The organism is Sphingomonas nostoxanthinifaciens, from assembly GCF_019930585.1.
In the GTDB taxonomy this organism is placed as follows: domain Bacteria; phylum Pseudomonadota; class Alphaproteobacteria; order Sphingomonadales; family Sphingomonadaceae; genus Sphingomonas_I; species Sphingomonas_I nostoxanthinifaciens.
Genome location: NZ_CP082839.1, coordinates 3836434 through 3950031, shown reverse-complemented (window position 1 = coordinate 3950031; position 113598 = coordinate 3836434). Strand labels below are relative to the sequence as shown.

Below are 113598 nucleotides of genomic sequence, written 5' to 3'. Positions count from 1 at the left end.
GCGCCACTGCCGCCTCGTCGGGACGGTGCGCGGCATCGTCATGGCGGGGTTCCGCCCGAACGGAGCGGTCGGGGCTCAGCAGGATGCGCGGCACCACCAGCAGCGGCAGGCACATGCGCGCGATCCGCAATTGCTCGGCGCCGATCCGGCATGCCGTCCAGCGATATTGCAGGCGCGATCGGATCATCGCCGCGAACAGGCCGCCGATGAGCAGCAACGTGACGAACTCCGCGACCGGCCACTGCCAATCCTCCTCGCCGCGCAAATAGCCGGCTGCGGCGGCGAACACCGCAAAGAAGGCGAGCAGATGGATCATCCACACCAGATCGCGATATTGGCGCGCCCCCGCCAGCGCGGCCCGATCGAGCCACGCGAAACTGAGCGCGACCGGTCCGTCGTGCAGCACGGGGTGCGACGGGCACTTGTCCGGCCAGTCGCCGGGCGCGAAATATTCCGCGGTCGACCAGGGTCGGCACGGCCGCAGCGCATCGACGAGTTTCCTGAGGTGGCTCGACGGCGGCGACGCGTGACGGCCCCGCTCGGCCGCCAGCTTGCCGACGAACGCTGCCGCCTCGGTGATGACGGTATCCACCCGGCCGGCCGAGCGGCGCACGAAGCCGCGCATGCCACCGGCTTCGGCAGGATCGAGCGCCGCCAGCCTGCGCAACATTGCCACCGCCGCCGCATCGATCTGCAGCGCGACGGGGGCACCGATCGCGGCGAGCTCAACCAGCGGCTTGCCCAGCTGGCGCGCAATCTCGGCGAGCGCCCGGCCCGAGGCCTCGGCCGGCTGCAGAACCGCATCGCTCAGCATCAGCCCGAACGCCTCGATCTCGTCGCTCGACCCGCCTGCCAGGGGATCGATCGGGGCGCCGGCATTGTCCGCGAGGCTGAAGTGGATGATGCGCGCGCAGATATCGGGCACCGCGATATTGGCGGGGACAAGGCGCTCGATCGGAAGCGTGTCGAACGGCGGCTGCAGCAGGTGCTCCAGAATTTCGGCGCTGCGGACGCGCACGACGAAGCGATTGGCGGCTGCGCTGGCGATCCCTGCCAGCACGTCCGCGAAAGCTGCGGGGGAGAAGGCACCTTCATCGACATAGATCGTCGCGCGGCGCGCATCGCCGGCCCCGTGCGGCATCAACCGGCCCTGCGGATCGTCAGCGTCAGATCGGGTCGCTGGTTGGGGCCGGGCAACGGGTTTGCGCGCGCGCCGGGCTGCCACCCGCCAAGGCCCAGCCCTCGGCCGACAAAGATCGTCCGTCCGACCTTCTCGAGCTCGGTCAGGCCGTCGGGCGTGTCGGATCGCGCACTGCATTGCGACTTGCCGTAGACATCGACGCAGAGCCAGTAAGTGGTCCCGATCTGCTGGGTGAGCGTCTCCTGCGGCTTCGAGCTGTTATTGTCGTCGAGCTGCTTGTCCAACCCGGCAGGCCCGTGCTTGAGGACGATATCGCTATTGTCCGCCGCCGCCGCGTTGATCGTGAAGGTGGCGTTGTTGCCGCCGCTCACCTGCACCGAATTGCCATAGGCCAGCGGGATCGAGCGAACGTCGTTATCCTTGATCGTGCCGAGATCGAGCGCCAGTGACGGCGCGCGCGGTATGACCGGGACCGCGATCGGGGACGCCGGTGCCCACAGATTGTAACCGATCAACAGGATCGCCGCGCCGATCGGCAGCAGCAGCACGGCGCGCGGCAGCACGTTCTTGAAAGCGGCGGGATATTCGGGCGGGCGATCCTCCAGCCATAGATCGAGCCACGCGCTGGCGCCGCATGCGGGTGCGAGCGGGATCCACACGCACGCCGCCGGAGCGGCAAATCCCAGCAGGGCGAAGAAGGCGCATATCAACGTCGCGATCGCCACGGCGCCCACGACGCGCCCGAGCTGATCCTCGATCCGGCCGGGACGTGCCGGCGGGAAGGGCGGCCAGCGCAGCGCACGCGACAGCGCCCCCGCGGCGAAACCGCCGATCAGCCCCAGCGCGGCGCTCCACGGCCCGACCTTCAGCGTGGGCGTCCACAACCACGCGATAAGGCAGGTGGCGGCCAGCGTGAACAGCGCGATCGTCGCGCCACCGATCAGTGTGTCGCGCAGGTAGCGTGCCTGCGGCAGCGGCGGGTGACCCAGAATGCCGAGCCGCGACGCCGGTCCGGCGATCAAGGCGAAGACCGGCGTGATCACGAAGAGCAGCATCGCCAGCAGCAAGCCGGCCTTGTCGCTGCCGAGGACCATGCCGACGGCGACCACCATCGGGATGGCCAGCAGCAGGTAACGCCATATGCAGCGCAGGATCAGCCCGATCACGCCGATGCCGTAGGCCCGCCATTGCCACGAGCTGAGCCTGCCGCTCACCCCGTGGCCGACCAGATGGCTGGCATGCGCCTCCATCAGCGCCGCGAACACGGTCGAGTGATGCTTCACGTCGCGCTGCCGCAGCCGCGCCAATGTCTCTTCGGCGACCGCCTGCCGCCGATCCTCGGGGATCTGGCGGAGCGCATCGAGGATGCTCGCCTGGAGCGTCTCGCGCCAGCGCGTGTCGGCGGATGGCATGTCTTCGGAGACGAGCAGTTCGATCAGCCGTTCCTGCGCGGCCGCGCCCGTGCCCGCGTCGCGCGCGGTCGTCAGCGCTGCGAGGGCATGCACGGCATTCCCCCGCAATCGCGGATCCGAAGACTGAACCAGTCGGTCGATCAGCCCGAACACCCGGCCATAGCCGTCCGGCTCCGCTGCGAGATCGGTCATCGGCGCGCACCCCCCAGCTCGATCGCGATGGCGCGGCGCACCCGTCGACCGGCCTGATCGCTGACGTCGGCAAGCGCGCTGCGCGTCGCCAGCCAGCGCCAGTCGAAGTCCTCGACCGTCCCGGCAATGTCGAGCGCGCGATCCAGCGCCTCGCCTTCGCGCAGGATCGGCCGCTCCATGTCGTCTGCGCGCGCGTGCGCCAGTTCCTTCGCCAATGCGCGCACCGACGCGTGCCAGCGTTCGCTCGGCACGCCGCGCGGCTGCCCCGCCAGGAGCGTGTTGGCGAGCAGCACCTTGAGCGCGAGCGCATCGAGCTGCAGCCGCCCCAGATAGCGCAGCAGGGCCTCGCGATAATCCTGGCTGAGCGGGTTGGCCTGGAGCGGATCGACGTCGTCCTCGCGCACTAGGTACAGCTGGTCGACCGCGTGCGGCAGGATCGCGCGGACCGGATTCTGGCGCTGGAGCTGCGCGCGCTGGCGGCGCACCGGCGCGATCAGGCGCTCATGGACGATCTCGACATAGCGGCCGCCGCGGCGCGATTCGCGGCGGATCAGGCGCAGATTCTGATCCAGCCGCGCAAGCAGCGCCTTGGCCTCCTCCTGGCGGAGCGGGAGCTGGTCGATCAGATCCTCTTCGAGGATGATGTTGCGATAGCCGCCGCTGGTCGTCAGCCGATCGAGCAGCTCCACCGCATCGAACCGCGCATCGTCGTCCGGCAGCCGCTCGAGCACGCTGGCGAGAAACTCCTCGAACACGTTCTCGAGCTTGGGAACGAGCGTGGTGAAATCGTCCCAGACGAAGCTGCGTTCGCCATCGAGCAGCGACTGGAACACCGGCATGTCGCGCAGGCGGCTCCAGACGTGGGCGCCGAGCAGACTGACGACCATCGCCGGGAAATGGCGCGAGGCGGCCGCGCTTTCGCCGCTCTCGTCATCGTCCTCGCGCATCTGGTCGAGCATCCGATCGAGCGTGTCGCGACCGTCTTCGAGCGCGGGATCGAACCGGATGCCGAGCTTTTCCAGCGGCGAGGCGAGCGCCTCCCGCGCCTGCTGCTGGGTGAGCGCGCCGAGGAAGAAGGTCATCTGCTCGGCGGTGCCGAACGGCTCCAGGCGCGGCAGGATATCGGCGAAGAATTCCTTGCGGAGCGACACCATGATCTGCACCGGCTTGTAGCCTGGCCGCTGGTCGGATGACGCGTCGGCATCGAGCAACTCGCTCACTTCGGCGAGAAAATGATCGAGCCAGCTCGGCGGCAGGCGGGTGAACACCTCCTCGAACTGATCGACGATCAGCAGCAGGCCGGCGAGGCCGGGGCGGAGCGGAAACCACGATTGCTCCAGCCGCTGCACCACCTCGATCAGCGATCCGGCGCTGGTCAGCAATCCGCACCAGTCGGCCCAGGCGGCCGCCATCGACGCGGCTTCCAGCCGGTCGCGCAGCGCGCCGAGCGGCATGTGCGGCGACAGCCCCAGAAACGGGCCGCGCTTCGACAATGCCTCATAATGTTCGAGCGCTTCCTCCAGCGTCATCGTGCCACGCAGCACGCGGCAGAAGATGGGCAGCGCGGACGCGGCCGGCGGCGCGAAGAAGCGGAAGCGGACGCGATCGTGGAATTCGAGCGCGTCATACCATGCGACGACGTCGGCGAGGCTCGTCTCGTCACCGCCGGGCACCTCGGCCGCCAGTCGCTGGATCGCCGCCGTCTCGATCTCGGGCTTGGGCAGCAGATGCTCGACCATCGCTTGCTGCATCAATTGCAGCGGATCGTCGCCGGGCCGCGCCAGCACGGTCAGCCACCCCTGCCGCTCCAGCAGCGGCACGACGCGCGCCTGGATCAGCGAGGTCTTGCCGATGCCGGACGGCGCGGTGAGGATCGAGAGGCGCTGATCCTGCATGAAGCGGGCGAGCGCGACGCCCTGCGCGTCGCGGCCGAAGAACAGGTCGACGTCGGCGCCGCCGAAGCTGTGCGCCGCCATGTACGGGCTGCGCTCGCTGATCCCGATACTCTCATGCACCGCACGTCCGTGCACGTCGGATGACGCCCGCTCCGCGATGGAAGACTGGCTCACGCCGCCTCCGCGTCCCGCAATGCGACCGACAGCGCCCTGATGAAGGACAGCGGGCTTTCGCGGACCAGGTCGATGCGGTTGAAGCCGCTGCCCGGCACGCGCGCCAGCTGCTCGACATGGTGCGCTTCGGCGCGGCGCAGCAAATCGGGGCTCTGCGTCACGGTCGGCACCAGCGCGAGGCGCGGGCGGCGCGATCCGCGATCGAGCTGCGGGCGCAGCAGGATTGCGTGGGCGCTCTGGAGCGGCGGCGTCGCCAGCCCCCCGCCGAGCGCGATATAGGGCCCGGACGCCACCGCGCTCACCAGCGGCTCGAAATTGGCGACGAAGGCGCAGAGCGTCAGATAGGTTTGAGCAAGGTGGCTTGGAACGCTGTCGTCGAGGTCGCGCGACCCCGCCAGCTTGATGAGGCGGATCGCCTCGCACCGTTCGCCGGCTTCCAGCGGGCGGCTCTCCGGCAGGAAATAGGAGTCCGAACTGCTGCGCGCGGCGGCGGCGTTGCCCTGATCGGGGACGTAGAGCTCGCGCTTCAGCCGTGCTCGTCCGTCCGCGCCGAGCTGGAGCGCGGCGCGCTCGAACGACAGGTTGCGCGCGATCAGCGCCCGCTCCGCGCGCAGGCCGGGACAGAAGCTGATGAGCGTCAGCGCCGGCAGCGCGGTATCGGCCGGCGCGCCGTGGCGGAAATCGCGCAGCGCCTCGGCCAGCTCCGCCAGCGCCGCATGGAAGGTCGTGGGCGGCCCCGTCTCGTCGCCGGGGGCGGTGCGGATCACCTCCTCCATCGCGCGGTTGATGGTTTCGACGATGCCCTGGTCGCCCGACAGCAGGCACAATGTCGCGAGATGATCCTGCCAGATCACCGGAGAGACGTTGGAAGGCTCGGCGCCGAGCTGCGCCTTCAGCAGATCGTCGCTGATCAGCCCGCGCAATCGCGCCCGGACGTTGCTGGGGCAGCTGCCGTCGTCGCCGTCCTCGACCGGCGCATAGGGGCCGACCAATAAGGTGACCGGGCGGCCGACCGCGATCTGGGCGGCGATGTCGGCAAATGGCCGGCGCATCTCGGCGGCCAGCGTCTCGACCGCCTTTTCGACCGCCAGCTTGCTCGACCAGACGGCGTCGAGCTTGAGCATGCGCATGACCGAACCCGCGATCTGCATGTAATCGGGCGTGGGGCCGGCATTGATCGATGGCCAGTCGAGCAGGGAGTTCGGCATCGGCGTTGGGTTCGGAAGGTCGATGCGAATCCGGCCGAACGCCGTCTTGCCCTCCTGCCACTGGCGCCGTGAAAGCGCCGGCGCGCAGATGTTCTCGAACGACTGATCCGTGCCCTTGCTGCCGATCGTGACCAATACCGCCCACGCGGTGTTGATCGCCCCCTCGAGCTGCTGGAGCAGGCTGCCGGACGCCGAAATATTGTCCGTCGTCCAGAGATTGTAGACGTTCCGGTCGAGCTGGCTCAGCAATTGCGCGCCGATACGGGCGGCATGTTCCTGATCCTCCGGGTGGAAAAGAAAGACGATCGTCTTCATCACGCGACCACGCCCGGCACGGCGAGGCGCCTGATGGACGCGGCCAGCGTGGCCGGCGCCTGAACAGGATCGAAGTCGATCTGCGGAAATTCGGCCAGCTCGGGCGGGATCTGCGCGGTCGCGCTCATCGCGACCACGATGATGGCGAATGTGCCCGCGCTCGTGCGATGCCTCCACAGCGAGGAGCCGAGTTCGATGTTGCGCTGGAACTTGCCCAGCCCCTTGTCGCCGATGAAGAAGACGACCGCATCCGCCTGCGCGATCTGCGCGCCGATCTGATCGTACAGGTCACCAAAAGCATCGATCTGCTCGCCAGCGAACCAAGGTATGACACCCGGCCCGCGGAGTTGCCGCCAGACATGCCGGACGGGATCCTTGTCCAGCTCGTTGTACAGCAGCACAATCCGCATGATCTTGCCCCCAGCCGCATCGTGCGCGGCGCCTCTCCGGTCATTATCTTGTCAAATGTCAGCGAGTTTCCGGCGCATTCCCTGTCGTTGCGCTGCCCGGCAGCGACGGCCGATAATCCTGCGATAATCAAACGAGAGAGGACGGCGCGACCGCCCCCGCGTCGCCGATTAACCAAGCCTTACTTATCCATCTTACCGGGAATAGTGCAAGAGCAGCGCCTTGTGGTGCCGTCCTTTATTGCAGGTCAGGAAAGCGGCGCGATCAGCAGGGGCAGGATCGGCCCGTCATTGCCCGCAATCTGGACCATATAATGCCCGGGCTTCAGCGCGAAATCGACCGTCTGGCGGATGCCGGCGCAGGCGAGGCCGTGTCCGTAGGCGGTCGGGGCCACCGGCGCGCCGCTGGAGTCGATCATGTCGATCGATGCGGCCGAGCCGATCGCGACGCGCACCGTTCCGGCATGATCGGTCGCGAAAGCGAGCATCCCGCCATAGCCGGACGGCGCGCCGGCATGCGCGGGCGGATGCGCGTAGCTGACCTGCGAGGTGAGGACGAGTTGCAGGTCGACCGCGATCCCCGGCGCGAGCCAGCCGGAGTCGAGCGACTCCCGATCGATCGCCGCGACCAGCGGCTTGCGCGACGACCAGCCCGAGAGAGCGGCAGGGAGCGGCGTGGTGCCTGCCGGACAGGCCGGTGCCTTGCCGGATGCTTCGGCCGCCTGCGCCGGCGCGCGCCCGGCAGCGAGAAAAGCGGCGGCAAGGACGAGCAACATGCGCATGGGCGTCTCCCGACATGCGTATACCAGTGCACGCCCGGCAGATCATCGCCCTTGATAAAGGGGGCTAACCCAGGGTGATCCAGGTCGGTGCGTGATCGCTCGCTTTTTCGCGGCCGCGATAATCCTTGTCCACGCCGGCGTCGGTCAGGCGGTCGGCGGCGGCGGGGCTGAGCATCAGATGGTCGATGCGGAAGCCCGCGTCGCGTGCCCACGCATTCATCGTATAGTCCCAGAAGGTGTAGACCGGCCCGGTCGGATGGATCGCGCGGATCGCGTCGGTCCAGCCGGCATGGCCGAGCCGCGCGAAGCAGGCACGCGATTCGGGCTGGCTCAGCGCGTCGCCCGCCATGCGCTTGGCCGACCAGACATCGTCGGGATGGTCGGTCGGGATCACGTTCCAGTCGCCCGCCAGCACCACCGGCGCCTCGGTCGCGAACAGGGTCTGCGCATGCGCCAGCAGCGCCTCGAACCAGGCGATCTTATAGTCGAACTTGGGGCCGGGCACCGGATTGCCGTTCGGCAGATAGAGACCCCCGACGATGATGCCGCCGACCGCCGCCTCGATATAGCGGCTGTGCGCGGGATCGGGATCGTTCGGCAACCCGCGCCGCGTTTCGTGCAGGTCCATGCCCCGCGCGAGGATGGCGACGCCGTTCCAGCTCTTCTGCCCGTGCCAGATCGCATTGTACCCGGCAGCGGCCAGCTCGGCCTCGGGAAAGCGTTCGTCGGGCGCCTTGAGCTCCTGCAGGCACACCACGTCGGGCTGGCGCTCCTCCAGCCATTCGAGCAGCCGCGGCAGGCGCGCGCCGATGCCGTTGATATTGTAGGTCGCGATCTTCATGCGGCACCCTTAGCGCGAAGTCGTCGCGGCATCATCCCGCGCCGTCAATTCTGTTTCCCGCCCATCGCTTACGCCGTCACCCCAGCGAAGGCTGGGGTCTCCGTGGGGCGGGCGCACCGAGGCCGAGGGAGATGCCAGCCTGCGCTGGCATAACGGGTGGGCAAGACGGACGAACGGTAACGGGTCTCACGCCACCTGCGTCAGCACGAAGGCGAACGCCTCGGCGCGTTCGTGCAGCGCCTCGAAACGGCCGGATTTGCCGCCATGGCCCGCGCCCATGTTGATCTTCAGCAGCAGCATATTGGTGTCGGTCTTGGTCGCGCGCAGGCGCGCCGCCCATTTCGCCGGCTCCCAATAGGTCACGCGCGGATCGTTGAGGCCGCCGGTGATGAGCATCGGCGGATAGGCCTTCGCCGCGACATTGTCGTAGGGGCTATATCCGCGGATCAGTTCGAACGCCGCCGGATCGGTGATCGGATTGCCCCATTCGGGCCACTCGCCGGGCGTGAGCGGCAGGCTCGCGTCGAGCATCGTGTTGAGTACGTCGACGAACGGCACGTCCGCCACCACCGCGCCCCATAATTCGGGATCGGTGTTGGCGACCACGCCCATCAGCTCGCCGCCGGCCGAGCCGCCGTTGATCGCGATGCGGCCCGGCGCGGTGAAACCGGCGGCGATCAGCCCGCGCGCGGCGTCGCTGAAATCACGGAAGGTGTTCCAGCGTTGCTCGGCCTTGCCCTGCAGATACCAATCATAGCCCAGATCATCGCCGCCGCGGATATGCGCGATCGCATAGGCCCAGCCGCGATCGAGCAGCGACAGCCGCCCGGTCGAGAAGCTCGGCGGGATCGCATGGCCATAGGCGCCATAGGCATAGAGGAAGACCTTGCCCGTGCCGTCCTTGGGGAAGCCGACCGGATAGACGATCGATACCGGCACCTGCGCGCCGTCGCGCGCCGGCACGGTCAGCCGCTCGGTCGCGTAGCGCGTGGGATCGTAGCCCGACGGCACTTCCTGCACCTTGAGCGGGGTGAGCGCGAGGCTGGCGGGATCGCAATCATAGACGGTCAGCGGCGTCACCATCGACGAATAGGTCAGGCGATAGGATGCCGGGTCGAATTCGGGGTTGTTCGACGGCCCGGCGCTGTAGCTCGCCTCGGGAAAGGCGACGGACCGGCTTTCGCCCGACCAGTCGCGCAGCGTCACCTGATCGAGCCCGTCGATCCGCTCGGCGATCATCAAATGCTGGCGGAAGGCGGCGATGCCGGTGAGGTAGGCATGGTCGGAGCCCGCGACCACTTCATCCCATACCGCCGGGGTGGACGGATCGGCGCGGACGATGCGGAAATTGACGTGGGTGTCGTTGGTCAGGATCCACAGCGATCCGTGCGCGCTGTCGACGGCATATTGCCGCTTCACCTGGCGCGGGCTGACGACGCGCGGCGGCGTGGCGGGATCGCGCGAGGGGATCAGGCGGACCTCGGTCGTCTGGTTGTCGCCGGTCGCGACCAGCAGCCATTCGCGGTCGCGCGTCGCGCCCACCGCGACGCGAAAGCCCTCGTCCGCTTCCTCATAGACGATCGCATCCTCGGCCGGATCGGTGCCGATGCGGTGCAGGCGCGCGCGATAGCTGCGCCAATTGTCGTTGACCTCGGTGTAGAGCAACGCATCCGAGCCGGCGCTCCACGCCACGCCGCCATTGGTGACGATGCTGACCGTCTCGATGTCGAGACCCGTGGCGAGATCGCGGATGCGCAGCGTGAAGCGCTCGGCGCCATTATCGTCGACGCCCCATGCGAGCAGCCGCCCGTCGGGGCTGACCGATGCGGTGCCGACGCGGAAATAGTCCTTGCCCTCGGCCTCCGTCGGCTCGTCGAGCATCAGCTGGTCGGGGCCGCCGGCGACCGGGCGGCGCCAGCGGCGCGGATATTGCGCGCCGGCCTCATAGGCCCACCAATAGAGCCACTCGCCGTCCTTCTGCGGCACGGAGGAATCATCCTCCTTCATCCGCCCCTTCATCTCGGCGAAGATCGTGTCGATCAGATCGCGCTGCGGTGCCATCGCGGCATCGAAGAAGGCGTTCTCTGCCTTCAGATAATCGAGGATGTCGGTGTCGGTCACCTCGGGATAGCCCGCATCCTTGAGCCACGCCCACGGATCGTCGACCGTGATGCCGTGCGTGGTGAAGCTATGCGGACGGGTGGCGGCGACAGGCGGCGGCGGGAGGGTATCGGTCATGCGCGCCCATGTGGAAGCGGGGCTGCCGCCGCGCAACGGCTTTCGGCGACGGGAGCGAGCCTCTATCGTCGGCGGCATGACAGCCCCCACCGATCGCCTCGCCGCGCTTCGCGCCGAACTTTCCCGCCGTTCGCTCGACGGCTTCGTCGTGCCGCTGACCGACGAGCATATGAGCGAATATGTCGGCGCCTACGCCCAGCGGCTCGCATGGCTGACGGGGTTCGAGGGGTCGGCGGGCACGGCGGCGGTGCTGGCGGACGCGGCGGCGATCTTCGTCGACGGCCGCTACACGCTGCAGGTGCGCGCGCAGGTCTCCGCCGACGACTGGAGCTATCAGTCGGTGCCGCAGACCAATGTGGCGTCGTGGCTGGCCGAGCATGTCGGCGACGGCGCGCGCATCGGCTACGATCCGTGGCTGCACACCAAGACTTGGGTCGAGACGGCCGCGCGGCGGCTGGCCGAGCGCGGCGTGACATTGGTCGCGGTCGCGACCAATCCGGTCGATGCCGTGTGGGCCGATCGGCCGCAGCCATCGGCGGCGGTGCTGGAGGTGCAGCCCGACGATCTCGCCGGGCGCAATTCCGCCGAGAAGAGGCAGGCGATCGCCGACTGGCTGGCCGAGCGCAAGGCCGACGCAGCGGTACTGTCCGCGCTCGATTCGATCGCGTGGACGTTCAACGTGCGCGGCACCGATGTCGCGCGCACGCCGGTCGCTTTGGGCTTCGCGGTAGCGAATGCCGACGGCACCGCCGATCTGTTCGTCGCGCCCGAGAAGATCACCGACGCGGTGCGCCAGCATCTCGGCAACGCCGTGCGGGTCCAGCCTTATGCCGCCTTCGCCGGCCATCTGGCGACGCTGGCGGGCAAGCGCGTCGTCGCCGATCCCGAGCGCGCGGTGGCGGCGATCTTCGGTGCACTGGAGGAAGCGGGCGCGACCGTGCTGGCGCTGCGCGACCCGACCGTGCTGCCGCGCGCGATCAAGAATGCGGCCGAGCTCGCCGGCCATCGCGCCGCGCAGGCGCGCGACGGCGCGGCGATCGCACGCTTCCTCCACTGGCTGTCGGTCGAGGCGCCGAAGGGTGGGGTCGACGAGCTTATCGCGCAGGACCGGCTTCGCGCCTTCCGCGCCGAGGGGGGCCTGCTACGCGATCTGTCGTTCGATACCATTTCGGGCGCCGGCCCCAACGGCGCGATCGTGCATTACCGCGCGAGCGCCGAGACCAACCGGCCGCTGGAGCAGGACAGCCTGTATCTGGTCGATTCGGGCGGCCAGTATCGCGACGGCACCACCGACATCACCCGCACGGTGGCGATCGGCACGCCCTCGGCCGAGATGCGCGACCGCTTCACCCGCGTGCTGAAGGGCCACATCGCGCTTGCCCGCGCGGTGTTTCCGGAGGGGACGCGCGGCACCCAGCTTGACACGCTCGCGCGCCAGCATCTGTGGGCGGCGGGCGTCGATTATGCGCATGGCACCGGCCACGGCGTGGGCAGCTATCTGAGCGTGCATGAAGGGCCGCAGCGCATCTCGCCCGCCGGCAGCGCGCAATCGGGCGGCGACGAGCCGCTGCGCGCAGGCATGATCCTGTCGAACGAACCCGGCTACTACAAGACCGGCGCCTACGGCATCCGCATCGAGAACCTCGTGCTGGTCGAGGAGCGCCGGATCGAGGGCGCCGAGAAAGCCTGCCTCGGCTTCGAGACGCTCACCTTCGCGCCGATCGATCGCGCGCTGATCGAGCCGGCATTGCTCAGCCGGGAAGAACGCGACTGGCTCGATGCCTATCATGCCGCGGTGCGGGCGACGATCGCGCCCCAGCTCGACGGCGCGGTGGCCGAATGGCTGGATGTGGCGACCGCGCCACTGTGATCGGTGAGCGTCGGGCGGCCGGAGCGTGTTTCGGAACCGCCCTTCGATCCGAACGCTTGCGTAACATGATTCGCCTGCCGCTCGGCCTGTCCGTCTCCGCCTTCCTGTTCGCCCCCGCCGCCTTCGCCGAACCGCCGATCGTCGCCGCGACCGCGATCGATCCGGCGAGCGGCGCGGTCGACGTGTCGTTGATCGTCACCAACGGCGATGCCGCGGCACGACGTATTCCGGTCGCGCCGGGCATCGACGCGACGATCGAAACGGCCGACGGCACGCGCGCGCAGGTCCGGCTCGACCGCGCGGCCGATCAGCCCGATGCCGTCACCGTGGCGCCGTCGGGCTTCGCGCGGGAGCGTTATCGCTTCGCCATTCCGGCCGGCACCGGCGCGGGGATGCTCGCGCTGACGCTGCCGGGCGCGCAGGCGGTGGCGATCAATTATGGCGGGGCACAGACCCAATTGGCGCAGGCAGCCCCGCCGCTGGCGACCCCCGCCCAGCCGCCTGCGACGGCGCCCGTCGCCGAAGAGCGCGGCCGCAGCGTCTTCCTCGCCAACCTGTCGAGCTACGAGCCGATCTACGCGGTCTACGGTCCCGGCACGAGCAGCGACGCGCGGCTGCAGGTCAGCCTCAAATATCAGTTGTTCGGCCGCGCGGGTGCGCGCACCTCGTGGGTCGACGGGCTGATGTTCGGCTACACCCAACAGATGTTCTGGGATCTCGGCCACGCCTCGGCGCCGTTCCGCGACGTCAACTACATGCCCGAACTCTATTATGCGCTGCCGCCGCTGGCATCGGTGGGATCGTGGACGATCGGCGGCCGCTTCGGCCTGCGCCACGATTCGAACGGGCGGTCGGGCGCCGCGTCGCGCTCGTTCAATATCGCTTATGTCGAGCCCGAGCTGGCGACGACGCTCGGCGCGTACGATGTCGCGCTCGGTCCGCGCGCGTGGGTCTATCTCGGCTCGCGCTCCGACAATCCCCAGATCGCGCGCTATCGCGGCAATGCCGGGCTGTTCGGCCGCATCGGCACGCCAGACGGCATCCAGATCGACGCGAGCGGCCGGCTCAACCCCGCCAGCGGCAAGGGCGCGGTGGAGGCGCTCGTCTCCTATCCGCTGCCGCGCCTGTTCGCCTCCGGCCCGAAGCTCTACGTCTTCGGGCAGGGCTTCGCCGGCTATGGCGAGGATCTGCTCGATTATAACCGGCGCCAGACGCGGCTGCGCGCCGGCATCGGTATCACCCGCTGACGCGCGCTACAGCGCCTTTTCGTAGATGCGGTAGGTCTTGTTGATCTCGCTGTTGATCGTCTCGGCGATCGAGTTCATCCCCTGATTGTCCTCGAGGATCCAGCCGATCTCGCTGCGCTTCGCGCCGTAATTGGCGACCGCGGCGCGCCGGATATATTCGATCATCACGAAGGCGAGCTGGCTGGCCATGCGGCTGGCCTGCAGTCGCTTGACCACGCCCATCAGCGGCACGCGGATCGTGTTGACCGTCGGTCGGCCCGAAAAGCCGCCGTTCAGGCGCCACAGCAATTTGACGAAGCCGAACGGGAACAGCTCGCCGTCCAGATCGGCCTGCAGCTCGTTGAGGTCGGGCCAGCTCATCATGAAGGCGACCGGCTCGCCGTCATATTCGGCGATGCGGACGAGATCGTTGAAGATGATCGGCTTCATCTTCTTGCCGGCGAAGGCGATCTCGCTCTCGGTGAACGGCACGAAGCCCCAATTGTCGCTCCACGCATCGTTCAGGATGGCGAGGATGATCGCGGCTTCCTCGTTGAACTTCTTCTTGTTGACCTCGCGCACGTGGATGCGCGGGTTCTTCTCGCCCGCGGCGACGATGCGCTGGATCAGAGGCGGGAAGGGCGTGGTGATGTCGAGCTCCCACGTGTGGAGATCCTTCACCTTGGCATAGCCGGCGGCCTCGATCCACGCCTCGTAGCGCGGATCGTCGTGGCCCATCATCACGGTCGGCGCCTGGGCGTGGCCCTTGATGAGCAGGCCGGGCTCCTCCCAGATCGACATGCTGACCGGGCCGAGCGCGCGCTTGACGCCCTTGCCGCGCAGCCAGTTTTCGGCGCTCGCGATCAGGGCGCTGGCGACCTCCGGCGTGTCAGCGTCGAGATAGCCCCAATTGCCGCTGTCGGTGCCGCCGCCCTGGTCCGCCGGCATCGGCGTCCACATATGGTCGATCGACGCCGAGATGCGGCCGACGACCTTGCCACCGCGCTCGGCGAGAAACAGTTGGGCCACGGCATGTTCGAAGAAGGGGTTCTTGCCCGGCGTGATGAGGCCCATCGCCTCGTCCTTCAGCGGCGGGATCCATGCTGGATCTTCGGCATAATGCCGGAACGGAAGCTCGACGAACGCCTTTCGGTCAGCCTTGCTGTCGACCGGCCGGATGGTGATGCCTGCAGCCATGAATAACCCTTCCCTTCGCAATTCGCCTCTGCGCGAAGGGCGCGGCGGCGTAAAGCACGAAGCGCGCCTCGGCGCGGCGGGAAGGGTGGATCAGCCCTGCTGCTGGCGGATGCGCGTCGCGGGGTGCCCGGTGGCGACGCCGCCCGACAGCTTGGCGACCTTCGGGTAGCGCAGCGCCACTTCGGGCGTGTAGCCGAGGTTGAACACGGTCGCGCTCTTCTTGCGCTGCGACACCTTCTCGTAGCTGGTGCCGAACAGGCGATCCCAGAAGAAGTTGGTGATGCCGAAATTGCCGGTTTCGTCGTGGAAATGGTGCGCCATGTGACGCTGCTTCATCATCACCAGCATCGGATGCTTGGGCGTGTAGGCGAGATGCTGGATGCAGTGGCAGAATTCGTAGAAAGCGGTCGTCAGCAGGCCGGCCGTGAAGGCCGCCGCCGCACCGCCGACGCCGCCGATCAGCCAGCCGATCGGCACGGTCATCGCCACGATCATCGGCAAGGTCGTGTGCAGCGCGCCGAACAGGATCTCCAGCCGGTTGGGATCCTGGTGGTGATCGTAGTGGATCCGCTTCCACGTCGCGGCCAGCAACGGCACCTTGAACATCCAGCGGCTGTGCAGCACCCAGCGATGCAGCGAATACCAGACGAGCGGATAGAGCAGGACCGCGACCGCGATCGACGCGACGGTCGCGACCGCGCCGGCCGGACGCCACGCCCACACGCCGGCCGAAACGGCGGCGAGCAGCAGATAGGCGATCACCGCCGGATACTGGAAAAAGGCGACCACCAGCTGGTGGAAGTTCATGCGGTCAAGATGGTGCTCGCGGCGCCAGAACGTTGGCTTGATCGAAATACCGGTCACGCTTTCTTCACCCTCGAACCCTAGGAACGCACGCCTCAACGCGCGACCGCCAATATGGAGGCCGTAACTGCTCGCGCAATACGGCGCTTTTGCGGCCCCTTTAGTGTGCGCCGGCGGCGCTGGCGATCCGCTTCGGCTTCGGCACGATCCAGATCAAAGCGGCGGCGAAGATCATCAGCAACGTGCTGATCTCGAACAGGTGAGTCGTCGCGATCGCGATCGCCTGACGCTCCACCAACTGCTCGAGCATGGCGCGCGCCGTGCTGAGGTTCATGCCGAACTGGTCCAGCGCGATCCCCGGCTTCATGATGTCGGTCAGGTGCGCGCGGGTGACCTCCTCCTGATCGAACCACAAGGTGGTGGCGATCGAGGTGCCGACCGCGCCGGCCAGCGTCCGCACGAAGCTCGACAGGCCGGCGGCCGAGGCGGTCTCCTCCGGCCTGACCGACGACAGCGACAGGATGGTGAGCGGCACGAAGAAGAAGGGCAGTCCCAGCCCGTTCAGCATATGCGGATACGACAGGTGCCAATAATCGATATCCGGCGTCCACTGCGTGCGCTGGAACGTGGCGAAGGCCAGCGTCAGGATGCCGAAGCTCACCAGCATGCGCGGATCGATCTTGGTCGTCAGCTTGCCCACGATCGGCGACATCACCACCGCGAACATGCCCTGCCACATCAGCACGTAGCCGGCCCACGACGCGGTATAGCCGAGATAGCCCTGCAGCCATTGCGGCGTCACCACCACTGCCGAGAAGAAGGCGCCATAAGTGAAGGCCAAGGCCGCCACCGCCGCCGCGAAACCGCGATGGCGGAACACGCGCACGTCGACGATCGGCTGAACCTCGGTCAGCTCCCATATGATGAAGGCGACGAAGCCGACCGCGGCGACGATCGCCAGCTCCCAGATCCAGGTCGAGCCGAACCAGTCGTGATCGCGGCCGGTATCCAGCATCACCTGCAGCGCACCGACCCACACGACCAGCAGGACGAGGCCGACAATGTCGATCCGGTTCTTTTTGATCGGCGTCTCGTAGCGCCGCATCAGGATCCAGGTGCCGGCGAGGCACGCCGCCGCCACCGGCAGGTTGATGAAGAAGATCCAGTGCCACGACCAATTGTCGCTGATCGTGCCGCCGAGCAGCGGTCCGGCCACCGGCGCGACGACGGTCGTCATCGCCCACATGCCCATCGCGGCACCGCGTTTCTCGGGCGGGAAGACCTGGATCAGCAGCGTCTGCGTCAGCGGGATGAGCGGGCCGCCGCAGATGCCTTGGCCGACGCGGCAGGCGACCAGCATGGTGAGGCTCACCGAGGTTCCGCACAGGGCGGAGAAGAAGGCGAAGCCGATCATGCTGAAGATGAAGACGCGCACCGCGCCAAAGCGCTGCGCGAGCCAGCCGGTCAGCGGAACGCAGATCGCCTCCGCCACCGAATAGGAGGTGACCACCCACGTGCCCTGATCGGGCGAGATGGCGAGGCTGCCGGCGATGTGCGGCACCGACACGTTGGCGATCGACGTGTCGAGCACCACCATGAAGTTGCTGAGGGCGAGCACGAGCCCGCCGAGCCACATCATGCCGCCCTGCAGCGGCTTCGCATCGGCGGACATGCGATCAGTCCACGTCGATCGTGGCGGTCATCGACAGGCCGACGCGCAGCGGGTGCTGGGTCAGCTCGTTGGGATCGAGCTGGATGCGCACCGGCAGGCGCTGCACCACCTTGATCCAGTTGCCGGTCGCGTTCTGCGCCGGGATCAGCGCGAAGGCGGAGCCGGTGCCACCGGACAGGCCGACGACGCGGCCGTGATAGACGATGCCGCCGCCATACAGATCCGAAGTGAGCCGGGCGGGCTGGCCGATCTTCACGCGGCGCAGCTGGCCTTCCTTGTAGTTGGCGTCGACATACATGGTGTTGAGCGGCACCACGACCATCAGCTGGGTGCCGGCGGCGACGCGCTGGCCGATCTGGACGTTGCGCTGCGACACCACGCCGTCGAACGGCGCGTGGATCACGGTGCGCGACAGATCGAGCTTGGCCTGATCGTAGCGCGCGCGGGCGGCGGCGACGTCGGGATTGTCGTACATCGAGCCCTGCACCAGCGCCTGGTTGGCGGCGTAGCTCTGGCGTGCGGCCATGCGCGTGGCGTTGGCCTGCGCGATCGCCGCGCGGACGACGTCGAGCTGCGACTTGGCCTGCGCCAGCACGGTGCGCGTGGCGGTGATCTCGTCGCCGGAGACCGCGCCGGCCTTGGCGAGCGCCATGCGGCGGTCATAGTCGACCCGCGCCTTGTCATACTGCGCCTGCGCGGTGGTGAGGTCGGCCTGCGCGCGCTGGATGTCGCTGTCGCGCGCGGTGATCTGCGCCTGGAGCGCCCCGCCCGTCGCGCGCGTTTCCTGGAACTGGCGCTGCGCCTGGGCATAATCGGCGGCGGCGCGCTCGGCGGCGATGCGCATGTCGGCCGGATCGAGCGTGACGAGGATGTCGCCCTTGTGCACGATCTGGGTGTTGGCGACGCGCACGCTTTCGACCGGCGCGGCGACGAGCGGCGTCACGCTCGCGCTGTCGGCGCCGACATAGGCGTTATCGGTCGAGACGTGGCGCACGCCGATCACGAAATGGTAGAGCGTGGCGAGCAGCCCGACCACGACCACCACCACGACGAGGATCGTCAGCCAGCGGCGGCGACGCTGGGCGAGCAGCGCCTTCGACTCATGTGCCGGTTCGGGCGGGGAGACGGGCTCGGTCGCTTCGAGCTGAGGATCGGGCTGGTCGGCCATGGATGCGTCCCTGAAAGGTCAGTTGCCCGTCGCCGCGGCGTTTGCCGTCGCGGTTTGCCGGGGTTCGGAATAGCCGCCGCCCAGCGCGCGCACCAGCGCGACGTCGAGCGTGAAGGCGCGGGCGGACAGATCGGCGTCGCGGCGGCGCGCGGCGATCACCCCCTGCTCGGCGGACAGCGCGTCGAGATAGGTGGAAAGCTGTCCCTTGTAGCGCAGGCGGGCGATATCATACGCCTTCTGCGCATCGTCGAGCGAGGCGCGCACCTCGCGGATCTGTGCCGCGAGCGAGTTGCGGCTGGCGATGGCGTCGGCCACCTGACGCAGCGCCTGGATCAACGTGCTGTCATAATCGGCGACCGCCGCATCGTAATCCGCGCGGGCGACGCGATAATCGCCCGAACGCTGGCCGCCGTCGAACACCGGCAGCGACAGCGCCGGCCCGGCGGTCGCGTAAAGCAGGCTGCCGGTGGCGAGGCTGGCGATGTTGAGGTTCTGGAAACCGATCATCGCCGACAGGCTGATGTCCGGATAGAAAGCGGCCTTGGCGACCTTGATCCGCTCCGCCGCCGCCTCGACCCGCGCGCGCGCCGCGACGATGTCCGGGCGCCGCCCGACCAGGTCGATCCCGGCCGAAGCCGGCAGCGCGGTGGTGGTCAGCCTGGCGAGCGCCGGCGGATCGATCGTCAGGCCGCGATCGGGCCCCGCGCCGATCAGCGCGGCGAGCTGGTTGCGCGTGATCGCGATATTCTCGTCGATCTGGGCGATGTCGGCGCGGGCGGACGGCACCTGCGCCGCCGCCTGACGATATTGCCCTTCGGTATCGAGCCCGTTGCGGACGCGATCGGACACCAGCCCGGACGTGTCCTGGACGATGCGCAGCGTCTCCTCGGCCACCGTGCGTTCGGCATAGAGCCGCGCGAGATCGGCATAGGCCTGCGCGATCGCGGTCGAGAGCGTGACGCGCGCCTGCGCCTGCTCGACCCGCGCCGCATCGACGTCGTGCAGCGCCGCGCGGAGCCGCGCATGATTGCGGCCCCAGAAATCGAGATCGAAATTGCCCTTCAGCGAGGCCGCCTCGACGCGCGGCCAGCCCTTCAGCTGAAACGTGTCGGGCAGATTGTCCTGGCCGAGCTGCTTGATGAGGGTGGCGCTGCCCGTCGCATTGACGTTGGGCACGAGCGCCGCACCGGCGCTGCGCGCCACACCCTCGGCATGGACCAGCCGAGCCGCCGCCGCGGTGAGGTCGGGGGATCCGGCGAGGCCTTCCTGCATCAGCCGGTCGAGCTGCGCGTCGCCATAACGCTCCCACCAGCCGTCGCCCGGCCACTGCCCGCCCTCGTTGGGCAGACTGGCCTTGGCGGCGAGGGTGGTGGCGGAGCGCGGCTCCGGCCGCGTGCCCAGATCGGGCACGCACGCCGAGAGCGACAATGCCGTGGCGACCGCAAGCAAGGACGCCGAGCGAAGCTTCATCGAGAAAACCTGTACCGTTGCGTACGCGAAATTTGGCTTTAGCCTAGCACGACCGCTTGTCAATCGGAAACTGTACTCTATAGTATCGTCGTAAGATGGAAGTGATCTGTTCTCCCGGCCGGCGCGAGGCGCGGAAGGCCGATCGCCGGCGCGCGATCCTCGACGTGGCCGAGCGTTCGTTCCTCGAGCGCGGCTATGCCGATACGTCGATGTCGACGATCGCGGCCGAGCTGGGTGGCTCGAAGACGACCCTGTGGAGTTATTTCCCCTCCAAGGAAGAATTGTTCGCCGCCGTCCTCGATTCGAAGATCGACCATTTTCGGCGGGCGCTGGACGAAGCGCTGTTGTCGTCGGGGGGTACGGCGGCGGCGCTGCGGCGGTTCGGCCAGCTCCTGCTCGACAAGGTGATGTCGCCCTCGTCGATCGCGCTCAACCGGCTGATCGTCGCCGAGGCGGAGCGCTTCCCTTCGATCGGCGAAACCTTTGCGACGCGGGGCCCCGATCGCGTGCGTGAGCGCCTGGCCGAGTGGATGCGCGGCGAGATGGCCTCCGGCCGCATGCGCGAGGGCGATCCGGCGATTGCGGCGCGCCAGTTCATCGGCCTGTGCCAGGCCGGCTGCTATTTCGACCGGCTGTGGCGGCCGCAGCAAGCGGCGGCGCGGGATCAGGTTGCCGATATCGAGGCGGCGGTCGAGACCTTCCTCCACGGCTGGGCCTCTCCGGCTGCATGAGTTGGACGGCGATCCTGCTCGCCGGGCAGCGGCCGGGGGTCGACCCGCTCGCGGCGCATTTCGGGCAGGAATGGAAAGCCTTGGTGCCGGTCGCGGGCGAGGCGATGCTCAGCCGCGTCGCGCGCACCTTGCTCGCTTGCCCGTCGATCGGCCGCATCGTGGTGATGGCGCAGGAGCCGAAGGCGCTGTTCGTCGGCGACTGCGCGTGGCTGGCGGATGAGCCGCGAATCGCGACCTCCGTCAGTCATGTCGGGATCGCCACCAGTGTGGCCGAAGTCGCCGGCAGCGCCGCCGCGCCGTGGCCGATCCTGCTCACCACCGCCGACCACCCGTTGCTGACCCCGGCGATGGTCGAGGCGGCGATCGCCGGTGTCGGCGATGCGGATGTCGGTATCGGCATGGTCGGGCGGCGCACCCTGCTCGCGGCATATCCCGACAATCGCCGCACCTGGCTGAAGTTTGCCGGCGAGGCGTGGACCGGCGCCAATCTGTTCGCGCTGCGCACGCCCGCGGCGCGGCGCGCCTTGCTGGCGTGGAGCGCGATCGAGCAGGATCGCAAGAAGGCGTTCCGCCTGATCTGGCATTTCGGCCCGCTGCTGGCATTGCGCGCGGCGACGCGGACGATCTCGCTGGCGGGCGCGCTGGCCAAGGCGGGTGCCGCCGTCGGCGTGCGCGCGGTGCCGGTGCCGCTTCCCTTCGCCGAGGCGGGGATCGACGTCGACAAGCCGAGTGATCACGTGCTGGCGGAAGCGATCCTCACGCAGCGCGGTCTCACCGCTTGAACGGCGTCAGAGCGGCAGCTTGTCGGCCTTGGTCGCGCGTCCGGCCGCCAGCCGCTCGGTATAATGGTGCCAGGTGAACACCGCCGCGGCACCGCGATGCGGGCGCCACGGTTCCGCCAGCGCGCGGACGGCTTTCTCCGAGGGGCGCTCGGGCAGGCCGAGCAATTGTCCGACCTCCTCCTGCACCGCAAGGTCGCCCGCCGGCCAGATGTCGCCGCGCCCCTCGGCGAACAGCAGGTAGATTTCCGCCGACCAGCGGCCGATCCCCTTGATGGTGGTCAGCGCGGCGATCGCTTCCTCGTCGTCCGCGGGCAAAGTGTCGAAATCGAGCGTGCCCGACGCGACCAGTTCGGCGAGGCTTTTTACATAGCCGATCTTCTGGCGCGAGAGGCCGGCGGCGCGCAGCAGCTCGTCCGGCGCCGCCGCCAGCACCACCGGGTCGAGCGTGCCGCCCAGCGCGGTTTCCATCCGCGCCCAGATCGCGCCGGCGGCGGCGACGCTCACCTGCTGGCCGATGATCGTGCGCAGCAAAGTCTCGTGCCCGCGCGCGCGGATGCGTGCGTCGGGATAGCCGTGCCGCTCCAGCCCACGCGCGAACGCAGGCTCGATCGCGACCAGCGCATCAAGGCTCGCGCGCAATTGATCGACCGTCAGTCCCATCCTCATCCTCGGTTGCGCCGCTGCCATGCGCGCGACATAGGGGCCGCGACCCCGTTTCTTCCGGAGACCGAATAATGCCGAAGCTGACCGTCGTCACCCGCGAAGGCGATGAGCGTGAGATCGACGGCGAGGCCGGCCTGTCGGTGATGGAGGTGATCCGCGATGCGGGCATCGACGAGCTGCTGGCGCTGTGCGGCGGCTGCTGCAGCTGCGCGACCTGCCAGGTGTTCGTCGATCCCGAATTCGCCGATCGGCTGCCGCCGTTGAGCGAGGACGAGAATGACCTGCTCGATACCTCCGATCACCGCACCGCTTATTCGCGGCTGTCGTGCCAGATTCCGTTCGACGATACGCTCGACGGGTTGCGGGTGACGATCACCCCCGAGGACTGACCGCTCAGGTGCGTGCGGCGGCCGCGTAGAGCGCGATCGCCGCAGCATTCGAGACGTTGAGGCTTTCGACGCGCGGGCTGATCGGCAGGCGTGCCAGCTCGTCGCAATGCGACTCGGTGTTCTGCCGCATGCCCTCGCCCTCGGCCCCGAGCACGAGCGCGACGCGCGCGGTGCCGAGCGCCTCGCCCAGCGGGCGCTTGCCTGCGCCGCTCAGGCCGATCCGCCAGAAGCCCGCCTCGCCGATCTCGTCGAGCGCGCGGGCGAGGTTGACCACCCGCACCCACGGCACGATCTCAAGCGCACCCGATGCCGAGCGCGCGAGCGTGCCCGATTCGGGCGGCGCGTGGCGATCCTGCGTGATGAGGCCGAGCGCGTCGAACGCGGCCGCCGAGCGCAGCACCGCGCCGACATTGTGCGGGTCGGTCACCTGATCGAGCACCACCAGCGGCCGCCGGTCGTCTCGGCCCTGCTCCAGCAGGTCGCCCAGCCAGATGTCGGGCAGCGGGTCGACCTCGATCACCACGCCCTGGTGCGGCGCGTCGGCGGGCACCATCCGGCCGAGATCGGTCACCTCGGCGAATTGCACGGTCACGTCGGTCGGCAGCCCGCCAAAGCCGGCCAGCGCTTCGCGCGTGCCCCAGATCTTGCGCACCGTCCGCTCGGGATTGGCGAACGCGGCGGCGACGGCGTGACGGCCCCACAGACGGGGACGGCCCGCGGGGGCGACGGATGGACGATGGCCTCTGCGCATAATGTCTTCGGTGCGAGTGATGGATCGCGCGAGGTCGCGCGCCGTTCGCTTAACGCCGTCCGGCCGACTTTGCCAGCCGATGCGGCGCGCACACCCCGTCGGCGGCAGAAATGGGGGGGCGGCAGGACGCCGCCCCCCTCCGTCGCGGACGTCGCTCGTGTCAGGCGATGGCCTGCATGCGGCGACGGTCGCGCATCGCGCCGCCCACCAGCGCGAAGCCGCCGATGAACATCGCCCACGAAGCGGGCTCGGGCACAGCCCCCGGTGCGTGGCTCGTCACGACGGCGAACAGGTCCGCGGTTGCGCTGGCGCCTTCCAGCACATGCAGTTCGCTGCTGTCGGAGGCGAGGAAGCCGTCGCCGACCACGTTACCGAAGCCGGTGAGGGCGACGTGATAGGTCGTCCCGCCGATCACGAAGTCGGTCGCCGAATAGCTGCTCGGGAAATAGACGTAATCGGCCGAGGCGATCGGGTCGCTGGTGTTGGGCGTATTGACCAGATCGAGCGTGAAGATGCTTGCCACCGCGGGAATGGCGGGCGTGGCGAAAGCGAGCGTCAGCGCCACGTCGACCGAAGCGGCCTCCGTGCCGCCCGCGATGCTGCCATTGGTATAGGTCAGCGTGCCCACCTTGAACGGCGTCTCGTAATCGCTCGAGAAAGCGGCGCTGGCGAAGGAAAGTTCGTTCGGCGTGCTGAAGCCGATGGGATCGCCGTAGGTGAAATGCGACGTGCCGACGCCGGTCACCACCGCGGTGCCCGGCTTCGGATTGACGAAGATCGCGGACGTGCTGCCCGTCACGCCTGCTGCGAGCGCGGGCGCCGTGGCGCCGACGAGCGTGAGACAGATTGCCATGTCGAAGAAGCGCTTCATAAATTCCCCCTGTCAGATTGAAGGACGCTCAGACGCTGATCGCCGGTCGATCGCGGACGAGGGGGGCGGCGGCGCCATGCGCACGCGGGACGACGCCCGCCTGCGGATCGGCAGGATGCTTCATTTGCCTTGCCCCCAAGGTTCGCGAAGACCGTCGATAAGGAGTGGCGCAGCGTGGCTTTTATTCCCCGGCAACGGCGGGGAAGGGGCGCAAGGCCGCCGAAGCGAGCCGTGCGCTCGACGAACCGGATGCCAACGATCGATGGAAGCGGCAATGCCGCGGAGCGCGACCCGTATCGCGGCGCGGGCCATTGCCGCGCAGAAGGTGGTGGACAGGGTAGGGTTCGAACCTACGTAGGAGAAACTCCGGCAGATTTACAGTCTGCTGCCTTTAACCACTCGGCCACCTGTCCATGAGCTTTGCCCGTGGGAGGCGCGTCAATGGCGAAGCGTGTTCGGCCTGTCAACGCCCTGCAGTGTCAGGCCGCGCGTCCGTCGGGTGCGGCGTCGGCCAGCACGGCCATGCGGCCGCGATCGGCGGGGGGAATCATCGCCTCCAGCACGCGCCAGAAGCCGGTGACCGCCTCCTGCCCCGCGCCCGCATATGCGCCGCCCAGCCGCTCGCGCATCGCCTCGAATAAGTCGCGCTCCATCGCTTCGCCGGATTCGGTGAGTCGCAGCAGCCGCTGGCGCCGGTCCGCGCGCCCGGTGCGGGTCTCGACCAGCCCGCGCTCGGTCAACTCGCCGAGGACGCGGCCGAGTGACTGCTTGGTGATGGCGAGCGTGCGCAGCAGGTCGCTGATCGTCTGATCGGGCTGGCGCGCGATGAAATAGAGCGCGCGATGATGTGCGCGGCCGAGCCCCTCCTTGCCGAGGCGGTGATCGATATCGCGGTAGAGCAGGCTGTAGCCGAAGTAGAGCAACTCGATACCGCGACGGATTTCGGTCTCGCGCAGGAACAGGGGCGAAGCGGACGGGACAGCCATATTGACCCTTTCTGCCACCCACCCTAGCGCGGCGCAAGCCGCAGCTTTAAGGCGGCACTCTTCATCCGCACGAGAAGAGCCATCATGAACGCTGCGACCAGCCTGACCTTCGATCATCTGCCCCATCCCGGCATCGTTCCGGTGAGCGAGCGGCAGGCTTTGCTCGTCGATCCCGGTTTCGGCCGGGTGTTCACCGATCACATGGTGACGATTCGCTATAGCGAGGCGAAGGGCTGGCACGATGCGCAGGTGCAGGCGCGCGCGCCGCTGCAGATGGATCCCGCCGCCGCCGTGCTCCATTATGCGCAGGAGATTTTCGAGGGGCTGAAGGCCTATCGGCTGGAGGATGGTGGCGCGGCCTTGTTCCGCGCCGACGCCAATGCCCGCCGCTTCCGCGCCTCGGCCGAGCGGCTGGCGATGGCGCCGCTGCCGGAGGATCTGTTCGTCGAATCGTGCCGCGCGCTGGTGCGCGCCGACCGCGCCTGGATCCCCGAGGCGGAAGGCGGCGCGCTCTATCTGCGGCCGTTCATGATCGCGAGCGAGGTGTTCCTCGGCGTGAAGCCCTCGTCCGAATATCTCTACATGGTGATCGGATCGTCGGTCGGCGCCTATTTCAAGGGCGGCGCGCCGGCGGTGACCTTGTGGGTGTCGCAGGATTATACCCGCGCTGCCCCCGGCGGCACCGGTGCTGCCAAGTGCGGCGGCAATTACGCCGCCAGCCTCGTCGCGCAGGCGGAGGCGATCCGCCAGGGCTGCGATCAGGTGCTGTTCGTCGACGCCGCCGAGCATCGCTGGATCGAGGAGCTGGGCGGCATGAACATCTTCTTCGTGTTCGACGACGGCTCGATCGCGACGCCGCCGCTGACCGGCACGATCCTGCCCGGCATCACGCGCGATTCGCTGACCGTGCTGGCGCGCGACATGGGGCTGACGGTGCGCGAGGAGCGCTACGCGCTCGACCAGTTCGCCGCCGATGCCGCCAGCGGCCGCATCCGCGAGGCGTTCGCCTGCGGCACGGCGGCGGTGGTGACGCCGATCGGCCGCGTGCGCGGCGAAGGGTTCGATTTCACGATCGGCAATGGCGGCCCGGGCACGGTTTCCAGCCAGCTCAAGGCGGCTCTGGTGTCGATCCAGCGCGGCCATGCGGCCGATCCGCACGGCTGGGTCGAGCGGCTGTTCTAAAGCCTTCCCTCGCGGGCGCGGCCGGTTATAAGGCCCGCCCGCGCGATGGGGCGTCGCCAAGTGGTAAGGCAACGGTTTTTGGTACCGTCATTCGGAGGTTCGAATCCTCCCGCCCCAGCCAGCCGCCGGATCTTTTGAGCACGGATCGGCTCTGAAAAGGCTGGCGCTCGGCCGCTCGACCATGCGAACGCCCGTCTTTCCAAGCGGGAGATCCAGCGCATGACGATCGGACGGGCGACGGCGATGTTGATGATCGGGGCGCTCGCGCTCCCCGTCGCGGCGCAGGCAGGCGAGCCGATCTTCCCGGCGCATGGCGACAAGCCGGCGCACTATGTCGAGCCGACCACGGGCTACAATTACACGCGCCGCGACGTCGAGATGCCGATGCGCGACGGGGTCAAGCTGCACACCGTCATCCTGGTGCCGAAGGGCGCGGCGCATGCGCCGATCCTGTTCACGCGCACCCCCTACGATGCCGACAAGCATGCCGGCCGCAACCGATCGGGCAACCTCGCGTCGATCGTGCCGCAGAGCGCCGAAGTGTTCGCCAATGCCGGCTACATCATCGTCTTTCAGGACGTGCGCGGGCTGCACGGATCGGAAGGCGATTATGTGATGACGCGCCCGCCGCGCGGGCCGCTCAACCCGACCAACGTCGACAACACTACCGATGCGTGGGACGCGATCGACTGGCTGGTCAAGAACGTGCCGGAGACGAACGGCAAGGTCGGCATGATCGGCTCGTCCTACGAGGGCCATACCGTCGTGATGGCGTTGCTCGATCCGCATCCCGCGCTGAAGGTCGCCGCGCCCGAAAGCCCGATGGTCGACGGCTGGATGGGCGACGACTGGTTCCACTATGGCGCGTTCCGCCAGGATGGCGCGCTCGGCTACGTCATCGGGCAGGAGAGCCCGAAGGGCGCCGACGCCGCCTTCATCACCTCCAATGCCGACGATTACGACGCCTATCTGCGCGGCGGATCGGCGGGCGACATCGCCAAGGCGCATGGGGTCGACCAGTTCGGCATGTGGCGGCGCATGGCCGAGCATCCCGCCTATGACGCTTATTGGCAGGGTCAGGCGCTCGACAAGGCGGTCGCCGCGCACCCGTCCAAGGTGCCGACCATGTGGCTGCAGGGCCTGTGGGACCAGGAGGATATGTGGGGCGCGATCCACAGCTGGGAGGCGCTGAAGGGCGCCGGCCACCTCGACAACAATTATCTCGTGATGGGCCCGTGGCGGCACAGCCAGGTCAATTACGAAGGCTATAGCCTCGGCCCGCTCAAATGGGCCGGCAACACCACCGCCGACTTCCGCCAGAACGTGCTGCTGCCCTTCTTCGATCAGTATCTGAAGGACGGCGCGCCGGCCTACGCGATGCCGCGCGTGCAGATCTACAATACCGGCGAGAACCATTGGGACAAATTGCCCGACTGGCCGCTCGCCTGCGCCAGCGGCTGCGCCAAGCCGATGACGCCGCTCTATCTCGCCGCCGATGCGGGCCTGTCGTTCGACAAGCCCAAGGGCGCGGGTGCCGACAGCTATGTCTCCGATCCGGCGCATCCGATCCCGTTCGTGCCGCGCCCGGTGAACCTGTCGGGCACCGACCAGTGGAAGCAGTGGCTCGTCTCCGACCAGCGCGAGGCGAACACGCGCACCGACGTGCTGAGCTACGAGACGCCGGTGCTCGATCATGCGGTGCGGATCAGCGGCGCACCGGTGGCCGACCTCCTGCTGGCGACGACGGGCACCGACGGCGATTTCGTGGTCAAGCTGATCGACGTCTATCCCGACGAGGTGCCGTCGCAGACCGAACTCGGCGGCTACCAGCTCGGCGTGGCGATGGACATCTTCCGCGGCCGCTATCGCGACAGTTTCGAACATCCGAGCGCGATCCCGGCGAACAAGACGGTGCGGATCAAGTTTGCGCTGCCGACCGCCAACCACGTCTTCCTGCCCGGCCACCGCATCATGGTGCAGGTGCAGTCGAGCTGGTTCCCGCTCTACGACCGCAACCCGCAGACCTATGTCCCGAACATCTTCTTCGCCAAGCCGGGCGACTACAAGAAGGCGACGATCACCGTCTCGCGCTCGTCCGCGAACCCCAGCGCGGTGTGGCTGCCTTTGGTGGACGCGGGTGCCGTGGCGGCGCAGTGATGCGCCGTCAGACCTGATCGACCGCGACATTCGTCACGTCGAGGCCGTGGCCTTCGTCGAGGCAGCGCAGGTTCAGGCTCATCGCGTCGGGCCGGCCGCGCGGGGTGAGGAAGCTCTTCACCCCGCATTGCGTACAGAAGATGTGGCGCGCCGAACCCGACCCGAACCGATAGGTGGTGGTCTCGCGCCGCCCCTCGACGATGCGGAAGGCCGATTGCGGAACGATCACATGCTGGAAGCCGGTCATCGCGCAGATCGAGCAGCCGCACGCGAGCACCTCGACCGGTCCGTCGGCCACCTCCGCCTCGAACCGCACCAGGCCGCAATGGCAGCCGCCCTCCACCTTCATCATCATGCTCCGAACGTCAGCCGACCGCGTCTCCGCTTGTGTCCCCTTATGATCGGCGTAGACTTTCGGGAACCGCCGAAAAAGGCGGGCTGGAGAGAGTCGATGGCCGACAAGATCGAGCGTCCCGCGGCGCCCACCCCATCCGAAACGCTGCAATGGCCCGACATCGCCATGGTCATGGCACCGGCTGCCGGCTGCGATTGCCAGATGCTCGCTGTCTCGCTCGCCGCCGCGATGCGCCCGATCCATCCGGCGGAAGTGATCGCGACCGCCGCGCCCAAGCACAAGCACTGAAGGTTTCGGTCGGAAGCGGCGATCGTCCGCTTGCGCGCGGCGTCAGAAATGATGCGTGCACATCGCCAGCAGCAGGATGATCGGGATCGGCACGCCGATAAGCCAGAGCAGGATCGATCGCATCATCCATCTCCAATGTTTCGCCATGCAAACGACGCGAAACCGCGATCGGATCCGCGCGTGACGCAACTCCTGCGGCGTCCGCGCTTTCCGTCCTCATGACAGCGGCGATCGTGGGATGTGCGGATTGCGGATTGCCGCAGCAATTGCCGCCGACCCATGCCGCGCAGCTGACGCGCTGCGCGCGCTGCGCCGGGACGCTCGAACGCACCAACGGGCGCAGCCTGTCGCTGGCGTTCGCCCTGTCGGCGACGCTGCTCCTTCTGCTCATCCCGGCCAACCTGATGCCGCTGCTGCGCACCGACGTGCTCGGCGTGTCGCGCACCAGCCGGCTCGCCTCGTCGGCGTGGATCATGCTGTACGACGGCTGGCCGTGGCTGGCGGCGATCGTGTTCCTGTTCATCGTCGTCGCCCCGATCGTCCGCTTCGGCCTGCTGACGCTCGTGCTCGGCGCGCTGGAATTCGATGTGAAGGCCGACTGGCTCGGGCCGGCGTTCCGCTGGGCGGACAAATTGCAGAGCTGGGCGATGCTCGACGTGTTTCTGCTCGGGCTGGCGGTGGCCTATGCCCGGCTGGCGGATTCGATCGCGGTGAGGCTCGGGCCGGGCGGGGTCGCGCTGATCGCCACGGCGATCCTGTCGCTGTTCGTCCGCGCGGCGCTCGACAAGGCGGCGGTGTGGGAACGGATCGCGCCCGACGCGCCCCCGGCCGATCCGCGCACGGCGATCGAATGCACGACCTGTGAATTGCTCGCGCCGGCCGAGGCCGAGGGCGCGTCGTGCCGCCGCTGCGGCGATCGCCTCCACCGGCGCAAGCCGCAGAGCATGAGCCGCACGATCGCGCTGACGCTGGCGGCGGTGCTGCTCTACATCCCCGCCAACCTCTATCCGCTAGCGACGCTGCCGATCCATTACAAGCCGACCACCTATACGGTGCTGGAGGGCGTGATCGAGCTGGCGCAGGCGAACCTCTGGGATCTCGCTCTATTGGTGTTCTGCGCGAGCTTCCTCATTCCGTTCCTGAAGCTCGCCGGGCTCGGCTGGTGCGTCGTTTCGGTGCTGCGGCGCTCGCGCTCGCACCTCGTCGCGAAGACGAAGGTCTATCGGATGGTGGAGGAGATCGGGCGCTGGTCGATGGTCGATCCGTTCGTGATCGGAACCTTCGTGCCGGTCATGACCTATAATGCCTTCATCACGGGGCGTGCGGAGCCCGCGGCGGTGCCGTTCACCGCCGTGGTGGTGCTGACGATGATCAGCGCCAAGACGTTCGACCCGCGACTGATGTGGGATGCGGCGGAGCGACGCGATTGAACGACGATGACCGGGACGATACGCTGCCGCAGGCGCGCGCGATCCGCAGCCGCTGGCCGGGCCTCGTCTGGGCCATCCCGCTCGCCGCTCTGATCATCGTCGCCTATCTCGGCGTGCGCGCGCTCACCCGTCGCGGGCTCGAGACGGTGGTCACCTTCGGCTATGTCGAGGGCGTCACGCCGGGCGATACCAAGGTGCTGATGAAGGGCGTCGAGGTCGGCCACGTCTCGCACGTGCGGGCGGCACCCGACGCGCATCATGTCGAGGTGACGCTGTCGCTCGATCCGCGCGTCAGGGATGCGCTCAACAGCAACACCAAATTCTGGCTGGTCGGCGAGTTTCCCACGATCACCGACATCCAGTCGATCCGCGCCGCGGTGGCGGGGGTGTTGATCGACATGGCGCCGGGTACCGGCGGCACGCCGACGCGGCACTTTGTCGGGCTCGATCAGCCGCCGCTGATCCTGCCGGGCACGCAGGGGACGATCTATTACCTCGATGCCGCCGCGCTGGGCTCGATCCAGCCGGGTGCGGCGGTGCTCTATCGCGGCTTCACGATCGGCAAGGTGGTTCGGACAGCGCTGCGCGGTCCGGGCAATTTCCGGCTGAAGGTGTTCGTGAATGCACCGTTCGACCGGCTGATCGACGAAGGCGGCGCGTTCTGGACCGGCAGCCCGCTCAAGCTGTCGCTCAGCGGCGCGTCGCTGACGGCCGGCCTCTCGTCGCCGGCCAGCGTGCTGCAGGGTTCGGTGCAATATGAACTGCCCCCCGCGCCCGTCGCCGCGCAACATGCCCCGGCCAATACGGTGTTCACGCTCTATCAGGACCAGGCGACGGCGCGCGCGGGCGCGATCGGGCCGGAGGTGCCATATCGCGTCATGCTGAAGGGCGCCGCCGGCGATATCGAACCGGGATCGAGCGTGACGATGCTCGGATATACGGTCGGGCGGGTGCGCAGCGCGCACCTGACGTTCGCGCCCGGTGGGCGGCCTTATACCGAGGCAACCATCCTGCTCTATCCGCGCCGCCTCGATGTCGCACTGCCGCCGGGGGCGGGCACGCAGGACTGGCGCGCCGCGAGCGATCGTGCGGTCGGGCGTCTGCTTGCGCAAGGCTATCGCGCGCATATGATCCAATCGCCGCCCTTGGTGGGTGCGCATGCGATCCTGCTCGCGGCGGATGCCGGCGCCCGCCCGGCACGCCTCGCGACCGGCGGCGGCGATCCGATCATCCCCGCTGCAGAAAGCAACGCCACCGCCGACGATCTGATGGCGAAGGCTGATTCGATCCTGACCAAGGTCGACCAGATCCCGCTGCAGGAGATCGGCGCCAACGTCCGCCGGCTGACCGCCAATGTCGCCAACATCACCGGATCGGGCGAGGTCCGCGACGGCATCGCGCATCTCGATGCCACGCTGCGCCAGCTCGACGCGATCACTGCGCAGGTGAAGCCGCAGATCGGGCCGCTGATGACCAAGCTCAACCAGACGGTGACTGAGCTGCAGGGCACCGCGGCCGCAGCGCGCACCGTATTGTCGGGCGAGGGCGCGGCGCAGGATCGCAGCCTGCCCGAGGCGATCGGCCAGATGGATCAGGCGGCGCGTTCGATCCGCTCGCTGACCGACTATCTCGGCCGCCACCCCGAGGCGTTGCTGCGCGGCAAGGCGAAGGAGAAATGAGAATGCGGCAGTGGCTTCCGGCCCCGATCGCGGCGTTGGCGCTCGCGGCATGCGCGCATAGCCCGGCGACGACGATGCTCACGCTGGATGCGGTGGCGCCCGCCGCCGCCGCGCCGGCCTATCGCGGTGCGCCGATAGCAATTCCGGCGGTACATATCCCGGCCGCGCTCGATCGGGCCGAATATACGCGGCAGGTCGCGGGGGCGGAGATGAAGGTCGACGACTTCGCCCGCTGGATCGCGCCGCTCGGGACGCTGGCGCGCGACACGCTCGTCCGCGATCTCACCGCGCGGCTGCCGGAGGGCGCGGTGCTTCCGCCGGGTGCGGTTGCGGCGCCGCCGGCGCGCACCGTGAGCGTGACGATCCTCGCCTTCGGTATCGCTGGCGGCCAAGCGCGGATGGACGTCGCCTATCGCGAGCTGCCGTCCGGCCCCGTCGCGCAATTGTCGCTCGAAACGCCCCAGCAGGCGGGCACGCCCACCGCCAGCGCGGAGGCGTTCAGCCAGCTCCTGGCGCAACTGGCCGATCGGATGGCGGCGAGCCTCGGCCGGCCATAGCGGCGACGCTCAGCGAACGGTTTCGAGCGCCTCGCGGATGCGCGCGGCCAGCGTCTCGTAATTGAACGGTTTCTGCAGCAGGTCGACATGCGCGCGCAGCCGGCCGTCCCGCGTGATCGCGTCGCGCGGATAGCCCGAAATGAACAGCACCCGCATCTCGGGGAACAGGACGTGCGCCGCATCCGCCAGTTCGCTGCCCGACATGACCGGCATGACGACGTCGGTGAGCAGGAGTTGGACCGATTGATCGGGGCGCTCCAGCAGCCGAAGCGCGGACGGCCCGTCATAGGCCTCGATCACGCGATAGCCGAGTTCGCGCAGCAGCTCGACGGTATGCGCCCGGACGTCGTCGTCATCCTCGACCACGAGGATCGTCTCGCCCTTGCCGGCGCTCAACCCCTCGACGATCGGCGCCGGCCGGTGGTCGCCTGCCAGACGCGTCATGCGCGGCAGGTAGAGGGTGATGGTCGTGCCTTGCCCGACGGTCGAATCGATCGTGATCTGCCCACCGGACTGGGTGACGAAGCCATAGACCATCGACAGGCCGAGCCCGGTGCCCTTGCCGACCTCCTTGGTCGTGAAGAACGGATCGAACACCTTGGCGATCATCTCGTCCGACATGCCGGAGCCTGTGTCCGTCACCTCGATCGCGACGAATTCGCCCGCCACGAGCATCCGGTCGTCCTGATCCTGCACGGTCCGGTTATGGGCGGAGATGGTGAGGTTGCCGCCGCCGGGCATCGCATCGCGCGCATTGACCGCGAGGTTGAGGATCGCATTCTCGAGCTGATGCCCGTCAATCTCGACGCCCCAGAGATCCGGGTCGGGCTGGATCTGGATCCCGACCGCCTCGGTGATCGAACGGGTCAGCAAGTCGGACATGCCCGCGAGCAGCCGGGCGATATCGGTGGGCTTGGGCGAGAGCGGCTGGCGGCGTGAGAAGGCCAGCAGCCGCTGCGTGAGCGCGGCGGCGCGCTCGGCGCCCTTCATCGCATTGTCGAGCGCGCGCTTGGCGCGCGGATCGGTATCCAGGGTCAGCCGCCGCGTGGCCGTCTCGACATTGCCGACGATGATCGTCAGCAGATTGTTGAAGTCGTGCGCGATCCCGCTGGCGAGCTGGCCGACCGCCTCCATCTTCTGCGCCTGGCGCAGCGCCTCCTCGACCGCCATCCGCTCGTCGATCGCCTGCTGCACGCGCTGTTCGAGCGTGTCGTTCAGGTCGAGCAGGCGCTGCTGTGCGGCCTTCTGCTCGGTCACGTCGTAGATGACGCCGATGATGCGGTATCCGTCGCCATCCTCGTGATGGACTTCGCCCCGGCGCGCGATCCAGCGCGTGTCGCCGGTATCGCCGCGCCGGACGAAGAACTCCCCGCCGATCGATCGCGCGTCGGACGGCAGCGCATCCGGGACGATCGGGCCGCCATCCACCGACAGGCCGTTGATCGTGCGGACCGGCAGCGACCGCGCCGGGTGCAGGCCGAGCAGCCGGCAGAATTCGTCGGACACGCTCGCGGTGGCGAACCCGTCGCGATATTCGAAGGTGCCGACGCCGCCCGCCGACTGCGCCACGCGCAGCCTTTCCTCGGCCTGCTTGCGTTCGGTGACGTCGATCAGCAGGCCGGTGAACCGGACGGGCTCGTCCGATCGATCGAGATGGCTCTCGCCGCGCCCGTGCATCCAGCGATAGCCGCCATCGGCGGTGAGGACGCGAAACTCCTTCGAGAACAGAGCGGAGCCACCGAGGATGCCCGCCACCGCGATCCGCATCCGCGCGCGATCGTCGGGGTGGATGCGCGAGAAGAAGGTCTGGGTCGGCAGCGGCACGCCCGCGAGCGCGCGATCGATGCCGTAGAGATCGGCAAAACGCTCGTCGATCCGCAGCGCGTCGGCGACGATGTCCCAGTCCCAGCAGCCGCTCGTGCCCGCCGTCATGCTTGCGGTGCGGACCGGACCCGCATCAACCATCCTGCCCGACGATCCGTTCGATGAACTCGGCCAGCAATTCCTTGAGAAGCGCAAGCTCCGGCAGGTTCATCAGCATCGCGATATAGCCGCGAATGTCGCGATGGCGGACGTTGAAATCGATGTAGAGGAAGAGCACCAGCCCATCCGCCGGCGCTTCCTCGAAGACGTCGAACAAGGTCGCGCCATTGCCGCGTACGACCTCCGGAATGCTCATCGTCAGCGAGCGCTTGAGCATGTTCGCCATCGTGGCGAGGCAGCTGTTGAGGATGACGTTGCCGGTTTCGGTGAGCGCCTCATGCTCCATCTCGACCACCTCCTGGGCGGTGAGTTCGTCATGGGTCACGGCGCGGACCAGCTCGAGGCTGTTCTCCTCCGGAAAGATCAGCAGCGCGCGGCCCGAAAAGGCGCCGGCGAAATCCTGGCGAACGGCGACCAGATCGTCCGTCTCGCGCTCGCTGATCAGCCGCGCGGCGCGCTTCTGCGACACGACGTCGATCGCCGGCACCGACAGCAGCACCTGCTCGCCGACCATCTTGCGCAGGCTCGAGGCCGCGCGGCTGACCCCGATATTGACGATCTCCGTAAGCGCGTCGCGCTCCAGCTCGTCGAGCAGGATCTGGTCGGAGATCATCCCTTTTTCGATCGCAGCTTGAGCGCGGCACCGGACAGGAAGCCCTCCAGCCCTTCGGCAGTCACCGGCTTGGGCACGAAGGTCGCGTTGATCGCGCGCGCGCGCGCGACCACCTCGTCCTGGATGTTGGCGGTGATGATCGCAATCGGCATGTCGGCATGCTCGGCGCGCAGCTCGGTGGCGAGTTGCAGCCCGTCCTTGACGGTCATGTTGAAGTCAATCAGCGCGACGTCGACGGGATGCTCCGCCATGATGGCGAGCGCGTCGGCGGCGCTGCCCGCCTCGATCTTGGTCCACTCGGGCTGGAGCGTGGCGAGCGTCTTGCCGGCGACGATCCGTGCGAGCTTGCTGTCATCGACGATGAGGACGGTTACCGGCATGTCGAACTCCAGAAGCGACCGAGAACGGGAAAAACGAAGGGAATATCAAATCATAGTGCCGGAACGCCCGGAGCGGAAGGCGAGGCGGCCCCGGTCAGCAGCGGAAGGACGTAACGAACCAGAAAAGGGTGATCGGGCCGGCCTCTGACCGATGGCCGGCATGCGAGCAGGATCTGCACGACGGCGGTATGGATGGCGGTGCAGTCCGTCAGGTCAACCTCGGGTCGCGCGCTCGCGAGCAATGCACCGAGCAGGGGCTCGGCTTCCTCGAGCCGGCAGCGGCCCTCCAACCGGATGACGTCGCCCTCGACGCGGATGCTCATGCGATCAGCCTTTCCGGATCGAGCACGATCAGCACCTCGCCGTCGCCGAGCACGGCCGTGCCCGCGACGCCGGGAATCGTGCCCAGCAGGCCCGTCGCCTGCCGCACGGTGGCATTGATCTGCTGATCGAAGCCGTCGACCACGAACGCGACGCGTTCGCTGCCATGATCCGCCACCATCAGCCGCAGGTCGCCCGAGGCCCGGCGTCGGCCACCGAGCAGTTCGGCCATGTGGAGGAGGGGGACCGAACGGTCGCGCAGCACCAGCGCCTCGCCGCTGCCCAAAGGCGCGACCGCGGCGGCGGGCACGATCACGGTCTCGGTCACCTTGTCGAACGGGACGGCATAGCGATCCGGCCCCGAACGGATGACGAGCATCCGCGTCGTGATCGCACGCAGCGGGAAGCTGAGCCGCATCATTGTGCCGCGACCGACCTCGCTGTCGATCGCGATCCGCGCGTCGATCCGGTCGAGCGCCGATCGCACGGCATCCATGCCGACGCCGCGCCCGGACACGCTGGTAACCGCATCCGCCGACGAGAAGCCCGGCGCGAAGATCAGCTCGATCGCGGCGCGATCGTCCAGCCCGGCCGCCTGCGCGTCCGAGACGATGCCGCGCGCGACCGCGATCCCGCGCATCTGCGCCGGCGCGATCCCGCGCCCGTCGTCGGCCAGCGCGACGTCGAGCCGCTCTCCGTTGCGGGCGAAGCTCAGGCGAAGCCTGCCGCTCGGCGATTTTCCGGCGGCCACCCGCGCGTCGGCAGGCTCGATGCCGTGATCCACCGCATTGCGGACAAGGTGAAGCAGCGGCTCGAACAATGCGTCGGCGATCGCCTTGTCGACCTCGAGGCTGTCGCCGTCGATGGCGAAATCGATCGTCTTGCCGAGTTCGGCGGCAAGCTCGCGCACGATCCGCGGCAGGCGTCGCAGCATCGGCGCGATCGGCACGAGCCGCACCGCCAGGACGCCGCGCTGCAGGACCGAAACCTCCCGCTCGACATTGCCATGCGCCACCCGCAGCCGCGCGCCGAGGCTGGCATCGAGCCGCGAGACCTCGGCGACCAGCGGCTCCAGCGCGTTGGCGGCGACGATCAGCTCGCCGAGCGTGTCGGCCAGATCGTCGATGCGGCGCATATCGACGCGCAACGTCTGCGACTGCGCATCCGCGACCGGCGCCTCGGCGTCGGCCTGCGGGCGAACCAAGTGCAGCGCGACCTGATCGCTCACCAGCCGGAAATGGGCGCGCACCGCGTCGAGCGAAGCCCCGGACAGGCCCTCGATGCAGAGGTTGCACTGGAAGGGCTCGATCTGCTCGGGATCGGGCCAGGGCTCGCGTGGCGTGATCTGAAGCGCCTGGAGATCGGGCACGCTTGCGCACAGCGCGAGCGGATCGTCGCCGCGGAAGAAGCAGTCCGCATCGGGCCGATAGCGGAATGCGACGAGCGCGGCGCCCGCCGCCTGGAGCAGGTCGGCTTCGCGCTCCGCCAATGGCGCGAGCCAATCGGGTTGGGACATCGCTTCGGGCGTGGGCGCGTCGGCAATCCCGCCGAGCAGGCGGTCGGCCACGTCGCCGGCATCGGCGGGCAGGGTGCCCGTGCGCTCCATGGCGTCGATCCACGCGTCGACCCGATCGATGCAGGCGACGAGCGCCGCCAATCCGTCGGGCGGGATCGCGGCGCCGTCCTTGCGCGCCCGATCGAGCATGCTCTCGGCCTCGTGGAGGATGCGGCCGGCCGGCGCCATGTCGAAGACCGCGACCGATCCCTTGAGCGTGTGGACGGCGCGGAAGGCGGCGTCGATCGCATCCCGGTCGTCGGCGCGGCGGGCGAGCAGGCCCAGCGCATCGTTGGCCGCCGCGACCAGCTCGCGGCCCTCGATCAGGAATTGGGCGAGCAGCTCATCCATCACCGACGGCGATAGACCATCGCGTCGCCGAACCGAACGAGTTCGAAACGGTCGCTGATCCGGTTCATCGATTCGGTGTGGCCGAGGCACAGGAAACCGCCGGGGTTGAGGCAGTCGTACAGATGGGCGGCGGCGAGCTGACGCGCATCGTCGTCGAAATAGATCAGCAGGTTGCGGCAGAAGATCACGTCGAACTTGCCCTGCGCGCGGCTGCTGCGCGTCTCGATCAGGTTGGCGACGCCGAACTGCACCGATTCCTTCAGGTCGTCGATGATCTCCCGCTCCAGATTGCGTTCGGGCAGGAAGTAGCGCTCGCGCACGTCGGTGGGCAGCCGCTGCAGCGCGCGTTCCCCGTAGATTCCGCGCCGCGCCTGATCGATCGCGGCGGAGTCGATGTCCGAGCCGACGATCTCGATGTGCCACGCATCGACCATCGGCCAGTTTTCGAGCAGCCAGATCGCGATCGAGTACGGCTCCTCCCCGGTCGAGCACGGCATCGACCAGATCCGCACCAGCGATCCGGGCGTGCGATCCGCGACCAGTTCGGGAAGCATGTCGCGCGCGAGCGCGGCGATCTGCACGTCCTCGCGATAGAAATAGGTTTCGTTGATCGTGAAGGCGTTGATCAGCGCCTGCATCTCCGCCCCGTCCAGCGGCAGCTTCGCCAGATATGTCGCGGCGTTCGGGGCGCCCGATCGCGCCATGCGCACGGCGAAGCGGCGCTCGATATAATAACGCTTGGCCTCGCCGAAGGTCATGCCGGTGCGGGCGTAGATCAGGCGGGAGAGCTGCTGCAGTTCAGCCTCGCTCAACAGCGGGGTGTGGCCGGGATCGGCGCTCGGATTCACTTCGCCGCCGCCAGCAGATCGGCGGCGATTTCGGGGAGCGGCGCGACGCGCGCCGCGCCGCCGAGCTCGACCAGCGAGCCGGGCATGCCCCAGATCACGGCCGTCTCCCTTGCTTCGGCGATGGTGAAGCCGCCGTCTTCATGCAGCTTCGTCATCGCTTTAGCTCCGTCGGATCCCATGCCGGTCATCAACACGCCGATGATCCGTTCGGGCGCGACCTGCGACATCGCGCTTTCGACCAGCCGGTCGACGCTGGGGTGCCAGGCGAATTCGGAGGCCTCGGGCGCGGCGAGCGCGACCAGCCCGCCGCGCCTGCGGGCGATGATGAGATCGGCACCCCCGCGACCGATATAGGCCCGGCCGGGTTGGAGCAGGACGGTCTTCGACACCTCCTCGACCGCGATGTCGCAGAGCCGGTCGAGCCGCGCCGCAAGCTGGCCGGTGAAGCTCGCCGGCATGTGCTGGGCGATGACGATCGGCCAGCGGAAGTCGGCCGGAAGCGGCGCGAGCAGCGCTTCGAGCGCGGGCGGGCCGCCGGTGGAGCTGCCGACGAGCACCAGCCCTTCGCCGTCCGGCGCGACCCAGGTGTGCTGCTCGCGCGGCTGTTCGGGCGGCGTCGGTGGTCGCACCGGCGTACCGCGCTTTAGTCGGACGCGTTCGGCGAGGCGGGCAGTGCGCGAGATCCGGGCGGTCGCGGCGGCGCGGACCTTCTCGACCATCGGCGCCGCGATCTTCTCGATCTCGAGCGAGATCGCGCCGGCGGGCTTGGACACGAAATCGACCGCGCCCAGCTCCATCGCCTCCAGCGTCTCGTCGGCGCCGGTCGAGGTGAGCGCCGATATCATCACCACCGGCGTCGGGCGCTCGAGCATGATCCGGTCGAGGCAAGCGAGGCCATCCCCGCCGGGCATGTGGATGTCGAGCGTGATGACGTCGGGCCTGTCGGCATGGAGACGAACGATCGCCTCGTCCGCATTGCGCGCGACCGCGACCTCGAACCCGGCATCGGTGAAGATGTCGGTGAGGAGACGCCGCATCAGCGGCGAATCATCGACAATCAGGAGGCGGGTCACGCAGACGCGACGTCCGCCTGCGCCGCGAGCGCGGCGAGCAGATCCCGTTCCGCACCGTCGAGCAGCTGGGCGGGCTCGATCAGCAGCACCATCCGCTCGCCGTCGTCGAGCGACGCGACGCGATCGAAGAGCTGCGGCCCTGCCCCCATTTCGGGCGCCGCGCCGATCGCCGAATGCGCGATCGGCCGCACGTCATCGACGCTGTCGACGACGAAGGCGGCCTTGAGCGCGCCGATGGCGAGCAGGATCGCACGCTTGCCGGCAATCGCGGCGGCCGGCGATCCGAACCGCCGGCGCTGGTCGATGACGGGCACGGCGTGGCCGCGCAGGCTCATCACGCCCTCGATGAAGGCCGGCGCCCGCGGGATCCGCACGATGGCGTCCGGAATGCGGACCACCTCCGTGACCGCGAGCGCGGGCAGGCCGAAGCTCTGGTCGCCGAGGCGGAACAGCAGGAAGCGCTCATGCTGTTCGGCCGCCATCTGCTCAATCTCCGTGTCGGAACTGCGCTCGTCCAATTGCGCCATCAGGGCCTCGTCGAGCAATTGGTCGGCGGCGAGGATCGAGATCAGGCCGCGGCCGTCGGGCAGGCGACCGATCGCCTGGATGCGCGCCTCGGCCGAGCGGCGCGCGATCACCGCCGGGACGGGATCGATCGCATGCTCGCCGAGCCGGATCACCGCGCCGACGACCAACCCGACCCTGCGCCCCTGAATGTTCACGATCACGACGCGCGCGCCGATGGCCGGCCCCTCCGCCCCGCCCAGCCCGAGCAGATGCGCGAGCCGCAGCAGCGGCAGCAGCGCGCCGCGGTGCAGCGTCGTTCCCGCCACGGCAGGATCGGATCGCGGCACCGGCACGACATCGCCCGGCAGAGCGATCACTTCCTCGACCTGATCGAGCGGCAGGGCGAAGGCCTGCCCGGCCACCGCGAAGGCGATCAGATGAACCTGTGCTTCGGTCGCGGCCGGCGCCACCGGGCTCGCGACGACGCGATCGGCGCGGCGGGCACCGGCGACGACGGGCGCCTGACGATACGCCTCGGCGAGCAACGCATCCACATCGAGGCGTTTGAGCCCCTTGCGCGCGGGCTCGATCGCGGTGACCTCGTCGACCAGCAGCCCGACCGCCGGCTCGCGTGCGAGGACGAGCACCGTGGTCTGCGAACGCGCCGGCAGATCCTCGAGCGCGCCGACCGACAGGATCGGCACCGCGCTGCCGCGGACGTTGCCGAGCCCCGCCAGCCCCTTCGGCGCGTGCGGCACCGGCGTCAGGCGGGGCAGGCGCACGATCTCGCGCACCGCATCCGCTGCCACCGCATGCGCGCGACCGCCTGCACGGAAGGACAGGACTTGTCCGGGCGCGGCGGCCGCCATCGTCAGCCCTTGTCCGCCGCCAGCGCGCCGGACAGCGATGCGATCTCCTCGATCGCGGCCGCCAGTTCTTCCGCGCCGTCGGCCTGCTGCCGCGCCGCCGCGGATGCCTCGTTCACCGCGGAGGCGGCCTGCTCGGCCGCAGTGGCGATGCGGACCGTGCCGACGCGGATATCGCCGACGGCGGCCAGGATCGTCTCGGTGCTCGCCAGGATCATGGCGCTCGCCGCCTTCGTCGCCGCAATCTCCTCGACCATCCCGTCGAGCCGGGCGACGACCGCCTGGTTGCGGGCGACCTCGGTCTCGGCCGCCGCCGCGATCTGGTCGAGATCGCGGCGCAGGTCGCCGATCTGGTCCTGCATCGATCGCACATTGTCCTTGGCGCTTTCGGCATTCTCGGCGGCGCCGCGCGACAATTTGCGGATGTCGGTGGCGACGACCGCGAAGCCGGTGCCGGCATCGCCCGCGCGCGTCGCCTCGACCGAGCCGCTCACGGCCAGCATGTTGATCTGGACGGCGACGAGGCTCAGTTTGTCGACGATCTTCTCGATGCCGCGCGTCGTCTCGCCGAGGCCGGTCACGACCATCGCGACCGATCGCGTCTCGCCCAGAAGGGCACCGACACCCGCGGCGAGCTTTTCGACGGTGCCGCGCCCCTCGCTCGCCAGCGCCTGCAATGCCTCGATCCGGTCGGCGGCGGCGCGGGCGCGATCCTGCGCGGCGCGGGCGGCGGCTTCGATCTGCCCGGCCGCCGTCTCGGCCTCGCTGGTCGCGGCGGCCTGAATCTCCGCGCCGCGGCCGATCTGTTCGAGCGACACGAGGATCTGGGCGGCCGCGCCCGAAAGCTCCTGAACCGTCGCCGATAATTCCTCGGCCGCGGTCGAGATCTGGTGGCTCAGCCCCTCGACGTCGCCGTCCTTGAGCTGCTCCGCGATCGCCGAGAGCTCCTCGGCGGTCTGGTGGCTTTGATCGAGCGAGATCGACTGCTGCTGCACGGCCTGCTGCGATTCGCTGGCCGCCGCCGCCTGTTCCTCTGCCGCGCTGGCGACCTGCTCGGCCCCACGCGCTGCCTCGCGCGCCGCTGCGTCGGCCTCGACGGCGGCGACCAGGATCGCCTGCGTACCCTCGGACAGTTCGGCGAGATCGGCGCGCGCGACGGCGAACCGCTGGGCGACCGCGCGGCCTGCCGCCCGTTCGCCAAGGGCGGCTTCAGCCGCGGCGCGGATGCGCGCGGCGACGGTTCGGACGGTCGCCGCAATCTCCTCGGACAGCGTACCGACGCTCGCGGCATTGGCCTCGGATGTTTCCGCCAGCGCCCGCACCTCGTCGGCGACGATCGAGAAGCCGCGGCCGGCCTCGCCCGCGCGCGCCGCCTCCAGCGCCGCATTCAGCGCCAGCAGGCTGGTCTGCTCGGAGATTTCGGAGACGTCGCGGCTGACGACGGCAATGCCGCGCGCGCCGCTTTCGAGCTTGTCGACGACCTCGACCGACGCGAGCTGGCGTTCGGCACTCAGCTCGATCGCCACGATCGATCCCTCGATCTGGGCGTTGGTTTCGATGAAGCCTGCCTGCAGTTGCTCCGCCTGCCGGCGCGCGATTTCCGCCTGCTCGCGCGCATTCGCGAAACCGCGCCCCAGCGTCACGATCAGCCCCGACGATTCCTGCGCAGCGCTGGCCGCCTCCTCGGCACCGCGCGCGATCTCGGTGACCGCCTGCTGCAGCTCGGCAGCGGCGGAGGCGGCCTCGCCGATGCCGCTCGCCAGTTCCAGCGCGGCGGCGCCGACCCGGTCGGCAACCGTCTCGTCACGCGCGCGCCGCACCGTCCGCGGCTTGGCGGGGGTCGCGCGCGGCGCGGCGATGGCTGGTTTGGCTGTTCGGAGCCCGCCGAGAGATGTCTTTTTTACGAGAGGCATAGCGGCTCCGTGAGATCGATCGGGGCAACCATACCAGCCCGGCAGGCTTGTCGGCCAGTCCGGCGCTACGACCCTGCCGCCGCCGCATAGCGCATCACGCGGTCATCAGCTCGCGTATTCGCGTCGCCAGCGCGTCCACCGCGAACGGCTTGGTCAATACCTGCATTCCCGGCCCGAGATGGCCGTTCCCGATCACCGAGTTTTCGGCATAGCCGGTGATGAACAGGATTTTCAGATCGGACCGGCTCTGCCGCCCCGCATCGGCCATCTGACGACCGTTCATCCCGCCCGGAAGCCCGACATCGCTGATGAGGAGGTCGATGCGCGCATCGGATTGCAGGATCTTGAGGCCCGTGGCGCTGTCGGACGCCTCGATCACCGTATAGCCGAGATCCTGGAGAATGTCGGCCACGAGCATGCGCACGCTCGGCTCGTCGTCGACGATCAGCACCGTCTCGCCCGCCTCCGCGCCGGCAACGACCGCGTCGCCACCAGGATCGGCCTCGTCGACGATCGCCCCGTAATGGCGCGGAAGGTAGATGCAGACCGTGGTCCCTTGGCCGACCTCGGTATAGATACGGACCTGCCCGCCCGATTGCTGGGCGAAGCCGTAGATCATCGACAGGCCGAGGCCGGTGCCCTCGCCGAGCGGCTTGGTCGTGAAGAACGGATCGAAGGCCTGCGCGACGACGTCGGGCGTCATGCCGGTGCCCGTGTCGGTCACGCAGAGCGAGAGATACTGGCCCTCGGGCACGTCGTGCGCCCGCGCCGCGCTGCGATCGAGCCACTTGTTCGCCGTCTCGATCGTGATCCGCCCGCCATCGGGCATCGCGTCGCGCGCATTGATGCACAGGTTGAGCAGCGCATTCTCGAGCTGGCCGGGATCGACCAAGGCCGGCCACAGGGATGCCGCGCCGACGGTCTCGACCGCGATGCCGGGCCCGACGGTCCGCTGGATCAGGTCGGACATGCCCGCCACCAGCACATTCACGTCGGTCGGCCGCGGATCCAGCGTCTGCCGCCGCGAGAATGCAAGCAGCCGGTGCGTCAAGGCGGCGGCGCGCCGCGCCGCGCCCTGGGCGGCGACGATATATTTGTCGACGTCGGCCAGGCGGCCCTGGCGCTGGCGGATCTCGATCATCTCAAGCGCGCCCGACACGCCCGCGAGCAGATTGTTGAAGTCGTGCGCCAGTCCGCCGGTCAGCTGTCCGACCGCTTCCATCTTCTGCGATTGGCGGAGCTGTTCCTCGGCGCGCATCAACTCTTGCGTGCGTTCGGCGACGCGCTGCTCCAGCGTGTCGTTCAAGGCCCGAAGCGCTGCGGCGACCCGGTCGCGCTCCTCCTCGACGGCGCGGCGCGTATCGACGTCGAGCAGGACGCCGGGAAAGCTCAACGGCGTTCCGTCCGGCCCATGATCGACGCGCCCATTGGCCTCGATCCAGTAATAATGGCCATCGGCGCGTCGCACGCGATATTGATGGGCATAGGCCCCGCCGCGCGCGACCACCTCGTTGATCGCGGCCGCCAGCCCCTCGCGATCGTCGGGGTGAACGGTCGCGACGATCTGCGACAGCTTGAGACCCACGCGTCCCAATGCCGGATCGAGACCAAACGCGCGCGCGAAGGCCTCGTCCACGGTAAATCGGTCGCTCGGCAGATCCCACAACCACGTACCGATGATCGCACCGGCCGAAAGCGCGAGCTGCACGCGCTGGATGTTCTCGCGCGCCAATGCTTCGCTGGCGCGCAAGGCGTCTTCCGCGCGCCTGCGCCCGTCGATGTCGCGGAACAGGACGGACACCTGACGCCGGCTGGGCGGATCGATCCGCGCGGCCGACACCTCGATATAGCGCCCGGCGGCGGCGAAATAGCGCTCGAACCGCACCGGCTCGCCGGTCTGCAGCACGCGTCCGTACAGCGCGACCCATTCGTCGGCTTCCGCCTGCGCGATCTCGCGAACCGTCTTGCCCACGATGTGCGAAATGCCCGTGTGCCGCTCGTAGCCGGGGTTCGCCTCGACGTGGACATAGTCGCTCAGCGGGCCATCCGGCCCATCGAAGAATTCGATGATGCAGAAACCGTCGTCGATCGCCTCGAACAGCGCGCGATAGCGTTCCTCGCTATGCGCAAGCGCATCGCGCGCCGTGCGTTGCTCGGTGACGTCGTGCGCCACCCCGACGAAGCGGACAGGGCGCCCATCGTCGCCGATCTCCAGCTCGCCGGTCCGCGCGATCCACCGCAGCTCGTTCGTGTCGGCGGAGCGGATGCGATATTCGACCGCACGGATCGCTTCGCCGCGATTGCGCGTCGCCGCCGTGGAGATGAGGTGCCGGTCCTCGGGAATCACGCGCGCCTCGATCTCGGCCGCCGGATAGCTGGGCCTCACCGGCAGACCGAAGAGCCGACAGAATTCGGGGGTGGACCGCAGCATGTCGTCGGCCACCTCGACGGTGAACAGCCCGATGCCGCCGGCCTCCTGCGCCTGATGCAGGCGCGCTTCGGCCGTCTTCAGTTGCTCGGCGGCGAGGTGCTCGGACGTGCGGTCGCGTAGAACCTTCACATAGCCGATGTGACGGTCTGCCACGTCGCGCAACGGCGTCATCTCGCCGCTCGCCCAGAAGCGTGCCCCGTCCTTGCGCTCGTGCCAGCGCTCGTCGCGCGCATGCCCATCGCGGATCGCACCGTTCATCTCGCGCTCGGGGATTCCGGCTGCGACATCCTCGTCGGTGAAGATCCTGGCGATCGGGCATCCCACCATCTCGCGCTCGGCCCAGCCGAAGATGGCTTCGGCGCCCGCGCTCCAGTCGGTGATGATGCCGTCCAGATCGCCGACGATGATGCCGAAGTCCGAGGCGCTGTCGACGATCGCGCGGTGGCGCGCCCGTTGGGCGTCGGCAGCCATGGCCGAGCGGCGCAGCTCGAGCGTCGTCATCGTCTGGCGCGCGAGCACCCGCAACGCCTGCCGCTGGACGTCGTCGAGATCGCGCGGCTCGAAATCGAGGATGCAGAGCGTGCCGATCGGCAGGTCGTCGGGCGTCTTGAGCAGCGCGCCGGCATAGAATCGCAGGTGCGGTTCGCCCGTCACCAGCGGATTGCAGTCGAACCGCGCATCCATCGTGGCGTCGGGCACGTGCAGGAATTCCTGCTCCAATAATGCCTTGGCGCAGAACGAGCTTTCGATCGGGGTTTTCCCGCACGCCGAGGCCGACCTCAGCCTTGAAGAACTGGCGTCCATCGCCGATGAAATTCACGACGGCGATGGGCACCCGGCAGATCGCTGCAGCCAGGCTGGCAATCTCGTCGAAAACCGCCTCGCGGGGTGTATCGAGCACGTCATATCGCGCCAAGGCTGCGAGGCGCCGCGCCTCAACGTGATCTTTTTCGGTCATTATCTCGGTCATTATGATCGGGTCTTGATCCCCAGCGGACAGCAGCGCGCTTCCGGCGAAACGCGCCGGGGGCTATGTCGGGCGCACCGCCATCCGTGGCACGGCGTGGTCTTGCTCAGGGATGGCAGTGCCGTTTCACTCGCCGTAGGCGATATGGATCTTCGCGGCGGCTTCGGCGGCGATGCGGCGAGCGGCATCGGTGGTGTCGGCGCGGGCCAGGGCCACGCCCATGCGACGATAGGGGCGCGACGTAGGCTTGCCGAAGATGCGGACGTCGATTTCTCCGCCCGGCGTCGCCAGCGCGTCGGCAAGGCCGCCATAAGCGAGGCTCTCGGAAGAACGGTCGGCGAGGATCACGGCGGAGGCCGACGGGCCACGCAGCGCGATCGACGGGATCGGCAGGCCGAGAATGGCGCGGGCGTGGAGATCGAACTCGCTGAGATTTTGCGAGATGAGCGTGACCATGCCGGTGTCGTGCGGACGCGGCGACAGCTCGGAGAAGATCACGTCGTCGCCCTTCACGAAGAATTCGACGCCGAACAGCCCGTAGCCGCCGAGATCGTCAACCACCTTGCGCGCCATGTCCTGCGCGGCGTCGACGGCGGCGGGGGACATCGCGGCGGGCTGCCAGCTTTCCTGATAGTCGCCGCGTTCCTGCCGATGGCCGATCGGCGGGCAGAACAGCACGCCGTCGCGGGTGCGTATCGTCAGCAGCGTGATTTCATAGTCGAACGCGACGAACTCCTCGACGATCACGCGCTTGCGGTCGCCGCGCATGTTGGCGACGGCATAATTCCACGCCGCCTCGAGCTCGCCGTCGGCGCGCACCGTGCTCTGCCCTTTGCCGGACGACGACATGACCGGCTTGATGACGCACGGCAGGCCGGTATGGGCGGCGCCCGCGCGCACCTCGTCCAGCGTCTCGGCATAGCGATAGCGCGACGTCCGCAGGCCCAATTCGACCGCCGCGACCTCGCGGATGCCGTCGCGGTTCATCGTCATCACGGTCGCGCGCGCCGACGGGACGATGGCGACCCCCTCGTTTTCCAGCTCGGCCAGCACCTCGGTGCGGATCGCCTCGACCTCGGGCACGACGAAGTCGGGCTGGTGGCGCTCGATCGCCGCGCGCAGTTTCGCTCCGTCGAGCATCGAGAACACTTCGCTGGCATCCGCCAACTGCATCGCCGGCGCGCCCGCATAACTGTCGCACGCGACGACATGGCAGCCGAGCCGCTTGGCCGAGATCACGAACTCGCGCCCGAGTTCGCCCGAGCCCAAGAGGAGGATCTTCGCCGTGAACGCCATGCCGGATCGCCTTGCTGTTTGACGACGCGTCAGTGGCGGCGCCGGTGCGCTTTGTCCATGATGCGGGCGACCGGCCGCACGCGCCGTGGGCCGCGCGCCTTCAGAAGGCGCGCTTGGCCGGCTTCTGCCTGGTGCACTTGCCCTGATCGACGCCGGGCGTGCGATTGGCGGTAACCGTTCGGGTGATGGTCAGGTCGGTGCGGCTGACGGCGAATTCAGCGGCGCCGACCGTCAGTGGCACCTCGAACACGATCTTGTCGGGCAGGAAGGTCGCCGATCGACGCGACGCGAAGCCGGTGGCGGGCGCCTCGTAGAACACGCTTCGGCTGACATCGTCTACGGTCAGGTTGATCGCGACCGGGCCGGTCGCGGTGTCGATCGTGCATGCCAGATAGGTGGGGCCCGCGGCGTGGGCGATCCCCGGCACCATCAAGCCGATCAGCACTGCCAGACGCATCGCCATTTCCCTCACTGTCCGTCGTGCAGCCTGCGCCGATGGCGCGCTTTACGCCAGTGGCCGCGATGCGCGAGCGGCTGCCCGCCATCGTCGTGGAACGGCCGGGTCGGGGTCGCGCGGTCCGCAGCGATAGCTACGGCCCGTTACCCAAGCGCCGGAGACGATGGGAAATCGTGGAGTTGCACCCGTCGCGACATCGGTAATTCGCCAGCGATGTCCGGTCCGGATGCGCGCTATCCGCGAGATGATCGTGCCGACGACGTGCAGTTGACCTCGATCGAATCTGTGCAAGATTGCAGAAGAGCCGTGATCGACTTGTGGCCAAGTGCGACTGCCGTTGAACATTGAGGGCCCAAATCCATGATCCTCAAGATCGTGATCGTTGCGTCCACCATGATGATGCCTCCCGGTCTCGCGGCGCAGGCGCAACCGGCAGCGCACGATCACATGGCGATGGAGCGGCTGGGGAGCGTCTCGTTCCAGACGTCGTGCGACGCGGCCGTCCAGCCGCAATTCGATCGCGCCGTCGCGTTGATGCACTCCTTCCAGTTCGGGCGCGCGATCGAGGGCTATCGCGCGGTGCTTGCCGCCGATCCGACCTGCGCGATTGCTTATTGGGGGATTGCGCTGAGCAGCTGGAGCAATCCGTTCGCCGGCTTCAAGTCGCCCGCGCAGCTGAAGCAGGGGCTCGATGCAGTGAATGCCGGCCGGGCGGCCGCGCCGAAGACGCAGCGGGAGCGCGATTATATCGAGGCCGTCGCAGCGCTCTACACCGATCCCGCGCATCGCGATCAGGATGCGCGCGCGCTCGCCTACGAACAGGCCATGGAGCAGATTGCGCGCGCTTTTCCGGACGATGTCGAGGCCAGCATCTTCTATGCGCTCGCGCTCGCCGCCGCGGCGGATCCCGCCGACAAGACCTACGCGAAGCAGTTGAAGGCCGGGGCGATCCTCGAGCGGCTGTTCGCCCGCTATCCCGACCATCCCGGCCTCGCCCATTATATCATCCACGCTTATGACGATCCGGCGCTGGCCGCGCGGGCGGCCGGGGCGGCGCATCGCTACGGCCAGATCGCGCCGTCGACGCCGCATGCGCTGCACATGCCGTCGCACACCTTCACCCGCATCGGCGATTGGCAGGCGTCGATCGACACCAATCTGGCGTCGGCGGCGGCCGCGCGCGCCGCCGGCCAGCCGGCGGACGAGCTCCATGCCGACGATTATCTGGTCTACGCTTATCTGCAGACCGGGCAGGACGCTGCGGCCAAGCGCCTGGCCGATGCTTCCGCGGGGATTTTCAGGCGCTTCGATCCCGCCAATGCCACGGGCGCCGCGCCCGCATCGGCCGCCTTTTTCGCACGCGCCGCCATCCCCGCGCGTTATGCGCTGGAGCGCCGCGATTGGGCGAGCGCGGCGCAGCTCGCGCCGGTAGCGAGCCGGTTTCCCTATGCCGACGCGATCACCTGGCTCGCGCGCGGGCTGGGCGCGGCACATCTCGGCGACGCGGCGGGTGCGCATGCAGCACTTGCAGCGCTCGATCGCATCCACGCGATCCTGGCGACGCAGGGCGAGACCTATTGGGCCAACCAGATCGACATCCAGCGGCGCGAGGTTGCGGCGACGCTAGCGCTGGTGGAGGGCAAGGTGCCCGCAGCGCTGGACGGCCTGCGCGCCGCCGCAGCGCTCGAAGACAAAAGCGAATTGAGCTCGGTCACGCCCGGCCCGCTGATGCCGTCGCACGAACTGCTCGGCGACATGCTGCTCGGCCTCGACCGGCCAGGCGAGGCGCTGACCGAATTCAAGACGTCGCTGACCCAGCAGCCCAATCGGTTCTGGTCGCTGTTCGGGGCGGCCACCGCCGCGAAAGCAGCCGGGGACGCCGGCACGGCGCGCGCCTATTTCCAGCGGCTGCTGGCCGCCACGCCGCGTGCCGACCACCCAGGGCGTCCGCAAATCGTCGCGGCGCAGGCCGGCGCGCGGAACTGAGCGCTCCGCGATGCAAGGCTACGACGTTGCTGCGTCCAGGCGATGCTGGCGAAACTGCCAGTAGATCATGATGCTCATCAACGCGGCATAGAAGCACCACACCGACGCGAACGCATAATCCCTGACGATCTCGACGATGGTCAGGGCGCAGATGTTCAGGACGCCGTACCAGCGCACGACCGAAAAGCTCGACAGCAGCAGCGATCCGCAGGTCGCGAGGATGTAGAGCAACGATATGAAAAGGCTGCCGGTCATCACGTTACGATAAGCGATCGAATTGTGATCGACGAACACGTGGGTCGGCAAGGTCAGCAGTCCATAGGCGTCCCACGCGGCCGCAATCGCCCCGATGGCCGTCAATCCGATCATGACGCGCCAGCGACGGCTCCCCCTGGGTTCCATCAGCAGCACCGCCAGTGGCATCAGGAAGGGCAGGATGCCCTGCGCGTACATGGTGAAGACGAACGCGGCGAGCTTCAGCCCAAATGGGCCGGTCTGGCCGTCCAGTCCGAGCCACACCATCCCTTCGCTGAACTGATGCACCGCGAAGAGCAGCGGGGTCGCGGCGAACAACAGCATGTTCGGGGAGCGGACATGACGCAACGTGGCGACGCCGATCGTCGCGATGAGGGCCGCGGACGTGAAGCTGGCAGTCGGGGAGAAACACATTCGGGCGCACCTCAGGAAATCAGCCGGCGGATGCCGGTGCGACTAGCGCAGTTCATGCGGAAGGGGGCGGAAAGAAACGGACGATTTGTCTTTGCTCGTCGGCGCCAGTGAAATCGACTATCGCGCCCGGATCGCCATGATCCAGCCCGCACGCCCCATCCGGATCGCCGCCCTCTACAAGTTCGCGCCGTTCGAGGATTGTGACGCCGCGCAGCACGCGCTCGCTGCCATCTGTTGCTCGAACGGCATCAAGGGCACGCTCCTGATCGCGCACGAGGGCATCAATGGCACGATCGCCGGAAGCGATGCCGGGATCGAAATCGTCCTGAACCACATTCGCGCGCTTCCGGGCTGCGCCGATCTCGACGTCAAGACGTCGTGGGCGGACACGCTCCCGTTCCACCGCATGAAGGTTCGCATAAAGCGCGAGATCGTGACGATGGGGCAGCCGGACATCGATCCGCTCGCCGATGCCGGCCACTATGTCGCGCCGGAGGAGTGGAACGCGCTGATCGCCGATCCTGCCACGATCCTGATCGATACGCGCAACGATTATGAGGTTGCGATCGGCACCTTCGCCGGCGCGATCGATCCCCGGACCAAGACGTTCCGCGATTTCCCCGACTGGTTTCGCGAACACCGCGCGGCGCTGATCGGCGATGGCGCGCCGCCCAAGGTGGCGATGTTCTGCACCGGCGGCATACGCTGCGAGAAGGCGACCGCCTTCCTCAAGGCCGAGGGGCTGGACGCGGTCTATCACCTCAAGGGCGGCATCCTGAACTATCTGGAGACCGTGGCGCCGGAGGAAAGCCTGTGGCGCGGCGAATGCTTCGTGTTCGATCAGCGCGCCGCCGTCACCCACAATCTCGCGCCCGGCTCGACCGCGCTCTGCCATGCCTGCCGGCGCCCGATCGGCGACGCGGACCGCCTGTCGCCGCTCTATGCCGAAGGCGTGAGCTGTCCGGCCTGCCATCACGAACGGACCGACGAACAGCGCGCCGGCTATGCCGAGCGCCACCGCCAGACCAGGCTCGCCGCGCGGCGCGGCGGCAGCCATATCGGCCCGATGCCCGCGCGCGCGTGAGCGGCCTGCCGATCCTCTACTCGTTCCGCCGCTGCCCCTATGCGATCCGCGCGCGGCTTGCCTTGCTGGCGAGCGGGACGGCCTGTGCGATCCGCGAGGTTAGGCTTTCCGCCAAGCCCGCGGAAATGATCGCGGTTTCGCCCAAGGCGACCGTGCCCGTGCTGGTGCTCCCCGACGGCCGGGTGCTCGACCAGAGCCTCGACATCATGCGCTGGGCGCTCGGCCGCAGCGATCCGGCCGGATGGCTCGATCGCGTCGACGAGGCACTGATCGCGGCCAATGACGGGCCGTTCAAACATCATCTCGATCGCGCGAAATATCCCGACCGTTTCGACGAGGATCCGACCATCCATCGCGATGCCTGTGTCGGGTTGCTGCGTCCGCTCGAAGACCGGCTCGCGCGCGCGTCGAACCTCTGCGGCGAGTTGCAGGGCCTGACCGACGCGGCGATCCTGCCCTTCGTCCGCCAGTTCGCGGCGATCGACCGTGGCTGGTTCGACGCGCAGCATGTCCCGCGCGTGCGGGGCTGGCTCGACCGATTTCTTGTCGGGCCGCTGTTCGAGGCCGCCCTGACCCGTTTCGCACCGTGGAAGCCGGACGATCCGGAAATCCGTTTTCCGGCCGAAGCAGACTGCGTAGGCGTTCCGATCGACGGTTGAGCGGGAGGACGAAACCTGCCCCTTCCGCGCGCGCTTATCGGTCGCCTCGGCGTGCGGTTCGCTGTAGCTTTCGCCGTCGACGCCGGCGCGCATTTGATCGTGGAAAGCCCGTATGAACAAAGTATTCGCCTCGATCGCCGCTGCTGCCCTGCTTCTCACGCCGACATGGGGCGGCGCGCTGTCGGCGGCCGCGCCGCCAAGTGGCGGAACGATCTCGATCGAGCTCAAGGGAGCCGATGGCGAGGCGGCCGCTTCGAGCCCCTCATTCGTGAATGCCGTGGGGGACGCGCTCGCGCAGCGGGGCTTCACGATCCTTCCCGACCCGGGCCACGCCGCTTACGTGGGCGAGCTGATCCTGAGCCGCGTGGACGTCGGAACCGGTTCGGCGAAGGTCAGGACCGGTCCCGCGGACGCGTCTCCCGGTGGCGCGCTCGGCAGCGTCGGCGCCGGAGTCAGCATTCCGCTTTCGACGGGGAAGTCCACGCTGGTCCCGCTTCAACGCACCCAGCTCGAGCTCCGCATCCGCAAGCGGGGAGAGGACGGCGTCGTCTGGCATGGCGCAGCAATGACCGTCCGGGCGGCGGGTACGCGAACAGGCGTCGACGAGGTGGTCGCTTCCGATCTCTGTGCGGCGATCCTGCGCGGCTATCCCGCCGATTTCGAGGGGGTCGTCGCGGTTCCTTGAGCGCTTGCCAACCGGCCCGGCCGCGCGGGCCCCGCTTCCATTGAGCCCGGCGCGCTCTATCTAAGGGCGCGAACGCCCGTCCGCTCCCGTGACCGAGCGGCTCTCCGAGGATCCTCCATGCCATCGATCCTGTCCATTTCTGCGCTCAGCAAACATTACAAATCGGGCCTGAAGGCGCTCGACGGAGTCGATCTCGACATTCGGCGCGGCGAGATCTTCGCGCTGCTCGGCCCGAACGGCGCCGGCAAGACCACGTTGATCAGTATCGTCTGCGGCACTGTCACGATGACGTCGGGCACGATCGTGGTCGACGGGCACGACATCGCCACCGATTCACGCGCGGCACGCCAGCGGATCGGGCTCGTGCCCCAGGAGGTGGCGGTCGACATTTTCGCGACCGTCTGGAACACCGTCACCTTCAGCCGCGGGCTGTTCGGCCGCGCGCCCGATCCTGTTTATATCGAGCAGCTGCTGCGCGACCTTTCGCTGTGGGAGAAGCGCAAGAGCAAGATCATCGAGCTTTCGGGCGGCATGAAGCGCCGCGTGATGATCGCCAAGGCGCTCAGCCACGAGCCCGATCTGCTGTTCCTCGACGAGCCCACCGCGGGCGTGGACGTCAACCTGCGCCGCGACATGTGGGCGCTCGTCCGCAAGCTGCGCGCGAAAGGCGTCACGATCATCCTCACCACCCATTATATCGAAGAGGCCGAGGAGATGGCGGATCGCGTCGGCGTGATCGACGGCGGCAAGCTGCTGCTGGTCGAGGACAAGGATGCGCTCATGCGAAGCTCGGCAAGCGGCGGCTGACGCTCGCCCTCCACGAGCCGCTGGCCACCCTGCCGCCGGAGCTGGCGGACTGGGCGCTCTCGCTGGAGGATGACGGCGCCCGCCTCGTCTACGATTTCGATGCGGAGGCTGACGACACCGGGATGCCGGGGCTCATCCGCCGGTTGGGTGAGCTCGGCATCGATTACAGGGATCTCGATACCAGTCGAAGTTCGCTCGAGGACATCTTCGTCGGCCTGGTGGAGCGCGCGGCATGAGCGGCGGCGTCAACCTCCACGGCATCTGGGCGATCTATCGTTCCGAGATGGCGCGCACGGTGCGCACCGTCTGGCAGAGCGTCGCCACCCCGGTCATCACCACCGCGCTCTATTTCATCGTGTTCGGCGGCGCGATCGGGTCGCGCATGCAGCAGGTCGGCGGCGTCGGCTACGGCGCGTTCATCGTGCCCGGCCTCATCATGCTGACCCTGCTTACGCAGAGCATCTCCAACGCCTCGGTCGGCATCTACTTCCCCAAGTTCACCGGCACCGTGTTCGAGATTCTGTCGGCGCCGCTTTCGGCGATCGAGGCGGTGATCGCCTATGTCGGCGCGGCGGCGAGCAAATCGGTGGTGATCGGCCTCATCATCCTCGTCACCTCGACCTTCTTCACCGACGTGCACATCCTGCACCCCGGATGGATGGTGGCGTTCCTGCTGCTGACGTCGATCGCGTTCAGCCTGTTCGGGTTCATCATCGGCATCTGGGCGCGGAGCTTCGAACAGCTCGCGATCATCCCTTCGCTGGTCGTCACGCCGCTCACCTTCCTCGGCGGCGCTTTCTACTCGATCGACATGCTGCGGCAGCCGTGGCGGACAGTCAGCCTGTTCAACCCGGTGGTCTATCTGGTGAGCGGGTTCCGCTGGAGCTTCTACGGCATCGGCGATGTCGGCGTCGGCGCCAGCCTCGCCTTCACGGCCGGATTCATGGCGGCGTGCCTGCTCCTGCTGTGGTGGATCTTCCGCACCGGCTGGCGGCTCAAACCCTGAAGCGCGTGGCGATGCGGGGCGCAAAGGTCGTCGCGCTGGCCCATCACGGCCGGGCAATAGCAGGGTGATGCGGGGTCGAGCAGGTGCAGCTCGAAATCCTGGCCAGCTTCCGGATGTGCCGTAGGACTTCGGGCGGCTCCAGCGGCCCGCCATGCCCCAGATGGAAGCGCGCGGCGCCGCCCTGCACGAGCCGGTCGAGTTGCTCGGCGACCCTGTGGGGATCGTCCTCGAAGGGCGGACGGATCGCGCGGCCCTTGAACGCGATGCCGCCGATCAGGATTCCGGATGCGATCAGATCGCCGACCAGCGCATCGCCCGACGCCAGCTCGACCGCGACCGAGCCCGGCGTGTGCCCGCCGGTGTGACGGACGATACCGTCGACCCCGAAGTTCAGCAGGTTGAGCGCCTCGCCGTCGTGCATCGTGATGTCGGGCTCGAAGCCTTCATAGGGCTCGTGCGGCATCGGCGTCTTGATGAACAGCCCGCCGACCCTGCTGGTCGGGCAGAAGGCCATCGGCCTCTTTCGACTATAGAAGTCGGCATCGGCCCGATGAGCGAGGATCGGGGCGCCCGATAGATGGCGCAGCCTTGCTGCGCTTCCGGCGTGATCGGTATGCGCGTGCGTCACGACGATCAGCTTGATGTCGCGAAACGACAGTCCATGCCGGGCGAGGACGCGCGCGATCCTGCGTTCCGATCCGGGGATGCCCGTGTCCACGAGGATCGATCCGGCCGCGCTGCGGATCAGGTGGGCATTGACCATGCCGAACGGCAGGATCGGGATGCGGATTATCTCGGTTTCGAACATGCGAGATACTTTCGGATGCCGTTTTGCCCCGCCTTCGCGGATCGACGCGATACGGTCTTCGCCGGCCGGGCGTCGAAGGCGGGCCGGCGGCCCGCCCCCGTTGCTCCGGCGCCGCGTCTCAGGCGGCCGCGCGCAGGATGAAGTCGGTCACGATGTCGGGGTGCGACAGCATCGGGACGTGGCTGGAGCCGACATGGGCGACCGTCGCATTCATCCGCTCGGCCATCCGCTCCTGCTCGACGCGCAGGATGGCCTGATCCTCGTCGCCGATCAGGTAGAAGGTCGGCCGGCTCTTCCATGCGGCCTCGGTGAGTACGCCACCAAGTGCGGCGCCGTTGATCGGCCCCTGCGTCGCCAGAAGCAGCGCCTTCCCGCCTTCATCCAGATCCTGCGCGAAAAGGTTGAAGATGCCGTCGTGCGTCAGCTTGAGGAAGCCTTCGGCGTCGGGCCTGATCTCGGCACCCAGCGGTGCCGACTCGAACTTGGCGAACAGCGAGCCCGCCGATTCCCCGGCATCCGGCGCGAATGCGTCGATATAGACGAGCCGCGCGACCTTCGGGTCGTTGCCAGCCTCGCCGATGACCGCGCCGGCATAGCTGTGGCCGACCAGAACCACGTCGCCGTCGGCAAGCGCGATGGCCCGGCGCACCGCCGCGACATCGGCCTCGAAGCTGGTCAGCGGCAGTTGAACGGCGACGACCGCCATGCCCTTCGCCGCCAGCGCGGGGATCACCTTGGCCCAGCTCGAGCCGTCCGCCCACGCGCCATGGACCAGAACCACATTGGAAATCGTGCTCATCGTCTTTCTCCTCAGGAAATGGTGGGATTGCCGTCAGGCGTGCCAGTGCGAGCCGCGGATGACCGAGCAGAAGTTGCCGCGATGGAAGTGCGGCTCCTTGTCGGCGATGACGTCGGCCTTGACGTTGCCGAAGGTCGTGTCGGGCTTGTGCTTGATGCCGTCGTAGAAGGCCTGGATGATGTCCTCCTTGAACCGCGCGGTGCGGGGAAAGGCGGCGACGACGGCCTCGCGGATATCGTCCGCATATTGGCCGTAGGTCAGGCCCAGCACGTCCATCTCGACGCCGGCGGTGGTCAGCGCGATCACCGGATGCATGAATTCGGGCACGCCCGGCGTCGTGTGCAGGGCGATCCCGGTCCACACCTTCTCGATGTCCGACTGGTCGACGCCATGGCCGCTCAGGAAGTCGCGCGCCGCATTGGCGCCGTCGACTTCGAAGCGCCGGTCGGTGCTGCTGTGCGACGGCATCAGGCCGACGTCGTGGAACATCGTCGCCGCGTAGAGCAGCTCCGGGTTGAAGGTCAGGCCGCGCTGTTTCCCGGCGATCGCGCCGAAGAAATAGACCCGGCTGGAATGATTGAAGAGCAGTTCGGTCTCGGTATCGCGCACGAACTCGGTGATCGCGCGGCACAGCGCGCTATCGGGGATCGTGACGCCGCCGATCGGCTCCCCGCACCCGCACGGTCCAGACGTCGTGTCGCAGAAATGGTCGGCCACGGATCGTTTCCTTCGTTCGGCGGGCGCAGGCCGGCACCTCCGCGAACGGGAGTGACCGGCGGCATGCGACCGCTCGTCGACTGGGATGCCGGGGAAAGGCCCGAAGCGCCTTCCGTCCCGCCCCACCCAAGTCGCAGCAATGCCGCGTGGCCGCAACGACGGCACACATCGGAAAACTGCCAACCATGTGCGATATGCTGCCTGACGGCATCGGCACGGCATGGACGCCCCCGACCGAGAAGGACCGAAGAGCGCGATGGCAGGCAGGGACGTGGCGATCGTCATCCACGACGGGGTTCAGGCGCTGGACGTGGCCGGGCCGATGGACGTCTTCGCGGCGGCCAACGGTTTCCTGCCGCAGGAGGATCATTATCGCTGTCTGCTCGTGGCGGCCGGCACCGAGCCCATCCGCAGTTCGAACGGCATGTGGATGACCGCCGACCTTGCCTTCGAGGACGCGCGTCGCCCCTTCCACACGGTGCTCGTCGCGGGCGGGCCGGCGCTACCCCACAGCCCGGCCGACGAAGCGATGTCGGACTGGCTTCGGCGATGGGGCGTCCTGGCAGAGCGCTACGGCTCGATCTGCAACGGCACCTTCGCGCTGGGGAATGCCGGCCTGCTCGACGGGCGCACCGTCACCACGCATTGGATATCCTCGGCAGAGCTCGCCGCCCGATACCCGACCGCGCGCGTCGAGCATGACCGGATCTATGCGCGGGACGATCGCCTTGTGACCTCGGCGGGAGTGACCGCGGGTATCGATCTGACGTTGGCGCTCGTTGGAGAGGATCATGGGCCGGCAATCTCGCTCGCCTGCGCCAAGGGGCTCGTGGTCGTGGCGCAACGGCAGGGAGGACAGTCGCAATTCAGCCCGCTGCTGCTGCCCCCGCGCGAGACGACGGCGCCACTCGGCAAGGTGCAGGCCTATGTCATGGATCATGTGGCGGAGGCGTTTCCGGTGGAGCGGCTCGCCGAAGTGGCAGGGGTCAGCCCACGCAGCATCGCACGGCTGTTCGTCCGCGAATTGGGGCTGACGCCGCACGAATTTGTCGAAGGCGTCCGCATCGATCATGCGCGCAACCTGCTGGAGGCGACGGAACTCGCGCTGAAGGCGGTGGCGTTCGACTGTGGCTTCGCCAGCCCGGATCAGATGCGCAGCGCGTTCCAGCGCCGGCTGGGCGTTACCCCTTTGCGCTACCGTGAGAGTTTCCAGAAGACCGGCAATATTTCGGTTCGCGCCGACGGTCCGGTTGCCGCGGCGACCCCGGCCGCGCGGCCAGTGCACGACCCGACGGATCGCTGAATCATCGAGACGATCGTGTCGTCCTGGTGGCCGGAACGGGCCATTTCGGATAAAGCATCGGCGCGAAGCTTTGCGTCTTCACGTCGTAAGCGGGGAAATCGGCATGCCTACGATAACCGAGAAACGAGCGGCTTTCAGGCGCCTGCACGAGACCGGCTTCTTCATCATCCCCAACGCATGGGATGCGGGCAGTACGGTGCGCCTGACCAGACTGGGCTTCAAGGCGATCGCATCGACCAGCGCCGGCGCCGCCTGGGCCGCCGGAAAAAATGACGGCGAGCTGAGCCGCGATGAGGTTCTCGCGCACCTGAGGATGCTGGTCGGCGCGACCGACTTGCCGGTCAACGCCGATTTCGAAAACGGTTTTGCCGACGGGCCGGCGGACGTGGCCGCCAATGTCGCTTTGGCGATCGAAACGGGCGTGGCCGGAGTCTCGATCGAGGACTGGTCGGGCAGCGAAATCTACGACCAGGAACTTGCGGTCGAACGCATCGCCGCCAGCAGGGGCGCCATCGATCGAGCGGATCCGGCCGTGATGCTGATCGGGCGAAGCGAGAATTTTCGCGTGCCGGGCATGACGCCGAGCGCGAGTATCGCGCGCGCGGTCGCTTATGCCGAGGCCGGTGCCGACTGCCTGTTCGTACCCTTCATCCTCGATCACGGCGCCGTTGCCGAGTTGGTGGCCGCGGTCGCGCCGAAGCCGGTCAACGTGGTCGTCCACGACTTCGACGAAAGCATCCGCGCCTTCGCGGCGCTCGGCGTTCGACGCTGCAGCGTGGGCGGCAGCCTGGCGGCCCGGACATGGGCGGCTTTCGATGGTGCCGCCCAAAGCCTGAAGAACGCGGAGGGTTGACGGGGCTGCCACCCCAACTTCAGTCGATGCGGCGTTTCTTCAGCGGCTCGATCCTGCGGCGTTGTCATCTGCGGGTTGGACCTCGGCGCGGCCGAGCAGCCGGCGCAGCGCGTCCATTGCCATCCTGGCGACCGGGCCGGGATCTCGCGCCCTGAGGCCGTCGTTGAACACCTCTAGTCCGATGGGGCCGACATATCCCCGACCGAGCAGCCGTCGAGCGAGGCGGTCGAGAGGCAGCTTCCCCGCGCCGGGCAGCAGCCGTGCGTGCCGTGCGATCCGCTTGGCGTCGGCGAGCGCGACCGGATGCGCGACATCGCTGAACTGGGCGAGAAAGATGCGATCGACCGGCACCGCGTCGATCACAGTCTCGTCCTCGTCGCGTACGAACAGGTGGAAGCTGTCGAGCACCAGCCCGGCATGCGCCGGGTCGAAACCGCGGATTGCCTCCCACGCAGCGGCGAAGGTTGCGTTGACCGAACTCCAGGCCATCCCCTCGTAGGCGATGCGCCGTCCGCGCAGGCGGGCCTGATCGACCAGCCATGCCAGATCGTCGCCGATCCGCGCGCGATCGCAGGCCGGATCGGTGGAGGCGGGAACCAGGACCGTGTCGATGCCGATCTCAGCAGCGGTGTCGAGCATCGCCAGCGCCTCCGCGCGCTTCACCTCGCGTTTGTCTCCGGGAGCGCCGTCGAAGTCGAGCAGCACCTGATAATCGGTGAAGCCGATCTGCAGCGTGGCGGCCAGCGCGCGCGTCGCCGCCGCCCCACCGTCCAGCGCTGCGACATCGCTGGTCCACAGCTCGATCTGGTCGAAGCCCGCCTCGCTTGCGGCGGCCAGCTTGGCCTTCGTGTCGCCACCCAGCAGCACCGTATTCAGAAAGAGCGGGTTCATGCCGCGAGCGCCTGGTGGATGGTGCCGATCGCAGCGCGCAGATCGGCGATCTTCACCTGGCCCGGCGCCGAGCCGCCGCCGACCTCGCCGAAGCTGAGCGCCGAGCCGAACGCCTCACCCGCCAACCGCGACACCGCGCCCACGCCCCCCATCGCCATCGTCACCAGCGGTCGGTCGGCATGGTCGCGCCGCATCGTCCACGTCGCCTCCAGCAACCGCAGCACGTCGTCCGGGCCGTGCGGCATCACCGCGACCTTGCAGATGTCAGCGCCCAGCACCTGCTGGTGGCGGAGCAGCGCGACGATCGTGGCGGTCGGCGGCGTTCGCTCGAAATCATGGTGCGACAGGATGACTCGGCGCCCGGCTGCCTGCGCGCGGGCCTTCACCGTCGCGACGGCGGGCGTCGTCAGCAACGCGGCCTGAATGTCGAGCAGATCGCCCGCGCCGCTCGCCAGCACGCGCTCGTAAAGCGCTGCATAAGCGGCCGGAGCGATCGTCTTTTCGCCACCCTCCTCCTTCGTTCGAAACGTAACGACGAGCGGCTTCGCACCGATTGCCTGCGCGACGGGCGTCATCATCGCCGCCACCGATGGCGGGTCGACGGCGTCGAGATGATCGAGCCGGAACTCGACCAGATCGACCGCGTCCATGCCGCCGAGCACACGCGCCTGCGCAAGCACCGCATCTCGTGTCGCTTCGGTCAGCGATACGATCGTCTTTGCGCGGCCCTCGCCGATGGCGACGTCACGAATACGGATCGGGTCGATCCGGCGCACCCCTGCGGGCGACGGCCTCGGCGCCGCGAGGCCCGGCGCGGCCAGCGCAGCGGCAGCGACCAGGGCGAAGGTATCCCGTCGGGCGACAAGCGGCATGATCGATCTCCATCCGTGCACGTCCGGACTTGTGCCCCGACGACCTGTGTACTAACTGGTACACACGATAACGGCGCAGCGGCTGTCGGGTTTCCGTCGTTCGACGCAAAAGCCCGCATCCGCGTCCCACGAAAGATCCGACGCGATGACGACAACGAGACCGCACCGTCTGGCGACGCTGCTGCTGGCGCTACTCGGCCTCGTAATCGGGGTCTTCGGACTGGCGCTTGCCGCGGGCGGCGCATGGCTGGCCTGGCTTGGCGGCAGCGCTTACTTTGTCGCGATGGGCGCAGCGATGCTGGTCGCCGGCTGGCTGATCGCGCGCGGCCGGCCGGCGGGCGCGACGCTCTACGGTCTCGCCTTCGTGGTTAGCGGTATATGGGCATGGTCGGACGTGGGGTTCGATTTCTGGCCGCTCGTCTCGCGCCTCGTCGCGCTGGCGGTGATCGCCTGCGCGGTGGCGGCATTCACCCCATTGCTGCAGGCGCGCGCCGGCCGGCGGCCGCAACGTGGCCAGTATGTCGTCGCCAGCCTGCTCGCGCTGGCACTCGTCGCGACGGGTGTGCGCGCATTCCAGCCGGTGCCGATGGTCGCGGCGGACACGGTCGCAGTCGCGCATCTTCCCACGCAGGCGGGGGTACAGACCGACTGGCCCGCCTGGGGCAACACCGTCGGCGGTACGCGGTTCGCCGCGCTCACCCAGATCGACCGGAGCAATGTCGGGCAGCTCCAGCGGGCTTGGACGATCCATACCGGCGACGTCGCCGCCAGCAACGGCTTCGGCGAAGAGGACCAGAACACCCCGCTGCAGATCGGCGGCACGCTGTTTATCTGTACGCCCAACAACATCGTCCTTGCCGTCGACGGCGACACCGGTGCGAGGCGGTGGCGCTTCGATCCGCACACCCATGTGCCGCAATGGCAGCGCTGCCGTGGTCTGGGCTATCATCAGGGCGTCGCCGGGCCGGACGGACGCTGCGCCCAGCGACTGTTGCTCGAAACCGACGACGCGCGGCTGATCGCGCTCGATCCGCGCGACGGCCGGCCGTGCGCCGGGTTCGGCGCCAATGGCGTCGTCGATCTGCGCGTCGGCATGGGCGTGATCAAGCCGGGCTATTACACGCTCACCGCCGCGCCGCTGGTCGCGGGCGATGCGGTGGTGATCGGCGGCCGTGTCGCCGACAATATCGAAGAGGGCGAGCCCGCGGGTGTCGTGCGCGCGTTCGACGCGACCACCGGCGTGCTGCGCTGGGCGTGGGATCCGGGCAATCCCGCCATCACGCGCCTGCCGCCGCCGGGACAGACGTACACGCGCGGCACGCCCAACGTGTGGGCCGGCATGGCGTATGATCCCCGGCTCGGTCTGATCTATGCGCCGACCGGCAATGCGACACCCGATTTCTTCGGCGGGCTGCGCCGGCCGGGCGACGACGCGTTCAACACGTCGGTCGTCGCGCTCGACGTCGCCACCGGGCGCCCGCGCTGGCGCTTCCAGGCGGTGCATCACGACCTTTGGGATTTCGATCTGCCGGCCCAGCCCGCTCTCTACGATCTGCCCGACGGGCATGGCGGCCGCGTGCCGGCGCTGATCCAGGTGGGGAAGAACGGGCAGATATTCGTCCTCAACCGCGCCACCGGCACGCCGATCGTTCCCGTCACCGAACGCCCCGTGCCCGTGGGATCGATACCGGGCGAGCGCTACTCACCGACCCAGCCCGTCTCCGCCATGCCGTCGATCGGGACCGCCACGCTGACCGAATCCGACATGTGGGGCGCGACGCCGATCGACCAATTGCTGTGCCGGATACAGTTCAAGCAGATGCGCTCGCAGGGCGCCTATACGCCGCCCGGAGTCGATACCGCGCTGCAGATGCCGGGATCGCTCGGCGGCATGAACTGGGGCAGCGTCTCGATCGACATGGTGCACGATTATCTGATCGTGAACGATATGCGGCTGGGGCTCTGGAACCGGCTCACCCCGCGCGACAAGCTCAAGCATCAGGTGACGGGCGGAACCGAGATGGGGCTGTCGGCGATGACCGGCACGCCCTACGTCTCGAACCGCAATCGCTTCGTCTCGCTGCTCGGCATTCCCTGCCAGAAGCCGCCATTCGGTACGATGACGGCCATCGACCTGCGCACGCACAAGATTGCGTGGCAGGTGCCGATGGGCAGCGTGCAGGATACCGGGCCGCTGGGGATCAAGATGCATCTCGGTATACCGATCGGCATGCCGACGCTGGGCGGCTCGCTCGCGACGCAGGGCAATCTCGTCTTCTTCGCGGGCACGCAGGATTATTATCTGCGCGCGCTCGACGTCGCCACCGGCCGGCTTCTGTGGAAGGGGCGGCTGCCCGTCGGCAGCCAGGGTTCGCCGATGACCTATGTGTCGCCGCGCACCGGGCGCCAATATGTGGTGGTCACGGCCGGCGGCGCGCGCCAGTCACCCGATCGCGGCGACTATGTCGTTGCCTACGCGCTGCCGCCCCGCGCATAAGGTGGGCGTGGACAAGGACGGGGTTACCGAGCGCAACCGGCACGACATCATCGCGGTCGCCACGGTCCAATTTGCCGACAAGGGGTTTGCCGGCGCCCGCATCGACGAGATCGCGGCGGCGACGGCCACCTCAAAGCGGATGATCTATTACCATTTCGGCAGCAAGGAGGGGCTGTACCGCGTCGTGCTGACCGAGGCGTATCGCGGCATCCGCTCCGCGGAGCTCGACGCCGGTGCGGAGACGATGGCCCCGATGGCGGCGCTGGAGCGGCTGGTGGCGCTGACCTTCGACTATCATTTCAGCCATCCCGAACTCGTGCGGCTGGTGACGGACGAGAATATGCGCCACGGCCCGCATGTCGGCGCGGTGGCCGAGGCGAGGAACGAACTCGTCCTCCCGCGAACGCAGGCGCTTATCGATCGCGGCGTGGCGGATGGCAGCTTTCGCGCTGGGATCGACCCGATCGACCTGCACATGACGATCAGCGCGCTCGCATTCCACTTCGTCGCGAACCGCTACAGCTTCGGCAGCATCTTCGGCGTGGACATGACGAGCGACACGGCCGCGGCTCTTCGCCGAGAACAGGTGGTGACGATCGTCCGGGACTATTGTCGGTCCTGAGCGCCCATTCCGATGGCTGTCGGGGTAGAGGCTGTGGCTCGGTTGAGGGATCAGCGCGCGGCGAGTTTGGTGCCGGGGGCGGCGGGGACGGCGTTCCAGCCCCCGCCGAGCGAGCGGAAGGAGGCGACGGCGGCGCGCGCGGATTCCGTCCGTGCCTGGGCGAGCGCGTCGCGCGTCTCGAGCAGGCGCGTGTCGGCATCGAGCACCTCGATGAGGCTGACGACGCCGCCTTTGTAGGCGGCCATCGAGGATTGCTGGGCGCGGGCGAGCGAGGTTTCGCCGGTGACGAGCGTGCGCTGTTGCTGTTCGCGGTTCACGAGGGCGGAAAAGGCGTTTTCCACGTCTTCGGACGCGCGCAGCACCGAAAGCCGGTAGGCCGCGAGCGCCTCGGCGTTGCGGCCCCGCGCATTCTTGATCTCGGCGTCGACGCGGCCGAAATCGAACAACCGCCAGCGCAGCCCGGCAACACCCTGCGCCTGGAAGGCCCCGCCGGTGAAGAGGCTCGCGGGTCCGGTCGCGGCGGTGCCGACCAGTCCGGTAAGCGAGATTTTCGGGAAGTATTCGGAGATCGCAGATCCGATGCGGGCGTTCGAGGCGGCGAGCCTGCGTTCCGCGACGATGAGGTCGGGCCGGCGTTGAAGGAGGTCGGCCGGGCTGCCGATGTCGGTGATGGCGGGGGCGGTCGGAATCGCCGACGGGGCGGCGAGCAGCACGCGCTCGGCGCCGGGTTGCTCGCCCATCAGCACGTCGAGCGCGTTGAGCGCGGCGTCCAACGCCACCTGGAGCACGGGCACCGTGCCCTTCACCTGCGCGAGGACGCCTTCGGCCTGGCGGAGCTGGAGTTCGGCCGCGACACCCTTGCGGTATTGCAGGCCGATCGTGTCCACCAGCCTCTGCTGGGTGGAGACCTGCTCGTTCGCGACTGCAAGCCGCTCCTGCAGGCCGCGGATCGCGATATATGTGTCGGCCACCTCAGCGGCGACCGCGAGACGTGCAGCGGCGACGCCGGCGCGCGAGCCCTGATATTCATCGAACGCCGCTTCGCGGTCGCGCCGCAGCCCGCCGAAGAGATCGATGTCCCAGCTGGCACCGACGTCGCCTTCATAGGCCTCTTGATTGCGGCCCACGCCGAAGGCGGCGAGCTGTCGCCCCTGGAGGGTGTCCCTGGACAGCCTGAGCGCGGCGGCTGAAGCCGTCACGTCGCCGGACGGAAGCAGCGCGGCATCGGCCTCGCGGAGGCCTGCCCGCGCCTGCGTCACCCGGGCGACCGCCTGTGCGATGTCGAGGTTCTGGGCGAGCGCCCGTTCGACGAGGCCGGTCAGGGTCGGATCCCCAAAGCCGGACCACCATGCGAGGTCGGTTCCGGACACGGCCGTGGGTGCGACGCGGTCGGCGACGGCGGGGGAACCCAGGAACGTCGCGGGGGATGCGATCGCAGGGCGATGATAGTCAGGGCCGACTGCGCAGCCGGCCATGAGACTCGACGCAAGAAGGAGCGCCGCCGACGTGTGGACGTGCATGGTGACCTCGAAGTCGACTGGATGTGTGACGAATATATAGATAGGTCACTCGTTGTCAATCAACGCTGCCAAAGCTATGTAGCGTCGATGAGCGACCTCCAAGCCAGCAGCGCGGCGGGCCAGCGCGGGCCCGCCGATCACAGCATCCGCGACCAGATCATCGCGGCGGCGGACGAGCATTTTAGCCACTATGGCTATGGCAAGACGACCGTCGCAGATCTGGCGAAGGCGATCGGTTTCTCCAAGGCCTACATCTACAAATTCTTCGAATCGAAGCAGGCGATCGGTGAGGCGATCTGCAGTCGCTGCCTGGGCTCGATCATCGAATCGGTCGAGGCATCCGTTGCCGACGGGAAGACGGCGACCGACAGGCTTCGTCGTCTTTTCAAGACGATAACGTCTTTGAGCTGCGAGCTTTTTTTCAACGATCGCAAGCTCTACGACATCGCCGCTTATTCCTGCGCCGAGCATTGGCCGTCGTCGGAAGCCTATGTGGAAAAGGTCGGCGCGATGCTCGCCGAGATCATCCAGGAGGGGCGCGCGTCCGGTGAGTTCGAGCGCAAGACGCCGATCGACGAGGCGGTCCGCGCGATCGTGCTCGTGTTCCAGCCGTTCATGAACCCGGTGATGCTCCAATATAATCTCGACGCCGTGCCGGAAGGCGCGAACGAGGTTGCCAGTCTCGTGCTGCGGAGCCTCGCACCCTGACCTGTAGCGTGAAAGTAACCTGTGACCCATTGACATAACGGTCACTCGTAGACAGATGAGCCGTAGCCCAATGCGGGGAGCGACTCATGCCACGTCTTCGTCACGTCACGCCGATCATCATGCTCGGCTCCCTCAGCCTCGCATTGTCGGCCTGTTCGAAGCCGGCCGGCGATCCCCGGGTCGGCGCGCAGCTCGTGCGCGTCGCCACGATCGGCTCGACCGGGCAAACCGGCCGGGAGTTCACCGGGATCGTCTCCGCCCGGGTGCAGAGCGATCTCGGCTTCCGCGTCCCCGGCAAGATCGTCGAGCGTCTCGTCGACACCGGCCAGACCGTCCGCAGGGGGCAGCCGCTGATGCGGATCGACCGCACCGATCTCGCGCTGGCGACGGTCGCGCAGGCGGGAAGCGTCGAGGCGGCGCGCGCGAAGGCGCTTCAGACCGCGGCCGATGAGAAGCGGTATCGCGATCTTGTTTCGGCCGGTGCGGTCTCGGCCTCGGCCTATGATCAGGCGAAAGCGGCGGCGGATGCCGCGAAGGCTCAGCTCGATGCGGCGCTGGCGCAGGCGGGCGTCGCGCGCAACCAGGCGGGCTATTCGGTGCTGCTCGCCGATGCCGACGGCGTGGTCGTGGAGACGCTCGCCGAGCCGGGCCAGGTGGTGACGGCCGGACAGACGGTGGTGCGGCTCGCCCATGCGGGGCCGCGCGAGGCGACGATCAGCCTGCCGGAGACGATCCGCCCGGCGATCGGTTCGACCGCGTCGGCCTCGGTGTTCAATTCCGTGTCCGGCACCGCGCGGCTGCGCCAGCTCTCGGATGCGGCCGATCTTCAGACGCGCACCTATGACGCGCGCTACGTGCTCGAGGGCGCCGCGGCGAAGGCGCCGCTCGGCGCCACGGTGACGATCGCGGTGCCGGATGCGAAGTCCGCCGGCGCGATGACGGTGCCGATGGCGGCGATCTACGACAATGGCCACGGCCCCGGCGTCTGGATCGTCGACGGCAACCCGCTCAAGGTGGCGTGGCGGGCGGTGCAGGTGGCGGGCCTCGGCGACGAGGCGGCGACGATCACGAGCGGCCTGCGGCCCGGCGAGCGCTTCGTCGCGCTCGGCGCGCACTATCTCCATCAGGGCGAGGCCGTGCGCGTTGCCTCCGATCAGGTCGCAGCGCAGTGAGCCGCCCCGAGGGCACAGGGGGCTTCAACCTCTCCGCGCTCGCGGTCCGCGAGCGTTCCGTCACGCTGTTCCTGATCATCGCGATCTCGATGGCCGGGCTGTTCGCGTTCCTCCACATGGGGCGCGCCGAGGATCCCAACTTCACCATCAAGCAGATGACCTTCGTCACCGCGTGGCCGGGTGCGACCGCGCAGGAGATGCAGGACCAGGTCGCCGAGCCGCTCGAGAAACGGATGCAGGAACTCGCCTGGTACGACCGGGCCGAGACCTACACCCGCCCCGGCGTCGCCGTGACCACGGTCACGCTCAAGGACCCGACACCGCCGGCCATCGTGCCGGAGGAATTCTACCAGGCGCGCAAGAAGCTCGGCGACGAGGCGCTCAAGCTGCCGCAGGGCGTGCAGGGGCCCTTCATCAACGACGAATATGGCGACGTCACCTTCGCGCTCTACGCGCTGAAGGGCGAGGGCGAGCCCGAGCGAGTCCTCGTCCGCCAGGCAGAGGCGCTGCGCCAGCGGCTGCTCCATGTGCCCGGCGTCAAGAAGGTCAACGTCATCGGCGAGCGGCCGGAAAGGATCTACGTCGAATTCTCCTACGCGCGTCTCGCCAATCTGGGCGTGTCGGCGCGCGACGTGTTCGCGGCACTCGCCAGCCAGAACATGCTGACGCCGGCGGGGTCGATCGACACCAAGGGGCCGCAGGTGCAGGTCCGCCTCGACGGTGCGTTCGACGATCTCCAGAAGATCAAGGACACGCCGATCACGGCGGGCGGCCACACGCTCAAGCTCTCCGACATCGCCGACGTGAAGCGCGGCTACGAGGATCCCGCCACCTTCATGATCCGCAACCAGGGCGAGCCGGCGCTCGAGCTCGGCGTCATCATGAAGGAGCGCTATAACGGGCTCCAGCTCGGCAAGGATCTCGACAAGGAGGCCAAAGCGATCTCGGCCGAGATGCCGCTCGGCCTCAGCTTCACCAAGGTCACCGATCAGGCGGTGAACATCCAGGAAGCCTATGGCGAGTTCATGCTGAAGTTCTTCGTCGCGCTGGCGGTGGTGATCGCGGTCAGCCTCGTCAGCCTCGGCCTGCGCACCGGCATCGTCGTCGCGCTCGCGGTGCCGCTGACGCTGGCCGGCGTGTTCGTCATCATGCTCGCGACCGGACGCGATTTCGACCGCATCACGCTCGGCGCGCTCATCCTCTCGCTCGGGCTGCTGGTGGACGATGCGATCATCATCATCGAGACGATCGTCGTGAAGATGGAGGAGGGGCATGACCGAATCACGGCGGCGACCTATGCGTGGGGGCATACCGCCGCGCCGATGCTGGCGGGCACGCTCGTCACCACGATCGGCCTGATGCCGGTCGGCTTCGCCAAGTCGAGCGCGGGCGAATATGCCGGCAACATCTTCTGGGTGGTCGGCTTCGCACTGCTCACATCGTGGGTCGTCGCGGTCGCGTTCACGCCCTATCTGGGCGTCAAGCTGCTGCCCGATTTCAAGCCGATCGAGGGCGGCCACGCGGCGATCTACGGGACGCCGCGCTATCAGCGGCTGCGCGCGGGCCTGTCGTGGATCGTGGACAACAAGAAGAAGGTCGCGCTGGCCGTCCTCGCATTGTTCTTCGTGGCGATCTTCTTCATGGGTTTCGTGAAGCAGCAATTCTTCCCGATCTCGGATCGGCCCGAGGTGCTGGTTGAGGTGCAGATGCCCGAGGGCACCAGCATCGAGGCGACCGGCGCGGCGACCGCCAAGGTCGAGACGTGGCTGCGCAAGCAGCCGGAATCGAAGATCGTCACCTCCTATATCGGGCAGGGTCCGCCGCGCTTCTATCTCCCATTCGCGCCCGAGCTGCCCGATCCGTCCTTCGCCAAGATCGTCGTGCTGACGCCCAGCGAGAAGGATCGCGAAGCGCTCAAGCATCGCGCGCGCGCAGCCGCGGCCGAGGGGCTGGCGCCCGCCGCCCGCATCCGCGTGACCCAGCTCGTCTTCGGACCCTATTCGCCATTCCCGGTCGCCTTCCGCGTGATGGGCCCCAACGAGGACAAGGTCCGCGCGATCGCCGAGCAGGTGCGCCGGGTGATGCTGGACAATACGTCGATGCGGCAGGTGAATACCGACTGGGGCGAGCGCGTGCCGACCGTCCACTTCGTGCTCGATCAGGATCGGCTGCGCGCGATCGGCCTGTCCTCGCAGGATGCGGCGCAGCAGCTCCAGTTCCTGCTGACGGGCGTGCCGGTGACGCAGGTTCGCGAGGACATACGCTCGGTCGAGGTGGTGGCGCGCAGCGCGGGCCCCGATCGCCTCGATCCGGCCAGGCTGAGCGCATTTACGCTGACCGGCAGCGCGGGCCAGCGCGTGCCGCTCGACCAGATCGGCAAGGCGGTGGTGCGGATGGAAGATCCGATCATGCACCGGCGCGACCGCTACGTCACCGTCACGGTGCGCGGCGATATCGGCGAGCAGTATCAGCCGCCGGACATCTCCAATCAGGTCATTAAGGGCATCAAGCCGATCGTCGATGCGCTGCCGTCGGGCTACAAGATCGAGACCGCCGCCGCGCTCGAGGAAGCCGGCAAGGCCAATGTCGCGCTGGCCGCCGTCTTCCCGTTGATGATCGTGCTGATGATGGTGGTCATCATCTTCCAGGTGCGCTCGATCTCGGCGATGGCGATGGTGCTGCTCACCGCGCCGCTGGCGCTGGTCGGGGTCGTGCCGACGCTGCTGCTGTTCAACCAGCCGTTCGGGTTCAACGCGATTCTCGCGATGATCGCGCTCGCCGGCATCATCATGCGCAACACGCTGATCCTGATCGGGCAGATCCACCAGAACGAGCGCGACGGGCTCGATCCCTATCATGCGGTGGTGGAGGCGACGGTCCAGCGCGCACGGCCGGTGATCCTGACGGCGCTCGCCGCGGTGTTCGCCTTCATCCCGCTGACGCAGTCGGTGTTCTGGGGATCGCTCGCCTTCACGCTGATCGGCGGCACGATCGGCGGCACGGTGCTGACGCTGGTGTTCCTGCCGGCGCTCTACGCCCTTTGGTATCGGATCAAGCCTTCACGAGAGCGTCGCGCGGCAGACCGGGTCGAAACGTTGGGCGTTTAGAAGGCCGACGTGCAGGTCTGCCATCCGCGAGCGGCCGATCTGGAATTGGCCCGATAAGCGCCGAGTGGCAGGCCGCATCCGTGGTGACGGATCATCGATGGAGCGGCGAAATGTAGAAAAGGGTGGTGCCGCTTAGGTGACTCGAACACCTGACCCTCGCATTACGAATGCGATGCTCTACCGGCTGAGCTAAAGCGGCCCGGTAACCCTATCAATCCCCCCACTAACCAGGCGGTTGCCTTGCCGAGCCGCTGTTCCGTCTCGCCGATTTCGCATGCACCCGCCAATGCGAATGCGATGCCCTACCGGCTGAGCTAAGGCGGCCCGCGCCGAGCGCCGTTACCAGCCAATATCGGCCAAGACAAGCGCCGTGCCCTTCACCTTTCCTCAACCATCGTCGCCGCATCCTCTGCCGGTGCTCGATGTGGGGTAGTGGGGTAGATATGCGGCAGGCCAGCCAAGGCGAACCGGGCAGCGGGATCGATCCCGCCTTCGCATTCGGACGCGAGCGGCGATTGCACGCTCTGGCCCACGATCACTGGCTGACGGCGGCGCGCGGTCGCGCCATGCCGCTGCTCGACGATTTCGCGCCGGATTGCTGGCCCGGTGCGCGCGACAATGGCGTGCTGCTGCGGCTTCGCGGCGAGGGCCGGCCGCCGGCGATCACCCATCTCGGCGATGCGTTCCGCGACGAGACCGGCGCCGCGCGTTCGACCGGCATCACCGCTCCCGATTCGCTCGTCGGCCGGCTGCTCGCGCGCCTGCCCGAGATCGTCGCCGGTCGCACGCCTCTGCAGTTCGAGGCGCGCTGCGCCGGCAATGAGGGCACGCCGATCGTGTGCCGCGGGATCCTGCTGCCGCTGGCGCATGCCGACGGTACACTCGGCGCGGTGCTGGGCGTCATCACGTGGAAGGCGCTTGTGGTAATGCCGACGTCGGAGATCGCGACGGTCGCCAGCAGTGCGTTCGCCGTTCGGCCGGAGGCCGCGCCGGTCTCGCCGTGGGGCGTTCGGCCTGCCGCGCCACTGCGCGCACCGTCCACGCTCGACCAGCTCCTCGCCGGCGCGCGCACCTGGGCGGCGCTGGCGGCGGGCGATCACACCGGCGGCACGACTGCGCTGCACGCCGCGCTCGGCGCCGCGTTCGACCTGCTGCTCGTGGCGCGCGCCCAGCCTACCGCTTTCGCCGGCCTGACGGGGGGCGATCACGCCACCCCGGCGCGGATCGTCGCGCTGACCTTCGGCGGGCAGAGCATCGCCCGGCCCGCGCGCGCTGCGTACATTGCGGCGCTCGCCTACGGCCTGCGGCTCAAGCTGGGACGTGGCGGCCTCACGCGCTTGCTCGACCAGCACGTCGATGGTCTCGACGGCATCGCCACCGCCGAACGACTGGCGCGCCGGGTCGCGCGCGGCCGTGCTCCCTTGCCGTCGCCGGCGTTCGACGACGGTATCACCCTCAAGCCATTGGCTCCGGTCGTCGCCGCCGTGCCGCGGCAAAGCGTCCGCGCCGCCTGATCCCAGCTTGTCGCCGCCGGCCTCCCGGCGCATAGGCCGCCGCCAGATCGGTTACCGGCAGCGGGAGAGACGAGATGGACAGCGAAACCCAGCAGGCCGCGGGCCTCCGGTTGATCGCCGCCGCGCTGGCCGAGGGTGCGCTGCCCGGCGAGACGCTGGATATGGACGCGACCGCGCGCGACGCCGCGGCGGCATTCGTCGCGGGCATCGCCGCGCAGCGCCAGCCGGGCACCGCCGCGATCGGCCTCGCCTCGATCGGTGGCGACGGCGTGCAGCGGCGGCTGCGGCTGGCGGTGGTCAATGACGACATGCCGTTCCTGGTCGATTCGGTGGCGGTCGCGCTGGCGGCGCGCGGCATCGCCATCCATCGCCTGCTTCATCCCGTCTTGTGCGTGCGACGCGACGCGTCGGGAGCGCTGACCGCGCTGCTGCCCAACGGCGCCAGCGGCGAGCGGCGCGAATCGATGATCTATCTGGAGATCGACCGCATCGACGCGCGCGAGCGGCGCGAGGTCGAGGCCGAACTGGCCGACGTGCTGGCCGACGTGCGCGCGGCGGTGGAGGGCTGGCCTGCGTTGCAGCAGGCGCTGCGCGATCTGGCGACCGGCCTGCCCGATGGCGAGGGGGCGGCGCTGCTGCGCTGGTTCCTCGAGCGCCACTTCACCCTGTTGGGCGCCGGCAGCGTGGCGCGCGACGGCACGCTGACCGGCGCGATCGGCATGGTCGGCCGGCCGGGGCCTGCCTTGTGGCTCGACGGGGTGCGCGAGGCGGCGTTGCGCTGGTTCGAGGAAGGCGGCCCGGCGCCGCTGGTGCTGAAGAGCGATCGCGTCGCGACCGTCCACCGCCGCGCGCCGCTCGACCTGCTGGTCGTGCCGATGCGTCGCGAAGGCCGGGTCGAGGGCCTGTCGATCGTCGCCGGGCTGTGGACCAGCGCCGCGCTGCGTGCGCCGTCGGACAAGGTGCCGGTGCTGCGCGCGCGGCTCGCGGCGATCGAGGAGAAATACGGCTTCGATCCCACCGCGCATGCCGGCAAGGCGCTGCGCCACGCACTGTCGGCGTTGCCGCACGATCTGATGGTGAGCTTCGAGCCGCCGGTGCTGGAGGAATTGGCGCTGACGGCGATGAGCCTCGCCGACCGCCCACGCCCCAAGCTGCTGCTCGCGCCCGGCCCGCTGCTGCGCCACCTGTTCGTGTTCGTGTGGGTGCCGCGTGATCAATTCTCGGTCGCCCGGCGCGAGGCGATCCGGACGATGCTGGAGGGTGCTGCCGGCGCGACCGTCTCGAACTGGACGCTCGACCTGGGCGAGGGCGATACCGCGCTGATCCGCTATACGCTCGATCTGCCGCCGGCGGCGGTACTGCCCGACGCCGCCGCGCTCGATCGCCAGCTGGAAGCGATGCTGCGCGGCTGGGCGCCCGGCGTCGAGGCGGCGCTGGGCGAGCTGGTGGCGCCGCATCGCGCCGCGCGGCTCGCGCTCGAATGGGCCGAGGCCTTTCCGGTCGCCTATCGCGCGCATGCCGATGCGGCCGAGGCGGCGGCGGATGTCGCCCGCCTCGCCGGGCTCGGCGATCCGGCACAGCGCGCGGTGCGGCTCTATCGCGCGGCCGACGATACCGGCGAACGGCTGCGGCTGAAGACTTATCGCCTCGGCGCGCTGATCCCGCTGTCCGAAGCGGTGCCGGTGTTCGAGCATTTCGGTTTTCGCGCCCTGCAGGAGATGCCGACCCCGCTCGACGGCGGTCGCGGCTATCTCCACGAATTCGTGCTGCAGGCCGACAGCGCCGAGGCGGCGGAGGCGGTGCTCGCCCGCGCCGACGTGGCCGAGGCGGCGATCGCGGCGGTGCTGGCGGGGCAGGCCGAGAATGACGCCTTCAACGCGCTGATCGTCGATGCGGGGCTCGATCCGGGCGCGGTGGTGCTGCTGCGCGCGTGGTTCCGCTATCTGCGCCAGACCGGCTTCCCCTATGGCCTCGCCACCGTTGCCGATGCGCTGCGCAATGCCCCCGACGTCGCCGGCGCGTTGATCGCTTTGTTCACGGCGCGGCATGGGCCCGACGGCGGCGACGAGGATGCCGCCGAGCAGGCGTTGGCGACGGCGCTGGGGCAGGTCGCCTCGATCGAGGATGATCGCATCCTGCGCCGGCTGGCGGCATTGGTCCGCGCGATCCTGCGCACCAACGCCTTCGCCCCGGCGGCGGACGAGGCACTGGCGTTCAAGCTCGACAGCGCCGAGGTGCCGGGCCTGCCCAAGCCGCTGCCGTGGCGCGAAATCTGGATCTACAGCCCGCGCGTCGAGGGCATCCACCTGCGCGGCGGCCCGATCGCGCGCGGTGGCCTGCGCTGGTCCGACCGGCGCGACGATTTCCGCACCGAGGTGCTGGGCCTGATGAAGGCGCAGGTGGTGAAGAATGCCGTGATCGTGCCGACCGGCGCAAAGGGCGGCTTCTATCCCAAGCAATTGCCGCCGCCCGCCAATCGCGACGCCTGGCTGGCCGAGGGCACCGAGAGCTATCGCATCTTCATCCGCGCATTGCTGTCGGTCACGGACAATCTGGTCGAGGGCGCGGTGGTGCATCCGGACGGCGTGCGCGCGCCCGACGGCGACGATCCCTATTTCGTCGTCGCCGCCGACAAGGGCACCGCCACCTTCTCCGATGTCGCCAATGCGATCGCGGTCGAGCGCGGCTTCTGGCTGGGCGACGCCTTCGCCAGCGGCGGCAGCCACGGCTACGATCACAAGGCGATGGGCATCACCGCGCGCGGCGCGTGGGTGTCGGTCCAGCGCCACTTCCGCGAGATGGGGGTCGACGTGCAGGCCGATCCCGTCACGGTGGTCGGCTGCGGCGACATGTCGGGCGACGTGTTCGGCAACGGCATGCTGCTGTCGCGCACGCTGCGGCTGGTTGCGGCCTTCGACCACCGCCACATCTTCTTCGACCCCACGCCCGATCCGGCGCGCAGCTTCGAGGAGCGCGCGCGCATGTTCGCGCTGCCGCGCTCGTCGTGGGCGGATTATGATCCGGCGCTGATCTCGCCCGGCGGCGGCGTGTTCCCGCGCACGCAGAAGGTGATCCCGCTGTCGGCCGAGGTGCGTGCGGCGCTGGGCGTCACGGCGACCGAGCTCGATCCCTCGTCGCTCGTCGCGGCGATCGTCAGGGCGCCGGTCGACCTGCTGTGGTTCGGCGGCATCGGCACCTATGTGAAGGCGGCGGGCGAGACCAATTCGCAGGTGGGCGACGTCGCCAACGATGCACACCGCGTCGATGGCCTGCAGGTGCGTGCGCGCGTGATCGGCGAAGGCGCGAATTTGGGCGTGACCCAGGCCGGGCGCATCGAGTTCGCCACGAAGGGCGGCCGCATCAACACCGACTTCATCGACAATTCGGCGGGCGTCGACTGCTCGGACAACGAGGTCAACATCAAGATCGCGCTCAACCGCGAGATGATGGAGGGCCGGATCGGCTTCGAGGAGCGCAATCTCTTCCTCGGCACGATGACCGACGATGTCGCGTCGATCGTGCTGGAGGATAACCGGCTACAGACGCTGGGCCTGTCGCTGGCCGAGGCGGGCGGGGCGGGGGCGCTGCCGGCGCAGATCCGCGTGATCGAGCTGCTGGAGGATGCCGGCCGCATCGACCGCACGGTCGACGGCATCGAGCCCAATCCGGCATTGCTCCGCCGCGCGACCGAGGATCGCGGCCTCACCCGGCCCGAGCTGGCGATCATCCTGAGCCACGGCAAGCTCGCGCTGCAGGCGGCGGTCGAGGCGAGCGCGCTTGCCGCCGATCCGCTGTTCATGCCTTTGCTCCATGCCGCTTTCCCGACGGCGATGCGCGAGCGGTTCGCTGCCGCGATCGATGCCCACCGGCTGCGGCCCGAGATCATCGCCACCAAGATCGCCAACCGCGTCGTCAACCGGCTGGGGCTCGTCGCCCCGTTCGAGCTGGCGGAAGAGGAGGGCGCGAGCCTCGCCCAGGTCGCCAGCGCCTATTTCGCGGCGGACGCGATCTTCAAGCTGGAGGGATTGTTCGAGGCGATCGAAAGCATCTCGCTGCCCGAGCCGACGCGGCTGATGCTGCTCGCCGCGGCGGGCGAGGGCGCGCGGCTGCATGTCGCGGACCTGCTGCACGCCGCACCCGACGATCTCGCGCCGGGTGCATTGGCCGAGGCGCTCGCGCCCGGCCTCGCGCGGTTGGAGAATGGCCTCGACGATCTGCTGCGTCAGGAGGCACGCTGGCAGCTCACGCAGTTGCGCGCGCGGATCGGCGCAAGCGACGCGCCGGCGGAGATCGTCGATCGCCTCGTCACGCTCCACGCGCTCGACGGCGCGGTCGGCACCGCCGCGCTCGCGCATCGCGCCGGGGCGGACGAGGTCGCGGTGACGCAGGCCTATGTGCGGCTGGGCGAGGCGCTCGGGCTCGACTGGGCCAAGGCGGCGGCGCTGCGCTTCGTGCCGACCGATCCGTGGGAGCGATTGCTCGCCGCCGGGCTCGCGCGCGATTTCGAGCAATTGCGCCTCGCCTTCCTCGCGCGGGCCGCGGGCGATCCGCTCGCTTATGTCGAGCAGTGGCTGGCGGAGCACGCGCTGCGCGTCGCGCAGTTCGAGCGCCTGATCGACCGCGCCCGCCAGTCGCCCGCGCCCAGCGCGGCGATGCTGGCGCAGGTGGCGGCGCAGGCGCGGACGCTGCTGGGGCGGTAACGCCGGCCACTTGCCCTCGGCACGAGCGGGCCGGGCGACCCCTCCGCACGTCGATCGGCTCTGGCGCTTCGGCGCATGATCGCGCATGGGCGCGCGCATGACCGACATCGCCATCCGCCGCGCCATCCTCTCCGTTTCCGACAAGACCGGGCTGGCTGACCTCGGCCGCGCGCTCGCCGCCAAGGGGGTCGAGCTGGTCTCGACCGGGGGCACCGCCAAGGCGCTGCGCGATGCGGGGCTTGAGGTGAAGGACGTGTCCGACCTGACCGGCTTTCCCGAGATGATGGACGGCCGCGTCAAGACGCTCCATCCGACGGTGCATGGTGGCCTGCTGGCGGTGCGCGACGACCCCGCGCATGTCGCGGCGATGGAGGCGCACGGGATCGGCGCGATCGACCTCGTCGTGGTCAATCTCTACCCGTTCGCGCAGACCGTGGCGAAGGGCGCGGCGCGCGACGAGATCATCGAGAATATCGATATCGGTGGCCCGTCGATGGTGCGTTCGGCCGCCAAGAACCACGCCTTCGTCGCGATCGTCACCGATCCTGCCGATTATGCGCTGGTGGCGGAGGCGAGCACGACGCTCGACCAGCGCAGGCGGCTCGCGGCCAAGGCCTTCGCCGCGACCGCCGCCTATGACGCCGCGATCGGATCGTGGTTCGCCTTCGCCGATCAAGGCGAAACCTTCCCCGAGAGCCTGTCGGTGCCGCTCCGCCGCGCGACGGCGCTGCGCTATGGCGAGAATCCGCACCAGTCGGCGGCGCTCTACCTGCCGACCGCGCCGGGCGCGCGCGGCATCGCCCAGGCCGAACAGGTGCAGGGCAAGGAGCTGAGCTACAACAATTATAACGACGCCGACGCCGCGCTGGAGCTGGTGAGCGAGTTTCGCGACGGGCCGCCGACGGTGGTGATCGTCAAGCACGCCAATCCGTGCGGCGTCGCCTCGGCCGACACTTTGATCGAAGCGTACAAGGCGGCGCTCGCCTGCGACAGCGTCTCGGCCTTCGGGGGGATCATCGCGGTCAACCGGCCGCTCGACGGGCCGACCGCCGAGGCGATCAGCGGCATCTTCACCGAGGTGGTGGCCGCCCCCGACGCCGATGCCGACGCGCGCGCGGTGTTCGCGCGCAAGAAGAATCTGCGCCTGATGCTGACCGGCGAATTGCCCGATCCGGCGCGGCCCGGCCTGATGCTGAAGAGCATTGCGGGCGGCATGCTCGTCCAGTCGCGCGACAACGGCCATGTCGGCCGTGGTGACCTGACCGTCGCCACCAAGCGCGCGCCGACCGAGCGGGAACTGGCCGATTGTCTGTTCGCATGGACTGTCGCCAAGCACGTCAAGTCGAACGCGATCGTCTACGCCAAGGACGGCGCCACCGCCGGGGTCGGCGCGGGCCAGATGAACCGGCTGGAAAGCGCGCGTATCGCCGCGTGGAAGGCGCGCGACGCCGCCGAGAAGGCCGGCTGGGCCGAGCCGCGCACGATCGGCTCGGCGGTCGCCTCCGACGCCTTCTTCCCCTTCGCCGACGGGCTGCTGGCGGCGGTCGAGGCGGGCGCGACCGCGGTCATCCAGCCCGGCGGATCGATGCGCGACGCCGAGGTGATCGCCGCCGCCGACAAGGCTGGACTGGCGATGGTGCTGACCGGAATGCGGCATTTCCGTCACTGAGCCCGACCTTGACGGGCGAGAACATTTGCGGTACATAGGCAGGCTGATTTTCGGGGAGCGGTGATGGCAACGCGCATCGCAAGCGGGACGGGCGCCGGTCGATCGGAGTGGGGCCAGCATGTGCGGCGCGTCGGCGCGCGCGGCGGGGCAATGGCGGCGGCGCTCGCTTTCCTCGCGCTTTCGCTGATGCTGGGTTTCGCGCTGGCGAGCTATTCGCGCTACGACGCGGCGCTCAACACCGCTGCCGGCGGCCCGATCGGCAACGTGCTCGGCTGGGCCGGCGCGTGGACGGCGGATCTGCTGCTCAGCCTGTTCGGTCTGCCCGCGGTCCTGCTGGTGCCGCCGCCGGTGGTGGTGGCGCTGCGCCTGTGGCGCGGCGGCGCGCCCGGCAAGTGGATCCGCGCGCTGCCGATCACGATGCTGGCGATGGTGCTGTGCGGCGTCGCGCTGGCGCTGCTGCGCGGCGGATCGATCGGCGCGCTGCCCGCGGGGCTGGGCGGGGCCTTCGGCTTCGGCGGTGCGACCGCGATCGACGCCGGGCTCGCGCGGTTGCCGATGCCGGGCTGGGCGGTCGGCCTGCGCCTCGGCGCGATCGTATTGTTCATGGTGCTCGGGCTCGCTGCGGCGTTCCTGTCGCTCGGCCTCGATGCCGACGAGCGCGCCTTGCTGTTCCGCCGCCGTGACGCCGAGTGGGACGATGAGGATGAGGCCGTGGCCGTCGCACCCGCGCCGGTGCGCGAAGCGCCGACGCGCGCGCCGCGCGAGCGGCTGGCGGCGGTGCCCGAGCTCGACGAGGAGGACGCGCCCGCGCCGCCCCCGACCATCACCGAGCCATCGCGTCCGGCGCCCGCCGTCGCCGCCGCGCGCAGCCAGCGCGAGCGGCAGGCGAAGCTGGCGCTCGGCGATTCGTGGGAACTGCCGTCGCTCGATCTGCTGAGCCCGATCCCCGATGCGCCGGTGCAGAAGCTCGACAATGCCGCGCTGGAGCGGAACGCCCGTTTGCTCGAGACGGTGCTCGAGGATTTCCACGTGAAGGGCCGCGTGACCCAGGTCCGCCCCGGCCCGGTCGTGACGATGTACGAGCTCGAGCCCGCGCCCGGCATCAAGGCGAGCCGCGTCGTCGCGCTTTCCGACGATATCGCGCGCAACATGTCGGCGCTGTCGGCGCGCGTCGCGACCATTCCCGGCCGCACCGTGATCGGCATCGAATTGCCCAATCAAAGGCGCGAGAGCGTCGTGCTGTCCGAACTGGTCGCGAGCGACGGGTTCGAGAATCAGGGACCGGGCACGCTCGCCTTGATCCTCGGCAAGAATATTGCGGGCGATCCGGTCATCGCCGATCTCGCGCCGATGCCGCACCTGCTCGTCGCCGGCACCACCGGCTCGGGCAAGTCGGTCGGCCTCAATGCGATGATCCTGTCGCTGCTCTATCGGCTCAATCCCGATCAGTGCCGCATGATCATGATCGATCCCAAGATGCTCGAACTGTCGATCTATGACGACATCCCGCATCTGCTGGCGCCGGTCGTCACCGAGCCGCCCAAGGCGATCCGCGCGCTCAAATGGGCGGTCGAGCAGATGGAGGAGCGCTATCGCATGATGGCGTCGGTGGGCGTGCGCTCGCTCGCCTCGTTCAACGACAAGGTGCGCACCGCCAAGGCCAAGGGCCAGCCGCTCGGCCGCAAGGTGCAGACCGGCTACGACGCCGAGACCGGCCAGCCGATCTACGAAGAAGAGAAGCTGGAATATGAGGTGCTGCCGACGATCGTGGTGATCGTCGACGAGCTCGCCGATCTGATGATGACCGCCGGCAAGGAGGTCGAATTCCTGATCCAGCGGCTGGCGCAGAAGGCGCGCGCGGCGGGCATCCACCTCATCATGGCGACGCAGCGCCCGTCGGTCGACGTCATCACCGGCGTCATCAAGGCCAATCTGCCGACGCGGATCAGTTTCCAGGTCGCGTCCAAGATCGATTCGCGCACGATCCTCAACGAGCAGGGGGCGGAGCAGCTGCTCGGCAAGGGCGACATGCTCTACGTCGCGGGCGGCAAGCAGATCGTGCGCGTCCACGGCCCGTTCGTGTCGGACGACGAGGTGCGCGCGGTCGCGGAGCATTGGAAGGCGCAGCGCCAGCCGGATTATGTGACGGCGGTGACCGAGGAGCCGTTGGAGGGCAGCTACGAGATCGAGGGCGCGCCGTCGGGCCCCGACGATCCCGAGACGCAGACCTATCGCCGCGCCGTCCAGCTCGTGGTCGAGAATCGGAAGGCCTCGACCTCGTGGCTCCAGCGCCAGCTCCGCGTCGGCTATAATGGCGCGGCGCGGCTGATCGAACGGATGGAGAAGCAGGGGATCATCTCGACCCCCGATCATGTCGGCCGCCGCGAGGTGCTGATCGAGCCGGCGGACCTGCCAAGCTATCTCTGACGCACGCCGTCGCCGGCGGGCGAAGCGTGGCCGCGCCTAGAGTGTGATGCGCGCGTCGTCGATCAGCGCGGAGGCGAGCGCGTCACGGATCGCCTGCAGCTCGGCCAGCGGCGCGACCGCGGATGCGGACGGGCCGGACGGCTCGGCCGCAGTCGCAGGCTCGCGCTCCAGCAATTGCTGGACGCCGCGGACGGTGTAGCCCTCATGGTTGAGCAACCGGTCGATGCGGCGGGCGAGTGCCACGTCGTCTGGTCGATAGTAACGGCGGTTGCCGGCGCGCTGGAGCGGACGGAGCTGCGGGAAACGCGTCTCCCAATAGCGCAGGATATGCTGCGGCACGCCAAGCTCCGCCGCGACTTCGCCGATGGTGAGAAATGCGCCCGCAGCTTTTGATCCCACGTGCGCTTTCTCTTTCTCAGTCGGCTTCGACGATGCGGTCACGCAACGTCTGGCTCGCGCGGAAGGTCAGCACCCGGCGCGGCGCGATCGGCACCTCGATACCCGATTTGGGATTGCGGCCGATGCGTTCTGCCTTGTCGCGCAGAACGAACGTGCCGAAGCCCGAAATCTTGACGTTCTCGCCGTCGGCGAGCGCATGGCACATATGTGCGATCACCTGCTCCACCAAGGCGGCGCACTGCGAGCGTGGCAGCCCGATGCGCCCATGAAGTTTCTCCGAAAGATCCGCTCGCGTCAACGTGCCCGATTCGGCCATAGTTCCCCCCAAAGCCGAGAGTTCATTGCCATTCGTAACGCGCGGAAGGAAGCGCTACAAGCCTCTTCCTAACACAGATCAATATCTTGCTACGGCGGCGCCCCACGTGAAGCCGCCGCCCATCGCCTCGAACACGATCAGGTCGCCGCGGCGGATGCGGCCGTCGCGTACCGCGACGTCGAGCGCGAGCGGAACCGAGGCCGCCGACGTATTCGCATGCTCGTCGACGGTGATGACCATCCGCGCGGCAGGCAGGCCGAGCTTGCGCGCGGTCGCGTCCAGAATGCGGCGATTCGCCTGATGCGGCACGACCCAGTCGACGTCGCCGACGTCGACGCCGGCCTTGGCGAGCGCTTCCGCCAGTACCGCCGCCAGATTCGTGACCGCGTGGCGGAACACCTCCTGCCCGCGCATGCGAAGCTTGCCGACCGTGCCCGTGGTGGAGGGGCCGCCGTCGACATAGAGCAGCTGATTATAGCGCCCGTCGGCATGGAGCGCGCTGGAGAGGATGCCGCGCGCGCTGTCCTCCTCAGCCTGCAGGACGACGGCACCCGCGCCGTCGCCGAACAGCACGCAGGTGGCGCGATCCTCCCAGTCGAGGATGCGGCTGAACGTCTCGGCGCCGATCACCAGCGCGGTGGTGGCGCCGCCAGCGCGAATCATGCTGTCGGCGACCGACAGCGCGTAGAGGAAGCCCGAGCAGACCGCCGCCAGATCGAACGCGACGCAATCGGTGATGCCGAGCGCGGCCTGAATCTTGGTGGCGCTGGCGGGGAAGGTCTGGTCGGGCGTGGCGGTGGCGAGCACGATCAGGTCGACCGCGCTCGCGTCGATCCCCGCCGCGTCCAGCGCGCGTCGTGCCGCGTCGGCACCGAGCGTCGCGGTGGTCTCGCCCTCGCCGGCGATATGGCGCGCGCGGATGCCGGTGCGTTCGGTGATCCACGCATCCGACGTGTCGACCGTCTGCGCCAGTTCGTCATTGGTCACGCGCCGCTCGGGCAAGGCCGATCCGGTGCCGGCGATGATCGCGCGACGCGTCACGCCTCCACCCCGGTCGCAGGCGCCCGGATCGCGGCGAGATCCTCGGCGATGCGATGGACGATCCGCCCGCGGACCAGCTTGGCGGCGACGCCGACGGCATTGGCGAACCCCTCGGCGGTGGTGCCGCCATGGCTTTTCACCACCGTGCCGTTGAGCCCGAGAAAGACCGCGCCGTTGCGCGTGCTGGGATCGAGCCCCTGGCGCAGCAGGGTGATCGCGGGACGCGAGAGCAGGAAGCCGAACTTCGAGCGGAGCGAGCTGGTGAAGGCGCGGCGAATCAGGTCGGCGATGAACCGCGCCGTGCCCTCGGCGGTCTTGAGCGCGATGTTGCCGGAGAAGCCGTCGGACACGATCACGTCGGCCTCGCCGCGCCCGAGCGCATTCGCCTCGATAAAGCCGTCGAATCGCAGCGGCAGGTGATCGGCCGCGCGGAGCATCGCGGCGGCTTCGCGCAACGCGTCGGTGCCCTTCAGCTCCTCGGTGCCGATGTTGAGCAGCCGCACCAGCGGCTCGTCGGTATCGTGGAGGATGCGCGCATAGGCCGCACCCATCACCGCGAACTCGAACAGGTTGCCGGCGTCGCACTCGGTATTTGCGCCGAGATCGAGCATCACGAGATCGTGGCGTCCGAGCGTCGGCAGCAACGCCGCCAGCGCGGGGCGGTCGATTCCCGGAATGGTGCGGAGCGCGAGCTTGGCCATCGCCATCAGCGCGCCGGTATTGCCGGCGGAGACCGCGGCATCCGCGTCGCCGGCCTTCACCAGCGCGATCGCCATGCCCATCGAGCTGGTCTTGGCGCGGCGAATCGCCTGGCTGGGCTTGGCCTCGCCGCTGATCGTCTCGGCCGAATGGACGATCGTCACCGGCTGGCCGGGCTTCAGGTGGCGGGCGCACTCGGCCTTGAGCGCGGCCTCGTCACCGAACAGCGTGAAACGCAGCGTGGGGTCGGCCTTCAGCGCCAGCGCCACGCCGGATACGGCAATGGCGAGCCCACCGTCGCCGCCCATCGCATCGATCGCGAGATGCGGCCCCACACTCTGCATTCCCTGGACTTCAGTTGCCGGCCGGCAGGATCTCGCGACCGTTATAGTGACCGCAGTGGCCGCACAGATTGTGCGGACGCTTCAGCTCGCCACAATTCGGGCATTCCTGGAAGGCGTCGACCGTCAGCGCATGGTGGCTACGGCGCATGTTCCGCCGCGACGGCGAGGTCTTTCTTTTAGGGACGGCCATCTCGGCACCTGTTCCAATCTATCACGAACGACGAGCACACGCTTCGCCATCGACCTGCCCCAAAAGGGGTCTTCGGCCTGCGGCTCGGCGCGTCGGGAAGACGTGGGCCTATAGCGATTTTCCATGCTGTTGCAAGCAGGGAAGGGAGGCGGTTCCGCCTAGATCGAGAAGCTGGTGCCGCAGCCGCAACCCGAGGCGGCATTGGGATTTTCAACACGGAATGCGGCCCCGCCGAGCGACTGGACGAAGTCGACCGCGCAGCCGCGCACAAGGTCGAGGCTGACCGGGTCGACCACCAGCCGCACGCCGTCGCGCTCCGCAACCGCATCCTCGCTGGCGACATCGTCGGCGAGATCGAATTTATACTGGAAGCCGGCACAGCCGCCGCCTTCGACCGCGAGGCGCAGGATGGCGGGCTTGGCCTGCTTGGCCGCGATCGTCGCCACGCGGGCGGCGGCGGCGCTGGTCAGGTCGATCGTGGCGGCTTCGCTCATGCCCGCGAGATAGGGTGTCGCCGCGCGCGCGGCAATGGATCACTCGTCGTTGACGTCGTCGTTCGCATCGTCGGGGCCGCCCATCGCGATCGCGCTGGAACGGGCCTCCATCGCCGTCACATAGTCGGCCGACTGGAGGAACGGGATCGGGTTGACCGCGTGGCCGTCGATCCGGACCTCGTAATGGAGATGGTTGCCGGTCGAGCGCCCGGTCGAGCCGACCAGCCCGATCAGCATGCCGCGCGTCACCTTCTCGCCCGGATGGACGAGGATGCGCGACAGGTGGCCGAAGCGCGTCTGCAGCCCCTTGCCATGGTCGACCTCGACCATGTTGCCGTAGCCGCCCGACCATTCGGCGCGATCGATCATGCCGTCGGCGGTGGCGTAGACCGGCGTGCCGAGCGGTGCTGACAGATCGATCCCGGCATGCATCGCCGCCGATCCGCGGAACGGATCGGAGCGGACGCCGAACGAGGAAGTGAAGGTGGCGGCGGTCAGCGGCTTGGACGAGGGCACGGCCATCGCGCCCGGCGTCTGGACGGTGTCGAGCCGCTTCCAGGTCATGAACAGCGAATGGAAGCGGCCATCCTCGTCGGCATTGACGACCGGCGCGTCGGGCGTCGCGGCGATATGATCGCCCTTCTGCGGTGCGGCGATAGGTGAAGCGACGGTGGGCTGGGCGACGGCGGTGATTGCGGCAACGGCAGCAAGGCCAAGCGTGAAAATCGAACGGATGGTCATTCTTGCTCCGGCGATGCGAAGGCCCGTCGCGGCATCCATGCGGACGCCGCGCGATCCTCGAGTTCAGCGTGTCACCGGAATTGCCCCTCCCGCGACGACGGGAACTTTTCTGGCGCACCGGCGTAGCCCTGCGCAACCGCCGCATAGAATTCGCAGGTCAGACCGGCAGCCGCACGCGCCGAGTCGTTGAAAGGCGGCCGCAACACTCCTGAAAAATAGCTTTCGACAAGCCGCTTCCATGCGGTCGGTGCCGATTCGGAACGGATTTCGCAGATGCAACGAAACCACCGCACGCCGGTGGCGACATGGGCCACCTCATCGGCCAGGATACGCCGCAGCAGGCGGGCCGAGGGCGCGTCGCCCGCAGCTTCGAATCGCGCGATCGTCGGCGGGGTCGCGTCGAGGCCGCGCGCCTCCAGCACCATCGGCACGACCGCGAGCCGCGCAGCGGGATCGTGCGCGGTCGCGGCGGCGGCATCCCACAACCCGTCATGCGCCGGCAGCGCGCCGTAATGGCTGCCGAGCGCGCGCAGGCGCCGGTCGAGGATGGCGAAGTGCATCGCCTCGTCGGCGGCGACTTTCATCCAGTCGTCGGCGAAGGCGTGCGGGAAGCCTGCGCCGAAGCGCGCGACCATGTCGAGCGCCAGATCGATCGCGACATATTCGATGTGCGCGAGCGCGTGGAGCAAGGCGATGCGGCTGGCGAGCGTGCCGCCACGGCCGCGGCGCGGCATCCGGCCCGGCGGGAGCAGCAGCGGATGTTCGCCGCGCGGCGGGCGATCGGGCGGGGCGGCGTCGAAGCGCCAGTCGAGCCGCCCGCATCGCCAGTCGCGCGCGACGGCGCGTGCCGCCTTCACCTTGGCGGCCGGATCGGGTGTGGAGAGCGCGGCGCACGCCGCCGCGCCAAGGCTCAGGATGGCGTGTTGCCCTTCAGCGCGCGGGCGGCGTCGAGCACCTCGGCGGCATGACCGGGCACCGACACCTTGCGCCACGCTTTCGCGATATTGCCATCGGCGTCGAGCAGGAAGGTCGCGCGCTCGATGCCCATATATTTGCGGCCGTACATGCTCTTCTGGATCCACACGCCGAATGCCTCGGTGACCGAGCCGTCGGCATCGGTGGCTAGCGGGACGGTCAGTTCGTACTTGGCGGTGAACTTGGCATGGTCCTTGGGCGAATTACGGCTGATCCCGATCAGCGCGACGCCTTCGGCCGCGAACGCGGCGGCGAGTGCGGAGAAATCCTTGGCCTCGGCCGTGCAGCCCGACGTGTCGTCCTTGGGGTAGAAATAGACCACCAGCGGCCGCTGGAGCGTCGACAGCGGCACCATGCTGCCGTCCATCATCTGCAGGGTCACGTCGGGGGCGGGGTCGCCTTCGTTCAGCATCGTCGGTCTCCGAGTTCGGCCGCTGCCTAGCCCAATCCGGCGACGCGGCGCCACTCCCCGTGAATCAATGCGCGGGCGGCGTCGTAGCGGGCGAGCAGATCGGCCCAGTCGCGCGCACCGCTCGCCTGCGCCACCAGCGCCCGCGATGGCTCGGCCGGCACCTGCGATGTCGGCGAGACGAGGCGCAACGTGACCAGCATGCGCGCGAGCAGGGCCGCCGCCTCGGCAAAGCCCGCCGCGATCAGGCCGGCCGCCTCCAGCGCCGCCGCCGCCACGCCGAGATGCGGATCGAGCCCGACGCCGTCGCGAAGCTGGAGCAGATGGACCGCGAACTCGGCATCGACCAGCCCGCCGTCGATCAACTTGACGTCGAACGGGCCGGCGGGCGGCTTGTGGGTGGCGATGTCACCGCGCATCTTGATCGCGTCGGCGGCAAGCGTCGCGGGATCGTGGCGGCGCGTCAGCGTGCGATCGATCGCGGCCTGCGCGGCATCGCGCGCCGACGCCGCGCCGAAGATCGGCCGCGCCCGTGTCAGCGCCATATGCTCCCACGTCCACGCGCTCTCCGCCTCATAGCGGTCGAAGCTGTCTAGGCTGACGGCGAGCAGCCCCTGATTGCCCGAGGGGCGGAGCCGCGTATCAACCGGATAGAGCGGCCCGGCCGCGGTCGGCACCGACAGAGCGGCGGTGACGCGCTGGGCGAGCCGATTGAAATAAGTGGTGGCGCCGATCGGGCGCGCGCCATCCGATTCGGCTAGGAAGTCGCCCGTGAACAAGTAGATCAGGTCGAGGTCCGAGGCGTGGGTCAGCACGCCCCCGCCGAGCCGGCCGAGCGCGAGGATCACCAATTCGCCGCCTGGTATGCGGCCGTTGGCGCGCTCGAAATCGGCGACTGTGGCCTGGGCGAGCGTCTCGACCGCCGCCTCGGCGACGCGTGCATAGCCCGCGCCGACGTCGAGCGGGTCGGCGTGGCCGGCGATCAATTGCAGCCCGAGCTGGAAGCGCCGCTCGCCGACCGCGAAGCGCACGCCGTCGAGCATCGCCTGATAGTCGCCGCCCGCGCCCGCCTGCGCGAATGCGGCGGAGAGCGTTGCGACGTCGGGTGGCGGGGTGAGCGCGCTGGCGTCGATCAGCCCGTCGAGCAGGCTTGCGCGCCGGCGCAATTCCTCGGCCAGTGCAGGCGCATGCGCAAGGATCGCGACGAGCTGGTCGGCGATCGCCGGGCGCGCCTCCAGCAGGCGGAACAGGTTGACCGCGCTCGGCAGGCGGCGGACGAGCTCGTCGAGCTGCGCCAGCGCCGCATCGGGATCGGGCGCGCGGCCGAGCGCCGCGATCAGGCCCGGCAGCATCGGCTCGAGCGCCGCGCGCGCCGCCGCGCTCCGCGTGGTGCGGGTGCGGCCCTCGCGCCAATCGGCAAGCCGCACGCGCGCAGCGGCAGGATCGCGGAAGCCGCTCGCGTGCAACGCCGCGTCGAGCCCCTCCGTCGCTTGGGGAAGCCCGGTCGGCGTATCCTGCTCCAGCGCGTCATAGGCGCGACCGACGCGGTCGATGTGGGGCGCGAGCCGCGCGACCAACGCGTCGCCATCGCCGAGATCGGCAAGGCGGGCGACGGCATCGAGCGCGAGCGGATCCTCGGGCAGGCGATGCGTCTGGCGATCGTCGATCATCTGCAGCCGATGCTCGATCGTGCGCAGCACGCGATATGCTTCGGCAAGCGAGGACGCCTCTTCGGGCGCGACGAAGCCCGCTTGCGCCAGCGCCGGCAGCACGTCGAGCGTGGCGGGCAGGCGGATCGACGGCATGCGCCCACCGTGGATCAGCTGGTGGACCTGCGCGAAGAATTCGACCTCGCGAATGCCGCCGCGCCCGCGCTTCAGATCGTAGCCTGGACCCGGCCGCTGGCTCTGCGCGTGATGATCGCGGATGCGGGCGGTAAGCGCGCGCATTTCGCGGATCGCACCGTAATCGAGCGCGCGTCGCCACACGAACGGGCGGATATGCGCGAGGAAATTCTCGCCCATGACGATGTCGCCGGCGGCGGCGCGCGCGCGGATGAAGGCGGCGCGCTCCCACGGCAGCGCGCTCGATTCGTAATGGGTGATGGCGAGGCCGAGCGGCACGGCGAGCGGCGTCGCCTCCGATGCCGGGCGCAACCGCAGGTCGACGCGCAGGACGTAGCCGTCGGCGGTGCGCTCCTGCAGCAAGGCGACCACGCGGCGCGCGATGCGCACCGCCGCCTCGGCCGGATCGTCACGGGCGCGGCGGGGCAGGGTGGCGGGATCGAACAGCAGGATCGGATCGATGTCCGACGAATAATTGAGCTCGCGGCTGCCCTGTTTGCCCAGCGCGAGCGCAACGAAGCCGCGCGCGGCCTCGCCCGGCGTGCGCTCGGCGATGGCGGCGGAGATCGCACGGTCGAGTGCATGGTCGGCGAAGTCGCTGAGCGCGTGGGTTACGGTCTCGAACGACGCACCGGCAAGATCGGCGAGCGCTACCGCGAGCGCGACTGCCTGCCGTTCGCGGCGCAGCGCGTGCGCAATATCCGAATCGGACGCGCTTTCCGCACGTGCCTCGGCTAGCGTGGAAATCAGGCCATCAGCGGCGAGACGTTCGACGATTGCGCCGCGTCGAACGATCAACCCGCGCAGGAAGGGCGAAGTGGCGCTCGCGCGGGCGATTGCACGGTCGAGAGCGGCCGGATCCGGGATATCGCCGGTAACTTGCATCGGCTGGGTGGAGCATGGCCGAAGCGGGCGCGCAACTCTCGCGCCACCGCCGCGTTTTCACGGCATGACAATTACGGATCAACGCGAGATGACGGGGATCAGGACGGACCGGCCACGCGTCGCCGAGATCAGGCCGACGCCAACGCATGACGGGCTGCGACGCGCGCTGAAAAGCAGCTTCGCGTCGCCGCCCGCCTTGCCGGAGGATATTGCCCGCCTTCTGGCGCGGCTGGACTGAGCAGGGTCAGCCCCGCTCAGTCCGCTTGGTCGTCAGGCGAACAGGCCGATCGGCCCGCGCCCGTTGCTGGTCCACGTCGCCCAGTTGGGGAAGACGTAGGGCATGTCGGCAGTGGCGACACCGTGCCACTGGGCGATCGCGCCGAGATATTCCTCGGTCGCAATGGTCGGGATGAAGCGGCCGTCGCCGATCGCGTCGTCCGCACCGCCCATCACCTGCGACGGATAGGCGCCGTGGACGGTCTTCGGCTTGATCGCGCCGCCGATCACCAGGTGGTTGTTGCCCCACGCATGATCCGAACCCGCCTGCGCGTTGCCGGCATAGACGCGGCCGAAGTCGCTCATCGTGAACGCGGTGACGTTCTGGCTGAGGCCCAGGCCCTTCATCGCATTGTAGAAAGCGGCGATCGCCAGGCCCAGATCGGTCAGCAGAGTCTTCTGCTGCGCGAGCTGCGCGGTGTGCGTGTCGTAGCTGCCATGGCCGACGAAGAAGCTCTGGCGCGAATGGCCGAGCGTGCCGCGTGCCTCGATCATGCGCGCAACCCGCTTCAGCTGGTTGGCGATGTCGGTGCTGAGCGCCGCGCCGGTCGTCGGGTTGACGAAATACTGATCGACGCTGCTGGTCGCCGCGAACAAGGCGTTGGCGGTGGTCGCCTGGCCGAACGCGGCCGAGATGCCGGTCGCGGTGGTGGCGGTGACCGTGCCGTAGGTCGATCCGTCGGCCAGCGCGCTCATCGCGCTGTTGCGGGTGCTGGTCGCCAGATCGGTCGCGGTGCTGGCGGCCTTGCGGACGAGCGAACCCGACGACGGGAGCACCAGTGGCGAGGAGGCCTGCCCCATCGAGATCAGGTTCGAGCCGTAGAAGGAGATCAGCGACGGCAGCGCCGGCTGGCTCGACCGATCGTAGATCCGGCCCATATAGCCGTCCGAGCTCGCCTCGCGCGCGCGCTGGCCCTGCCAGTGCGCCTGCTCGTCGGCATGGCTCATCAGGTTGACCGGCCGCAGGTTCGGCGCGTTCTGATACTGATCCTTGGTGAGCGGCTGGTAGAGCGTGCCGGTGTTCAGCACCACGTTCATCCCGCCATCGTTCCACACCGCCTGAAGCGGCTGCAGTGCCGGGTTGAGCGCATAGGTGGAGCCGGTCAGCGGAACCAGATCGCCCTTGGCCAGCACGATCTGGCTGTTGCGGGCGCTGGCATAAGCGGCGTAGCGGCTGTCGTCATACGGGATGATCGTGTTCCAGCCGTCGTTGCCGCCGAACAGGAAGATGCCGACCATCGCGCGGTAGCCGTCGGTGGCGGTGGCGAGCGCGGCCGAACGGCCGAGCTGGCTGTAGGCGGCGGCGCCGGCCGCGGTCATGCCGATCGTCTTGCCGAGCTGGCGGCGGGAAAGCATCATGTCCATCAGCGGTCAACCTGGAAAAGGGGGCTCGTGCCCACGATGTAGATGAGGGCCTGGGCGCGCATGCGCGCCTGGGTCGCGGGGTCGGCGTTGATGACCGAGGCGGCCGCGGCGGTGAGCGCGGTGCGCTGTGCCGTGGTCATCGTGCGGTTCATCATGATGAGGTCGATGCGGTCGACCATCGCGGCGATGTCGGTGCCGAGCGCTTCCCAACCCGACCAGTCGATGGTCGTGCCGGTCGAACCCATGACGGTGCTGATCGGCTGGAATTCGCCCTTGGCCGACGTCGCGTAATTGACCGTCCAGTCGTAGACCATGTTGTCGCGCGACGTGATCGTGACGGTGGTGAACAGCTTGGACACCGGCGAGAACAAGGTCGTGCTCTGCGGCAGCGGGAAGTCCGGCGGGTAGAAGTTGAACACCGACGGCGACTGCATGATCATCTGGCCGAGCGTCTTGTCGCGGTTGATGAAGACCACGCCGTCGGTCGACTTCATGCCGGAAGCGCGCGCGATGCTGGTCATCAGCAGGATCGGCTCCTTGACCTTGCCGACATTCGTGCTGCTCGGGGCGATGCGTGCTTCGCTGTCCATCAGCACGGCGCGAACCACCGCCTTCATGTCGCCGCGAACGCTGTTGCCGTTGTTGACGAACACCGCCGCGACGCGCGCGACATAGGCGGGCGTCGGGTTGGACGTGACGAGCTGCTGGATCATCCGCTTGGCGACGTAGGGCGGGGTCGAGGCGTTGTTGAACGCGGCGTCGATAACCGCGGCCACGCTGGTCGCTTCGCTGACGCCGGCCGGCACGGTGACGCCGAGGAAGGTCTTGGCGCCGGTGTCATAGAAGCCGGCGACCTGCGTCATCTGCTTCGTGTAGTCGTTGCTGTTGTCCGGCTGCTTGTAGATCGTCCAGCCGGTCAGCGCCTTCGCCGCGCCGGCGATGTCGGCAGCGGTGTAATTCGGGATCGCGGCACCGGTCGAGTCGGTGACCAGCGAGCCATCCATGTTGAGCTTGTTCGGACCCATCGAGAACAGCTGCAGGAATTCGCGAGCGTAATTCTCGGACGGCGCGACGTGCGAGCTGCCCGACATGTTCAGATAGTCGCCCATGAAGCCGAGCATCGTGACCTGAAGCAGGATGTCGCGATAATTGCCGAACGCATTGTCCAGGAAGATCTGGTTGTACGCGGCGACGCCCGCCGCGTCGGTGATGGGATCGGTCGAGGCGACGACGAACTCGGACAGCGCGAGCGCGACACGCTGGCGAAGCTGATCCGGCTGGCCGATCGTGTTCGAGTAGAACCGCATCGCGACGTTCTGGCGGTTGAACCAGCGATAATAGCAGGGCACGTCGATCGGATTGGCGTTGCACTGGTTGCGAACCGGCGCGACCGCGAGATCCTTATAGGTGCTGGAGCTCAGCGCGAACTGCTCGTCGAGCCATGCGCTGGAACCGACCGAAGCGATGTGCGCGATGAGATCGGGGGTGGCGCCGAACGTCGCCTGCTTGGCGAGGCGGCCGGCGTCGATTTCCTTGGTCGATTGGACGGCGACCGCGCTCTTGGCTTCGGTCGTAAGGCTTCCGTCGCTGCTGCTGCCGCTGCTTCCGCCGCCGCAGGCGCTTACCATCATACACGTCAACGCGATCGCGCTGACGCGGCTTGCTTGCCACGCTGACTTCACTACAAATCCCATCTGCTGGAGGTCGGTTCGAAGGAACCACCCGCGGGGTCTCACCGCTCAGATTGTCGATGTGCAGTCTTTACCGTGACACTAGTTAACAACTCGCCCAACGCGCCCAAAAAGACAGTCTACGACCGAGGTCTAATCAGGCATTCGCAGTCGTAACGAGATGAATACTGCTTTAGTCGAAATGGTTAACGCCGCATTTCATCTGTTGATGCGCGGCTTTAGAACTGCTTCCAAAGCAGTAGTCGCATCATCCCAGCTATAGTCAGTCGCGGTATGATGGGCGCAGTCGGACAGACGCCGCCAAGTCGACTCCGGCAGCGCGAAGAAGGTCTGGAGCCGATCGGCCATTGTAGCAGCATCGCCGACCGGAACGAGGAAGCCATTCTCGCCTTCCTTCAACAGATCGGGCCACGCGCCGACCGGCGTCGTGATCACCGGGGTTCGACACGCCATCGCCTCCAGCGGCGGCAGGCCGAATCCCTCGACCATGCTCGGGCACAGCCAGACGTCGCACGCGGCGTAGATGTCGCGGATCCGGTCCTGCGGCGGCAGCATGTGAAATTCGGTGCCGTCCGGCAACGGCAGATGCGGCGCCACGGGATAGCCGCCGAACACGATCAGGCGCGCCTCGGGCACCGCCTTGCGGAAGCGTTCGAACGCGGCGAAGCCGGTGCGGCAATCCTTCCAGTCTGCGACGCTGTACAGCATGCCGACGGTCGGCTGCGGCTGGCGGCCGCGCGGCGGGGCATGAAACTGGTCGGTATCGACGCTGTTCATCACCAGCGCGACATCGATGCAGCCGAATCGCTCGCGCAGCAATTCCTCGATCCAGCGCGAGATCGCGATCTTGAAGCTCGGCGCGACCAGCACCGCATCGACGCGCGCCTTGGGGATGTTGTCGAACGCCTCGTAATGCTGGATCAGGTGGAAATGACGCCCCTTCGACGGCGGCATGGCCAGCATCCACTCGGCCGTTTCCCACCAGGTCGCGATCACCACGTCGGCATCCGGCAGGTCGGACGGCACCATCGGCCGCACGCGATCGATCGTGCGGATGGTGTAGCGCGTGGGATCGAAATGCGTGGCGAGCGTGGGCACGCGCGCCGGCCAGCCCTTGCCCTTGACCAGCGAGGACAGGCGCTGGCGGAGCGTGCGCGGATGCGGCGGTCGCATCACCACCGTCACCTCATGTCCGCGCGCCCGCAATTTCTCGGCATAGATATGGACGACCCGCGCCCCGCCCGAGGCGTCGGCTTGGGGGGCGATGAACGTAATCCGCATGCAATCGACTCCAGGGGCGGTCTCGGGGAGGGCCGCAGCTGCTGCGACCACCCTAGGAAAGACGTGGTGCCCGTCGGATTGGCACAGTTTGCATCATGCCGCGCCGGTCGCCAGCGGGCCAGCCGGTGCCGAGGCGCGAATGGCACGCGGCGCGCGGGCATCCCGCGCCACCGCGCGCTTCTCCGCGCCCACCAGCCGCGAGCCGGCAAGCGCCAGCAGCAGCATATAGGGAATACGGTCGATGAAGCTCATGAAGGCGAGTTCGATCAGCACCATCGCGAGGCCGGCGAAGCAGAAGGCGCGCACCCGCTCGAAGGCAGGATCCGCGCGCGCCGGGAAGCCCGTGATCGCCTTGCGGAGCGAAGCGAGGACCAGCAGCGTCAGCGGCACCATGCCGACCAGACCCGATGTCAGGAAGAAGGTGAGGTAGGTGTTGACCAGATCGACGATGTGCTCGCCCTGCTGGATGTCGGCCAGATGGTCGAACACCGTGCTGAGCGACTGGCCGAGGATCGGATGCTGCCAGCCTTCCTGCATGCCGCGATGCAGCAGCAGCTGACGATAATCGTAATATTGCCCGGCCACCGGCTGCGCGTCGAGGTTGAGGAATGCCGATACGCGCGGCGAGACCTTCGCGATCGCCAGCAGCGCGACGCTGCCCAGCAATGCGGTGCCCAGGGTCGCGACGACATAGCCCCATTTGCGCCAGACCACGCACAGCATCAGCACGCCGAACACCACGCAGGCGAGGTTGCCGCGCGATTGCGGCGCGAGCAGCCCGAGCAGCGCCAGCACGAGAAATCCGAAATGCGCGATCCCGGTGCGGTAGAGCCGCTTGGTGCAGGCGATCGCGAGCAGCCCCAGCGACATGTAGCAAGCAAGGTTCAGCGGCGTCATCATCGTCACCGACGCACGCAGCGCACCGCCGCGCAGGCCAGCATTCTTGGACATGCCGCTGGTCGTGCCGAGATGCATCGACACATAGTCGAACAGCGACCATGTGGTGCGCGCTTCATAGACGGCATAGACCGCGAGAATGATCGAGGAGGCGCCGAACACGCCGATCAGCTGGGCGAATTCGCGCGTGTCGCGGACGTAGCGGCGCAGCAGCCAATACGGGAAGACCATCAGCAGCGCCTGCGCCGTCAGGTTGCGCAGGAAGCCGCTGGTCGATGGGAAGCGGCCGATGCCCAGCCACAGGATCAGGAACGTCACCAGCACCACGCCGTCTTCGGCGGTGAAGCCGCGCGGGCCGCGCATACGCTCTTCGGCGCCGAATCGCAGCTTCAGCGCGAGGACCACGCCCAGCCCCAGCACGTCGGACGTGTAGAATTGGGTGATGTAGGCCGGCCCGATATGCGCGCTCCACCCCACGAACGGGATCAGCGCGGTGAACAGTACGTAGCGGCACATCGCATCCATGCGATCACGGACCGATGCCACGAAGATGACCAGCAGGACCGGGAAGAAGTATTCCGCGGAGGGAAGCACGAACTCCGCGATGGTCGCGATGCAGAACGACACCGCGAAATTGGGGCCGATCAGCCGCCGCAGCTGCGCGGTCGCCATCATGTACAGCGGGACATAGGCCACGAAGAACAGGATCAGGACGAAAATCAGGTTCTTCGTCACCACATTCTCCTTCGCCCGACGCCGCCGGCCCCGCGAACCGGGCGCGCTTCGGCGCCGTTCTCACCCGTGCACACCGACCCTCTCCGCGGTCGTCGGTACGGCGCGGTCGGTAGAATAGCCACGACCACGATGCCACAGGAAAGGTTGAATTCTTCTATACGATCGGCGGCGGCCCGAGCGCCAGCAGCCACGCGCCGGCGGGGGCGTCGGCAAACGGCGCGGGCTCGGTGCCGGTCATCCATACCTGGCCGCCCGCCGAGTCGAGCCGCTCGAACAAGGCGGCGCGGCGGCGCGGATCGAGATGCGCCGCCACCTCGTCCAGCAGCAGGATCGGCCGGCTGCCGCGCGCCGCCGCCACCAGATCGGCATGGGCGAGCAGCAGACCGAGCAGCAGTGCCTTCTGCTCGCCGGTCGAGCAGAGTGCGGCCGGCAGCCCCTTGTCGAGATGCGTCACGGCAAGGTCGGAGCGATGCGGCCCGGCGAGCGCGCGCCCTGCCGCCGCATCGCGACCGCGGCTCGCCCGCAGCTCCGCCGCCAGCGCCGGCGCGGGTTCGTCGGCCGCGGCCTGCCAGCCGGTGAGCGCGATGCCGGCGCGCGCGAACGGCCCCGGCGGCTGGTCGATCAGCCGCGCCGCCAGCGCGGCGACGGTGGCCGCGCGCGCGGATGCGATCGCCGCGCCATGCTCGGCCATTCCCGCCTCCAGCGCGGACAGCCACGCTGGATCGGTGCCGTCCGGCTCGGCGAGCAATTTGTTGCGCGCGCGCATCGCGGCTTCGTAGCGGGTCGCGCGGGTGGCGTGGCCGGGATCGCGTGCGAGCACCAGCCGGTCGAGGAAGCGCCGCCGGCCGCCGGCGCTCTCGGCGAACAACCGGTCCATCGCCGGCGTGAGCCACAACAAAGCGAGCCACTCGCCCAGCGCCGCCGCGGCCGCCCCGGCGCCGTTGATCCGGACCTGCCGCCGCTCGGGCGCCGCCGCGAGCGTGCCGGTGCCGAGGGTCGCCTCGGCGTCGAGCGTCGTTGCGATCGCGAAACCGCCCGGCCCGTCGCCGCGCGCCATTTCGGACAGGGCCGCACCGCGCAGGCCGCGGCCGGGCGCCAGCAGCGACACCGCCTCGAGGATGTTGGTCTTGCCCGCGCCATTCTCGCCGGTGAGGATCACCAGCCCCGGCCCGGGGGCGATCACCAGATCGGCATGATTGCGGAAGTCGGTGAGCGCGAGGCGGGTGAGCGTCACGGCCCGTCGAACAAAGCGGCGTGAACGTGATCACGAACGGTCCGCCAAGTTAGCGCATCGAGCCGGCCGAGTAGGGTCGCGGCGCCGGCCTCGACGGCGGCGATCTTCGCGGTGCGTACCTTGGACGGGATAAGCAGACCAAGCCCCTGCCAGTCGTCGATCGGCACGTCCCCGGGCCATGCCGCCCGATCTGCGTTGGTGATCATCATCGTCCAGATGAGCAGCCCTTCCAGTCCGAGAGGACGCTTCGACACGACCAGCGCGGGCCTGGGCACCATTACTGGGCGCTCGACGTGCGGGAAGGGCACCCGCACGATGCTTCCCGCCTCAAAGATCGTCGTAGACCGAGTCGAGTTCGTCCGCCCATTCGGTGAACATCGCGAACGGATTATCGAACGGATCGGCCGACACGGGCGCCGCGCGCGTCACGATGACGCGGTCGCCGTCGATCTGATAGGCCAGCCGATCCCCTTCCTTCACGCCCAAAGCGGCGCGCACCGCACGGGGAATGGTGGTCTGGGCCTTGCTGCTGAGCCGGCTGTGGATCATGCCATCAAGGTAAGGAAATTCCCTACTTCCGGCAAGCGGCCGGTCAGACGCGCATCGGCATCAGCACGTAGAGCGCGGGCGCGGTGTCGTTCTCGCGAATCAGGGTCGGCGCGGCGGCGTCGGCGAGATGGACCTCGACCATGTCGCCGTCGATCTGCGCGAGGATGTCGAGCAGATAGCGCGCGTTGAAGCCGATCTCGAACGGCAGCGAGGTATAGTCGCCCGGCACTTCTTCGGCCGCCGTGCCGTTCTCCGGGCTGGTGACCGACAGGGTGATCTTGTCGCGCTCGAGCGCCATCTTGACCGCGCGGGTCTTCTCGCTGGCGATCGTGGCGACGCGGTCGACGCCGTCCTCGAAGCTGCGCGGATCGAGCTTGAGCAACTTGTCGTTCGCGGTCGGGATGACGCGCGAATAATCGGGAAAGGTGCCGTCGATCAGCTTCGAGGTGAGGATCGCGGTGCCGAGGCCGAAGCGGATCTTGGTGGGCGAGAGCGACACTTCGACCGAACCGTCGACCTCGTCGAGCAGCTTGCGCAGTTCGGCGACGCATTTGCGCGGAATGATGACGTCGGGCATCCCCTCGGCGCCGTCGGGGCGCGGCACCGTCACGCGGGCGAGGCGGTGGCCGTCGGTCGCGGCCGCCTTCAGCACCGGCGTCGCATCGTCGGCGACGTGGAGGAAGATGCCGTTCAGATAATAACGCGTCTCCTCGGTCGAGATGGCGAAGCGCGTCTTGTCGATGATCTGCTTCAGCGTCTCGGCTGGCAGGTCGAAGCGCGTCGGCAGCTCGCCTTCGGCGATCACCGGGAAATCCTCGCGCGGCAGCGTCTGCAGGTTGAAGCGGGCGCGGCCCGCCACCACCAGCATCTTGCCCTCGGCCGCCGACAGCTGGACCTGCGAGCCTTCGGACAGCTTGCGCGCGATGTCGAACAATGTGTGCGCCGAAACCGTGGTCGCGCCCTGCGTCTCGACCTGCGCCGGGATCTGCTCGACGATCTGCAGATCGAGGTCGGTCGCCATCAGCCGCAGCCCGTCCGGCCCCGCCTCGATCAGCACGTTCGACAGGATCGGAATCGTATTACGCCGTTCGACCACCGATTGGACATGGCCCAGGCTCTTCAAAAGGGTCGCCCGCTCGATCGTCGCCTTCATCATTCGCCCCACACACTCTTGGACGATCGTTATAGCGCTGACGCTTGGACGTGCCAGTAGCTTCGCGACAATTGCGTTTCCTGCGTCCCTTGCGCATCGGGGTGTGATGGATTTGCGCTGGACAGGGCTGTTCGCGCTCGCGCTCGTCGCCAATGCGCCGCAGCCGGGGCGGGTGCTGATCGGCCGCTATGGCGGCTGGGCGGCGTTCCGCGAGGGTGCGACCTGTTTCGCGGTCGCCTTGCCGCGCGAGCGCGCCGGCGGGGCGGAGCCGCCGTTCCTCGCTTTCACCCGGCGCGTGGACGCGGCCGTGCCGGTGGCCTTGTTCGTCCGGCTGAGCCACCCGTTCGAGTCGCGCGCGCCGGTGACGTTGCTTGCCGCCGGCCGCACGTTCGTATTGCGTGCGAACTCGGACGGCGCATTCGCGGATAGCCCGCGCGAAGAACTGCGCATCCTCGCCGCGGTGCGGGCCGCGAACCGGCTGGAGGTGCGCGCGACCGGCGCCCGCGGGCGGGCATTCGGCGACGTCTACGATCTCGCGGGCGCGCCGAGCGCGATCGATGCGGCGATCCTGGCGTGCGGCACGCGCTGACAGCCCTTTTGCCGCCGCACTTCGGCGCTATATGGCGTTCGTCAATGAACGCGCCGATGCCCATTCCCGGTCTGGTCGATCCCGTCCCCGTGCCGCGCCCCGCGGTTGCGCGCGCCGACGGCCGCGTCGACCTGATGGGCTTGCCGCGCGAGAATCTGCGCGCGCTGCTGATCGACGCCGGGCTCGATCCCAAGCAGGCGAAGCTGCGCGCCAAGCAATTGTGGCACTGGATCTACAATCGCGGCGCCACCGATTTCACGGTGATGACCGACATCGCCAAGGCGATGCATCCGTGGCTGATCGAGCGATTCGTGATCGGCCGGCCCGAGGTGGTCGAGGCGCAGCTTTCGAGCGACGGCACGCGCAAGTGGCTGCTGCGCTCGGACGACGGCCAGGATTACGAGATGGTGTTCATCCCCGACGCCGATCGCGGCACGCTCTGCGTGTCGAGCCAAGTGGGGTGCACGCTCAACTGCTCCTTCTGCCATACCGGCACGATGCGGCTGGTCCGCAATCTGACGGCGGGCGAGATCGTCGGCCAGGTCATGCTCGCGCGCGACACGCTGGGCGAATGGCCCAGCCAGCCCGAGGGGCGATTGCTCACCAACATCGTGCTGATGGGCATGGGCGAGCCGCTCTACAATTTCGACAATGTCCGCGATGCACTGAAGCTAGTGATGGATGGCGACGGGCTCGCTCTATCCAAGCGGCGCATCACGCTCTCCACCAGCGGCGTGATCCCGATGATGGCGCGCGCGGGCGAGGAAATCGGCGTCAATCTGGCGGTCTCGCTCCACGCCGTCACCAAGGACGTGCGCGACGAGCTGGTGCCGCTCAACAAGAAATACGGGCTGGACGATCTTCTCGCCGCTTGCGCCGCCTATCCGGGCGCGAACAATGCGCGCCGCATCACCTTCGAATATGTGATGCTGAAGGACAAGAACGACAGCGACGCTGACGCGCACGAACTCGTCCGCCTGCTGCGCAAGCACAAGCTGCCGGCGAAGGTGAATTTGATCCCGTTCAATCCGTGGCCGGGGTCGAACTACGAATGCTCGACGGCCGAGCGGATCCGGCGTTTCTCGGACATCGTGTTCGAGGCGGGCATCTCCGCGCCGGTGCGCAGCCCGCGCGGCCGCGACATCATGGCGGCGTGCGGCCAGCTCAAGTCCGCATCCGAAAAGAAGAGCCGCGCCCAGCGCGATCGTGAAATGGCGGTGGTCTGACGTAGATGGCGGCAGGAATGGGGCTGTTCGACCGGGCCTTTACCCGGTTGATCAAGGCAGGCGAACTCACCGCGATCGACCGCCACGGCGGCGAACATCGCTATGGCGCACCCCATCCCGGCCGTGATCCGGTCGTCATCCGGTTCATTGACAGGCGGACCCCGTCGCGCATCGTCGCACGACCGTCGCTCGGCGCCGGCGAGGCCTATATGGACGGCCGGCTGTTGATGGAGCGGGGCGATGTCCATGCTTTGCTCGATCTCGTCACCTGGAACACGCGGTTCGAGACGCGTGGCGCCAAGCGCCGGCTGGAGTCGCGCAGGCGCTTCTTCGGCGATACGTTCGGCTGGTTGCGGACGCTGAACCATGAGCGTCGGTCGAAGCGGAACGTCGCGCATCATTACGATCTGTCGGCCAAGCTCTACGATCTCTTCCTCGACGCCGATCGCCAATATAGCTGCGCCTACTTCACCGACCCCGCGCACGAGACGCTCGAGCAGGCACAGCTGGACAAGAAGGCGCACATCGCCGCCAAATTGTACCTGAAGCCCGGCCAGCGCGTGCTCGACATCGGCTGCGGCTGGGGCGGCATGGCGCTCTATCTCCATCGCACCACGGGCGTCGATGTGCTCGGGATCACGCTGTCGGAAGAGCAGCTCAAGATCGCGCGCGAGCGCGCCGCGGCCGCGGGCGTCGCCGATCACGTGAAGTTCGAGCTGGTCGACTATCGCGCGCTGGAAGGACGGTTCGACCGGATCGTCTCGGTCGGCATGTTCGAGCATGTCGGCCCGGCCCATTTCCGCACCTTCTTCTCCAAGTGTCGTCGCCTGCTCGCCGAGGACGGCGTGATGCTGCTGCATACGATCGGGCGCATGGGGACGCGTCGGCCGACCGACGCGTGGACCACGAAGTATATCTTCCCCGGCGGATATATACCGAGCCTGTCGGAGATTGCGGAGGCGGCCGAATCGGCGCGGATGATCTGCTCCGATGTCGAGTCGCTGCGGCTTCATTATGGCTACACGCTGGAACATTGGCTGCGGCGCACGCAGGCGCACCGCCCCGAGATCGAGGCGATGTACGATGCGCGCTTCTACCGCATGTGGGAATTCTACCTCGCCGGATCGGCGACCGGCTTCTTCAACGGGCAGATGCTGAACTATCAGCTGCAATATGTGCGCGACCGCACCACGCTGCCGATCACGCGCGACTATATGGCGGCGGCGGAGCGCCTGCTGCTGGTCGATTGACCGCCCGGCGCCATGCGCCGGAGCATATCAGCCGATGCAGCCGACCGCCCGGCCCGCCGCCGCGAAGATGCCGAGGATCTGGTCGACCTGCGCGTCCGAATGCTCGGCGCACAGCGAGCAGCGCAGCAAATAGGTGCCGGCCGGGGTCGCCGGCGGGCGCGCCATGTTCACGTAGAGGCCGCCTTCCAGCAGCGCCTGCCACAGCAGAACGGTGGTCTGCTGGTCGGGCATCATCACCGCGATGATCGCCGACTGCGCGGTCTCGGTGGCGATGGTGTAGCCCATCTCGCGCAGGCCGGCATGCAGCCGCCGGCTGTTCTTCCACAAATGCGCGCGCTTGTCGGCGGCGTGCATCAGCTTGCGGATCGAGGTGGCGGCGGTCGCGACCACGCTCGGCGGCAGCGAGGCAGTGAAGACATAGGGCCGGCAGACGAGGCGCAGCACCTCGAAATCGGGATGGTCCGAGACGCAGAAGCCGCCGACGGTGCCGACCGACTTGGAGAAGGTGCCGACGACGAAATCGATATCGTCCTCGACCCCCAGTTCCTCGTACACGCCGCGGCCGTTCTTGCCGAAGAAGCCCATGCCGTGCGCCTCGTCGCACAGGATCATCGCGCCGTGCTTCTTCGCGACCGCCACCATCTCGGGCAGCGGTGCGATGTCGCCGAACATCGAATAGACGCCTTCCAGCACGACCAGCTTGCCGGCCTCCTTGGGCAGGCGGCCGAGGCGCTTGTCGAGATCCTCGACCGAATTGTGGCGGAAGCGCACGATATCGGCATTGCCGAGCCAGCAGCCGTCGTAGATCGACGCATGGCTGTCGGCGTCGAGGATGATGTAGTCGCCCTTGCCCGCCAGCGTCGAGATCACGCCGAGATTGGCCTGGTAGCCGGTCGAGAAGACGATCGCGCTCTTGGTCCCGTAGAACTCGCGGAGGGCGGCCTCGACCTCGGCGTGGCCCTGATAGGTGCCGTTCAGCACGCGGCTGCCAGTGGTACCGGCACCGAATTCGTCGAGCGCGCGCTTGCCGGCCGCGACGACGTCCGGATCGAACGTCATGCCCATATAATTGTAGGTGCCGAGCAGGATCGTCTCGCGACCCTGGATCACCGCCAGCGTGGGCGACTTCACCTCGGTCATCACGATCGCGAACGGATCGCGCACGCCGGTGGCGAGCAATGCCTCGCGCTCGCGGATCAGCGGCTGGAACTTGGCAAGCAGATCGTGATTGCCCGCCGGGCTCGGCAGGTTGGCGAGGCTCACATCCTCGGGCGTGTCGATCGCGTCGGTCATGCGGCGGCTTCGTCCTGCAGCTTGGCGACGGCGTCGACCAATTGTCCGATCGTCTCGATTTCGGCCTGCATGTTCATGGTGATGAGGATGTCGAACTCGTCCTCGACCGCCGCCACGAAGTCCATCACCGTCAGGCTGTCCCATTCGAGGTCGCCGCTGAAGGTGGTCGCGTCGGTCAGCGCGACGCCCTTCTTGTTGAACGGCGCGATCTGCTGGGTCACGCGGGTGAAGATCTGGTCGCGGTCGCTCATGGGGTCCATGTCTTACGGAAGGAGGGGCGCCTCTGCCAAGCGAATGCGGCGGCGATATGGCCCGTGGCCGCTAGAGCCAGCCTGCTTGCTCGTACCAGCGCGCAGTGGCGGCGAGGCCGGTCGCGCCGTCGATCTTCGGCTGCCACAAGTCGGCGGGCGGGCGGGCATGCGGCGCGGCGGTCCAGTCGGGGTGGCAGAAATAGGCGACGCGGTCGCGCGTCAGCTTGGCCTTGTCGCGACGGATGGTGCGGTCCGCCCACGAGCCGGCCAGCAGCAGCACCTTGGGGATCGACAGAGGCAGCACGCGCCGCCCGACCGCTTGGCCGATGGCGCGCGCGAGCTCGGGCGCGGGCCAGCCGCCCGAGCGGCCGTCGTCGGGCTCGTACAGGCGGTTGAAGCTCGCGGATGCGTCGAGACAGACGAGCATCAGGTCGGCAAGATCCTCGACCGCGATCAGCGACAGGCGCACGCCCGGCGGCAGCGGCACCACCCTGCGCCGTGCCCAGCGGAAGAGCTCGAGCATCTCGCGGTCGCGCGGGCCGTAGATTGCCGGCGGACGGATGATCGTCCAGTCGCCACCGGCCGCGACCACCGGATCCTCAGACTCGCGCTTCGACCAGCCGTAGGTCGAAAGCTGCGGCTCGCGTGCCGCAAGCGACGAGACGTGGACGAAGCGCCGGATACCGGCTGCGCTCGCCGCGGCAACCATTGCGTCGGTGCCGGCGATATTGCCCTTCGCGAAGGCGGCGGCGTCGCCATTGATGACCCCGGCGATGTGGATCACCGCGTCGCAACCCTCGACCAAGGCTGCGAGGCTCGCCGGCCGGTCGAGTGCGCCGGGCACCCAGGCAACGCCAGCACGCGGCGGCTGCTCGCGCCGGGCAAGCGCCCGCACCTGATGCCCGGCGGCGAGCGCGCGCTCGATCAGGGTCGAGCCGACGAAGCCGGTGCCCCCGGTCACCGCCAGCCGCATCACAGCAGCACCAGATGGTCGCGATGCACCAGGGCCGCGCGCGGGGCATAGCCGAGCAGCTCGGCTTGGGCGTCGTTGCGGCGGCCGGCGATGCGGCGCGCGTCGGCGGCGTCATATTCGGACAGGCCGCGCGCGATCGGGCCGCCGCCCTCGTCGGCGATCTCGATCACGTCGCCGCGCGCGAACGCGCCCTCCACCCGCCGTGCGCCGGCAGCGAGCAGGCTCGCGCCCTGCCGCAGCGCCTCGACGGCGCCCGGATCGACCACGATCCAGCCGCGCGCGGTCAGTCGCCCGGCGAGCCACGCCTTGCGCGCGCTCGTGCTCGGTCGCGCCACGAACAAGGTGCCGCGCCCGTCGGCGACGAAGGCAGAGAGCGGGCGGTCGCGCTTGCCCGATACGATGGCGAGATGCGCGCCGCCGGTCTGCGCGATCTTGGCCGCCGCGAGCTTCGACACCATCCCGCCCGATCCCATGCCGGAGGCCGAGCCGCCATCCGCCATCGCGCGGATGCGCGCATCGATCTCCTCGACCACGGGCACGAGCGTCGCGGCGGGATCGCGCTGCGGATTGGCGGTGTAGAGCCCGTCGATGTCGGACAGCAGGATCACGCCCTGCGCGCCCGACGCCTGCGCGATGCGCGCCGCCAGCCGATCGTTGTCGCCGAAGCGGATCTCCTCGGTCGCAACCGAGTCGTTTTCGTTGATGACCGGCACCACGCCGAGCGCCAGCAGCCGGTCGAGCGTCGCCGAGGCGTTGAGGTAGCGGCGGCGATCCTCCAGATCGTCGAGCGTCACCAGCATCTGCGCGGCGGTGAGGCCTTCGGCGTGGAGCAGCTCGGCCCAGGCGTGGCTGAGGCCGATCTGGCCGGTCGCGGCGGCGGCCTGCGCATCCTCGAGGCTCGCGCGGCCGCCCTTGGCAAGGCCGAGCCGCCGTGCGCCGAGCGCGATCGCGCCCGACGAGACGATCGCCACCTGCTGGCCGGCACGCACGCGTTCGGCGACGTCGGCGACGATACCCGCCAGCCAGTCGCGGCGGATCGCACCGGCCGGGTCGACAAGCAGGGCCGAGCCGATCTTGACGACGAGGCGCGGGCAGGCGGCGGGCGCGAACCGATCGGCGATCGTCATGCGGCTGCGCCTAGACCGGCGACCACGTGTCGGGTTCGGGCGCTTCCTTCGCCTCGATCGGGGCGAGCGCCGCGACGATCCGGTCGAGCGCCTCGTCCACGCCGGTGCCGCCCGCGCCGGACAGCAGGAGCGGCTCGACGCCCGATGCCTTGGCGAGCTTCTTCGCGATCTTGGCCACGTCCTTCGGGTCGAGCGCATCGACCTTGTTCAGCGCCAGGATCTCGGGCTTGTCCTCCAGCCCGGCGCCATAGGCGTCGAGTTCGCCGCGCACGACGCGCCACGCCTCGATCGGATCGTCCTGCGTGCCGTCGACCAGATGCAGCAGGATCCGGCAGCGCTCGATATGGCCGAGGAAGCGGTCGCCGATGCCGGCGCCGTCGGCAGCCCCCTCGATCAGGCCGGGAATGTCGGCGATCACGAATTCGCGGCCGTGGCGGCTGGCGACGCCGAGCTGCGGGCGGATGGTGGTGAAGGGATAATCGCCCACCTTCGCCGCGGCGTTGGTGACGGCATTGATGAAGGTCGACTTGCCGGCATTGGGCAGGCCGACCAGCCCGGCATCGGCGAGCAGCTTCAGCCGCAGCCAGACATACATTTCCTGGCTCGGCCAGCCGGGCCCGTGCTGGCGCGGCGCGCGGTTGGTCGAGGTCTTGTAGCTGGCATTGCCTCGTCCGCCGTCGCCGCCGCGCAGGAACACCACGCGCTCGCCCGGCTTGGTGAAATCGGCGAGTATCTCTTCCTTGTCTTCCGACAGCACCTGCGTGCCGACCGGCACCTTGATGATCAGGTCTTCGCCGCCCGCGCCGGTGCGGTTGGTGCCGGCCCCGCTTTCGCCGCGCGGTGCGCGGAAGTGCTGGGTGTAGCGAAAATCGATCAGCGTGTTGAGGCCGGTGACCGCCTCGAAGATGATGTCGCCGCCCTTGCCGCCGTTACCGCCGTTGGGGCCGCCATATTCGATATATTTTTCGCGCCGGAACGACACCGCGCCGGGGCCGCCGGCACCGGAGCGGACGAAGATCTTGGCCTGGTCGAGAAAATGCATCGGATTCGCTTATCGCAAGAGAAGAGGGAGTGGCACCCCCAAGCGTCACCCCGGAACGCGTCCGGGGGTGACGATATGGTTCAGGCAGCGAGCGCCGGCGCGGCCGGCTCGACGCGGTCGCGCGTGAACTGGTGCACCTCCAGCGTCTCGCCGCGGCCGAGGCTGTGCAGCCGCGCCTGCAGGCCGGGGCGGAAGCCCAGTTTGCCGAGCACCCGGCCCGACGCCGGATTGTCGAGCGAGTGGCTGGCCCGAAGCCGCGGCAGCCGCAGGCTGGCGTCGGCCAGCGCACACACCGCGCGCCCCGCCTCGGTCGCGAAACCCTGGCCCCAATATGCGCGCGCGATCCAGTAGCCGAGATTGGCGTCGCCCTCGCTCTCGCCGTCGAGCGCGATGCCGCCGATCAAGGTGGCGCCGTCGCGCAGGAAGATCAGGAAGCGTGGCCGGCCGGGCTCCTGCGGCAGCGCCAGGAACGCCGCCGCATCCGATTCGGCGTAGGGATAAGGCACCCGCGCCAGATTGCGGGCGATCGCAGCCTCGCCAATGGCGGCGGCGAGGACGGGGGCGTCCTCCGCCCAGCCGGGCCGCAGCAGGAGTCGTTCGGTGATCGCGAACATACCAGGTCTCCCTGTCTGGCTTGTGTTGCTCACGGATGACGCCGTGGCCACAAAGCGCTTCTTGTCAGGGAGACACGAAAAAGGGAGGCGGGGCGTCCCGTCTCCCTGATGGCTCACATGTGAGCCCCGGGCCGCCCGCTGGACGACCCGTTTTTCAACGTTCGTCCGTTATTCTGCCGCTTCGGCGGTAATCACGCTCACATACGAGCGGCCGAGCTTGCCGGTGTGGAAGGCCACGCGGCCCTCGCTGAGCGCGAAGAGGGTATGGTCCTTGCCCATGCCGACGTTCACGCCCGGATACACCTTGGTCCCGCGTTGGCGGATGATGATGTTGCCGCCGATCACTTCCTGACCGCCGAACTTCTTGACGCCAAGGCGACGGCCGGCCGAGTCGCGGCCGTTGCGGGATGAACCGCCTGCTTTCTTATGTGCCATGTCTCTCTAGCTCCTCAGGCCTCGGCAGCCGCGGGCGCGGCAGCCTTGGCGCGATCCTCGGCCTTGTGATCGCCGATGGCGGTGATCTTCAGGACCGTGTGATACTGGCGATGGCCGTTGCGACGGCGATAATTGTGGCGACGACGCTTCTTGAACACGATGATCTTGTCACCGCGGCCCTGCGCCAGGATCTCGGCCGAGACGGTCAGCCCCTCGACCGACTGGAAGTCGGAGCCTTCGCCCGCCAACAGCACGTCGCCCAGCGACACGGATGCACCGGCATCGCCTTCAATCTTCTCGACGACGATCTTGTCTCCGGGGGCAACGCGATACTGCTTGCCGCCCGTGCGCACGATAGCGAACATGGCCCTTATCACTTCCGATAGATTTGACACGCGAACGACCGACCGGATGGCCGGGTCCGCGAAAGCGCGCCAGCTAGGTGATGAAGCGATTCGTGTCAACCGCCCAGCTCGGCTCGACCGCGCGCGGATCGGCCGTTAAGGCAGCGTCATGCTCAAGATCGTGATCGGCAACAAGGCCTATTCCTCCTGGTCGATGCGCGGCTGGCTCGCCGTCAAGCAGTCCGGCCTGCCGCACGAAGAAATGGTCGTGCCGCTCTACGACGAGAATTGGGATCGCGCGCGCGAAGGGGCCGAATTCGCGCCGTCGTCGGGCAAGGTGCCGATCCTGTGGGACGGCGACATCGTCGTGTGGGACAGCCTCGCGATCATCGATTATCTCGCCGACAAGGCCGGGCGCGACCTATTCTGGCCGGCGGACGATGCCGCGCGGGCGGCGGCGCGCTCGATGGCGGCGGAGATGCATTCCAGCTTCACCGCGCTCCGCCGCGAGCATAGCATGAACGTCCGCGCCCGCTTTCCGCAGGCGCCGCTGTCGCCCGAGGCGGCCGCCGACGTGCAGCGCGTCGTCACCTTGTGGGCGGAGGCGCGGTCGCGCTGGGGCACCGGCGGCGACTTCCTGTTCGGGGCCTTTTCCGCGGCCGACATCATGTTCGCGCCGGTGGTAACGCGGTTCGTCACTTACTCCGTCCCGGTGCCGCGCTTCGCCGTCGCCTATGGCGAGGCGGTGCTGGCGCATCCCTTCGTCGCACAATGGATCGCCGAGGCGCAGGACGAGCCTTGGGTCATCGAGAAATACGAACCGCCGGTGGTCTGAGGCGGCTTCCGCCTCATCCCTTGCGTCGGAAGCCGGTGCCGTCGCCGGGATTGTACAGGTCGATGTCGGGATAGTGGCACGGCGTCTTCATCGGCAGGCCGACCGCGACCATCACGCAATCCACTGTGCCCTCGTTGAGAAGCTGGTGGCCGTTGCCGCCCTTCGGGAAGGCGGCGCAGTCGCCGGGGCCGAGCGGGGTGCGGCCATGATCGTCGACCAATACCGCGTGCCCGGACAGGATGACGACGAACTCGTCCTCCCCTTCGTGCCAATGACGCTGCGAGGAGATGCCGCCCGGCTCGACCCGGATGAGGTTCACGCCGAAGTCGGTGATGCCCGCGGCCGGCGCGAGCCGCTGGTTCCAGCGCTTGCCCATCGGTTCGTGATAGGGCGGCAGATAGCGGCTGCTATTGTCCTTCGGCACGGCGGCGAGATCGATCTTCGGCATGCATGGCCCTCCCGCGGCATAGTCTAGGCAGGGCGCTGGTGCGGCGCTACCGCGCGCCGATGACCATCGATCCCTTCGAGCTCGCCAAGGCGCTGATCGCCTGCCCCAGCGTCACGCCCGCCGACAGCGGCGCGCAGGATGCGCTGGCGGCGGCGCTGGAGGCGGCGGGCTTCACCGTCCACCGTTTTCTCGACGGCGAGGCGCCTGACGGGCCGATCCACAATCTGTTCGCCGTGCGGGGAGCGGGCGCGCCCTTCCTCGCCTTCGCCGGCCACACCGACGTGGTACCCCCCGGCGCGGGTTGGACCGGCGATCCGTTCGTGCCCGAGGTGCGGGATGGGCTGCTGTACGGCCGCGGCGCGGTCGACATGAAGGGCGCGGTCGCCGCCTTCGCTGCCGCGGCGTCGCGCGTGGCGGATCATGCCGGCACGATCGGCTTCATCATCACCGGCGACGAGGAGGGGCCGGCGACCCACGGCACGCGCGCGCTGATGCGCTGGATGGACGCGGCGGGGCAGCGGCCCGACCTGATCGTGGTCGGCGAGCCGACGTCGGCGGTGCGGCTGGGCGACATGATCAAGATCGGCCGGCGCGGCTCGGTCAACATGTGGGTCGACGTGCCCGGCACGCAGGGCCACGTGGCTTACCCGCACCTCGCCGACAATCCGCTGCCGGCGGTCGCGCGGATTGTGTCGGCGCTGTCCGCGATCACGCTCGACGACGGCACCGACTGGTTTCAGGCGTCGAACCTCGAAGTGACCGACGTCGAGGTCGGCAATCGCGCGCACAATATCATTCCCGGTCACGCGCGCATCCGCCTCAACATCCGCTTCAACGACCGCCATCGCGGTGCCGATCTGATCGAGCGGGTGCGCGCGATCGTGGTCGCCGAGGCGCCGCGCGCGACGGTCGAGGCGCGCATCTCGGGCGAGGCGTTCCTCACCGCGCCGGGCGCGCTCTCCGATCTGGTCGCGGCGGCGATCCACGACGTCACCGGGCTCACTCCCGAATTGTCGACCACCGGCGGCACGTCCGACGCGCGCTTCCTCTCGACGATCGCGCCGACGGTCGAGTTCGGCCTGCTCAACGCGACGATGCACAAATTGGACGAGGCGGTGGCGGTGGCCGATCTCCACGCATTGACCGATACCTACGAGGCGATCATCCGCCGCGCCTGCGCCTGAGAATCAGGTAGAGCGCGCCCGTGCCGCCATGGCGCGGATGGGCGTTGCGGATCGCGGCGATCAGGCTGCGATGGCGCGAATGGGCGAGCCAATTGTCGATGTTCGCGCGGATCAGCCCGCGCCGCGTCTCGCTCCCGCGCGGCGGCTTGCCGGTGACCACCAGCAGCACGCGCACCTCGTCGGCGATTGCGTCGGCCAGCGCCGCCTCCAGCGCGGCATGCGCGCCGTCGAGCGTATGGCCGTGCAGGTCGATCGAGCGATCGGGCAGGACCGCGCCCCGCTGCAGCCGTCGGTCCCAGCCGCCATCCAGCGTATTGGCGGGTGCGGTCACCACCCTCTTCCTGTCATCCCGGCGCAGGCCGGGGTCGAGGGCGGCGGTAAGTCCTCGTTTGGCAGGTGTGCCGCGACCTGGATCCCGACCGTCGTCGGGATGACGGGTGGGGGCTGGCTCGACGTCCCCCTCCGCAGGCCGCGCTTTCCCCGCCAGCGGCTTCACCGTGGCGGCGACGCGCGCCCACACGGCGCGATCCTCAGGGTTGAGCCGGCGCCCCGCCACTTGGCCCCCGTCCGTTGATTCGCGCGAGCGTGCCACGCGGCACCAGCACCAGCGCCTGCCCGCGCGCCGACATGCCGCCGGCGGTGATGCGCGCGACCGGGCCCGCCCCCCAGAATGTATCGAAGCGATTCGCGCCCTTGATCGCGCCGCCCGTATCCTGCGCCACCCACAGCCCGGTCGCCTCGGGCCGATCCATCGACAGCCAGACCGGCGCGCCGAGCGGCACGTAATTGGGATCGGCCGCGACCGAGACATGACCTGCGACCGCCACGCCCAGCGCGCCGATCGGGCCGGCGCCCGTCAGCTCGTGGAAGAAGACGTAGCTCTTGTCCTGCTCCATCATCGCGCGCGCATCGTCGGGGTGGTCGCGCATCCAGCCCATCATGCCCTGCATCGACGCGGCCACCGCCACGCCGTTATTGGCGGGATTGTTCGGATCGAAGATCCCGCGGTCGCGCATCAGCCGGCCGATGCCGACATATTCGCGGCCATTCTGTCCATCATAGCCGATCCGCATGATGGTGCCGTCGGGCAGCAGCAGCCGTCCCGATCCCTGGATCTGCAGGAAGAAGAATTCGTAGGGATCCTTCGCCCAGGCGAGTTCGAGCCCTTGGCCGCCAAGCGCACCGCCGTCGATCTCGGCCCGTTCGTAATAAGGCGCGAGGCCGCCATCCTGCATCCGCCCGCGCAGTTTCTTGCCGGTGGTCGGATCGAGCTGATCGATCAGATCGGGCGGGCGGCGGTAGATCGGCACGTCGTAGCCGGGATCGTGCGTGCGCGATCCCTCGATCTCCGGCTCGTAATAGCCGGTGGCGAAGCTCGCGCCGCCGCCGACCAGCACCGTCTCGAACTGGTCGCGGAAGAAGGCGACCGGATCGGCCGGCCCGGCCGCTGCCGCATCGCATGCGGGCTTCCAGTCGAGCGGTTGCGTCAGGCCTGACACGTCGGTGCGCTTGAGCAGGCGCGGGCAGGACAGGCGGAACGCCGCGAGCGCCGCCGCGGCGCTGTCACTAGTGATGTCGAGCGCCGAGACGGGCGGTGCGGCCGACACGCCGCTGGTGACCGCGTCGCGCGGCTTAGGCGGCGCGGGCGGCGGGGTGGGTCGTGGAGCAGGGCGTGCTGCAGCCGGCGGTGGCGGTGCACGGCGCGGTGGCGGCTTGTGCGAAGAGACGCAGCCCGCCAGCAGCATGAGCAGCGCCACGCTCGCGACACGCAGGCGCGCCGACATACTGCCGCGCGCCTCCCATCCGATCATCGCATTGATAGAAAGCATCGTGCCCGCGCTCAGGCGGCTTCGTCCGTCTCGCAGAGGATCCAGTTCGGATCGGCCGAGCGCACGGCGCGGCGGAAGGTCCATACGTCCTGCGTCGGCACGGCGTCGGTCAGCGAACCGGCGATGACGTTGCCGTCGCGATCACGCGTCACCGCCGCGATATCCGCTTCGAAGCGGATGCGGATGAAGGCGACCTGATTCTCGACCCGCGCATCCTCGATCTGCGCCATCTCGACCGACACCAGACGATTGTCGAGATGCTCGCCGACGGCTTCACGTTCGTGGATCGCAGCGGCAAAGGCTTGCGCGACTTCGGTCTCGACCATCTGGCCGATCTGCTCCTCGTCGCCGCGCCAGAAGGCCTCGAGCACCATCGCATAGGCGTTCTTGGCGCCTTCAACGAAACGCACCGCATCGAACTGCGGATCGACTGCCGAGATCGCGCGCAGGCCGGTCGCCGCGGCGGGCGACGGCAGATTGTCGATCGGCGTCACCGCCGGCTCGGTCGTGGGCACGCTCACGGCGGGCGTACGCGGTGCAAGCACCGCATCGGCCTTTGCCATCGGCTGCTCATGCCCGGTGCGACGCCCCAGCACGCTCCACAGTCGGAGTGCGACGAAGACAAACACCATGGCGAGAATGATGAGCGTGGTCACCCTGCCTCCAGAAACTCTAAGTCCGCAACATAGGGACGTGGGCTCCGTTCTGCAAACCGCTTAACGGGGCACACACTAGACGCAGGTCGTGCCGGGGGGTTCCGCATTGCTCTGCCCTGTCGTGGCTGCTAGCGGCGGCGGAACGACGGGCCCCTGCGTGCGGCCCGATCCCGCAATCCGGATCCGAGGATGTCATGGCCGAGAACGAATTCGTCACCGTCAACCCGAACGGCGCGGACAACGGCCCGCAAATCGGCCTGATCGCGCAATATGTGAAGGATCTGTCGTTCGAGAATCCGAACGCGCCGTCGGTCTACCAATGGCCGGCGCAGCCGCGAATCGACGTCTCGTTCAACATCGGCGTCGCGCCGGCGGCGGACGACGTGCACGAGGTGCAGATGAATATCGAGGTCCGCGCGGTCGGCGAGGGCGAGCAGGTCGCGTTCGCGCTCGAACTGCTCTACGCCGGTCTCTTCGGCATCCGCAACGTCGCACCGGAGCAGATGCAGGGCTTC

Annotated in this window: 100 protein-coding genes, 3 tRNA genes and 1 pseudogene (2 of these 104 cut by a window edge); 35 read left to right on the top strand and 69 right to left on the bottom strand. The window is 68.5% G+C overall.

Annotation, left to right across the window (positions count from 1 at the left end; all coding sequences use genetic code 11):
- The 8 genes from K8P63_RS18755 to K8P63_RS18720 all read right to left on the bottom strand — a co-directional run.
- On the bottom strand, positions 1-1141 hold the 5' portion of the coding sequence (locus K8P63_RS18755) for a hypothetical protein (RefSeq protein ID WP_223797498.1). It extends 509 nt beyond the left edge of the window; only the first 1141 of its 1650 coding nucleotides appear in the window; the start codon lies at positions 1139-1141; its stop codon lies off the left edge, out of view.
- Positions 1141-2745, bottom strand: a complete 1605-nt coding sequence (locus K8P63_RS18750; protein ID WP_223797497.1) for a hypothetical protein — start codon at positions 2743-2745, stop codon at positions 1141-1143. Before K8P63_RS18750 ends, K8P63_RS18755 begins: the two co-directional genes overlap by 1 nt.
- Complete coding sequence (locus tag K8P63_RS18745) at positions 2742-4814, bottom strand: nSTAND1 domain-containing NTPase (RefSeq protein WP_223797496.1); 2073 nt, start codon at positions 4812-4814, stop codon at positions 2742-2744. The genes K8P63_RS18750 and K8P63_RS18745 overlap by 4 nt, the downstream gene beginning before the upstream one ends.
- Entirely contained in the window at positions 4811-6337 is a 1527-nt protein-coding gene (locus K8P63_RS18740) for a hypothetical protein (RefSeq protein ID WP_223797495.1), read from the bottom strand. Before K8P63_RS18740 ends, K8P63_RS18745 begins: the two co-directional genes overlap by 4 nt.
- On the bottom strand, positions 6337-6747 hold the full coding sequence (locus tag K8P63_RS18735; RefSeq protein WP_223797494.1) for a toll/interleukin-1 receptor domain-containing protein: 411 nt from the start codon (positions 6745-6747) through the stop codon (positions 6337-6339). The genes K8P63_RS18740 and K8P63_RS18735 overlap by 1 nt, the downstream gene beginning before the upstream one ends.
- 245 nt (positions 6748-6992) lie before the next feature.
- A complete protein-coding gene (locus K8P63_RS18730; protein WP_223797493.1) occupies positions 6993-7526 on the bottom strand; it encodes a homogentisate 1,2-dioxygenase in 534 nt (177 codons plus the stop codon).
- 64 nt (positions 7527-7590) lie between these two features.
- Positions 7591-8367, bottom strand: a complete 777-nt coding sequence (locus K8P63_RS18725; RefSeq protein ID WP_223797492.1) for an exodeoxyribonuclease III — start codon at positions 8365-8367, stop codon at positions 7591-7593.
- 186 nt (positions 8368-8553) lie between these two features.
- On the bottom strand, positions 8554-10605 hold the full coding sequence (locus K8P63_RS18720) for a S9 family peptidase (RefSeq protein ID WP_223797491.1): 2052 nt from the start codon (positions 10603-10605) through the stop codon (positions 8554-8556).
- 76 nt (positions 10606-10681) lie between these two features.
- On the opposite strand from K8P63_RS18720, the gene K8P63_RS18715 reads away from it, so the two are divergent.
- Both K8P63_RS18715 and K8P63_RS18710 read left to right on the top strand, forming a co-directional pair.
- Positions 10682-12475, top strand: a complete 1794-nt coding sequence (locus K8P63_RS18715) for an aminopeptidase P family protein (RefSeq protein WP_223799885.1) — start codon at positions 10682-10684, stop codon at positions 12473-12475.
- 65 nt (positions 12476-12540) lie between these two features.
- Positions 12541-13722: a phospholipase A gene (locus tag K8P63_RS18710; protein ID WP_223799884.1), complete on the top strand. Its 1182-nt coding sequence runs from the start codon at positions 12541-12543 to the stop codon at positions 13720-13722.
- 6 nt (positions 13723-13728) lie between these two features.
- Here the strand turns inward: K8P63_RS18710 and K8P63_RS18705 are convergent, their stop codons facing one another.
- The 5 genes from K8P63_RS18705 to K8P63_RS18685 form a co-directional block, all read right to left on the bottom strand.
- Positions 13729-14898, bottom strand: a complete 1170-nt coding sequence (locus K8P63_RS18705; protein ID WP_223797490.1) for a GNAT family N-acetyltransferase — start codon at positions 14896-14898, stop codon at positions 13729-13731.
- 90 nt (positions 14899-14988) lie between these two features.
- Positions 14989-15705, bottom strand: coding sequence for a sterol desaturase family protein (locus K8P63_RS18700; RefSeq protein WP_223799883.1), 717 nt, complete (start codon positions 15703-15705; stop codon positions 14989-14991).
- 157 nt (positions 15706-15862) lie between these two features.
- A complete protein-coding gene (locus K8P63_RS18695) occupies positions 15863-17374 on the bottom strand; it encodes a DHA2 family efflux MFS transporter permease subunit (RefSeq protein ID WP_223797489.1) in 1512 nt (503 codons plus the stop codon).
- A 4-nt stretch (positions 17375-17378) separates the two neighbouring features.
- Entirely contained in the window at positions 17379-18542 is a 1164-nt protein-coding gene (locus K8P63_RS18690) for an HlyD family efflux transporter periplasmic adaptor subunit (RefSeq protein WP_223797488.1), read from the bottom strand.
- An 18-nt stretch (positions 18543-18560) separates the two neighbouring features.
- A complete protein-coding gene (locus tag K8P63_RS18685; RefSeq protein ID WP_223797487.1) occupies positions 18561-20012 on the bottom strand; it encodes an efflux transporter outer membrane subunit in 1452 nt (483 codons plus the stop codon).
- 95 nt (positions 20013-20107) lie between these two features.
- Here K8P63_RS18685 and K8P63_RS18680 point away from each other — a divergent pair, with 95 nt between their 5' ends.
- A complete protein-coding gene (locus K8P63_RS18680; protein ID WP_223797486.1) occupies positions 20108-20743 on the top strand; it encodes a TetR/AcrR family transcriptional regulator in 636 nt (211 codons plus the stop codon).
- Positions 20740-21525 (top strand): NTP transferase domain-containing protein, encoded by a 786-nt coding sequence (locus tag K8P63_RS18675; protein ID WP_223797485.1) that lies wholly within the window; start codon positions 20740-20742, stop codon positions 21523-21525. The genes K8P63_RS18680 and K8P63_RS18675 overlap by 4 nt, the downstream gene beginning before the upstream one ends.
- Before the next feature lie 6 nt (positions 21526-21531).
- Here K8P63_RS18675 and K8P63_RS18670 read toward each other — a convergent pair whose 3' ends face one another.
- The gene (locus K8P63_RS18670) at positions 21532-22185 is read right to left on the bottom strand and encodes a DNA-3-methyladenine glycosylase family protein (protein ID WP_223799882.1); all 654 of its coding nucleotides are present in this window, start codon (positions 22183-22185) and stop codon (positions 21532-21534) included.
- A gap of 74 nt (positions 22186-22259) precedes the next feature.
- Here K8P63_RS18670 and K8P63_RS18665 point away from each other — a divergent pair, with 74 nt between their 5' ends.
- Complete coding sequence (locus K8P63_RS18665; protein WP_223797484.1) at positions 22260-22577, top strand: 2Fe-2S iron-sulfur cluster-binding family protein; 318 nt, start codon at positions 22260-22262, stop codon at positions 22575-22577.
- A 4-nt stretch (positions 22578-22581) separates the two neighbouring features.
- On the opposite strand, the gene K8P63_RS18660 is transcribed toward K8P63_RS18665, so the two are convergent.
- The 4 genes from K8P63_RS18660 to K8P63_RS18645 form a co-directional block, all read right to left on the bottom strand.
- Entirely contained in the window at positions 22582-23328 is a 747-nt protein-coding gene (locus K8P63_RS18660; protein WP_223797483.1) for a TrmH family RNA methyltransferase, read from the bottom strand.
- Positions 23329-23488: 160 nt separating this feature from the next.
- Complete coding sequence (locus K8P63_RS18655; protein ID WP_223797482.1) at positions 23489-24199, bottom strand: choice-of-anchor K domain-containing protein; 711 nt, start codon at positions 24197-24199, stop codon at positions 23489-23491.
- Between the two features lie 326 nt (positions 24200-24525).
- A tRNA-Tyr gene (locus tag K8P63_RS18650) sits at positions 24526-24612 on the bottom strand.
- Positions 24613-24678: 66 nt separating this feature from the next.
- Positions 24679-25185, bottom strand: a complete 507-nt coding sequence (locus tag K8P63_RS18645) for a MarR family winged helix-turn-helix transcriptional regulator (RefSeq protein WP_223797481.1) — start codon at positions 25183-25185, stop codon at positions 24679-24681.
- An 84-nt stretch (positions 25186-25269) separates the two neighbouring features.
- On the opposite strand from K8P63_RS18645, the gene K8P63_RS18640 reads away from it, so the two are divergent.
- From K8P63_RS18640 to K8P63_RS18630, 3 genes are all read left to right on the top strand, one after another.
- On the top strand, positions 25270-26367 hold the full coding sequence (locus K8P63_RS18640) for a branched-chain amino acid aminotransferase (protein WP_223797480.1): 1098 nt from the start codon (positions 25270-25272) through the stop codon (positions 26365-26367).
- A 46-nt stretch (positions 26368-26413) separates the two neighbouring features.
- Positions 26414-26488: transfer RNA gene (locus K8P63_RS18635), tRNA-Gln, on the top strand.
- A gap of 98 nt (positions 26489-26586) precedes the next feature.
- Positions 26587-28524 carry a CocE/NonD family hydrolase gene (locus tag K8P63_RS18630; protein WP_223797479.1) on the top strand — a complete coding sequence of 646 codons (1938 nt, stop codon included), beginning with the start codon at positions 26587-26589 and terminating at the stop codon, positions 28522-28524.
- Between the two features lie 7 nt (positions 28525-28531).
- Here the strand turns inward: K8P63_RS18630 and K8P63_RS18625 are convergent, their stop codons facing one another.
- A complete protein-coding gene (locus K8P63_RS18625) occupies positions 28532-28873 on the bottom strand; it encodes a GFA family protein (protein WP_223797478.1) in 342 nt (113 codons plus the stop codon).
- A 102-nt stretch (positions 28874-28975) separates the two neighbouring features.
- Here K8P63_RS18625 and K8P63_RS18620 point away from each other — a divergent pair, with 102 nt between their 5' ends.
- The 4 genes from K8P63_RS18620 (at position 28976) to K8P63_RS18605 (ending at position 32833) form a co-directional block, all read left to right on the top strand.
- Positions 28976-29167: a hypothetical protein gene (locus K8P63_RS18620; RefSeq protein ID WP_223797477.1), complete on the top strand. Its 192-nt coding sequence runs from the start codon at positions 28976-28978 to the stop codon at positions 29165-29167.
- A 254-nt stretch (positions 29168-29421) separates the two neighbouring features.
- Positions 29422-30597 carry a paraquat-inducible protein A gene (locus K8P63_RS18615; protein WP_223797476.1) on the top strand — a complete coding sequence of 392 codons (1176 nt, stop codon included), beginning with the start codon at positions 29422-29424 and terminating at the stop codon, positions 30595-30597.
- A complete protein-coding gene (locus K8P63_RS18610) occupies positions 30594-32276 on the top strand; it encodes a PqiB family protein (RefSeq protein WP_223797475.1) in 1683 nt (560 codons plus the stop codon). The genes K8P63_RS18615 and K8P63_RS18610 overlap by 4 nt, the downstream gene beginning before the upstream one ends.
- Positions 32277-32278: 2 nt before the next feature.
- Positions 32279-32833, top strand: coding sequence for a PqiC family protein (locus K8P63_RS18605; protein ID WP_223797474.1), 555 nt, complete (start codon positions 32279-32281; stop codon positions 32831-32833).
- A gap of 9 nt (positions 32834-32842) precedes the next feature.
- On the opposite strand, the gene K8P63_RS18600 is transcribed toward K8P63_RS18605, so the two are convergent.
- The 12 genes from K8P63_RS18600 to K8P63_RS18545 all read right to left on the bottom strand — a co-directional run bounded on the left by K8P63_RS18600 (position 32843) and on the right by K8P63_RS18545 (position 48400).
- A complete protein-coding gene (locus K8P63_RS18600) occupies positions 32843-34798 on the bottom strand; it encodes a hybrid sensor histidine kinase/response regulator (RefSeq protein ID WP_223797473.1) in 1956 nt (651 codons plus the stop codon).
- Entirely contained in the window at positions 34791-35429 is a 639-nt protein-coding gene (locus tag K8P63_RS18595; RefSeq protein ID WP_223797472.1) for a chemotaxis protein CheX, read from the bottom strand. The genes K8P63_RS18600 and K8P63_RS18595 overlap by 8 nt, the downstream gene beginning before the upstream one ends.
- On the bottom strand, positions 35426-35809 hold the full coding sequence (locus K8P63_RS18590) for a response regulator transcription factor (RefSeq protein ID WP_223797471.1): 384 nt from the start codon (positions 35807-35809) through the stop codon (positions 35426-35428). The genes K8P63_RS18595 and K8P63_RS18590 overlap by 4 nt, the downstream gene beginning before the upstream one ends.
- Positions 35810-35859: 50 nt before the next feature.
- A complete protein-coding gene (locus K8P63_RS18585) occupies positions 35860-36132 on the bottom strand; it encodes a hypothetical protein (protein ID WP_223797470.1) in 273 nt (90 codons plus the stop codon).
- Positions 36129-38036 carry a chemotaxis protein CheA gene (locus K8P63_RS18580; RefSeq protein ID WP_223797469.1) on the bottom strand — a complete coding sequence of 636 codons (1908 nt, stop codon included), beginning with the start codon at positions 38034-38036 and terminating at the stop codon, positions 36129-36131. Before K8P63_RS18580 ends, K8P63_RS18585 begins: the two co-directional genes overlap by 4 nt.
- Positions 38036-38884, bottom strand: a complete 849-nt coding sequence (locus K8P63_RS18575; protein ID WP_223797468.1) for a CheR family methyltransferase — start codon at positions 38882-38884, stop codon at positions 38036-38038. The genes K8P63_RS18580 and K8P63_RS18575 overlap by 1 nt, the downstream gene beginning before the upstream one ends.
- Entirely contained in the window at positions 38881-39957 is a 1077-nt protein-coding gene (gene cheB, locus K8P63_RS18570) for a chemotaxis-specific protein-glutamate methyltransferase CheB (protein ID WP_223797467.1), read from the bottom strand. Before cheB ends, K8P63_RS18575 begins: the two co-directional genes overlap by 4 nt.
- Positions 39954-41333, bottom strand: coding sequence for a chemotaxis protein CheW (locus K8P63_RS18565; protein ID WP_223797466.1), 1380 nt, complete (start codon positions 41331-41333; stop codon positions 39954-39956). Before K8P63_RS18565 ends, cheB begins: the two co-directional genes overlap by 4 nt.
- A 2-nt stretch (positions 41334-41335) precedes the next feature.
- Positions 41336-43243: a methyl-accepting chemotaxis protein gene (locus K8P63_RS18560; protein WP_223797465.1), complete on the bottom strand. Its 1908-nt coding sequence runs from the start codon at positions 43241-43243 to the stop codon at positions 41336-41338.
- 94 nt (positions 43244-43337) lie between these two features.
- Entirely contained in the window at positions 43338-46394 is a 3057-nt protein-coding gene (locus K8P63_RS18555; protein ID WP_223797464.1) for a PAS domain S-box protein, read from the bottom strand.
- 373 nt (positions 46395-46767) lie between these two features.
- Positions 46768-47937: a formate-dependent phosphoribosylglycinamide formyltransferase gene (gene purT, locus K8P63_RS18550; RefSeq protein WP_223797463.1), complete on the bottom strand. Its 1170-nt coding sequence runs from the start codon at positions 47935-47937 to the stop codon at positions 46768-46770.
- Positions 47938-48037: 100 nt separating this feature from the next.
- Positions 48038-48400, bottom strand: coding sequence for a hypothetical protein (locus tag K8P63_RS18545; protein ID WP_223797462.1), 363 nt, complete (start codon positions 48398-48400; stop codon positions 48038-48040).
- A 354-nt stretch (positions 48401-48754) separates the two neighbouring features.
- On the opposite strand from K8P63_RS18545, the gene K8P63_RS18540 reads away from it, so the two are divergent.
- Positions 48755-50380 carry a hypothetical protein gene (locus tag K8P63_RS18540; protein ID WP_223797461.1) on the top strand — a complete coding sequence of 542 codons (1626 nt, stop codon included), beginning with the start codon at positions 48755-48757 and terminating at the stop codon, positions 50378-50380.
- Between the two features lie 18 nt (positions 50381-50398).
- Here K8P63_RS18540 and K8P63_RS18535 read toward each other — a convergent pair whose 3' ends face one another.
- A complete protein-coding gene (locus K8P63_RS18535; RefSeq protein ID WP_317629327.1) occupies positions 50399-51049 on the bottom strand; it encodes a DUF6629 family protein in 651 nt (216 codons plus the stop codon).
- A gap of 136 nt (positions 51050-51185) precedes the next feature.
- Between K8P63_RS18535 and trhO the strand changes: the two genes are divergently transcribed.
- From trhO to K8P63_RS18510, 5 genes and pseudogenes are all read left to right on the top strand, one after another.
- On the top strand, positions 51186-52133 hold the full coding sequence (gene trhO, locus K8P63_RS18530) for an oxygen-dependent tRNA uridine(34) hydroxylase TrhO (RefSeq protein WP_223799880.1): 948 nt from the start codon (positions 51186-51188) through the stop codon (positions 52131-52133).
- Complete coding sequence (locus K8P63_RS18525; RefSeq protein ID WP_223797460.1) at positions 52130-52792, top strand: glutathione S-transferase; 663 nt, start codon at positions 52130-52132, stop codon at positions 52790-52792. Before trhO ends, K8P63_RS18525 begins: the two co-directional genes overlap by 4 nt.
- A 112-nt stretch (positions 52793-52904) precedes the next feature.
- Positions 52905-53477, top strand: coding sequence for a hypothetical protein (locus tag K8P63_RS18520; RefSeq protein WP_223797459.1), 573 nt, complete (start codon positions 52905-52907; stop codon positions 53475-53477).
- 117 nt (positions 53478-53594) lie between these two features.
- Positions 53595-54520 (top strand): annotated as a pseudogene (locus tag K8P63_RS18515) (ABC transporter ATP-binding protein).
- Positions 54517-55290: an ABC transporter permease gene (locus K8P63_RS18510; protein WP_223797458.1), complete on the top strand. Its 774-nt coding sequence runs from the start codon at positions 54517-54519 to the stop codon at positions 55288-55290. Before K8P63_RS18515 ends, K8P63_RS18510 begins: the two are co-directional and overlap by 4 nt.
- Before the next feature lie 43 nt (positions 55291-55333).
- On the opposite strand, the gene K8P63_RS18505 is transcribed toward K8P63_RS18510, so the two are convergent.
- The 3 genes from K8P63_RS18505 to K8P63_RS18495 form a co-directional block, all read right to left on the bottom strand.
- The gene (locus K8P63_RS18505) at positions 55334-56098 is read right to left on the bottom strand and encodes an MBL fold metallo-hydrolase (RefSeq protein ID WP_223797457.1); all 765 of its coding nucleotides are present in this window, start codon (positions 56096-56098) and stop codon (positions 55334-55336) included.
- Between the two features lie 118 nt (positions 56099-56216).
- The gene (locus K8P63_RS18500) at positions 56217-56897 is read right to left on the bottom strand and encodes an alpha/beta fold hydrolase (protein ID WP_223797456.1); all 681 of its coding nucleotides are present in this window, start codon (positions 56895-56897) and stop codon (positions 56217-56219) included.
- A 33-nt stretch (positions 56898-56930) separates the two neighbouring features.
- Complete coding sequence (locus K8P63_RS18495) at positions 56931-57614, bottom strand: HD domain-containing protein (RefSeq protein WP_223797455.1); 684 nt, start codon at positions 57612-57614, stop codon at positions 56931-56933.
- A gap of 256 nt (positions 57615-57870) precedes the next feature.
- Between K8P63_RS18495 and K8P63_RS18490 the strand changes: the two genes are divergently transcribed.
- Both K8P63_RS18490 and K8P63_RS18485 read left to right on the top strand, forming a co-directional pair.
- Positions 57871-58917: a GlxA family transcriptional regulator gene (locus tag K8P63_RS18490; RefSeq protein ID WP_223797454.1), complete on the top strand. Its 1047-nt coding sequence runs from the start codon at positions 57871-57873 to the stop codon at positions 58915-58917.
- Between the two features lie 103 nt (positions 58918-59020).
- Positions 59021-59770: an isocitrate lyase/PEP mutase family protein gene (locus K8P63_RS18485; RefSeq protein WP_223797453.1), complete on the top strand. Its 750-nt coding sequence runs from the start codon at positions 59021-59023 to the stop codon at positions 59768-59770.
- A 39-nt stretch (positions 59771-59809) separates the two neighbouring features.
- Here K8P63_RS18485 and K8P63_RS18480 read toward each other — a convergent pair whose 3' ends face one another.
- Entirely contained in the window at positions 59810-60661 is an 852-nt protein-coding gene (locus K8P63_RS18480; protein WP_223797452.1) for a sugar phosphate isomerase/epimerase family protein, read from the bottom strand.
- Positions 60658-61533: a type I 3-dehydroquinate dehydratase gene (aroD, locus tag K8P63_RS18475; RefSeq protein ID WP_223797451.1), complete on the bottom strand. Its 876-nt coding sequence runs from the start codon at positions 61531-61533 to the stop codon at positions 60658-60660. The genes K8P63_RS18480 and aroD overlap by 4 nt, the downstream gene beginning before the upstream one ends.
- 145 nt (positions 61534-61678) lie before the next feature.
- Here aroD and K8P63_RS18470 point away from each other — a divergent pair, with 145 nt between their 5' ends.
- Together K8P63_RS18470 and K8P63_RS18465 are read left to right on the top strand one after the other, a co-directional pair.
- Positions 61679-64030, top strand: coding sequence for a membrane-bound PQQ-dependent dehydrogenase, glucose/quinate/shikimate family (locus K8P63_RS18470; protein WP_223797450.1), 2352 nt, complete (start codon positions 61679-61681; stop codon positions 64028-64030).
- Positions 64031-64037: 7 nt separating this feature from the next.
- Positions 64038-64652 carry a TetR/AcrR family transcriptional regulator gene (locus K8P63_RS18465; RefSeq protein ID WP_223797449.1) on the top strand — a complete coding sequence of 205 codons (615 nt, stop codon included), beginning with the start codon at positions 64038-64040 and terminating at the stop codon, positions 64650-64652.
- Between the two features lie 50 nt (positions 64653-64702).
- Here the strand turns inward: K8P63_RS18465 and K8P63_RS18460 are convergent, their stop codons facing one another.
- Positions 64703-66172 carry an efflux transporter outer membrane subunit gene (locus tag K8P63_RS18460; protein ID WP_223797448.1) on the bottom strand — a complete coding sequence of 490 codons (1470 nt, stop codon included), beginning with the start codon at positions 66170-66172 and terminating at the stop codon, positions 64703-64705.
- A gap of 87 nt (positions 66173-66259) precedes the next feature.
- Here K8P63_RS18460 and K8P63_RS18455 point away from each other — a divergent pair, with 87 nt between their 5' ends.
- The 3 genes from K8P63_RS18455 (at position 66260) to K8P63_RS18445 (ending at position 71159) form a co-directional block, all read left to right on the top strand.
- Positions 66260-66880 carry a TetR/AcrR family transcriptional regulator gene (locus K8P63_RS18455; protein ID WP_223797447.1) on the top strand — a complete coding sequence of 207 codons (621 nt, stop codon included), beginning with the start codon at positions 66260-66262 and terminating at the stop codon, positions 66878-66880.
- Positions 66881-66966: 86 nt separating this feature from the next.
- On the top strand, positions 66967-68052 hold the full coding sequence (locus K8P63_RS18450) for an efflux RND transporter periplasmic adaptor subunit (protein ID WP_223797446.1): 1086 nt from the start codon (positions 66967-66969) through the stop codon (positions 68050-68052).
- Positions 68049-71159, top strand: coding sequence for an efflux RND transporter permease subunit (locus K8P63_RS18445; protein WP_223797445.1), 3111 nt, complete (start codon positions 68049-68051; stop codon positions 71157-71159). The genes K8P63_RS18450 and K8P63_RS18445 overlap by 4 nt, the downstream gene beginning before the upstream one ends.
- Positions 71160-71282: 123 nt before the next feature.
- Here K8P63_RS18445 and K8P63_RS18440 read toward each other — a convergent pair.
- Positions 71283-71358: transfer RNA gene (locus tag K8P63_RS18440), tRNA-Thr, on the bottom strand.
- 244 nt (positions 71359-71602) lie between these two features.
- Here K8P63_RS18440 and K8P63_RS18435 point away from each other — a divergent pair.
- From K8P63_RS18435 to K8P63_RS18420, 4 genes are all read left to right on the top strand, one after another.
- Positions 71603-72673 carry a hypothetical protein gene (locus tag K8P63_RS18435; protein WP_223797444.1) on the top strand — a complete coding sequence of 357 codons (1071 nt, stop codon included), beginning with the start codon at positions 71603-71605 and terminating at the stop codon, positions 72671-72673.
- 74 nt (positions 72674-72747) lie between these two features.
- The gene (locus tag K8P63_RS18430; protein WP_223797443.1) at positions 72748-77373 is read left to right on the top strand and encodes an NAD-glutamate dehydrogenase; all 4626 of its coding nucleotides are present in this window, start codon (positions 72748-72750) and stop codon (positions 77371-77373) included.
- Positions 77374-77470: 97 nt separating this feature from the next.
- The gene (purH, locus tag K8P63_RS18425) at positions 77471-79042 is read left to right on the top strand and encodes a bifunctional phosphoribosylaminoimidazolecarboxamide formyltransferase/IMP cyclohydrolase (RefSeq protein ID WP_223797442.1); all 1572 of its coding nucleotides are present in this window, start codon (positions 77471-77473) and stop codon (positions 79040-79042) included.
- 63 nt (positions 79043-79105) lie between these two features.
- Entirely contained in the window at positions 79106-81469 is a 2364-nt protein-coding gene (locus K8P63_RS18420) for an FtsK/SpoIIIE family DNA translocase (RefSeq protein ID WP_398287951.1), read from the top strand.
- Between the two features lie 36 nt (positions 81470-81505).
- Here K8P63_RS18420 and K8P63_RS18415 read toward each other — a convergent pair whose 3' ends face one another.
- The 18 genes from K8P63_RS18415 to dnaN all read right to left on the bottom strand — a co-directional run bounded on the left by K8P63_RS18415 (position 81506) and on the right by dnaN (position 98987).
- Positions 81506-81868 (bottom strand): MerR family transcriptional regulator, encoded by a 363-nt coding sequence (locus K8P63_RS18415; RefSeq protein WP_223797441.1) that lies wholly within the window; start codon positions 81866-81868, stop codon positions 81506-81508.
- A gap of 16 nt (positions 81869-81884) precedes the next feature.
- The gene (locus tag K8P63_RS18410; protein WP_223797440.1) at positions 81885-82184 is read right to left on the bottom strand and encodes an integration host factor subunit alpha; all 300 of its coding nucleotides are present in this window, start codon (positions 82182-82184) and stop codon (positions 81885-81887) included.
- Between the two features lie 78 nt (positions 82185-82262).
- Entirely contained in the window at positions 82263-83225 is a 963-nt protein-coding gene (locus K8P63_RS18405; protein WP_223797439.1) for a beta-ketoacyl-ACP synthase III, read from the bottom strand.
- Positions 83222-84232, bottom strand: a complete 1011-nt coding sequence (plsX, locus tag K8P63_RS18400) for a phosphate acyltransferase PlsX (RefSeq protein WP_398288929.1) — start codon at positions 84230-84232, stop codon at positions 83222-83224. The genes K8P63_RS18405 and plsX overlap by 4 nt, the downstream gene beginning before the upstream one ends.
- 46 nt (positions 84233-84278) lie before the next feature.
- The gene (rpmF, locus tag K8P63_RS18395; RefSeq protein WP_223797437.1) at positions 84279-84458 is read right to left on the bottom strand and encodes a 50S ribosomal protein L32; all 180 of its coding nucleotides are present in this window, start codon (positions 84456-84458) and stop codon (positions 84279-84281) included.
- Positions 84459-84616: 158 nt separating this feature from the next.
- Positions 84617-84952 (bottom strand): iron-sulfur cluster insertion protein ErpA, encoded by a 336-nt coding sequence (erpA, locus tag K8P63_RS18390; RefSeq protein WP_223797436.1) that lies wholly within the window; start codon positions 84950-84952, stop codon positions 84617-84619.
- Positions 84953-84991: 39 nt separating this feature from the next.
- Complete coding sequence (locus K8P63_RS18385; protein WP_223797435.1) at positions 84992-85693, bottom strand: M23 family metallopeptidase; 702 nt, start codon at positions 85691-85693, stop codon at positions 84992-84994.
- Between the two features lie 71 nt (positions 85694-85764).
- Positions 85765-86610, bottom strand: a complete 846-nt coding sequence (locus K8P63_RS18380) for a ferritin-like domain-containing protein (protein ID WP_223799878.1) — start codon at positions 86608-86610, stop codon at positions 85765-85767.
- Positions 86604-87080: a peroxiredoxin gene (locus K8P63_RS18375; RefSeq protein ID WP_223797434.1), complete on the bottom strand. Its 477-nt coding sequence runs from the start codon at positions 87078-87080 to the stop codon at positions 86604-86606. Before K8P63_RS18375 ends, K8P63_RS18380 begins: the two co-directional genes overlap by 7 nt.
- A 26-nt stretch (positions 87081-87106) precedes the next feature.
- Positions 87107-89806, bottom strand: a complete 2700-nt coding sequence (gene glnE, locus K8P63_RS18370; RefSeq protein ID WP_223797433.1) for a bifunctional [glutamate--ammonia ligase]-adenylyl-L-tyrosine phosphorylase/[glutamate--ammonia-ligase] adenylyltransferase — start codon at positions 89804-89806, stop codon at positions 87107-87109.
- 270 nt (positions 89807-90076) lie between these two features.
- On the bottom strand, positions 90077-91447 hold the full coding sequence (locus K8P63_RS18365) for a DUF1501 domain-containing protein (RefSeq protein ID WP_223797432.1): 1371 nt from the start codon (positions 91445-91447) through the stop codon (positions 90077-90079).
- Positions 91447-93075 carry a DUF1800 family protein gene (locus tag K8P63_RS18360; RefSeq protein ID WP_223797431.1) on the bottom strand — a complete coding sequence of 543 codons (1629 nt, stop codon included), beginning with the start codon at positions 93073-93075 and terminating at the stop codon, positions 91447-91449. The genes K8P63_RS18365 and K8P63_RS18360 overlap by 1 nt, the downstream gene beginning before the upstream one ends.
- Positions 93076-93336: 261 nt before the next feature.
- Positions 93337-94419, bottom strand: a complete 1083-nt coding sequence (locus K8P63_RS18355; RefSeq protein ID WP_223797430.1) for a glycosyltransferase family 4 protein — start codon at positions 94417-94419, stop codon at positions 93337-93339.
- A gap of 93 nt (positions 94420-94512) precedes the next feature.
- A complete protein-coding gene (locus tag K8P63_RS18350) occupies positions 94513-96051 on the bottom strand; it encodes an O-antigen ligase family protein (protein WP_223797429.1) in 1539 nt (512 codons plus the stop codon).
- Positions 96052-96205: 154 nt separating this feature from the next.
- Complete coding sequence (recF, locus tag K8P63_RS18345; protein WP_223797428.1) at positions 96206-97285, bottom strand: DNA replication/repair protein RecF; 1080 nt, start codon at positions 97283-97285, stop codon at positions 96206-96208.
- Positions 97282-97563 carry a type II toxin-antitoxin system PemK/MazF family toxin gene (locus tag K8P63_RS18340; protein ID WP_263282661.1) on the bottom strand — a complete coding sequence of 94 codons (282 nt, stop codon included), beginning with the start codon at positions 97561-97563 and terminating at the stop codon, positions 97282-97284. Before K8P63_RS18340 ends, recF begins: the two co-directional genes overlap by 4 nt.
- A gap of 49 nt (positions 97564-97612) precedes the next feature.
- Positions 97613-97834: an AbrB/MazE/SpoVT family DNA-binding domain-containing protein gene (locus K8P63_RS18335; RefSeq protein WP_223797426.1), complete on the bottom strand. Its 222-nt coding sequence runs from the start codon at positions 97832-97834 to the stop codon at positions 97613-97615.
- Between the two features lie 43 nt (positions 97835-97877).
- Positions 97878-98987 (bottom strand): DNA polymerase III subunit beta, encoded by a 1110-nt coding sequence (gene dnaN, locus K8P63_RS18330; RefSeq protein ID WP_223797425.1) that lies wholly within the window; start codon positions 98985-98987, stop codon positions 97878-97880.
- A 106-nt stretch (positions 98988-99093) separates the two neighbouring features.
- On the opposite strand from dnaN, the gene K8P63_RS18325 reads away from it, so the two are divergent.
- Genes K8P63_RS18325 through K8P63_RS18315 form a run of 3 tightly spaced genes read left to right on the top strand, consistent with a single transcriptional unit; the run spans position 99094 to position 102052 of the window.
- Entirely contained in the window at positions 99094-99576 is a 483-nt protein-coding gene (locus tag K8P63_RS18325; protein WP_223797424.1) for a hypothetical protein, read from the top strand.
- A gap of 44 nt (positions 99577-99620) precedes the next feature.
- Positions 99621-100802 carry a 23S rRNA (adenine(2503)-C(2))-methyltransferase RlmN gene (gene rlmN, locus K8P63_RS18320; RefSeq protein ID WP_223797423.1) on the top strand — a complete coding sequence of 394 codons (1182 nt, stop codon included), beginning with the start codon at positions 99621-99623 and terminating at the stop codon, positions 100800-100802.
- Between the two features lie 17 nt (positions 100803-100819).
- Positions 100820-102052 carry an SAM-dependent methyltransferase gene (locus tag K8P63_RS18315; protein WP_223797422.1) on the top strand — a complete coding sequence of 411 codons (1233 nt, stop codon included), beginning with the start codon at positions 100820-100822 and terminating at the stop codon, positions 102050-102052.
- Positions 102053-102079: 27 nt separating this feature from the next.
- Here K8P63_RS18315 and spt read toward each other — a convergent pair whose 3' ends face one another.
- From spt to rplU, 8 genes are all read right to left on the bottom strand, one after another.
- Positions 102080-103345, bottom strand: a complete 1266-nt coding sequence (gene spt / locus K8P63_RS18310) for a serine palmitoyltransferase (RefSeq protein WP_223797421.1) — start codon at positions 103343-103345, stop codon at positions 102080-102082.
- On the bottom strand, positions 103342-103596 hold the full coding sequence (locus K8P63_RS18305) for an acyl carrier protein (RefSeq protein ID WP_223797420.1): 255 nt from the start codon (positions 103594-103596) through the stop codon (positions 103342-103344). Before K8P63_RS18305 ends, spt begins: the two co-directional genes overlap by 4 nt.
- Before the next feature lie 70 nt (positions 103597-103666).
- A complete protein-coding gene (locus K8P63_RS18300; RefSeq protein ID WP_223797419.1) occupies positions 103667-104569 on the bottom strand; it encodes an NAD-dependent epimerase/dehydratase family protein in 903 nt (300 codons plus the stop codon).
- Positions 104569-105696 carry a glutamate 5-kinase gene (proB, locus tag K8P63_RS18295; protein WP_223797418.1) on the bottom strand — a complete coding sequence of 376 codons (1128 nt, stop codon included), beginning with the start codon at positions 105694-105696 and terminating at the stop codon, positions 104569-104571. The genes K8P63_RS18300 and proB overlap by 1 nt, the downstream gene beginning before the upstream one ends.
- Before the next feature lie 10 nt (positions 105697-105706).
- Entirely contained in the window at positions 105707-106738 is a 1032-nt protein-coding gene (gene obgE / locus K8P63_RS18290; protein ID WP_223797417.1) for a GTPase ObgE, read from the bottom strand.
- 80 nt (positions 106739-106818) lie between these two features.
- The gene (locus tag K8P63_RS18285; protein WP_223797416.1) at positions 106819-107352 is read right to left on the bottom strand and encodes a GNAT family N-acetyltransferase; all 534 of its coding nucleotides are present in this window, start codon (positions 107350-107352) and stop codon (positions 106819-106821) included.
- Positions 107353-107520: 168 nt separating this feature from the next.
- Positions 107521-107787, bottom strand: a complete 267-nt coding sequence (gene rpmA / locus K8P63_RS18280; protein WP_223797415.1) for a 50S ribosomal protein L27 — start codon at positions 107785-107787, stop codon at positions 107521-107523.
- Between the two features lie 14 nt (positions 107788-107801).
- Positions 107802-108152, bottom strand: coding sequence for a 50S ribosomal protein L21 (gene rplU / locus K8P63_RS18275; RefSeq protein WP_223797414.1), 351 nt, complete (start codon positions 108150-108152; stop codon positions 107802-107804).
- Positions 108153-108300: 148 nt separating this feature from the next.
- Here rplU and K8P63_RS18270 point away from each other — a divergent pair, with 148 nt between their 5' ends.
- Positions 108301-108966, top strand: coding sequence for a glutathione S-transferase family protein (locus tag K8P63_RS18270; protein WP_223797413.1), 666 nt, complete (start codon positions 108301-108303; stop codon positions 108964-108966).
- A 13-nt stretch (positions 108967-108979) separates the two neighbouring features.
- Here the strand turns inward: K8P63_RS18270 and K8P63_RS18265 are convergent, their stop codons facing one another.
- A complete protein-coding gene (locus tag K8P63_RS18265; RefSeq protein ID WP_223797412.1) occupies positions 108980-109414 on the bottom strand; it encodes a cupin domain-containing protein in 435 nt (144 codons plus the stop codon).
- Positions 109415-109473: 59 nt separating this feature from the next.
- Here K8P63_RS18265 and dapE point away from each other — a divergent pair, with 59 nt between their 5' ends.
- Positions 109474-110598 carry a succinyl-diaminopimelate desuccinylase gene (gene dapE, locus K8P63_RS18260; RefSeq protein WP_223797411.1) on the top strand — a complete coding sequence of 375 codons (1125 nt, stop codon included), beginning with the start codon at positions 109474-109476 and terminating at the stop codon, positions 110596-110598.
- Here the strand turns inward: dapE and K8P63_RS20895 are convergent.
- The 3 genes from K8P63_RS20895 to K8P63_RS18245 form a co-directional block, all read right to left on the bottom strand.
- Complete coding sequence (locus K8P63_RS20895; protein WP_317629326.1) at positions 110576-110929, bottom strand: Smr/MutS family protein; 354 nt, start codon at positions 110927-110929, stop codon at positions 110576-110578. The genes dapE and K8P63_RS20895 overlap by 23 nt on opposite strands.
- A 199-nt stretch (positions 110930-111128) precedes the next feature.
- Entirely contained in the window at positions 111129-112382 is a 1254-nt protein-coding gene (mltA, locus tag K8P63_RS18250) for a murein transglycosylase A (RefSeq protein WP_398288926.1), read from the bottom strand.
- 56 nt (positions 112383-112438) lie between these two features.
- Positions 112439-113083 (bottom strand): Tim44/TimA family putative adaptor protein, encoded by a 645-nt coding sequence (locus K8P63_RS18245; RefSeq protein WP_223797408.1) that lies wholly within the window; start codon positions 113081-113083, stop codon positions 112439-112441.
- Positions 113084-113277: 194 nt separating this feature from the next.
- On the opposite strand from K8P63_RS18245, the gene secB reads away from it, so the two are divergent.
- On the top strand, positions 113278-113598 hold the 5' portion of the coding sequence (gene secB, locus K8P63_RS18240; RefSeq protein WP_223797407.1) for a protein-export chaperone SecB. 180 nt of this gene lie beyond the right edge of the window; the window shows 321 of its 501 coding nt (coding positions 1-321); its start codon is at positions 113278-113280; its stop codon lies off the right edge, out of view.

Excerpts from the sequence above, each read along its gene's own strand:
- K8P63_RS18625 (WP_223797478.1), bottom strand. The coding sequence starts at position 28,873 with ATGAAGGTGGAGGGCGGCTGCCATTGCGGCCTGGTGCGGTTCGAGGCG.
- K8P63_RS18450 (WP_223797446.1), top strand. The coding sequence starts at position 66,967 with ATGCCACGTCTTCGTCACGTCACGCCGATCATCATGCTCGGCTCCCTC.
- K8P63_RS18670 (WP_223799882.1), bottom strand. The coding sequence starts at position 22,185 with ATGGGACTGACGGTCGATCAATTGCGCGCGAGCCTTGATGCGCTGGTC.
- rplU (WP_223797414.1), bottom strand. The coding sequence starts at position 108,152 with ATGTTCGCTATCGTGCGCACGGGCGGCAAGCAGTATCGCGTTGCCCCC.
- mltA (WP_398288926.1), bottom strand. The coding sequence starts at position 112,382 with ATGTCGGCGCGCCTGCGTGTCGCGAGCGTGGCGCTGCTCATGCTGCTG.
- K8P63_RS18685 (WP_223797487.1), bottom strand. The coding sequence starts at position 20,012 with ATGAAGCTTCGCTCGGCGTCCTTGCTTGCGGTCGCCACGGCATTGTCG.
- obgE (WP_223797417.1), bottom strand. The coding sequence starts at position 106,738 with ATGCATTTTCTCGACCAGGCCAAGATCTTCGTCCGCTCCGGTGCCGGC.
- K8P63_RS18730 (WP_223797493.1), bottom strand. The coding sequence starts at position 7,526 with ATGCGCATGTTGCTCGTCCTTGCCGCCGCTTTTCTCGCTGCCGGGCGC.
- K8P63_RS18265 (WP_223797412.1), bottom strand. The coding sequence starts at position 109,414 with ATGCCGAAGATCGATCTCGCCGCCGTGCCGAAGGACAATAGCAGCCGC.
- K8P63_RS18270 (WP_223797413.1), top strand. The coding sequence starts at position 108,301 with ATGCTCAAGATCGTGATCGGCAACAAGGCCTATTCCTCCTGGTCGATG.
- K8P63_RS18720 (WP_223797491.1), bottom strand. The coding sequence starts at position 10,605 with ATGACCGATACCCTCCCGCCGCCGCCTGTCGCCGCCACCCGTCCGCAT.
- K8P63_RS18590 (WP_223797471.1), bottom strand. The coding sequence starts at position 35,809 with ATGCCGGTAACCGTCCTCATCGTCGATGACAGCAAGCTCGCACGGATC.
- K8P63_RS18560 (WP_223797465.1), bottom strand. The coding sequence starts at position 43,243 with ATGCCTCTCGTAAAAAAGACATCTCTCGGCGGGCTCCGAACAGCCAAA.
- K8P63_RS18725 (WP_223797492.1), bottom strand. The coding sequence starts at position 8,367 with ATGAAGATCGCGACCTACAATATCAACGGCATCGGCGCGCGCCTGCCG.
- K8P63_RS18680 (WP_223797486.1), top strand. The coding sequence starts at position 20,108 with ATGGAAGTGATCTGTTCTCCCGGCCGGCGCGAGGCGCGGAAGGCCGAT.
- purH (WP_223797442.1), top strand. The coding sequence starts at position 77,471 with ATGACCGACATCGCCATCCGCCGCGCCATCCTCTCCGTTTCCGACAAG.
- K8P63_RS18435 (WP_223797444.1), top strand. The coding sequence starts at position 71,603 with ATGCGGCAGGCCAGCCAAGGCGAACCGGGCAGCGGGATCGATCCCGCC.
- K8P63_RS18595 (WP_223797472.1), bottom strand. The coding sequence starts at position 35,429 with ATGATCTCCGACCAGATCCTGCTCGACGAGCTGGAGCGCGACGCGCTT.
- K8P63_RS18485 (WP_223797453.1), top strand. The coding sequence starts at position 59,021 with ATGCCTACGATAACCGAGAAACGAGCGGCTTTCAGGCGCCTGCACGAG.
- K8P63_RS18655 (WP_223797482.1), bottom strand. The coding sequence starts at position 24,199 with ATGAAGCGCTTCTTCGACATGGCAATCTGTCTCACGCTCGTCGGCGCC.
- K8P63_RS18695 (WP_223797489.1), bottom strand. The coding sequence starts at position 17,374 with ATGTCCGCCGATGCGAAGCCGCTGCAGGGCGGCATGATGTGGCTCGGC.
- K8P63_RS18545 (WP_223797462.1), bottom strand. The coding sequence starts at position 48,400 with ATGGCGATGCGTCTGGCAGTGCTGATCGGCTTGATGGTGCCGGGGATC.
- K8P63_RS18430 (WP_223797443.1), top strand. The coding sequence starts at position 72,748 with ATGGACAGCGAAACCCAGCAGGCCGCGGGCCTCCGGTTGATCGCCGCC.
- K8P63_RS18420 (WP_398287951.1), top strand. The coding sequence starts at position 79,106 with ATGGCAACGCGCATCGCAAGCGGGACGGGCGCCGGTCGATCGGAGTGG.
- purT (WP_223797463.1), bottom strand. The coding sequence starts at position 47,937 with ATGGCGTTCACGGCGAAGATCCTCCTCTTGGGCTCGGGCGAACTCGGG.
- rpmF (WP_223797437.1), bottom strand. The coding sequence starts at position 84,458 with ATGGCCGTCCCTAAAAGAAAGACCTCGCCGTCGCGGCGGAACATGCGC.
- rlmN (WP_223797423.1), top strand. The coding sequence starts at position 99,621 with ATGAACGCGCCGATGCCCATTCCCGGTCTGGTCGATCCCGTCCCCGTG.
- K8P63_RS18340 (WP_263282661.1), bottom strand. The coding sequence starts at position 97,563 with ATGGTGCCCAGGCCCGCGCTGGTCGTGTCGAAGCGTCCTCTCGGACTG.
- K8P63_RS18700 (WP_223799883.1), bottom strand. The coding sequence starts at position 15,705 with ATGAACTTCCACCAGCTGGTGGTCGCCTTTTTCCAGTATCCGGCGGTG.
- K8P63_RS18740 (WP_223797495.1), bottom strand. The coding sequence starts at position 6,337 with ATGAAGACGATCGTCTTTCTTTTCCACCCGGAGGATCAGGAACATGCC.
- K8P63_RS18505 (WP_223797457.1), bottom strand. The coding sequence starts at position 56,098 with ATGTTCGAAACCGAGATAATCCGCATCCCGATCCTGCCGTTCGGCATG.
- K8P63_RS18565 (WP_223797466.1), bottom strand. The coding sequence starts at position 41,333 with ATGGCGGCCGCCGCGCCCGGACAAGTCCTGTCCTTCCGTGCAGGCGGT.
- K8P63_RS18665 (WP_223797484.1), top strand. The coding sequence starts at position 22,260 with ATGCCGAAGCTGACCGTCGTCACCCGCGAAGGCGATGAGCGTGAGATC.
- K8P63_RS18455 (WP_223797447.1), top strand. The coding sequence starts at position 66,260 with ATGAGCGACCTCCAAGCCAGCAGCGCGGCGGGCCAGCGCGGGCCCGCC.
- K8P63_RS18410 (WP_223797440.1), bottom strand. The coding sequence starts at position 82,184 with ATGGCCGAATCGGGCACGTTGACGCGAGCGGATCTTTCGGAGAAACTT.
- K8P63_RS18645 (WP_223797481.1), bottom strand. The coding sequence starts at position 25,185 with ATGGCTGTCCCGTCCGCTTCGCCCCTGTTCCTGCGCGAGACCGAAATC.
- K8P63_RS18355 (WP_223797430.1), bottom strand. The coding sequence starts at position 94,419 with ATGCGGATTACGTTCATCGCCCCCCAAGCCGACGCCTCGGGCGGGGCG.
- K8P63_RS18585 (WP_223797470.1), bottom strand. The coding sequence starts at position 36,132 with ATGAGCATCCGCGTCGAGGGCGACGTCATCCGGTTGGAGGGCCGCTGC.
- K8P63_RS18490 (WP_223797454.1), top strand. The coding sequence starts at position 57,871 with ATGGCAGGCAGGGACGTGGCGATCGTCATCCACGACGGGGTTCAGGCG.
- K8P63_RS18480 (WP_223797452.1), bottom strand. The coding sequence starts at position 60,661 with ATGAACCCGCTCTTTCTGAATACGGTGCTGCTGGGTGGCGACACGAAG.
- K8P63_RS18520 (WP_223797459.1), top strand. The coding sequence starts at position 52,905 with ATGAACAAAGTATTCGCCTCGATCGCCGCTGCTGCCCTGCTTCTCACG.
- K8P63_RS18690 (WP_223797488.1), bottom strand. The coding sequence starts at position 18,542 with ATGGCCGACCAGCCCGATCCTCAGCTCGAAGCGACCGAGCCCGTCTCC.
- glnE (WP_223797433.1), bottom strand. The coding sequence starts at position 89,806 with ATGCAAGTTACCGGCGATATCCCGGATCCGGCCGCTCTCGACCGTGCA.
- K8P63_RS18735 (WP_223797494.1), bottom strand. The coding sequence starts at position 6,747 with ATGCGGATTGTGCTGCTGTACAACGAGCTGGACAAGGATCCCGTCCGG.
- K8P63_RS18710 (WP_223799884.1), top strand. The coding sequence starts at position 12,541 with ATGATTCGCCTGCCGCTCGGCCTGTCCGTCTCCGCCTTCCTGTTCGCC.
- K8P63_RS18535 (WP_317629327.1), bottom strand. The coding sequence starts at position 51,049 with ATGTGTTTCTCCCCGACTGCCAGCTTCACGTCCGCGGCCCTCATCGCG.
- dnaN (WP_223797425.1), bottom strand. The coding sequence starts at position 98,987 with ATGAAGGCGACGATCGAGCGGGCGACCCTTTTGAAGAGCCTGGGCCAT.
- K8P63_RS18715 (WP_223799885.1), top strand. The coding sequence starts at position 10,682 with ATGACAGCCCCCACCGATCGCCTCGCCGCGCTTCGCGCCGAACTTTCC.
- trhO (WP_223799880.1), top strand. The coding sequence starts at position 51,186 with ATGATCCAGCCCGCACGCCCCATCCGGATCGCCGCCCTCTACAAGTTC.
- K8P63_RS18660 (WP_223797483.1), bottom strand. The coding sequence starts at position 23,328 with ATGCGCAGAGGCCATCGTCCATCCGTCGCCCCCGCGGGCCGTCCCCGT.
- K8P63_RS18460 (WP_223797448.1), bottom strand. The coding sequence starts at position 66,172 with ATGCACGTCCACACGTCGGCGGCGCTCCTTCTTGCGTCGAGTCTCATG.
- aroD (WP_223797451.1), bottom strand. The coding sequence starts at position 61,533 with ATGCCGCTTGTCGCCCGACGGGATACCTTCGCCCTGGTCGCTGCCGCT.
- K8P63_RS18510 (WP_223797458.1), top strand. The coding sequence starts at position 54,517 with ATGAGCGGCGGCGTCAACCTCCACGGCATCTGGGCGATCTATCGTTCC.
- K8P63_RS18580 (WP_223797469.1), bottom strand. The coding sequence starts at position 38,036 with ATGGATGAGCTGCTCGCCCAATTCCTGATCGAGGGCCGCGAGCTGGTC.
- K8P63_RS18630 (WP_223797479.1), top strand. The coding sequence starts at position 26,587 with ATGACGATCGGACGGGCGACGGCGATGTTGATGATCGGGGCGCTCGCG.
- K8P63_RS18385 (WP_223797435.1), bottom strand. The coding sequence starts at position 85,693 with ATGACCATCCGTTCGATTTTCACGCTTGGCCTTGCTGCCGTTGCCGCA.
- K8P63_RS18750 (WP_223797497.1), bottom strand. The coding sequence starts at position 2,745 with ATGACCGATCTCGCAGCGGAGCCGGACGGCTATGGCCGGGTGTTCGGG.
- erpA (WP_223797436.1), bottom strand. The coding sequence starts at position 84,952 with ATGAGCGAAGCCGCCACGATCGACCTGACCAGCGCCGCCGCCGCCCGC.
- K8P63_RS18640 (WP_223797480.1), top strand. The coding sequence starts at position 25,270 with ATGAACGCTGCGACCAGCCTGACCTTCGATCATCTGCCCCATCCCGGC.
- K8P63_RS18335 (WP_223797426.1), bottom strand. The coding sequence starts at position 97,834 with ATGATCCACAGCCGGCTCAGCAGCAAGGCCCAGACCACCATTCCCCGT.
- K8P63_RS18605 (WP_223797474.1), top strand. The coding sequence starts at position 32,279 with ATGCGGCAGTGGCTTCCGGCCCCGATCGCGGCGTTGGCGCTCGCGGCA.
- K8P63_RS18285 (WP_223797416.1), bottom strand. The coding sequence starts at position 107,352 with ATGTTCGCGATCACCGAACGACTCCTGCTGCGGCCCGGCTGGGCGGAG.
- K8P63_RS18300 (WP_223797419.1), bottom strand. The coding sequence starts at position 104,569 with ATGCGGCTGGCGGTGACCGGGGGCACCGGCTTCGTCGGCTCGACCCTG.
- proB (WP_223797418.1), bottom strand. The coding sequence starts at position 105,696 with ATGACGATCGCCGATCGGTTCGCGCCCGCCGCCTGCCCGCGCCTCGTC.
- dapE (WP_223797411.1), top strand. The coding sequence starts at position 109,474 with ATGACCATCGATCCCTTCGAGCTCGCCAAGGCGCTGATCGCCTGCCCC.
- K8P63_RS18375 (WP_223797434.1), bottom strand. The coding sequence starts at position 87,080 with ATGCTGAACGAAGGCGACCCCGCCCCCGACGTGACCCTGCAGATGATG.
- rpmA (WP_223797415.1), bottom strand. The coding sequence starts at position 107,787 with ATGGCACATAAGAAAGCAGGCGGTTCATCCCGCAACGGCCGCGACTCG.
- K8P63_RS18470 (WP_223797450.1), top strand. The coding sequence starts at position 61,679 with ATGACGACAACGAGACCGCACCGTCTGGCGACGCTGCTGCTGGCGCTA.
- K8P63_RS18325 (WP_223797424.1), top strand. The coding sequence starts at position 99,094 with ATGGATTTGCGCTGGACAGGGCTGTTCGCGCTCGCGCTCGTCGCCAAT.
- K8P63_RS18315 (WP_223797422.1), top strand. The coding sequence starts at position 100,820 with ATGGGGCTGTTCGACCGGGCCTTTACCCGGTTGATCAAGGCAGGCGAA.
- K8P63_RS18620 (WP_223797477.1), top strand. The coding sequence starts at position 28,976 with ATGGCCGACAAGATCGAGCGTCCCGCGGCGCCCACCCCATCCGAAACG.
- spt (WP_223797421.1), bottom strand. The coding sequence starts at position 103,345 with ATGACCGACGCGATCGACACGCCCGAGGATGTGAGCCTCGCCAACCTG.
- K8P63_RS18600 (WP_223797473.1), bottom strand. The coding sequence starts at position 34,798 with ATGGTTGATGCGGGTCCGGTCCGCACCGCAAGCATGACGGCGGGCACG.
- K8P63_RS18365 (WP_223797432.1), bottom strand. The coding sequence starts at position 91,447 with ATGGACATGATGCTTTCCCGCCGCCAGCTCGGCAAGACGATCGGCATG.
- K8P63_RS18500 (WP_223797456.1), bottom strand. The coding sequence starts at position 56,897 with ATGAGCACGATTTCCAATGTGGTTCTGGTCCATGGCGCGTGGGCGGAC.
- K8P63_RS18705 (WP_223797490.1), bottom strand. The coding sequence starts at position 14,898 with ATGGCTGCAGGCATCACCATCCGGCCGGTCGACAGCAAGGCTGACCGA.
- K8P63_RS18360 (WP_223797431.1), bottom strand. The coding sequence starts at position 93,075 with ATGGTAAGCGCCTGCGGCGGCGGAAGCAGCGGCAGCAGCAGCGACGGA.
- K8P63_RS18540 (WP_223797461.1), top strand. The coding sequence starts at position 48,755 with ATGATCCTCAAGATCGTGATCGTTGCGTCCACCATGATGATGCCTCCC.
- K8P63_RS18675 (WP_223797485.1), top strand. The coding sequence starts at position 20,740 with ATGAGTTGGACGGCGATCCTGCTCGCCGGGCAGCGGCCGGGGGTCGAC.
- K8P63_RS18305 (WP_223797420.1), bottom strand. The coding sequence starts at position 103,596 with ATGAGCGACCGCGACCAGATCTTCACCCGCGTGACCCAGCAGATCGCG.
- plsX (WP_398288929.1), bottom strand. The coding sequence starts at position 84,232 with ATGGGCGGCGACGGTGGGCTCGCCATTGCCGTATCCGGCGTGGCGCTG.